104 protein-coding genes and 2 pseudogenes (2 of these 106 running past the window's edge) are annotated in these 113220 nt (G+C 68.6%); 60 read left to right on the plus strand and 46 right to left on the minus strand.

Annotated elements, in window-relative coordinates; all coding sequences use genetic code 11:
• The 4 genes in view from LCL61_RS21250 to LCL61_RS21265 are tightly spaced (each overlapping or abutting the next) and all read left to right on the plus strand, a layout consistent with a single transcriptional unit that may run on beyond the window.
• Window positions 1-415, plus strand: partial view of an amino acid adenylation domain-containing protein gene (locus tag LCL61_RS21250; protein ID WP_340681302.1) — the 3' portion only. 5015 nt of this gene lie to the left of the window's left edge; 415 of the gene's 5430 nt are visible here — the last part of the coding sequence; the start codon falls outside the window, past its left edge; its stop codon occupies window positions 413-415.
• Window positions 412-1683 (plus strand): ATP-grasp domain-containing protein, encoded by a 1272-nt coding sequence (locus LCL61_RS21255; RefSeq protein WP_340681303.1) that lies wholly within the window; start codon window positions 412-414, stop codon window positions 1681-1683. Before LCL61_RS21250 ends, LCL61_RS21255 begins: the two co-directional genes overlap by 4 nt.
• Window positions 1680-2957 (plus strand): ATP-grasp domain-containing protein, encoded by a 1278-nt coding sequence (locus LCL61_RS21260; RefSeq protein WP_340681304.1) that lies wholly within the window; start codon window positions 1680-1682, stop codon window positions 2955-2957. Before LCL61_RS21255 ends, LCL61_RS21260 begins: the two co-directional genes overlap by 4 nt.
• A complete protein-coding gene (locus tag LCL61_RS21265) occupies window positions 2954-3889 on the plus strand; it encodes a TauD/TfdA family dioxygenase (RefSeq protein ID WP_340681305.1) in 936 nt (311 codons plus the stop codon). Before LCL61_RS21260 ends, LCL61_RS21265 begins: the two co-directional genes overlap by 4 nt.
• 457 nt (window positions 3890-4346) lie before the next feature.
• On the opposite strand, the gene LCL61_RS21270 is transcribed toward LCL61_RS21265, so the two are convergent.
• The gene (locus tag LCL61_RS21270) at window positions 4347-5735 is read right to left on the minus strand and encodes an MFS transporter (protein ID WP_340681306.1); all 1389 of its coding nucleotides are present in this window, start codon (window positions 5733-5735) and stop codon (window positions 4347-4349) included.
• Here LCL61_RS21270 and LCL61_RS21275 point away from each other — a divergent pair.
• A complete protein-coding gene (locus tag LCL61_RS21275) occupies window positions 5734-6084 on the plus strand; it encodes a metalloregulator ArsR/SmtB family transcription factor (RefSeq protein ID WP_340681307.1) in 351 nt (116 codons plus the stop codon). The genes LCL61_RS21270 and LCL61_RS21275 overlap by 2 nt on opposite strands.
• Window positions 6085-6121: 37 nt before the next feature.
• Here LCL61_RS21275 and LCL61_RS21280 read toward each other — a convergent pair whose 3' ends face one another.
• A complete protein-coding gene (locus tag LCL61_RS21280) occupies window positions 6122-6463 on the minus strand; it encodes an ArsR/SmtB family transcription factor (RefSeq protein WP_340681308.1) in 342 nt (113 codons plus the stop codon).
• 135 nt (window positions 6464-6598) lie between these two features.
• On the opposite strand from LCL61_RS21280, the gene LCL61_RS21285 reads away from it, so the two are divergent.
• Window positions 6599-8500 (plus strand): heavy metal translocating P-type ATPase, encoded by a 1902-nt coding sequence (locus LCL61_RS21285; RefSeq protein WP_340688644.1) that lies wholly within the window; start codon window positions 6599-6601, stop codon window positions 8498-8500.
• Between the two features lie 537 nt (window positions 8501-9037).
• On the opposite strand, the gene LCL61_RS21290 is transcribed toward LCL61_RS21285, so the two are convergent.
• The 4 genes from LCL61_RS21290 to LCL61_RS21305 all read right to left on the minus strand — a co-directional run bounded on the left by LCL61_RS21290 (window position 9038) and on the right by LCL61_RS21305 (window position 12718).
• Window positions 9038-9262: a hypothetical protein gene (locus LCL61_RS21290; protein ID WP_340681309.1), complete on the minus strand. Its 225-nt coding sequence runs from the start codon at window positions 9260-9262 to the stop codon at window positions 9038-9040.
• Between the two features lie 364 nt (window positions 9263-9626).
• Window positions 9627-10700 carry a family 43 glycosylhydrolase gene (locus LCL61_RS21295; protein WP_340681310.1) on the minus strand — a complete coding sequence of 358 codons (1074 nt, stop codon included), beginning with the start codon at window positions 10698-10700 and terminating at the stop codon, window positions 9627-9629.
• Between the two features lie 1077 nt (window positions 10701-11777).
• Window positions 11778-12428 carry a LiaF transmembrane domain-containing protein gene (locus tag LCL61_RS21300; RefSeq protein WP_340681311.1) on the minus strand — a complete coding sequence of 217 codons (651 nt, stop codon included), beginning with the start codon at window positions 12426-12428 and terminating at the stop codon, window positions 11778-11780.
• A complete protein-coding gene (locus tag LCL61_RS21305; RefSeq protein ID WP_340681312.1) occupies window positions 12425-12718 on the minus strand; it encodes a DUF4342 domain-containing protein in 294 nt (97 codons plus the stop codon). The genes LCL61_RS21300 and LCL61_RS21305 overlap by 4 nt, the downstream gene beginning before the upstream one ends.
• Before the next feature lie 134 nt (window positions 12719-12852).
• Here LCL61_RS21305 and LCL61_RS21310 point away from each other — a divergent pair.
• A pseudogene (locus LCL61_RS21310) lies at window positions 12853-13853 on the plus strand (zinc-binding alcohol dehydrogenase family protein).
• A 12-nt stretch (window positions 13854-13865) separates the two neighbouring features.
• Here LCL61_RS21310 and LCL61_RS21315 read toward each other — a convergent pair.
• The 3 genes from LCL61_RS21315 to gap are packed head-to-tail and all read right to left on the minus strand — an operon-like array spanning window position 13866 to window position 16983.
• Complete coding sequence (locus LCL61_RS21315; RefSeq protein WP_340681313.1) at window positions 13866-14822, minus strand: DUF3048 domain-containing protein; 957 nt, start codon at window positions 14820-14822, stop codon at window positions 13866-13868.
• Window positions 14819-15967: an N-acetylglucosamine-6-phosphate deacetylase gene (gene nagA / locus LCL61_RS21320; protein WP_340681314.1), complete on the minus strand. Its 1149-nt coding sequence runs from the start codon at window positions 15965-15967 to the stop codon at window positions 14819-14821. Before nagA ends, LCL61_RS21315 begins: the two co-directional genes overlap by 4 nt.
• Window positions 15964-16983 carry a type I glyceraldehyde-3-phosphate dehydrogenase gene (gene gap, locus LCL61_RS21325; protein ID WP_340681315.1) on the minus strand — a complete coding sequence of 340 codons (1020 nt, stop codon included), beginning with the start codon at window positions 16981-16983 and terminating at the stop codon, window positions 15964-15966. The genes nagA and gap overlap by 4 nt, the downstream gene beginning before the upstream one ends.
• Window positions 16984-17201: 218 nt before the next feature.
• On the opposite strand from gap, the gene LCL61_RS21330 reads away from it, so the two are divergent.
• Both LCL61_RS21330 and LCL61_RS21335 read left to right on the plus strand, forming a co-directional pair.
• Complete coding sequence (locus LCL61_RS21330) at window positions 17202-17936, plus strand: ANTAR domain-containing protein (protein ID WP_340681316.1); 735 nt, start codon at window positions 17202-17204, stop codon at window positions 17934-17936.
• A 55-nt stretch (window positions 17937-17991) separates the two neighbouring features.
• On the plus strand, window positions 17992-18717 hold the full coding sequence (locus LCL61_RS21335; RefSeq protein WP_340681317.1) for a GAF and ANTAR domain-containing protein: 726 nt from the start codon (window positions 17992-17994) through the stop codon (window positions 18715-18717).
• 449 nt (window positions 18718-19166) lie between these two features.
• Here the strand turns inward: LCL61_RS21335 and LCL61_RS21340 are convergent, their stop codons facing one another.
• Entirely contained in the window at window positions 19167-20324 is a 1158-nt protein-coding gene (locus LCL61_RS21340; RefSeq protein WP_340681318.1) for a hypothetical protein, read from the minus strand.
• 199 nt (window positions 20325-20523) lie between these two features.
• Between LCL61_RS21340 and LCL61_RS21345 the strand changes: the two genes are divergently transcribed.
• The 7 genes from LCL61_RS21345 (at window position 20524) to LCL61_RS21375 (ending at window position 27454) form a co-directional block, all read left to right on the plus strand.
• Entirely contained in the window at window positions 20524-21066 is a 543-nt protein-coding gene (locus LCL61_RS21345) for a flavodoxin domain-containing protein (protein WP_340681319.1), read from the plus strand.
• Entirely contained in the window at window positions 21050-21964 is a 915-nt protein-coding gene (locus LCL61_RS21350; protein WP_340681320.1) for a universal stress protein, read from the plus strand. The genes LCL61_RS21345 and LCL61_RS21350 overlap by 17 nt, the downstream gene beginning before the upstream one ends.
• Before the next feature lie 10 nt (window positions 21965-21974).
• Window positions 21975-22580 carry a CBS domain-containing protein gene (locus tag LCL61_RS21355; RefSeq protein ID WP_340681321.1) on the plus strand — a complete coding sequence of 202 codons (606 nt, stop codon included), beginning with the start codon at window positions 21975-21977 and terminating at the stop codon, window positions 22578-22580.
• Window positions 22577-23476 carry a universal stress protein gene (locus LCL61_RS21360; RefSeq protein WP_340681322.1) on the plus strand — a complete coding sequence of 300 codons (900 nt, stop codon included), beginning with the start codon at window positions 22577-22579 and terminating at the stop codon, window positions 23474-23476. Before LCL61_RS21355 ends, LCL61_RS21360 begins: the two co-directional genes overlap by 4 nt.
• The gene (locus tag LCL61_RS21365) at window positions 23473-25860 is read left to right on the plus strand and encodes a phosphoketolase family protein (protein ID WP_340681323.1); all 2388 of its coding nucleotides are present in this window, start codon (window positions 23473-23475) and stop codon (window positions 25858-25860) included. Before LCL61_RS21360 ends, LCL61_RS21365 begins: the two co-directional genes overlap by 4 nt.
• Window positions 25861-25890: 30 nt before the next feature.
• Window positions 25891-26298: an Hsp20/alpha crystallin family protein gene (locus LCL61_RS21370; RefSeq protein ID WP_340681324.1), complete on the plus strand. Its 408-nt coding sequence runs from the start codon at window positions 25891-25893 to the stop codon at window positions 26296-26298.
• 73 nt (window positions 26299-26371) lie between these two features.
• Window positions 26372-27454 carry an acetate kinase gene (locus LCL61_RS21375; RefSeq protein ID WP_340681325.1) on the plus strand — a complete coding sequence of 361 codons (1083 nt, stop codon included), beginning with the start codon at window positions 26372-26374 and terminating at the stop codon, window positions 27452-27454.
• Window positions 27455-27622: 168 nt separating this feature from the next.
• On the opposite strand, the gene LCL61_RS21380 is transcribed toward LCL61_RS21375, so the two are convergent.
• The 3 genes from LCL61_RS21380 to LCL61_RS21390 all read right to left on the minus strand — a co-directional run bounded on the left by LCL61_RS21380 (window position 27623) and on the right by LCL61_RS21390 (window position 30438).
• The gene (locus tag LCL61_RS21380) at window positions 27623-29443 is read right to left on the minus strand and encodes an SdrD B-like domain-containing protein (RefSeq protein ID WP_340681326.1); all 1821 of its coding nucleotides are present in this window, start codon (window positions 29441-29443) and stop codon (window positions 27623-27625) included.
• A gap of 108 nt (window positions 29444-29551) precedes the next feature.
• Window positions 29552-30028, minus strand: a complete 477-nt coding sequence (locus LCL61_RS21385) for a universal stress protein (RefSeq protein WP_340681327.1) — start codon at window positions 30026-30028, stop codon at window positions 29552-29554.
• A complete protein-coding gene (locus tag LCL61_RS21390) occupies window positions 30025-30438 on the minus strand; it encodes a CBS domain-containing protein (RefSeq protein ID WP_340681328.1) in 414 nt (137 codons plus the stop codon). Before LCL61_RS21390 ends, LCL61_RS21385 begins: the two co-directional genes overlap by 4 nt.
• Window positions 30439-30582: 144 nt before the next feature.
• Between LCL61_RS21390 and LCL61_RS21395 the strand changes: the two genes are divergently transcribed.
• The 7 genes from LCL61_RS21395 to LCL61_RS21425 all read left to right on the plus strand — a co-directional run bounded on the left by LCL61_RS21395 (window position 30583) and on the right by LCL61_RS21425 (window position 37685).
• On the plus strand, window positions 30583-31167 hold the full coding sequence (locus LCL61_RS21395; protein ID WP_340681329.1) for an Rv1733c family protein: 585 nt from the start codon (window positions 30583-30585) through the stop codon (window positions 31165-31167).
• A 265-nt stretch (window positions 31168-31432) separates the two neighbouring features.
• Complete coding sequence (locus LCL61_RS21400) at window positions 31433-32401, plus strand: Acg family FMN-binding oxidoreductase (RefSeq protein WP_340681330.1); 969 nt, start codon at window positions 31433-31435, stop codon at window positions 32399-32401.
• Window positions 32398-33189 (plus strand): hypothetical protein, encoded by a 792-nt coding sequence (locus LCL61_RS21405; RefSeq protein WP_340681331.1) that lies wholly within the window; start codon window positions 32398-32400, stop codon window positions 33187-33189. Before LCL61_RS21400 ends, LCL61_RS21405 begins: the two co-directional genes overlap by 4 nt.
• Complete coding sequence (locus LCL61_RS21410; RefSeq protein ID WP_340681332.1) at window positions 33186-33692, plus strand: universal stress protein; 507 nt, start codon at window positions 33186-33188, stop codon at window positions 33690-33692. The genes LCL61_RS21405 and LCL61_RS21410 overlap by 4 nt, the downstream gene beginning before the upstream one ends.
• Before the next feature lie 25 nt (window positions 33693-33717).
• Window positions 33718-34302: an Rv1733c family protein gene (locus LCL61_RS21415; RefSeq protein WP_340681333.1), complete on the plus strand. Its 585-nt coding sequence runs from the start codon at window positions 33718-33720 to the stop codon at window positions 34300-34302.
• Window positions 34303-34716: 414 nt separating this feature from the next.
• Complete coding sequence (locus LCL61_RS21420) at window positions 34717-35292, plus strand: CBS domain-containing protein (RefSeq protein ID WP_340681334.1); 576 nt, start codon at window positions 34717-34719, stop codon at window positions 35290-35292.
• On the plus strand, window positions 35289-37685 hold the full coding sequence (locus LCL61_RS21425) for a GNAT family N-acetyltransferase (protein WP_340681335.1): 2397 nt from the start codon (window positions 35289-35291) through the stop codon (window positions 37683-37685). Before LCL61_RS21420 ends, LCL61_RS21425 begins: the two co-directional genes overlap by 4 nt.
• 56 nt (window positions 37686-37741) lie before the next feature.
• Here LCL61_RS21425 and LCL61_RS21430 read toward each other — a convergent pair whose 3' ends face one another.
• From LCL61_RS21430 to LCL61_RS21445, 4 genes are all read right to left on the minus strand, one after another.
• Window positions 37742-38326 carry a hypothetical protein gene (locus LCL61_RS21430; protein ID WP_340681336.1) on the minus strand — a complete coding sequence of 195 codons (585 nt, stop codon included), beginning with the start codon at window positions 38324-38326 and terminating at the stop codon, window positions 37742-37744.
• A gap of 44 nt (window positions 38327-38370) precedes the next feature.
• The gene (locus LCL61_RS21435) at window positions 38371-38793 is read right to left on the minus strand and encodes a hypothetical protein (RefSeq protein ID WP_340681337.1); all 423 of its coding nucleotides are present in this window, start codon (window positions 38791-38793) and stop codon (window positions 38371-38373) included.
• 150 nt (window positions 38794-38943) lie between these two features.
• Window positions 38944-39609: a CBS domain-containing protein gene (locus LCL61_RS21440; protein ID WP_340681338.1), complete on the minus strand. Its 666-nt coding sequence runs from the start codon at window positions 39607-39609 to the stop codon at window positions 38944-38946.
• Window positions 39610-39626: 17 nt separating this feature from the next.
• Window positions 39627-40529, minus strand: coding sequence for a universal stress protein (locus LCL61_RS21445; RefSeq protein ID WP_340681339.1), 903 nt, complete (start codon window positions 40527-40529; stop codon window positions 39627-39629).
• Window positions 40530-40676: 147 nt separating this feature from the next.
• On the opposite strand from LCL61_RS21445, the gene LCL61_RS21450 reads away from it, so the two are divergent.
• From LCL61_RS21450 to LCL61_RS21465, 4 genes are all read left to right on the plus strand, one after another.
• Window positions 40677-41801, plus strand: a complete 1125-nt coding sequence (locus tag LCL61_RS21450; protein WP_340681340.1) for a lycopene cyclase family protein — start codon at window positions 40677-40679, stop codon at window positions 41799-41801.
• Window positions 41802-41848: 47 nt separating this feature from the next.
• Entirely contained in the window at window positions 41849-43465 is a 1617-nt protein-coding gene (locus LCL61_RS21455) for a SulP family inorganic anion transporter (protein WP_340681341.1), read from the plus strand.
• Entirely contained in the window at window positions 43449-44441 is a 993-nt protein-coding gene (locus LCL61_RS21460; RefSeq protein ID WP_340681342.1) for an Acg family FMN-binding oxidoreductase, read from the plus strand. The genes LCL61_RS21455 and LCL61_RS21460 overlap by 17 nt, the downstream gene beginning before the upstream one ends.
• Window positions 44442-44540: 99 nt before the next feature.
• On the plus strand, window positions 44541-46262 hold the full coding sequence (locus tag LCL61_RS21465; protein WP_340681343.1) for a GAF domain-containing protein: 1722 nt from the start codon (window positions 44541-44543) through the stop codon (window positions 46260-46262).
• On the opposite strand, the gene LCL61_RS21470 is transcribed toward LCL61_RS21465, so the two are convergent.
• Complete coding sequence (locus LCL61_RS21470; protein ID WP_340681344.1) at window positions 46259-46924, minus strand: response regulator transcription factor; 666 nt, start codon at window positions 46922-46924, stop codon at window positions 46259-46261. The genes LCL61_RS21465 and LCL61_RS21470 overlap by 4 nt on opposite strands.
• A 218-nt stretch (window positions 46925-47142) precedes the next feature.
• Here LCL61_RS21470 and LCL61_RS21475 point away from each other — a divergent pair, with 218 nt between their 5' ends.
• From LCL61_RS21475 to LCL61_RS21495, 5 genes are all read left to right on the plus strand, one after another.
• The gene (locus tag LCL61_RS21475) at window positions 47143-48123 is read left to right on the plus strand and encodes an Acg family FMN-binding oxidoreductase (RefSeq protein ID WP_340681345.1); all 981 of its coding nucleotides are present in this window, start codon (window positions 47143-47145) and stop codon (window positions 48121-48123) included.
• A 24-nt stretch (window positions 48124-48147) separates the two neighbouring features.
• The gene (locus LCL61_RS21480; RefSeq protein ID WP_340681346.1) at window positions 48148-49521 is read left to right on the plus strand and encodes an MBL fold metallo-hydrolase; all 1374 of its coding nucleotides are present in this window, start codon (window positions 48148-48150) and stop codon (window positions 49519-49521) included.
• A gap of 433 nt (window positions 49522-49954) precedes the next feature.
• Window positions 49955-50470, plus strand: coding sequence for a GNAT family N-acetyltransferase (locus LCL61_RS21485; protein WP_340681347.1), 516 nt, complete (start codon window positions 49955-49957; stop codon window positions 50468-50470).
• Window positions 50471-50574: 104 nt separating this feature from the next.
• Window positions 50575-51477: a universal stress protein gene (locus LCL61_RS21490; RefSeq protein ID WP_340681348.1), complete on the plus strand. Its 903-nt coding sequence runs from the start codon at window positions 50575-50577 to the stop codon at window positions 51475-51477.
• Complete coding sequence (locus LCL61_RS21495; RefSeq protein WP_340681349.1) at window positions 51474-54014, plus strand: cation-transporting P-type ATPase; 2541 nt, start codon at window positions 51474-51476, stop codon at window positions 54012-54014. The genes LCL61_RS21490 and LCL61_RS21495 overlap by 4 nt, the downstream gene beginning before the upstream one ends.
• Window positions 54015-54083: 69 nt before the next feature.
• On the opposite strand, the pseudogene LCL61_RS21500 reads toward LCL61_RS21495, so the two are convergent.
• The 4 genes and pseudogenes from LCL61_RS21500 to LCL61_RS21515 form a co-directional block, all read right to left on the minus strand.
• A pseudogene (locus LCL61_RS21500) lies at window positions 54084-55379 on the minus strand (wax ester/triacylglycerol synthase family O-acyltransferase); the annotation flags it as partial.
• Window positions 55380-55396: 17 nt separating this feature from the next.
• A complete protein-coding gene (gene ftsH, locus LCL61_RS21505; RefSeq protein ID WP_340681350.1) occupies window positions 55397-57193 on the minus strand; it encodes an ATP-dependent zinc metalloprotease FtsH in 1797 nt (598 codons plus the stop codon).
• 111 nt (window positions 57194-57304) lie between these two features.
• Window positions 57305-57535: an SHOCT domain-containing protein gene (locus tag LCL61_RS21510; RefSeq protein WP_340681351.1), complete on the minus strand. Its 231-nt coding sequence runs from the start codon at window positions 57533-57535 to the stop codon at window positions 57305-57307.
• A gap of 15 nt (window positions 57536-57550) precedes the next feature.
• Entirely contained in the window at window positions 57551-58570 is a 1020-nt protein-coding gene (locus tag LCL61_RS21515; protein WP_340681352.1) for an Acg family FMN-binding oxidoreductase, read from the minus strand.
• Window positions 58571-58738: 168 nt separating this feature from the next.
• Between LCL61_RS21515 and LCL61_RS21520 the strand changes: the two genes are divergently transcribed.
• Entirely contained in the window at window positions 58739-60130 is a 1392-nt protein-coding gene (locus LCL61_RS21520) for a DUF4389 domain-containing protein (RefSeq protein WP_340681353.1), read from the plus strand.
• Window positions 60130-60654, plus strand: coding sequence for a flavodoxin (locus LCL61_RS21525; RefSeq protein ID WP_340681354.1), 525 nt, complete (start codon window positions 60130-60132; stop codon window positions 60652-60654). The genes LCL61_RS21520 and LCL61_RS21525 overlap by 1 nt, the downstream gene beginning before the upstream one ends.
• A 3-nt stretch (window positions 60655-60657) precedes the next feature.
• Here the strand turns inward: LCL61_RS21525 and LCL61_RS21530 are convergent, their stop codons facing one another.
• Window positions 60658-61323 carry a CPBP family intramembrane glutamic endopeptidase gene (locus LCL61_RS21530; RefSeq protein WP_340681355.1) on the minus strand — a complete coding sequence of 222 codons (666 nt, stop codon included), beginning with the start codon at window positions 61321-61323 and terminating at the stop codon, window positions 60658-60660.
• 48 nt (window positions 61324-61371) lie between these two features.
• Here LCL61_RS21530 and LCL61_RS21535 point away from each other — a divergent pair, with 48 nt between their 5' ends.
• On the plus strand, window positions 61372-62442 hold the full coding sequence (locus LCL61_RS21535) for an acyltransferase (protein ID WP_340681356.1): 1071 nt from the start codon (window positions 61372-61374) through the stop codon (window positions 62440-62442).
• A gap of 193 nt (window positions 62443-62635) precedes the next feature.
• Here LCL61_RS21535 and LCL61_RS21540 read toward each other — a convergent pair whose 3' ends face one another.
• Window positions 62636-63787, minus strand: a complete 1152-nt coding sequence (locus tag LCL61_RS21540; protein ID WP_340681357.1) for an IS481 family transposase — start codon at window positions 63785-63787, stop codon at window positions 62636-62638.
• Between the two features lie 792 nt (window positions 63788-64579).
• Between LCL61_RS21540 and LCL61_RS21545 the strand changes: the two genes are divergently transcribed.
• Both LCL61_RS21545 and LCL61_RS21550 read left to right on the plus strand, forming a co-directional pair.
• A complete protein-coding gene (locus LCL61_RS21545; RefSeq protein WP_340681358.1) occupies window positions 64580-64846 on the plus strand; it encodes a DUF1918 domain-containing protein in 267 nt (88 codons plus the stop codon).
• Window positions 64843-66336, plus strand: a complete 1494-nt coding sequence (locus LCL61_RS21550; RefSeq protein WP_340681359.1) for a WS/DGAT domain-containing protein — start codon at window positions 64843-64845, stop codon at window positions 66334-66336. The genes LCL61_RS21545 and LCL61_RS21550 overlap by 4 nt, the downstream gene beginning before the upstream one ends.
• On the opposite strand, the gene LCL61_RS21555 is transcribed toward LCL61_RS21550, so the two are convergent.
• Both LCL61_RS21555 and LCL61_RS21560 read right to left on the minus strand, forming a co-directional pair.
• Window positions 66323-66901, minus strand: coding sequence for a hypothetical protein (locus LCL61_RS21555; RefSeq protein WP_340681360.1), 579 nt, complete (start codon window positions 66899-66901; stop codon window positions 66323-66325). The two genes, LCL61_RS21550 and LCL61_RS21555, sit on opposite strands and share 14 nt — an antisense overlap.
• On the minus strand, window positions 66898-67521 hold the full coding sequence (locus LCL61_RS21560; RefSeq protein ID WP_340681361.1) for a hypothetical protein: 624 nt from the start codon (window positions 67519-67521) through the stop codon (window positions 66898-66900). The genes LCL61_RS21555 and LCL61_RS21560 overlap by 4 nt, the downstream gene beginning before the upstream one ends.
• Window positions 67522-67696: 175 nt before the next feature.
• Between LCL61_RS21560 and LCL61_RS21565 the strand changes: the two genes are divergently transcribed.
• The 4 genes from LCL61_RS21565 to LCL61_RS21580 are packed head-to-tail and all read left to right on the plus strand — an operon-like array spanning window position 67697 to window position 71716.
• Window positions 67697-68623 carry a universal stress protein gene (locus LCL61_RS21565; RefSeq protein ID WP_340681362.1) on the plus strand — a complete coding sequence of 309 codons (927 nt, stop codon included), beginning with the start codon at window positions 67697-67699 and terminating at the stop codon, window positions 68621-68623.
• A complete protein-coding gene (locus LCL61_RS21570; RefSeq protein WP_340681363.1) occupies window positions 68620-68805 on the plus strand; it encodes a hypothetical protein in 186 nt (61 codons plus the stop codon). The genes LCL61_RS21565 and LCL61_RS21570 overlap by 4 nt, the downstream gene beginning before the upstream one ends.
• Complete coding sequence (locus LCL61_RS21575; protein ID WP_340681364.1) at window positions 68802-69458, plus strand: CBS domain-containing protein; 657 nt, start codon at window positions 68802-68804, stop codon at window positions 69456-69458. Before LCL61_RS21570 ends, LCL61_RS21575 begins: the two co-directional genes overlap by 4 nt.
• Window positions 69455-71716 carry a heavy metal translocating P-type ATPase gene (locus tag LCL61_RS21580; RefSeq protein WP_340681365.1) on the plus strand — a complete coding sequence of 754 codons (2262 nt, stop codon included), beginning with the start codon at window positions 69455-69457 and terminating at the stop codon, window positions 71714-71716. Before LCL61_RS21575 ends, LCL61_RS21580 begins: the two co-directional genes overlap by 4 nt.
• 214 nt (window positions 71717-71930) lie before the next feature.
• Here LCL61_RS21580 and LCL61_RS21585 read toward each other — a convergent pair whose 3' ends face one another.
• Window positions 71931-73106, minus strand: a complete 1176-nt coding sequence (locus tag LCL61_RS21585; RefSeq protein WP_340681366.1) for a site-2 protease family protein — start codon at window positions 73104-73106, stop codon at window positions 71931-71933.
• 201 nt (window positions 73107-73307) lie between these two features.
• Here LCL61_RS21585 and LCL61_RS21590 point away from each other — a divergent pair, with 201 nt between their 5' ends.
• The 5 genes from LCL61_RS21590 (at window position 73308) to LCL61_RS21610 (ending at window position 79132) form a co-directional block, all read left to right on the plus strand.
• Window positions 73308-73574: a DUF1876 domain-containing protein gene (locus tag LCL61_RS21590; protein ID WP_340681367.1), complete on the plus strand. Its 267-nt coding sequence runs from the start codon at window positions 73308-73310 to the stop codon at window positions 73572-73574.
• A gap of 120 nt (window positions 73575-73694) precedes the next feature.
• Window positions 73695-75935: a phosphoenolpyruvate synthase gene (ppsA, locus tag LCL61_RS21595; protein ID WP_340681368.1), complete on the plus strand. Its 2241-nt coding sequence runs from the start codon at window positions 73695-73697 to the stop codon at window positions 75933-75935.
• The gene (locus LCL61_RS21600) at window positions 75932-76828 is read left to right on the plus strand and encodes an ABC transporter ATP-binding protein (protein ID WP_340681369.1); all 897 of its coding nucleotides are present in this window, start codon (window positions 75932-75934) and stop codon (window positions 76826-76828) included. The genes ppsA and LCL61_RS21600 overlap by 4 nt, the downstream gene beginning before the upstream one ends.
• A complete protein-coding gene (locus LCL61_RS21605; RefSeq protein WP_340681370.1) occupies window positions 76825-78414 on the plus strand; it encodes an ABC transporter permease in 1590 nt (529 codons plus the stop codon). Before LCL61_RS21600 ends, LCL61_RS21605 begins: the two co-directional genes overlap by 4 nt.
• Before the next feature lie 22 nt (window positions 78415-78436).
• A complete protein-coding gene (locus tag LCL61_RS21610; RefSeq protein WP_340681371.1) occupies window positions 78437-79132 on the plus strand; it encodes a CBS domain-containing protein in 696 nt (231 codons plus the stop codon).
• Window positions 79133-79332: 200 nt separating this feature from the next.
• On the opposite strand, the gene LCL61_RS21615 is transcribed toward LCL61_RS21610, so the two are convergent.
• A complete protein-coding gene (locus LCL61_RS21615; RefSeq protein ID WP_340681372.1) occupies window positions 79333-80373 on the minus strand; it encodes a zinc-dependent alcohol dehydrogenase family protein in 1041 nt (346 codons plus the stop codon).
• A gap of 231 nt (window positions 80374-80604) precedes the next feature.
• Between LCL61_RS21615 and LCL61_RS21620 the strand changes: the two genes are divergently transcribed.
• On the plus strand, window positions 80605-81438 hold the full coding sequence (locus LCL61_RS21620; RefSeq protein WP_340681373.1) for a universal stress protein: 834 nt from the start codon (window positions 80605-80607) through the stop codon (window positions 81436-81438).
• 35 nt (window positions 81439-81473) lie between these two features.
• On the opposite strand, the gene LCL61_RS21625 is transcribed toward LCL61_RS21620, so the two are convergent.
• Window positions 81474-81947, minus strand: a complete 474-nt coding sequence (locus LCL61_RS21625) for a GyrI-like domain-containing protein (RefSeq protein ID WP_340681374.1) — start codon at window positions 81945-81947, stop codon at window positions 81474-81476.
• A 132-nt stretch (window positions 81948-82079) separates the two neighbouring features.
• On the opposite strand from LCL61_RS21625, the gene LCL61_RS21630 reads away from it, so the two are divergent.
• From LCL61_RS21630 to LCL61_RS21650, 5 genes are all read left to right on the plus strand, one after another.
• Entirely contained in the window at window positions 82080-82883 is an 804-nt protein-coding gene (locus tag LCL61_RS21630; RefSeq protein WP_340681375.1) for an HPF/RaiA family ribosome-associated protein, read from the plus strand.
• Window positions 82884-83855 (plus strand): ABC transporter ATP-binding protein, encoded by a 972-nt coding sequence (locus LCL61_RS21635; protein ID WP_340681376.1) that lies wholly within the window; start codon window positions 82884-82886, stop codon window positions 83853-83855.
• A gap of 10 nt (window positions 83856-83865) precedes the next feature.
• Entirely contained in the window at window positions 83866-85017 is a 1152-nt protein-coding gene (locus tag LCL61_RS21640; RefSeq protein WP_340681377.1) for an ABC transporter permease, read from the plus strand.
• A complete protein-coding gene (locus LCL61_RS21645) occupies window positions 85014-86171 on the plus strand; it encodes an ABC transporter permease (protein ID WP_340681378.1) in 1158 nt (385 codons plus the stop codon). Before LCL61_RS21640 ends, LCL61_RS21645 begins: the two co-directional genes overlap by 4 nt.
• A gap of 102 nt (window positions 86172-86273) precedes the next feature.
• Complete coding sequence (locus LCL61_RS21650; RefSeq protein ID WP_340681379.1) at window positions 86274-88004, plus strand: GAF domain-containing protein; 1731 nt, start codon at window positions 86274-86276, stop codon at window positions 88002-88004.
• Window positions 88005-88010: 6 nt separating this feature from the next.
• Here LCL61_RS21650 and LCL61_RS21655 read toward each other — a convergent pair whose 3' ends face one another.
• The gene (locus LCL61_RS21655) at window positions 88011-88673 is read right to left on the minus strand and encodes a response regulator transcription factor (protein ID WP_340681380.1); all 663 of its coding nucleotides are present in this window, start codon (window positions 88671-88673) and stop codon (window positions 88011-88013) included.
• Window positions 88674-88854: 181 nt separating this feature from the next.
• On the opposite strand from LCL61_RS21655, the gene LCL61_RS21660 reads away from it, so the two are divergent.
• Window positions 88855-89940: an Acg family FMN-binding oxidoreductase gene (locus LCL61_RS21660; RefSeq protein WP_340681381.1), complete on the plus strand. Its 1086-nt coding sequence runs from the start codon at window positions 88855-88857 to the stop codon at window positions 89938-89940.
• 231 nt (window positions 89941-90171) lie between these two features.
• Here LCL61_RS21660 and LCL61_RS21665 read toward each other — a convergent pair whose 3' ends face one another.
• Window positions 90172-91962: a GAF domain-containing protein gene (locus LCL61_RS21665; protein WP_340681382.1), complete on the minus strand. Its 1791-nt coding sequence runs from the start codon at window positions 91960-91962 to the stop codon at window positions 90172-90174.
• Between the two features lie 182 nt (window positions 91963-92144).
• Here LCL61_RS21665 and LCL61_RS21670 point away from each other — a divergent pair, with 182 nt between their 5' ends.
• Window positions 92145-92567, plus strand: coding sequence for a pyridoxamine 5'-phosphate oxidase family protein (locus LCL61_RS21670; protein ID WP_340681383.1), 423 nt, complete (start codon window positions 92145-92147; stop codon window positions 92565-92567).
• A gap of 8 nt (window positions 92568-92575) precedes the next feature.
• Here LCL61_RS21670 and LCL61_RS21675 read toward each other — a convergent pair whose 3' ends face one another.
• From LCL61_RS21675 to LCL61_RS21700, 6 genes are all read right to left on the minus strand, one after another.
• Window positions 92576-92911, minus strand: coding sequence for a hypothetical protein (locus LCL61_RS21675; protein ID WP_340681384.1), 336 nt, complete (start codon window positions 92909-92911; stop codon window positions 92576-92578).
• Between the two features lie 93 nt (window positions 92912-93004).
• A complete protein-coding gene (locus LCL61_RS21680) occupies window positions 93005-93484 on the minus strand; it encodes a DUF6069 family protein (protein ID WP_340681385.1) in 480 nt (159 codons plus the stop codon).
• Window positions 93485-94370: 886 nt separating this feature from the next.
• A complete protein-coding gene (locus LCL61_RS21685) occupies window positions 94371-95291 on the minus strand; it encodes a carbamate kinase (RefSeq protein ID WP_340681386.1) in 921 nt (306 codons plus the stop codon).
• A gap of 2 nt (window positions 95292-95293) precedes the next feature.
• The gene (argF, locus tag LCL61_RS21690) at window positions 95294-96295 is read right to left on the minus strand and encodes an ornithine carbamoyltransferase (protein WP_340681387.1); all 1002 of its coding nucleotides are present in this window, start codon (window positions 96293-96295) and stop codon (window positions 95294-95296) included.
• An 11-nt stretch (window positions 96296-96306) separates the two neighbouring features.
• Window positions 96307-97527 carry an arginine deiminase gene (locus tag LCL61_RS21695; protein ID WP_340681388.1) on the minus strand — a complete coding sequence of 407 codons (1221 nt, stop codon included), beginning with the start codon at window positions 97525-97527 and terminating at the stop codon, window positions 96307-96309.
• Window positions 97524-99023, minus strand: a complete 1500-nt coding sequence (locus LCL61_RS21700; protein WP_340681389.1) for an APC family permease — start codon at window positions 99021-99023, stop codon at window positions 97524-97526. Before LCL61_RS21700 ends, LCL61_RS21695 begins: the two co-directional genes overlap by 4 nt.
• Before the next feature lie 451 nt (window positions 99024-99474).
• Here LCL61_RS21700 and LCL61_RS21705 point away from each other — a divergent pair, with 451 nt between their 5' ends.
• The 5 genes from LCL61_RS21705 (at window position 99475) to LCL61_RS21725 (ending at window position 103611) form a co-directional block, all read left to right on the plus strand.
• Complete coding sequence (locus tag LCL61_RS21705) at window positions 99475-100074, plus strand: Rv1733c family protein (protein ID WP_340681390.1); 600 nt, start codon at window positions 99475-99477, stop codon at window positions 100072-100074.
• Between the two features lie 168 nt (window positions 100075-100242).
• Window positions 100243-100506 carry a metal-sensitive transcriptional regulator gene (locus tag LCL61_RS21710; protein ID WP_340681391.1) on the plus strand — a complete coding sequence of 88 codons (264 nt, stop codon included), beginning with the start codon at window positions 100243-100245 and terminating at the stop codon, window positions 100504-100506.
• Window positions 100507-101021: 515 nt separating this feature from the next.
• Complete coding sequence (locus LCL61_RS21715) at window positions 101022-102380, plus strand: MBL fold metallo-hydrolase (RefSeq protein ID WP_340681392.1); 1359 nt, start codon at window positions 101022-101024, stop codon at window positions 102378-102380.
• A gap of 10 nt (window positions 102381-102390) precedes the next feature.
• A complete protein-coding gene (locus LCL61_RS21720) occupies window positions 102391-103182 on the plus strand; it encodes a sulfite exporter TauE/SafE family protein (protein WP_340681393.1) in 792 nt (263 codons plus the stop codon).
• A gap of 24 nt (window positions 103183-103206) precedes the next feature.
• Window positions 103207-103611 carry a DUF302 domain-containing protein gene (locus tag LCL61_RS21725; RefSeq protein WP_340681394.1) on the plus strand — a complete coding sequence of 135 codons (405 nt, stop codon included), beginning with the start codon at window positions 103207-103209 and terminating at the stop codon, window positions 103609-103611.
• Window positions 103612-103657: 46 nt separating this feature from the next.
• Here the strand turns inward: LCL61_RS21725 and LCL61_RS21730 are convergent, their stop codons facing one another.
• From LCL61_RS21730 to LCL61_RS21765, 8 genes are all read right to left on the minus strand, one after another.
• Window positions 103658-103915 (minus strand): phosphopantetheine-binding protein, encoded by a 258-nt coding sequence (locus tag LCL61_RS21730; RefSeq protein WP_340681395.1) that lies wholly within the window; start codon window positions 103913-103915, stop codon window positions 103658-103660.
• The gene (locus tag LCL61_RS21735) at window positions 103912-105216 is read right to left on the minus strand and encodes a 2-oxo acid dehydrogenase subunit E2 (RefSeq protein ID WP_340681396.1); all 1305 of its coding nucleotides are present in this window, start codon (window positions 105214-105216) and stop codon (window positions 103912-103914) included. The genes LCL61_RS21730 and LCL61_RS21735 overlap by 4 nt, the downstream gene beginning before the upstream one ends.
• Window position 105217: 1 nt before the next feature.
• Window positions 105218-106192, minus strand: coding sequence for an alpha-ketoacid dehydrogenase subunit beta (locus tag LCL61_RS21740; protein WP_340681397.1), 975 nt, complete (start codon window positions 106190-106192; stop codon window positions 105218-105220).
• Entirely contained in the window at window positions 106189-107160 is a 972-nt protein-coding gene (gene pdhA / locus LCL61_RS21745; protein WP_340681398.1) for a pyruvate dehydrogenase (acetyl-transferring) E1 component subunit alpha, read from the minus strand. Before pdhA ends, LCL61_RS21740 begins: the two co-directional genes overlap by 4 nt.
• A complete protein-coding gene (gene acsA / locus LCL61_RS21750; protein ID WP_340681399.1) occupies window positions 107160-108917 on the minus strand; it encodes an acetate--CoA ligase in 1758 nt (585 codons plus the stop codon). Before acsA ends, pdhA begins: the two co-directional genes overlap by 1 nt.
• Window positions 108918-109088: 171 nt before the next feature.
• Window positions 109089-110300, minus strand: a complete 1212-nt coding sequence (locus tag LCL61_RS21755; protein ID WP_340681400.1) for a hypothetical protein — start codon at window positions 110298-110300, stop codon at window positions 109089-109091.
• A gap of 339 nt (window positions 110301-110639) precedes the next feature.
• Window positions 110640-110906, minus strand: coding sequence for a hypothetical protein (locus LCL61_RS21760; RefSeq protein ID WP_340681401.1), 267 nt, complete (start codon window positions 110904-110906; stop codon window positions 110640-110642).
• Window positions 110907-110947: 41 nt separating this feature from the next.
• On the minus strand, window positions 110948-111145 hold the full coding sequence (locus tag LCL61_RS21765; RefSeq protein WP_340681402.1) for a hypothetical protein: 198 nt from the start codon (window positions 111143-111145) through the stop codon (window positions 110948-110950).
• Window positions 111146-111162: 17 nt separating this feature from the next.
• On the opposite strand from LCL61_RS21765, the gene LCL61_RS21770 reads away from it, so the two are divergent.
• Entirely contained in the window at window positions 111163-111861 is a 699-nt protein-coding gene (locus LCL61_RS21770; RefSeq protein WP_340681403.1) for a hypothetical protein, read from the plus strand.
• A 164-nt stretch (window positions 111862-112025) separates the two neighbouring features.
• Here the strand turns inward: LCL61_RS21770 and LCL61_RS21775 are convergent, their stop codons facing one another.
• On the minus strand, window positions 112026-113220 hold the 3' portion of the coding sequence (locus LCL61_RS21775) for a multicopper oxidase family protein (protein WP_340681404.1). The gene runs 257 nt beyond the window's last position; the window shows 1195 of its 1452 coding nt (coding positions 258-1452); its start codon lies off the right edge, out of view; its stop codon occupies window positions 112026-112028.

Here is a 113220-nt window from a genome sequence, read left to right on the forward strand (position 1 = left end):
CCTCCTGGCCGCCGCGATGTCCGTGTCGCAGGGCATCTACGCGACGCTGGTGCAGGTGAAGGTGCCGCAGCGGTTCCACGGCCGGGTGTTCGCGATCAACCAGACGATCACCTGGTCCACGCTGCCGATCGGGTTCGCCGTGCTGGCGCCGCTGGCCGTCGGCTGGTTCTCGCCGCTGCTGGCACCGGGCGGCGCGCTGACCGGGTCGGTCGGCGCCGTGCTCGGCACCGGCGAGACCCGGGGCATCGGGCTCGCCTATGTCGTCTTCGCGCTGATCCTGCTGCTGATCAACGTGGGCGGGTTCTCGCTGCGGCGCCTGCGCCGCTTCGACACCGAGGTGCCCGATTCGCTGCCCGACGATCTGGTGGGGGCGCAGGAACGGGAGCGCAAGCTCGCCGGGAAGGAAGCCGCATGAGTACGGCAGTGCTGGTCAGGGAGGCCCGCGGACACTGGGTCGGCGAGGTCGCGCCGTCGATGCGGGCGGCCGGGCACCGCGTGGTACTGCTCGCCCCGCCGATGGACGCGGCCGAGCGGGCCGCGTTGACCGGCGTGGTGGACGACGTCGTCGCGCTCGACGACGTCCACGATCCGGAAGCCGTCGCGGCGAAGGTCCGGGAGATCGACGGCGGCGCGTTGGCCGGTATCTTCACCGGCTCGGACGGCGCCATCGCGAGCACCGCCCGCGCCGCGGAGCTGCTCGGGGTGGCGCGCTGCCCGGCGTCGGTGTTCGCCTTGTGCGCGAACAAGTTCGCGGTCCGGGAGGCGCTCGCCGCGGCCGGGCTGCCCGGGCCCGCGCACGCCCTGATCTCGTCGGCCGCCGAGGCGGCATCGGTCGCTTCCGCGGTCGGGCTCCCGGCGATCGTCAAACCGGTCAACGGGGCGGGCAGCAATCTGATCCGCACGGTGTCCACTGTGGACGAACTGGCGGCCGCGTACGAGCTGCTGGCCGCGCGCCTGCCCGAGTCCGCGGATCCGCGCTACCACCGTCCATTGGGGACACTGGACCCTTCGGCGACGTTCCTCGTCGAAGGATTGCTGTCCGGCCCGGAGTACGCGGTGGACGTGCTGGTCCGTGACGGGGTAGCCGAGCCGGTCGAGATCCTCGACAAGCCGCTGATCGACGAGCGGAAGTTCGAGCTGGCGCTGTCGTGCCCGCCCGCCGGGCTCACCGCCGACCGGGCCGAGCTGGTGACCACCGCGGCGGTCACCGCCGTCCGCGCGCTGGGGCTCGACAACACCTGTGCCCACGTCGAGCTGATCGACGACGCTGACCGCGGACCGACGATCGTCGAGGTCAACGCGGGCAGGCCCGCCGGCTCGATCATGCCGCTGCTGGCGAAGCTGCGCACCGGCATCGACGTGTTCGCCGAGCTGGCGGCGCTCGCGGTGGGCGCTCCGCCGCCGGTGCGGGAACCCGCGAAACTGCCCATCCCGCTGGGCATGCTGATCCTCTACGCGGCCGGTTCTGGCCGGTTGACCGGCATCGGCGGTCTCGACGAGATCGCCGAGCTGCCCGAGGTGATCGACGTCGTCACCACCGTCTCGCCGGGGGAGGTGCTCACCGACGAACAGGAGACCTACGCGGTCAACCTCGTCGTGGCCGGGTTCGCCGATCACGAGGACCTCGCCGACCTGCACGCGGAGGCGAGCAAGCTCGTCCGGCTCGAACTGGAGGAAGTGTGAACACCGCGTTCGTGGTCGGGGAGACCACTGGGCAGTGGATCGCCGACTTCGTGGCCGCTGTGCACGCGACCGGCCTGCGGGCCGAGCTGGTCACCCAGCCCCTGGAACCGGCCGAGCGTGCACAGGTGGCGGAACTGGTGGACGGCGTGGTCGTCGTCGACGACGTCCGTGACGCCGAAGCCGTCGCCGAGGCGATCCGGGTGCGGACCGCCAGTCCGGCCGGGGTGGTGACCGCCGCCGAGGGGATCATCGCGAGCGTCGCCCGTGCGGCCGAGCTGCTCGGGGTGGCGCGCTGCCCGGCGTCGGTGTTCACCGTGACGCACAACAAGTTCGCGGTCCGGCAGGCGCTGGCCGCGGCCGGATTGCCGGGACCGCGCTGCGCGCTGATCTCGTCGGCCGCCGAGGCGGCGTCGGTGGCCGCGGCGGTCGGGCTCCCGGCGATCATCAAGCCGGTGAACGGCGCCGCGAGCAATCTCGTCCGCACAGTGTCCACTGTGGACGAACTGGCGGTGGCGTACCGGCTGCTGGCCGAGCGGTTGCCACTGTCGGAGGACGCCCGGTACCACCGGCTCGTCGTGGGTGGACCGTCGCCGATCGATCCGGTGAAGGTGTTCCTCGTGGAAGGCCTGCTGCGTGGTCCGGAGTACGCGGTCGACGTCCTGGTGCGCGACGGCGTCGCGGAACCGGTTGCCGTGGTGGAGAAGCCGCTGATCGACGAGCGCAAGTTCGAGCTGGGCATGGTCTGCCCGCCGCTCGAACTGTCCGAAGAGGACACCGGACGGCTGTTCGCGGCTGCTACGGCCGCCGCGCTCGCGCTGGGCCTGGACAACACCTGCGCTCATCTGGAGCTGATCGACGACGCCGAGCTGGGCCCGACGATCGTCGAGGTGAACGCGGGCCGCCCGGCAGGCGGCGCCCAGCCGGTGCTGCTGAAGCTCGCGACCGGTATCGATGTCATCGCCGAAGCCGTGTCGCTGGCATTGGGCACGCCACCGCCCGCACGGGGTGTGGGATTGCCGGTGCCGGTGGGCTACCTGATCTTCTACGCCGAGGGCACCGGGCGGCTGATCCGCGTCGAGGGCACCGACGAGGTCGCCGAGCTGCCCGAGGTCCTGGAGGTCGTCACGATCGTGCGCCCCGGCCAGCTGCTCACCGACGACCAGGAGATCTACGCGGTGAACGTACTCGCCGCGGGGTTCGCCGACACCGAAGACCTCGCCGCGCTGCACGCCGAGGCCGCCAAGCTGATCCGATTCGAACTGGAGGAGTCATGACCGCCGAACTCGCGGCGAACCTCGGTCACATCGAGGGCAACGAACACACGAAGATCACCGTGTACGCGGCCACGGGACTGGACTGGGTGCGCGCGCACCGCGAAACGCTGCAGGACCGGCTGCGCGAGCACGGCGCGATCCTGCTGCGCGGGATGCCTGCCGACCTGGCGGTGTTCAACCAGGTCACGGAGGAGGTCGGCGGCTCGCTGCTGACGTACACGGAACGGTCGACGCCGCGGTCGGCGGTCTCGGGCAACATCTACACCTCGACGGAGTACCCGCCCGCCGAGTCGATCCCGATGCACAACGAGAACTCGTACTCGGCGCACTGGCCCGCCCGCCTGTTCTTCCTGTGCGACACCGCGGCCGAAACCGGCGGCGCGACGCCGATCGCCGACAGCCGCGCGATGTACCGCCTGCTGCCGGAGGACCTGCGGGAGCGCTTCGCGGGCGGCGTCACCTACACCCGGGCGTTCCGTGAAGGCCTCGGGCTGACCTGGCAGGAGGCGTTCCAGACCGACGACCGCCAGGCGGTGGCGGACTACTGCACCGGCAACGGGCAGACGTACGAGTGGACCGACGAGGGCCTGCGCACCCGGCACGTGCGCCCGTCGTTCGTCACGGAACCGCACACCGGCGCGACGGTGTGGTTCAACCAGGCCAACCTGTTCCATGTCTCGAGCCTGGGGGAGGAGGTCAGCGAGGCGCTGCTGGAGCTGTACCCCGAGGAAGACCTGCCCCGCAACGCCTTCTTCGCCGACGGCTCGCCGATCCCGCAGGCGGACCTGGCCACGATCAAGGCGACGTACGACGAGGTCAGCTACGCGTTCCCGTGGCAGCCGGGCGACATCATGGTGATCAACAACATGCTGATGGCGCACGGACGCGAGCCGTTCACGGGCAAGCGGCGGACCCTGGTCGCCATGACCTGAGCCGCCTCAGGCAGCGGCGACACGGTCGCAGGACCTGTGACGTCAAATCCGGTAGGGGCAGGCGCGACGCTCTCACCACCGCCGCGGCCTCGTGAGTGGTTAGGGACAACCGTGTCTTGAGTACCTACTGCAGGTGCACGGATGGCGCTTTCGCGTGATCGGATGGACGACACGCGTGATCAGGCGGACGACTCGTGGCGCTCGCCGGCCGCGGTCGTGTCGTCCGTCCAATCACGCGTGTCGTCCGCCTGACCACGCGTGTCGTCCGATCGGTCACGAGACCCGACCCGATCGGTACCGAGGTTCAAGTACCGCCGGGGTCCTGCTGGGTGCTGGGCCGTGTCGCGAAAGCTACTTTCGAGACGTCTGGTGTCCCGAAAGTGGCTTTCGCGACACCAACTCCAGAAACCCGGGCCGGGATCAACAGCGGCCAGAAGGCTAGAACCGTCCTTACCGCTCACGAGGCCGCCGGCCAGCGGCGGTGGTCCTGGTCGATGACGAACTCGTGGCTGTGCCGCCACGTGCCGTCGCCGGCCTGGACGGCGTCGGCGAGGTGAGCGGGGTCGATGGGCCCGTGGTGGGTGTGTTCGAGAAGCAGGGGGTCGCGGCGTGGCCACGAGCGGATCGTGACGGCGAACCCGAGTAGTGCGAGTGCGCCGAGGACGAGCCAGGTGGTGGTGAATCCGGCGGTGGTGGCGAGCCAGCCGGCGATGGGGTAGGCGAGCAGCCAGCAGGCGTGCGACAGCGAGAACTGGGCGGCGAAGATCGCGGGCCGGTCGCTGAGGTGGCTGGACCTGCGCAGGACCCGGCCGACAGGAGTGAGCACCAGTCCGGTGCCGAGGCCGATGATCGCCCAGACAGTGAGCGCGGCTCCCCAGCGCCAGCTTCCGGAGTCCGCGGTGGACAGTGCGATGGCGCCGGTCGTTCCGGTGAGGAGGGTTCCGCCGCCGGAAAGCATGACGGTGCGTTCGGGGATCCGCTCGAGGGCGCGGGGGAGCAGGAGTGCGACCAGGATGGTGCCGATGCCGTTGCCTGCCAGGAGAAGCGCGACGTCGGCTTGGGAGCGGCCGAGGGTGTCCTGGACGTAGTTGACCGTGTTGACCATGACGATCGAGCCGGCCGCGGCGACCACCAGGTCGAGACCGAGTGCTCCACGCAGGCGCGGGGTCGCGGTGAAGATCTTGATCCCGGCGAGGGTGCGGTCCCAGATTCCGCCGCGGTTACTGCGGGTCGCGTCGGGGATGCGGGTGCTCAGCACGAGCCCGGCGGAGGCGACGAACCCGATCGAGGTGCCGGTGAACAACCAGTGGAAGGACACGAGGCTGAGCACGGCGGCGGCGAGCAGGGGACTGAGCAGGCTCTCCATCGTCGAGGCCAGCTGCGACAGCGAGAGCGCCTTCGTGTAGTCGCGTTCGTGGGGCAGGATGTCCGGGAGGACGGCCTGGAAGGTCGGGGTGAACGACGCCGACGCGGATTGCAGGACCACGATCAGGACGTAGATCTGCCAGACCTGGTCGACGAAGGGCAGCGCGAGGACGACGAGCGCGCGGACAGCGTCCAGGCAAACGAGGAGCAGGCGGCGTGGCACCCGGTCGGCGTAGGCCCCGGCGAGCGGCGCGACCGTGACATAGGTGATCATCTTGATCGCCAGCGCTGTTCCCAGCACCGCGCCGGCACTGGCCCCCGCCAAGTCGTAGGCCAGCAGGCCGAGCGCTACGGTCGTCAATCCAGTGCCGAACAGCGCGACCAGCTGTGCCCCGAACAGATGCCGGTAGTCCCGATGGCCGAACAACGACACGCTCCACCACTCCGCTCGCTCGAAGCCCCTTCCATGATAGGTGCTCATGTACGCACATGACGAATCAGGCGACCAGTGGACCCGGCTGCCGCCAGATGACCAGGTCGAGGCCGCGTCCACGTCGTTGCGGATGCTGGCCGATCCGACCCGGATGCGGATGCTGTGGCTGCTCAGTGGGGAGGAGTACGACGTCGCGTCGTTGTCGGCCGCGGTCGCCATCGCGCGTCCGGCGGTGTCCCAGCATCTGGCCAAGCTCAAGCTGGCCGGTCTGGTCACGCGGCGCCGGGACGGCAGGCGGATCCTCTACCGCGCTCGTGGCGGGCACGTCCGGCGTCTTTTGGCGGAGGTCATGAACGCGGCCGACCACCATCTTCACGGGATCCCCGACCACGATTGAGCCACTGAGCGCTGAATCCCTGGCTCCGCGGATCAGGTCAACGCGCGGCCGCTCGGGGCTCGGCGTCGATGTGGTCGGCGTGGAAGAGGGCCTGCTTGAGCAGTCTGCCGACGTGCTCGTTCGCGGCGGAGTAATAGACGAAGGTGCCTTCGCGGCGGCCTTTGACCAGGCCGGCGAGCCGGAGTTTCGCCAAGTGCTGACTGACCGCGGTGGGGGCGGCGCCGGCGAGTTCGGCGAGGCAGGCGACCGAGGATTCGCCCTGCAGTAGCGCCCACAGGACCTTGATCCGGGTCGGGTCGGCCAGCAGGCGGAAGGACTCGGCGGCCAGGTGCACCTGCTCCTCGTTGGGCATGTCGAAGTCCGGCAGCGACGTGTGCATGCGGCGAGCATACCTGGCTGCCCAGCTCCTTGCGTATCTGCGTGACTGCGTATATATGCTATCTGCGTGACTGCGGATCTGCGTGAGCGCGCCAGCCTTGCCGATCAGACCGTGCCCCGGCGGCGGTGGGCAGGGATGTGGGTGCTGCCGGAAGTCCGGTGGGCGTCCGCCGCGACGGTCCTGTTCCTGGTGGGATCGCTGGTCCAGGTCGCCGACGGGCCGTCTTGGCTGTGGTGGGGCTTGTATCTGACCTGCTATGTCACCGGTGGCTGGGAGCCGGGCTGGGCGGGCCTGCAGGCGTTGTGGGAACGCAAGCTCGACGTGGACCTGCTGATGGTCCTCGCGGCGATCGGTGCCGCGGCGATCGGCCAGGTCTTCGACGGCGGGCTGCTGATCGTCATCTTCGCCATCTCCGGGGCGTTGGAGGCGATCGCCACCAAACGCACCGAGGACTCGGTTCGCGGCCTGCTCGACCTCGCCCCCGAGCGGGCGGCCCGGCTCACCGGCGTGGGCGAGGAGATCGTCGACACCGCCGTGCTGCGGGTGGGCGATCTGATCGTCGTACGGCCGGGTGAGCGGATCGGTGGTGACGGGGAAGTCGTCGAGGGCTCCAGCGACGTCGATCAGGCGAGCATCACCGGTGAGTCGCTGCCGGTCGACAAGACGGCCGGGGACGAGGTGTTCGCCGGCACCCTCAACGGCACCGGTGTGCTGCGGGTGCGGATCACGCGGCCCGCCGAGGACACGGTGATCGCGCGGATCGTCGCGATGGTCGCGGAGGCCAGTGCCACCAAGGCGCGCACGCAGTTGTTCATCGAGAAGATCGAGCAGCGGTACTCGATCGGCATGGTCGCCGCCACGGTGGCGCTGTTCGTGATCCCGTTGCTGTTCGGTGCCGCGTTCGAGCCGACGTTGCTGCGGGCGATGACGTTCATGATCGTGGCGTCGCCGTGCGCGGTGGTGCTCGCGACGATGCCTCCGCTGCTGTCGGCGATCGCGAACGCCGGGCGGCATGGCGTGCTGGTCAAATCCGCCGTCGTGCTCGAACGGCTCGGCGCGATCACCCGTGTAGCCTTCGACAAGACCGGCACGCTCACCGAAGGCACGCCGCGAGTGGCCGAGATCCGCGCCCTGCCCGGCACCGGAATCACCGGCACCGAACTGCTCGCACTGGCCGCCGCCGCGGAACATCCCTCCGAACACCCGTTGGGCCGGGCTGTCGTGGCGGCCGCTCGCGACGCCGGGATCGCGCTCCGTCCGGCCGGGGACTTCACCTCGGCGCCGGGACGTGGCGTGTCGGCTCGCGTGGACGGCCGCGGGATCGAGGTCGGCAGTCCGCTGCGGCTGCTGGACGACGATCACGACCAGGCTCGCGTCACCGTGGCCGAACTGGAGGATGCCGGGAACACGGCCGTCGTCGTCCTCGTCGACGGCCTCCCGGCGGGTGTACTGGGACTGTCCGATCGGGTGCGTCCCGCGGCGGCCGCGACGATGAACCGGCTGACGGAATTGACCGGTTCCGAGCCGGTGCTGCTCACGGGTGACAACCGGCGCGCGGCCGCCCGCCTCGCCGGCGAGGTCGGCATCACCGACGTCCGTGCGGGCCTGCTGCCCCAGGACAAGGTGGCCGCGGTGCGCGAACTGGAAGCGCGGGGCGCCAAGGTGATGGTGGTCGGTGACGGCGTCAACGACGCTCCCGCGCTGGCCGCGGCCCACACCGGCGTCGCGATGGGCCGGGGAGGATCCGACCTCGCGCTCGATACCGCCGACGCGGTCGTCACCCGGGACGAACTCGCCGCCATCCCCGCCGTGATCGGTCTTGCCCGTCGCGCCCGGCGTCTCGTCATCGCCAACCTGATCATCGCCGCCGGCTTCATCGGGGTGCTCGTGGTCTGGGATCTGGTGGGCCATCTGCCCCTGCCACTCGGCGTGGCCGGGCATGAAGGGTCCACGGTCCTCGTCGGCCTCAACGGGCTGCGGCTGCTGCGCAAGTCGGCCTGGCGACGGGCGGCCTCGTCCACCGGAGGGAAGTCCTGATGGTCAAGCGCCTCGTGAAGTGGCTGGATCAGCGGCTCGACGTTGATCAGTGTGGTGCGCTCGTCAGGAGCGACTTTGATTGACAGCCGAGGCCCTCAGTGGGCAGGGACCACGCGGCTTCGATGGAATCGGGGGCCGGCATTCGAGCGCGGCGAGCGCGCTTCCGTCGGTGAGTGCGTGGACTGCCCAAACCTGGCGGCGGCTCGTCCAGTGGACGCCGCGATCACGGCAGATGCTCTCGACAAGGGCTTCGATGCCGACGGGGTCGGGATGAGTCTCTTGTGGCGCCGGCGTCGAGACCGAGTCCGCGACTGCGATGGCTCCGGCCGGAAGTGAAGCCCAGTCGGTGCGCTCCACGGTGAGAACGGTCTGCCTGGTCGCGCCGGATCGGTCTGTTTCCTCGTCTGTACGCGGCATGAGCGCGATCTCCAAGGTGCGCTCGTCGCACCAGGTGACCTGCGAAACCGGATACCACGTCGAGAATCAGCAGCTCGCCTTCGAAGGCGTAACCGCCGTCGTAGGAGCCGGTGCCGATGGTCACGAGACGCAGGTCCGGGTGGAAGGCGACCGGACTCCTGCGTCCCAGGCGTGCCATTGCGCCCACCCGAGGTCGCCGGCGACGACGATGAGTTCACCGGACGGCGATGTGGCGACGTCTCTCGGGCACCCTGTCTCTGCGAACGGGCCGGCGCCCAGGACACGGCCGACGGTGACGAACTCGGTCGTGGGTCCGAGCGGCTTCGGCTCGGGTGTCACGCTCATCGGCGGACGGAACGCTCGATTCCTTCGATCGTGAAACACAACCTTGCCAGGTGCGCTCATGGACGACAAAGCCCGCGAATCGGTCGGCGGCCCTGCGACTCCCAGGCCCACTTCTGGGCGCGCTGCTCTACGTCGGAGCGTTCCTGCTCCGCCCACGCGCCGCCACGGCGGCCGCTGTCACCTGACCCCCGGCACGCCGAGTTCGCGGCCCCGCCAAAGGAAACCTCGCAAACGCACGACAGGAAACCGCTCCCGGGCAGGCGATCGACTTTGCTCGACCCCCTGCCCGGGAGCGGCCCTTGGCCGCCGTTCACGACAAGCCGGGTGTGTGAAAGCCCTTTCAGTGAACGCCCGGATCAGGGCCTTAACTGAGGTAGAAGCCGCCGTCGTTGCGGAGGACAGTCGCCACGATCGGGAACCGGCGGGTGCCGTTCCACCAGTGGTAGACCGCGTGGTACTGGCCGTTGGCCGCCTGGAAGAAGTCCATCCCGCCTGGGCCGGGGTGGTTGCCGGGCAGGCCGCGGTAGGGGTTGAGGCCCCCGGCGCCGGTGTACCCGAAGTACGGGCGCTCGGCCCCGTTCTGCCGTGGTGTGCAGCGCGTCGACGGGATCGGGCCGGTGCCGCACCTGGCGATGCCGGTCGCGTACCGTGCGCTGTCCCAGTTGTTGCCGGAGTAGGCCAGGTACCAGTAACCGTCGGCGGACTTGAACATCGACGGGTTCTCGATCACGTGTGTGCCGCCGCTCATCCGGATGGTCTCCCATCCGATGTCGGTGCTCTTCAACGCGTCCCGGCGGGTAGCCCAGTCCGCCATGCCGTTGGACTGGGTGCGCACGATCGAGATGCCGGTCTCCGGGTACGAGGTGATGGCGTCGTCCCGGTAGGCGACATACATGGCGCTGCCCGAGACGAACGGGTTCGCGTCGATGGCCCAGCGGCCGTTGCCCGGGCACGCCCACTCGACGGGGTTGGTGAACGGCCCGCGTGCACTGCCCGAGACGGCGCGGCCGAGGCATTTCTGGCCGGTGCCCCGCTTGGACGCGGTGTAGTACATGAAGTAGGTGTCGCCGAAGCGGACGACGCCGGGCGCCCAGATGTTGCCCTCCGCCCAGCTACCCGGCCCGTTGGGCAGTGCGTCGGCCGACGCGCAGGTGCCCACACCGACGGTGTTGCCGGAGCCGTGCACGAGCACCGGCACGAACAGTTTGCCGGTCACGCCGCACCGGGCGCCGACACCGGCGCCGACCGTGGTGCCGTAAGTGACGTATGTGCCGTCCTTCGCCTGGACGGTGTCCGGGTCGGCGAGTGGGAACGTCGACTCGGCAGCCGCGGTTGAGACACCGTCGGCCGCGCTGGCCGTGTTGACCGCCATGACGGCGGTCGCGGCGGTCGTCGCGAGCACGCCCGCCACGAGTAATCTGGTCGTCCACTTGCGCATGCTGAATCCCTTACTGGGCAAGGAGAGTGGTGTCGGTCAGGAGGAGCACCTGGCCGCCCGCGGCCGAGGCGGCAAGCCCGGCCGCTGCGATGCCGAACACGATTCGCCGGGGTGACCAGCTGCTCTCCCCGGTTACTTGTCGACGGACAAGTGCGCCGGTTGCAAACTATGTGACCCCAGTCGCCAACGCGACTGAAAGCGTGGAAACTGCCGGTCCATGCGTCCGTACGGCCTATCCGGCGGTGCCGTTCGACCTACCGCGGCGCCGCGCGGTGATCCGACCCGCCCGCCGAATGGCTATGACATCCGAGCCGCGCCCTGGGGATCGTGACCGACCCCGTACTCGTCGGGCGCCGGACGAGTACGGGGACCTACTGGCCGACCTCGACGTCACACGAGCGGCGTTGCCCTGGCAAGCGGTCGATTTCGCCGTCGCATGGGCCGGGAACCTGCGGGTACTGCGACCTTGTCGCCCGAGAGCAGGCGGAGCTCAGCCTGGGCTGATCTGAATCGTTGTCGTTGCCGGAGGCGTCAGTGGGGTGAAGGTCGCCTCGGTAAAAGTCGCCCTGTCGAACTGGGCGTCGCAGTCGAAGGTCACCTCTTCAAACCTCGAGCTTCCGTTCCGCGGCTTCATCTCGCGCGAGGCAAAGGACCCGACGGTGCGCGATCTCGATCCGAGGGGCGGACGCTGTGATGGTCGACGCGCTGTCGCTCGCCGCCGTCGTGGATGGCTGCATAGGGGCGGCATCGGTGTAGTCGTGCCGTACGTTCCGCTTGCATGTGCGCACTCACCCGGACCATGACCGCACTGTTCACGGTGCGCGGGAAGCAGCGAAGCGGCTGCGGTACGCGCTGGAGGCCAGGCACCGAGGCGCTGCCGATCGACGCCAAGCCCGGCACCGCGTGCCTTCCAGGACCTTCTCGGGGCGGTTCGTGACCGCGGTCCAAGCCGCCGGTGGCGCGACCGCCAGCCCCCTGTTCCGCCGGAGCCGCGAGCCGATCGCGACCACGTGAAGGCTCGGCTGCCGCGGTACCGGCGCGACCTCTGGGCCGCGACGGCACCGCGCAGTCACTTCGTCATTTCTCAGGTGTGTTCGTGACCTCGACGCCTCCGAAGATCGCGGTCGCGTTCACGGCGAGCACAGGAGCGTCCGCCGGGAGATCACCGGTACCGTCGGTTTTGTCCTCCAGGCCGCCCATGAACGGCAGGCCGCCGAGCGAGACCCGCCAGCCCCGCGGTACCAGCACCTTGACGCCGCCGAACAAGGCGAAAGCGTCCACCGTCGCTCCCTCGTCGATGTGGGCTTGACGAAGGTCGAGCGTCGAACCGCCGAAGATCGCCGAGACGTCGGTGTGCCGCAGGTGGCGGGACTGTTCCCTGGTGGTCGCTCCACCGAACATCACGAGCGGTGTCCTGGTGCTGTGCTCCCGGCGCAGTCCGGCGAGCACGGCGAATCCCGCCACCGCCAGCAGGGTCGGCCACCACAGGCCGCCTTCCGCCAGGTCCAGAGTGCCCGCGAGCAGGATGAGCCCGATCACCGTCACGGCGGCCGGTCCGATCGACACCCGTCGCTGGGACAGCATCGCGACGATGCCGAGGCCGACCAAGGAAGCCGGCCACCACGCGCCGAGCAAGCCGCCGGTTTCGAGGACGCCGGTCGCGTCGAGGATCCCCAGCACGCCCAGGGCCACCAAGACCAGCCCGACCCAGAATCGAACAGGTTTCACGACGGCTTCTCTTCCGCCGCCGGGTCGCCGCGGCGTTCGACCGCGATGGACCACGGGCCCGCGAGCGCGGTGATCGCGCCGGCCGCTGTCGCGACCGGTGCGAGGACCGCGGCGACGATGCCGGCGTTCACGGGTACATCGAGGATCACCCGCTCCTGGGTGTCCTTGACGACGATGCGCCGGACGTTGCCCTCGCGGACGAGCCGTTGCACCTTCTCGGTGAACACTTCGCGTGGCTCCTTCGGCGCCGAGGATTCGGTCACTTGCTGATCTTCTTTCTGCACGGTCATGGTTTCCTCTCCCTTCCGCTTCCACGGTGAGGCCTCGGCTCGCCGGGTGGCAGTGACCTTCGGTCCTTCCCCGCGGCCGAAAGGCGCACGATCCTGAGCGGAGGACTTTCCGACGGAGGAGGCCGTTCGTGAAGATGCGCGCATGGCGGGTCACCCGGCCAGGGCCGATGGCTTCGAGCCCACTTGAGTGGGCGGAGGTGCCGGTCTCGCGACCGGCCGCCGAGGAGGTGCTGGTCAGGGTGCTGGTGTGCGGGGTCTGCCGCACCGATCTGCACGTCGCCGAGGGTGACCTGCCGGTACACCGGGTGGGGGTGATTCCGGGACACGAGGTCGTCGGCGAGGTGGTCGCCGTGGGGGACGAGGTCTCCGGCTTCAGTACGGGCGACCGGGTCGGAATCGCTTGGTTACGTGAAACTTGTGGCCGGTGCCGGTACTGCCTTCGCGGCCGGGAGAACTTGTGTCCGGAGTCGCGCTACACCGGTTGGGACGAAGACGGGGGTACGCCGAATTCGCGGTCGTACCGGCCGCTTACGCTCTTCCGCTACCCGAGGGGTACACCGACGACGAGCTCGCGCCCTTGTTGTGCGCCGGGCTGATCGGCTACCACGCGCTGGAGCGGGCGCAAGTACCCGAGGGCGGTCGGCTGGGGATCTACGGGTTCGGCGGAAGTGCCCACCTGACCGCCCAGGTGGCGATCGCCCGTGGCGCCACCGTGCACGTGATGACCCGCAGCGAGGAAGCCAGGAAGCTTGCTTTGGCTCTCGGAGCGGCCTCGGCCGTCGCGGCTACCGAGCCGCCGCCTGAGCCTCTGGACTCGGCGATCCTGTTCGCGCCCGCCGGAGAACTGGTTCCACCCGCCCTCGAGGCTCTCGATCGAGGCGGGACACTGGCACTCGCCGGGATCCATCTCTCCGACATCCCGTCACTGAACTATCAACGGCACCTCTTCCAGGAACGTCAGGTACGCAGCGTCACGGCGAACACGCGCGCCGAGGCGCGAGAGTTCCTGGCGTTCGCGGGGACACACCACCTCGAGGTGAGCACGGTGCCGTACCCACTGGACGGGGCGGACCGGGCGCTCACGGATCTGGCGGAGGACCGGGTCAACGGCGCGGCCGTGTTGCGGGTGGGCTGACCGCCGCGTCGTTCACGCGGGAACGAGCAGGATCCACAAAGGACCGTCGGACACCGGAAGCGGCTGCCCGGACGCGGTCGTGAACCGGGTCGGCGCCGTTGCCGTCGCACGGTCCCAGGTAGCCGCGAACCGCTGCCCGCCTCGCCACATCGTCGCCTGCCCGGTGCCGACCGTCTGGGCGATAGGGGAGTTGGGGACCGTTCCGGTCTCCCCGCGTTCGCCGAGCCGGACGGCGACCCGCTGTTCGACGATCGTCGCCGCGCCGACCTGGCCGCCGTCCACCGAGGTCAGCGGCGAGCCGTCCAGACCGATCAGGTACCTGCCGATGTCCTGGGACCAGGTGAACGTGAAGGCGGCCGCCGGATAGCGGATCGCCGCGGTGGCGGCTGCCGTGCCGGATTCCGGTGCGGCGCCCGCCTCGGGAAACGTGCCTTCCGGCGCGACCTCGCTGTCGGGGACCTGACGTGGGCGAAGGTAGAGATTGTGCGGTGACGGCCGGGAGTCGTCGCGGAAGTACGCGTTCGGGATTTCCGTGGGCGAAGCGCTCGTCAGTGAAGCCGAACGCAGAGTCGGCAGCAGCTCCGGTGCGGCGCCGGAATAGGCGAGAGCGGGTCGTCCGAATTGGGCCAGCAGGCTGAGGTCGGTGGCCCGTGCGCTGCGCACCGGGCCGATCACCGCCGGCGGGCGGCCCCGGTAGAGCGCGAGCAGCCGGGTCAGTCCGCCCTCGACAGGTTCCACGTACACGAGGTCCGCGGCACTCAGCCCGGTCTGCGGCCGAGCGGCCGCCACGTTGTCGATCTTGACGGCCAGTACCGCCCGGCGATCAGGCGCGGCGGCTTCGCTGGACGACGGAGCCGGGGCCGAGTCGGTCCCGCTCGTCGGGCCGGACAGTTCTCGCACGATCAGGACCACTGCTGAGACGAGCACCACGGCCCCCGCCGTCGACGCGATCCACCAGGACTTCTTCACGAGGATCGGCCCCTTTCCTTCGTCCGGCTCGACGCCGGCGCCTGATGATCGACCGGTATTCCCCGGTGGAAGATGCTCAGGAGCCGCATGGCTTCATCGAGAACCAGCACATCAGCGCGGTCGCCGGGCCGCAACAGGCCGATGTCGGCCCCTGGATACAACCTGGCCGGAGTGCGGGTCGCCGCGTTGACGGCCGCCTCGGTGGCGATGCCGACGTCGCAGGCGTGGCGGACGGCATCGAGCAGAGTGATGGTCGTACCGACCAGAGTTCCGTCGGCGCGGCGGGCGACGCCGTCGGACACTGCGAAGTCGACGCTTCCAAGGCGGTAGTGGCCGTCCGGACAACCGCCGGCGGCGAGATCGTCGGTGACCAGAATGATCCGGTCCGCAGCCGCTTGGAAGGCCAGGTGAATCGCCTCGGGAGCCAGGTGGCTGGGGTCGGCGATCAGGCCGATGGTCACTTCACGGCGGGTGAGAGCGGCACCGACGATACCGGGGTCGCGATGGGTGAACGGACGCATCGCGTCGAAAAGATGCGTGATCAGCCGGGCGCCGTGATCGATCGCGGCGTGTGTCGCGGCGGCGGTGGCGTCGCTGTGTCCGCAGGAGACGAGTACCCCGGACCGCACACACAGGTCGACCAGCTCCACAGCGCCCGGGAGTTCTGGAGCGAGGGTCAACTGTGTGACCGGGCCGGCGTCCAGCAGCCGCTGTGCGAGCGTGAGATCCGGAGCGCGCAGGTATTCGACGGGATGGGTGCCAGGCCGTTCCGGGGACAGGAACGGACCTTCCAGATGGACCCCGAGGACACGGGCCCCGCCGGGCACACCCTGAGCCTTGCCGGCGGTGGCGATCGCTCCGAGGGTCCGGTCGGGCCGGTCGGTGATCAGTGTCGGCTGGTAGGCCACGACGCCGGTCCGGGCCAGCGCGATCCCGGCGCGCACGTGGTCGCCGGTGTCCGCGGTCAGGAAGTCCACTCCGGCGAAGCCATTGATCTGGAGATCGATCAAACCGGGGATGGCCAGGCCACGACCGGGGCTGGAGAGCCCTACGGCGGCGACCCGGCCGGAGTCCTCGTCGATCTCCACGTCACCGGCCCGATAGTTCCCGCCCACCAGGGCACCGGCGACACCCAGCCGCTTCATCGCGGCGGCAAGCTTCGCGCGATCAGCTCGACCAGTTCCACTGTGCGAGTCGCGTAACCCCATTCGTTGTCATACCAACCGAAGACCTTCGCCAGATGCGAGTCGGCCTTGGTCAGCGGGGCGTCGAACACGCACGAGGCCGGGTCGCCGATGATGTCGCGCGACACCACGGGCGCTTCCGTATAGCGCAGAATCCCCTTGAGGGCACCGTCCGAGGCCTCGGCGAACACATGGTTGACCTGCTCGGCGGTCACCGGGCGCTCGAGTTCGACGGTGAGGTCGGTCAGCGAGCCGTCCTCGACCGGCACGCGCACCGCGACCCCGTCGAGTTTGCCCGCCAGTTCTGGTAGGACCAGTCCGATCGCTTTGGCGGCGCCGGTGCTGGTGGGCACCACGTTGACCGCCGCCGACCGAGCCCGGCGCGGGTCCTTGTGCGGACGGTCCAGCAGGGCTTGATCGCCGGTGTAGCTGTGGATGGTGGTGAGCAGGCCGCGCCGGATACCGAACGCCGAGTGCAGAACCTTGACCATCGGCGCGACACAGTTGGTGGTGCACGACGCGTTGGAAACGATGTGATGGTTGGTGGCGTCGTAGTCGCCTTCGTTGACGCCCAGCACGATCGTCGCGTCGACGTCTTTGCCCGGCGCGGAGATCACGACCTTCCTGGCGCCGGCGGCCAGGTGCGCGCCCGCGGCTTCACGAGTCCGGAACTTGCCGCTGGACTCGATGACGACATCGACGCCGTACTCGCCCCACGGCAGCCGGGCCGGATCGGCCTCCGCGGTGACCTGGACGAGCTGGTCGCCGACGCGGAGAGCCTCGCCGTCGACGATCTCGACAGGTGTGCGGAGTTTGCCGTAGGTGGAATCGTGGACCAGGAGGTGCGCCAGCATCTCGGGCGAGGTGATGTCGTTGACCGCCACCACTTCGATCGGGCTTTCCGGCGACTCCAGTACGCAGCGGAGGATGTCCCGCCCGATCCTGCCGAAGCCGTTGATCCCGAGCCGTACCGTCATGATCGTCTCCCTTGTCGTCCTTCGGTTCACCGATGATCTGCTCGGCAACGAGGGGCGCCGTAGAGACGAAGGTCCTCCCTCGAACAGGCGAATGACCGCGTCGGATCTGTTGTGATTTGCTCCGTGCCCGCAGTGCCCGCTAAACCCGTCGGGGTCTGCTTCAATAACCGGTCGGACGTGGAGAGCGGTTTGCTCGACAGTGAAACGAGGCGGTGACGATGACCGGCGACAACGGCGGCCCGCTGCCTCAAGTGCTGCTTTGGGCTGTTGAACATGCCGCCTCACTGGGGCGCTCACTTTCCACGACTACGCTGTGCGAGGCGGCTGTCGGGCGGCTCGAGGTGGACGGCGTGGCTTTGACGATCGACACGCCGCGAGGTGTGTCCGACACCCGCTGTGCGACGAGTCCACTCGCGGAGCAGTTGGCCGAATTGCACAACACAGTCGAGGAGGGGCCGTCGGTGGACGCGTGTCGGGAGGGTATCGCCGTTCTGGCCGCCGATCTCGACACTCCGGAACTTCAAAGTCGTTGGCCATTGTTCACACCCCTGGCGGTGGAAGCGGGTGCCCATGCGGTGTTCGCCTTGCCTTTGCGGGTCGGCTCGATCGTGCTCGGCGCTTTCTCACTGCACCGGGTTGACGCCCTTGCGCTGAGTCCCGCGTCCCTGATCGACGCGTTGGCGTTCGCCCAATTGGCGTTGCGGATGCTGCTGGACGAACACGCGGGACTACCCCGTCCGGACGGGGCTCCCCGGATCGAAGCTTTGCCGTTGCACAGCGCGCAGGTGCACCAGGCGACCGGAATGGTCTCCGCTCAACTGCGGGTCAGTGCGCGCGACGCGCTGGCCAGTCTGCGAGCACGCGCCTTCGCGGAACAGAGAACGCTCAGCGATCTCGCTGCCGCGGTCGTGGCTCGCGAAGTTCGCTTCGCTCCCTTCAAGGAGCCGCCATGACCCTCTCACCCGTTCCTCAAGGACCTCTTACGGATCAGATGACAAGGACGCTCCGATGATCGAAGACCGTATCGTTGATGCGCTGGCGGAGCTGGCTGACACGTTGCTGGCCGACTTCGATGTCATAGAGTTCTTGCACCTGCTGGTGGAACGTTGTACACAGCTCTTGGACGCGGACGCGGCAGGCGTGCTGCTGACCACCCAGCACGGTCCGCTGCAACTGGTCGCCACGTCCGAGGAGTGGATACGGCTGACGGACTTGTTCCACCTTCAGACAGAGGAAGGCCCGTCACTGGATGCCTTCCAATCCGGTGTGCGGGTCGAGGAGCCGGATCTGCACGTCGCACCGGCCCGGTGGCCGAGGTTCGCGATCGCGTCCATCGATGCCGGTTTCGCCGCAGTAGCCGCGATTCCCATGCGTCTGCGAGGCGAGGCCGTCGGGGTGCTCAACATTCTCCGGCGGAACCGCGGCGAGTTCGGTGTGAGGGACCTCCGGACCGCTCAGGCATTGGCGGACGTCGGGACGATCGGTCTGTTCCAGCATCACCCTGTTCGCCACTACGAGTTCGTGACCGAGCAGCTTCAGGCGACGCTGGAGAGTCTCATCGTGGTCGAGCAGGCGAAGGGAGTCGTCGCCGAACAGCTGGCCGTCGACATGGCGGCCGCGCTTTCCGCGCTCCGCGGCTATGCGAGTCAGCGCAATCTGAAGTTGAGCGCGGTCGCCGGTTCCGTCATCGAAGGTGAGCTCAGCGCGTCGGCCTTGCTCGATGCTCCGGAATGACGCCGGGAGGTCGATCAGCCTGCGTGGTGGAAAGTTCACCCGCTTTCGGCGTGGTTGAATTTGCTCTTGTCGGCGTCGAGATTCTGGCGCCTCGCCGGGAGTGCTGTATCTGTTTCCCGGCAACGTATTGCCCGATATGCGCCCTGGTTTCTGCTCGCGCTCGCCGCGGGCGTAGCCGTACGAATCGGGCAGTCGAGACAGCGGTTTCACCGCGATGTCCGACGCCCGGATCTATCGGGCGGGAGCGCTTGCCTGGTGGAATGGTGAAGATCTGTACGACAGCTGCTTCCATGGCGGCGGGAACCGCACGTTACCCTTACCCGCCGTTCTCGGTGGTGCAGCTGGGTGCGATTCTCGCTGTGTACCCAGTAGGTGTCCTGCTGCTGACCGCCGGCAGTACCGGCCTGTCGTGCCACATCATGCCGCTGGTGCTCGACTGGCTCGAGCCGCTACCGTCCCAATTTCCACAACAACGCGTGGCTCGCCCCACGTTCCGGGGAAATGACGAAGGCGTGCCCGACCGCGATCCCGTGATCGTTGACCGATTCGACCGTGCAGGAGTAGGTGCCGGGAGGGCAGTCGAGCGTGTGGACCACGCCGTCGCGATCCCACCAGACCGGGACATTCTGCCTCGGGCCCATCGCGGCGCCACCGACCACGACATCGTGATCGTTCTGCTGGCGCGCGTGGGTCGAGATGCTCCCGGACGGACGCTCTAGCCGGGATATCCGGCCATGGATCCAGCGGACCGCCGTCGTGCCGCTGGGAGCGCTCGAGTACCCGAGGACGGTTCCGCGTTCGGTGATCGCCGTGGCGGATGAGGTTTCGCCGGGAAGATTCGGTAGCACAGCGGGACGCCCGCCACGGTCCCAAAGGAGCGCGAAGTCGCCGCTGCCACCGACCACGGTCCCTCGATTGTTCAACCCCGCGGCGACTGCTGTCGTGATACCGGACGGTAAAGCCAACGCACGCATCTGTCCGGACGAGTTCCACAGCAGGGGCTGTGCCTTCCACGCCTCGCCGATACCGTATCCCGTGATGAGTCCGCGGTCGTTCACCGCCGTCGCCGTGATGTCCCGCAGACCGGGTGGACCGGTCAGTTCGCTGACCCGGCCGGTCCGGTCCCAGCGAGCCGGGCGCATACCCGGCATCGCGTAGCCGATGACCGTGCCGTCGCCGGCGATGGCGTTCGCAGCGAGTCCCGTCGTGCCCGGCGGGAACTCCAAATCGATGATCCGGTGGTCAGAGGTCCAACGTACGGCGTGGATCCGGCCGTCCGTCGTCGGGGCCTGGCCGATGATCTCGTTCCGGCCGTTGATCGCCTTCGGGTAGGTCGAATCGGCGTTGTCCGGCAAATCCGGCAGGACGGTGCGTCGTCCGTCGCGGTCCCACACAGTGGGTTCATGGGAATCGTCCGGGTTCTTCCTGCTCGTACCGATCACGAGCCCGTGGTCGTTCACATCCACCGCGTAGGCGTCCAGGACGCCGGAGATCTCGCCGAGGTCGACATACCGCGTACTGGCGACGGCCGCGTTGTCCGACAGCCCGATGGTCGTGGCCGCCACCAGAATGGTCACGGCAGCGAGGTGTGCCACGAGTGTTCGCATGAGTGCTCCTCCCGATTTCGCGAATCTCCAGATTCCTGCCGAGTTCGCGGCGTGGGGTAGGGACCAAGGTCCTCGCCGGCGGAGCTGTGCCACCGAGGCGATCAAGCCGGGACTGTGGGCCCGTCTCACCGGGACTTCGGTCTCTCCTCCTGAACTCATCACTGGTCGAAGCTGGGAAGTGACCAGACGGGAGTGCGAAATGAAGATCCTCGTAGCGGCGGCCAGCCGCCACGGCGGGACCTGGGAGATCGCGGGGGAAATCGGCCGAGCCCTCGCGTCGGAGCTGCGGGGTCAGGCGACGGTGCGGGTGTCGAGGGCCGAGGACGTCACGTCGGTGGATGAGTTCGACGTCGTTCTGGTGGGTAGCGGTGTGTATCTGGGGCAATGGCTCGAGCAGGCGAGAAACGTCGTCGGCGAGCACGCCGAAGTCCTCAGGACCAAGAACGTGTGGTTGTTCTCCAGCGGCCCGGTGGGAGCGCCGCTGAAGCCCGCGGCGGAACCGGATCCGGTGGACGTGGCTCGGCTGATGGTGGCGTCCGGGGCACGCGGGCACGTGGTGTTCCCGGGCCGGATCGACCGGAACCTGCTGCGGTTCGCCGAACGAGCGGTCGTGACGGCGCTCCGGGTCAAGGACGGTGACTACCGGGATTGGCCGGCGGTGCGGGCTTGGGCGGGCGAAATCGCCGCCGCGGTGAAGCCTGCTCGGACAAAAGAGGTGAGTGGATATGCCGAGCGTGGCTGAAGGCGCGGTCGTAGTGGGGATCGACGGTTCGGGATCCGCCCGGCGGGCCGCGGTGTGGGCGGCGGCAGAGGCCGTCCAGAGGGGGAAGCGGCTCCGGCTGGTCCACGTGTACACGGTTCCTCCGGTGAGGATGCCCGGCGTGCTGCCGTCGGCCGAGGCGGTCCGGTCTGCGTTCGAGGCTCAAGGGGCGAGGTGGCTCGCCGAAGCCTGTGACGCGGTGGCCGAGCGCTACCCGGATCTGATCGTCGAGTCCGCCGCGCGGGAATGGGCGCCGGTGGCCGCACTGGTCCAGGAATCGCGGACGGCGATCCTGATCGTGCTGGGTTCCCGCGGCCTCGGTGGCTTCACCGGTCTGCTGGTCGGTTCGACGGCGGTGGCGTTGGCGCAGCACGGGCATTGCCCGATCGTCGTCGCGAGGGGGAAGCACCCGGAAGACGTTCCACCGGAGACCGGCCCGGTCGTCGCGGGCACGGACGGTTCCGAGTCAAGCGAAGCGGCCTTGGCCTTCGCTTTCGACGAAGCGTCGCTCCGCGGCACGGATCTGATCGTGGTCAGGGTGTGGAACGAGGTCACCGACCACGAATCGGCCAGGGTGCACGCCTTGACGGTCGACCCGGACGCGATCGAGTCGGCGGAGCGACAAGCGTTGGACGAACAACTCGCGCCTTGGCGGGCCAAGTTCCCGGACCTGCGCGTGGAGACGGTGGTCGTCCGCGGCCGTCCGGTCCGCGCGCTGCTCGGATTCGGCGAACACGCCCAGTTGCTCGTCGTCGGGTCGCGAGGCCGCGGCGGGTTCCGGGGGATGTTGCTCGGCTCCACGAGCCAGGCACTCGTCGCGCACTCGGAATGCCCGGTGGCGGTCGTTCGTCCGGCTATGACCGGACAGGAAACCGAGTGAGGAGCTCAGCATGCGAGCACGGGACTTGATGTCCGCTCCGGTCGTCACGGTGACGCCCGGGACCACCGCGAAACACGCTGCCGAGCTGTTGGCGGAAAAGGGATTCACCGCGTTGCCGGTGATCGACGAGGACGACCGGCTGATCGGCATCGTGACCGAGGCCGATCTGATCAGGAACCGGTTCCCGCACGACGTCCGCTCGGGCCCGGACCACGAGGCACGGCCGAGGCCGGGGCTGACCGTCGCTCAGGTGATGACGACACCGGCCACGGGGATGAGCACCGGCGCGGACGCCGCCGACGTCGGCAGGGCCCTGCTCGACGGACGGATCCGCGTGATGCCCATCGTGGACGGTTCGAAGGTGGTCGGAATCCTCACACGAGGCGACTTCGTGCGTGCCTTCGCCCGTTCCGACGAGGCGATCGCGGCGGACGTCCGCCATCACCTGGCGATCTACGGCGGACCTGGCCGGTGGACGGTCGAAGTACGAGACGGCGTCGTGCGGGTGGGTGATGCCTACGACAGCGACACCGACCGCCACGTGGCCAAATTGCTGGCCGAGGCGGTTCCCGGTGTGGTGGAAGCGAAAGTGACCTATCAGGAGGACGAACGATGAACGCGGCGGACCGGAAGATCGTCGTCGGAGTGGACGGGACGGAGCCGGGCAGGGCGGCCGTGCGGTGGGCCGCCGCCGTCGCCGAGGAACGACTGATGAAGATGCTCATCGTGCACGCGCTGCGTGTCGACAAGCTGGCTTACGGAGCCGGATTGGCGGGCCCCACGCCTTGGTACGACATCCTCGCCGAGGAAGGTCAGCGTGTGCTGGAGGAGGCCGTCGGACAGGCGCATTCGGTGGCACCCGGAGTGGACGTGGACACGCGGATGCCGGCGGACTCTCCGGTGCCCACCTTGATCGACGCGTCGGAGTCGGCGGCGATGGTGGTCGTCGGCGGCACCGGGAGGGGCTTCTTCGGCGAGATGACGATCGGTTCGACGGCGTCTGCGGTCGTCGCCCACGCCCACTGTCCCGTGGTGGTCATGCGGGGCAGGAAGAACACCACCGCGTATCCGGCCGAGGGGCCGATCGTGGTCGGTATCGACGGCAGCCCGCTGAGCGAGCGCGCACTGGAGATCGCCTTCGAAGAGGCCGCGTGGCGGAAGGCCGACCTGGTCGTGGTCCACGCATGGCGAGACGTCACCTACGACGACGCCTACGGGATGGCACGGCTTGTCGTGCAGTGGGAGTCGATCGAGGACGAGGAACGCCGGCTGCTGGCGCAGCGGCTCGCAGGCTGGCAGGAGAAGTATCCGGACGTCAAGGTCGAGCGGGTTCTCGTGCAGGACCGGCCGCGGCATGCCCTGCTGGAGTGGAGTGCCAAGGCGCAGCTGGTGGTCGTGGGCAGCCGGGGCCGGGGCGGCTTCACCGGGCAGTTGCTCGGCTCGACCAGCCAAGCGCTCGCGCACCACGCGGAGTGCCCGGTGATGGTGGTCCGGCCGGAGAAGTCGCGATGACCGTTCTCAGCGCTCCGGCCGCGCCGTCGGTCCTGACTCCCGCCGAGTTGTCCCAAGTGGACGCTCAGTGGCGGGCGGCGAACTATCTCGCCGCCTGCCAGATCTACCTGATGGACAATCCGCTGCTGGAATCGCCGCTGAAGCCCGAACACGTCAAACCGCGTCTGCTCGGCCACTGGGGTACCTCTCCAGGACTGAACTTCGTCTACGCCCACCTTAACCGGGCCATCGTGCGGCGGAACCTGAACGCGATGTTCGTGACCGGACCAGGTCACGGTGGTCCGGCCCTCTACGCGAATACCTGGCTCGAAGGCAGCTACTCGGAGGCGTGGCCGGAAGTCCCCTACGACAAGAGTGGTCTGCGGACGCTGTTCCGCCAGTTCTCCTTCCCGGGCGGGGTGCCCAGTCACGTGGCTCCGCAGGTTCCGGGCTCGATTCACGAAGGAGGCGAACTGGGCTACTCCCTCGCGCACGCCTTCGGTGCCGCGTTCGACAACCCGCACCTCGTCGTCGGCTGCGTCGTCGGTGACGGTGAGGCGGAAACCGGGCCGCTGGCCACCAGCTGGCACTCGGGCAAATTCCTCAATCCCGCCCGCGATGGCGCGGTGCTGCCGATCCTGCACCTGAACGGCTACAAGATCGCCAACCCCACCGTGCTCTCGCGGATCAGCGGCACCGAGCTCGACGAGCTGCTGCGCGGGTACGGGTACGCCCCGCGTTACGTCGAGGGCGACGATCCGGCGGTCATGCACCAGGCCATGGCCGCGGCGGTGGACGGTGCGCTGGACGAGATCGACGGAATCCAGGTGCGGGCCCGCTCCGCGGGCGCGCCGACGGGTTCCGTGAGCTGGCCGATGATCGTGCTGCGCAGCCCCAAGGGCTGGACCGGACCATCCATTGTGGATGGTAAGCAGGTCGAAGGAACGTGGCGCTCGCATCAGGTCCCGGTCCCGAACGCGCGCGGGAACCCCGAGCATTTGCGGCAGTTGGAGGAATGGCTGCGTTCCTATCGGCCGGAGCTGCTGTTCGACGAGGACGGCAGGCCGACGTCCGAGGTCACCGGGCTGATCCCGCACGGCGATCTCCGGATGGGTTCGTCACCGCACTCCAACGGCGGTCTCGTGCTGCGGCCCTTGGAGCTTCCGGCGGTGCCGCCGCACACGATCCCGCTCGTCCGGCCGGGAGGCGCTGCCGCCGAACCGACGCGCGTGCTCGGGCGCTGGCTGCGGGACGTGTTCGCGCTGAACCGGAAGGCGGCGAACTTCCGGCTGTTCGGCCCGGACGAGACCGCTTCCAACCGGCTCGACGCGGTGTTCGACGTGACGGCCAAGAGCTGGCTGTGCGAGATCGAACCCGTCGACGAGCATCTCGCCGCCGACGGCCGGGTCATGGAGGTGCTCTCGGAGCACCTCTGTCAGGGCTGGCTCGAAGGCTACCTGCTCTCGGGCAGGCACGGGCTTTTCTCGTGCTACGAGGCGTTCGTGCACATCGTCGACTCGATGCTCAACCAGCACGTCAAGTGGCTCAAGGTGCATCGGGAGATCCCGTGGCGGCGGCCGGTCGCGTCGCTGACGTATCTGTTGACCTCCCACGTCTGGCGGCAGGACCACAACGGGTTCTCCCACCAGGATCCGGGTTTCGTCGACCATGTCGCCAACAAGAGCCCGGAAGTCGTCCGGGTCTATCTGCCGCCGGACGCGAACACGTTGCTGTGGGTCGCGGACCACTGCCTGCGCAGCCGGGACTACGTCAACGTGATCGTGGCGGGAAAGAACGACAGCCCCGTCTGGCTCGACGGCGAAGACGCGGCGGTGCACTGTGCGCGCGGCGCCGGGATCTGGGAGTGGGCCGGCACCCATCCGGATCGGGAACCCGACGTGGTGCTCGCCTGTGCCGGCGACGCGCCGACGGTCGAGGTGCTCGCTGCGGCCAAGCTGCTGCGGGAGTACCTGCCCGAACTCGCGGTCCGAGTGGTGAACGTGGTCGACCTCATGCGCCTGCAGCCCGCCGCGGAACACCCGCACGGCATGACCGACCGTGAATTCGACGCGCTGTTCACCACCGACCGCCCGGTGATCTTCGCCTATCACGGCTACCCCTGGCTGATCCACCGGCTGGCCTACCGGCGTGCGAGCCATGACGACATGCACGTGCGCGGGTACATCGAGCACGGAACCACGACCACCCCGTTCGACATGCTGGTGCGCAACAACATGGACCGCTTCCAGCTCGTGACCGACGTGATCGATCGGGTGCCTGGTCTTGTCGCCCGTGCCGGCGCCGTACGGCAACGGATGACGGACGCGCGTGAAAGGCACCACAGGTGGATCGTCGAACACGGTGATGATCTTCCCGAAGTCCGTGACTGGACTTGGGAGTCCTGACGGCACCCTAACAGGAAAGGAAGAACGGATATGACAACTCTCGTACCCGGTTCGCGCATGACCCTGCCCAGTATCGCGGCCTGGCTGGAGAATCCGTGGCCGTTCGCCGAACACAACCCGGTGCGTATCGAAGAGTCGGTCGAGGACGGCAAGTACCTCGTCCGGGCCGAGCTTCCCGGATTCGACCCGGAGAAGAACATCTCGGTCACCGCGCACGAGGGGCTGCTGACGATCACCGCCGAACGCGAGGCGAGGACCGCGGAACACGGTCGCAGTGAGTTCTACTACGGCAAGTTCAGCCGGACCGTCTCCCTGCCGTCCGGTGCGAAGACGGCAAAGGTCACCGCGGCCTACAAGGACGGGATCCTCGAAGTCTCCATGCCGGTCGACGACAAGCCGGACGAGAAGCACGTCAAGATCGAGGTCGGCAAGGGCTGACCATCCCCGGCCGGGTGGGCGCGCGACCCCCAGGGCGCGCCCGCCCGGCGAACTTGTGCCCGAAGGAGTCTTCATGCGTGTGCTGACGTTGAATCCCGGCTCTTCGAGCCTGAAATCGTCCTTGGTCGTCGACGGCACGCCGGTCGGCTGGGCCGCCATGAGCCTGGACGACGCCCATGACGCCGCGCGACAGGCTCTCGATCGGTGGTCCACAGTGGACATCGTGGCCATCAGGTTCGTGCACGGGGGTTCCAGGACCGGTCCGGTCCGGCTCACCCCGGACGTCGTCGACGCGCTCGAAAAGCTCAGCCCGTTCGCGCCGCTTCACCAGCCACAGGCCGTCCGCCTCGCACGCGAGGTGTTCCGATCGCGTCCCGGCCTGCCGGTGATCGCGTCGTTCGACACGGCCTTCCACTCCCAACTCCCCGAAGAAGCGTCGAGGTACGCGCTGCCACGGGAATGGACCACTCAAGGGCGGCTGCGGCGCTACGGTTTCCACGGCCTTTCGTGCCGTCACGCGGCGCTCCGGGTGACGGCACTCCTCGGTGTCGAGGAGCCGCGGCTCCTGTGCTGCCACCTCGGCGCCGGTGTCTCGGTGACCGCGATCCGCGGTGACCGGAGCATGGACACGAGTATGGGTTTCACCCCGTTGGAAGGGCCGGCGATGGCGACAAGGTCCGGCTCGGTGGATCCCGGGCTGGTGCTGCACGTCATGCGAACGGCGCCGATGTCGGTCGAAGCGATGGAAGACGCGCTGTATCACCGTTCCGGTCTCGCCGGAATGAGCGGAACGGACGGGGACCTTCGCGCCGTCCTGGCCCGTGAAGCGGCCGGGGATCCCGACGCGATGTCGGCTGTCGCCGTTTACCTGCACCGGATCCGTCGAGAGATCGGCGCGATGGCGGCGAGCCTCGACCGGATCGACGCCGTCGTGTTCACCGGTGGGGTCACCGAGCATCAGCCGGAGCTGATCGCGCGACTGTCCGCGAGGCTGGGTGTCTTCGGGATCGCTGTCGATCCGGCTCGTTGTCTCGGGGACGGCGATCGGGCGATCAGCCCGGATGACGCGCCGGTGACCGTCTTCGTCCTGGCAACAGGCGAGGACGTCGAGCTGGCGCGGGATGCCGAGGCGGTTCTCTCGGTGGAACACGTATAGGTGCGACTCGAATTGTGAGGCGAATGCGTCGGTGGCGTCACACCGTTCGGTGTGANGCCGCGGTTCGCGGATCGGGTCGAGCCCCGGGTCGACGACGACCGCCAGCCCCGCGCGCCGTCCCCGTTCGGTGTGACGCCACCGACCACGCCCAAGCTGGGCGGCCGTCCCTTACCGGAATCGCCTGCGGTGCGCGCCGAGCACGAGCGCCGCGCCCGCCATCGTCGTGATCATGCCGCCCAGCGCGAGCCAGGTGACCCCCACGCCTGTCTCGGCCAAGCCGGGCCGCTGCGGGGCCGGGGGCCGGGTCGCCACCGGTACCGGGCCGGGTAGGAGGACCTCACGGCCCTTGAGCGGCGGCACGGGATCCGGATCAGGCTGATCTGGGCCGGGAACGACGAAGTAGAGGTGGCGATAGGGATTGTCGCCGGGGCCGTTCTCCCCGTCGCGGACGACGAATTCCGGGTCGGAGTACACCATCCTCCACGGTCCCACGATCCCGAAGTCGTACAGATCGGCCGGCACGTTCCGGAAGGTGAAGCCGCCGTTGCCGCCGGTCACCGCTCGAGCTACGACTGCTCCGGTGACCTGGTCCCGCAGGTAGACCTTCACCCCGGGAAGCGGATCGCTGTAGGGAAGTCCGAGCTGCGGCTTCCACAGGAAGCGCCCCAGATAGCCGTCGACCCGCGGAGCCATGCCACCGGGGATCCTCGCCGTCGCCATGACGGTCGGCGGCCCGTTGAGGAACGGCGGCGCGCCGATGGCACAAGTGACACGCAGGTGGCCCACGGCGGCGGCCTCGTCGGTGATACGGACCGTCATGACGCGCACCCGCTGCGCCCCGGCCGGGACGGTCACACCCGGCCCGTCAGGGGACAGATCGCCGGTCTTGAGCTCGCCCGACCCGGTGGTCCAGCACCTCGCGGTCACGTTCTTGACCACCGCCGTGCCCTTGTTGGCAAGCATCACGGTCAGCTGCGCGACGTCGTTCTTCCGGTACGTCTTCCGTGCGAAAGCCATCGACACGGCCAGCCATTTGGCTGCCGAAGCCGTGCCTCGGATCACCACGTCGGGGTCGTCGACGCCGTCCACCTCGACGTTCGGCCCCACCAGGTACCACTCGGCGTTCTCGAGAATCGTCCAGTAACGGCCGGCAGGCAGGTCCTGGAAGACGAAACGTCCTTGGGTGTCGGTGGTCGTGGTCCGGCCGACGTTCGGTGTGCCACCCGAGGTGGACACCTTGACCCCGGCCAGTGCCTCACCGGGATCCATCGTTCCGTTCCCGTCGCGGTCGCCGTAGATCGTTCCGCGGTAGCTGCCGCTGAGATGCGTGACCGGGACGGAAGCGGTGACGGTGTTGTCCGCCGGGTCGGCGTCCGCTTCGTCGCCGAGCAGAGCGGCTGTGACCGTCAGGGTCACCGGGCCGGATGTGGTGGTCACGTAGCCGTCGGCGGTGCCGACAACGGTCTGCCCGGGCTCGATCGGCACACCGGGCGGGGAGAGCGGAGTCCACCACGTGGTCGACAGGTTACCGGTGGAACTCACGATCGCCCGGCTCGCCGTCGCCGTTCCCCTGTTGGTGACCCTGGCGTGCACGGTGATCAGCTGAGTGGAGAGGTACGAGGGCTCGTCGAACCACACTGTCAGTTGCAGGTCGGGGAGATCAGGCGCAGCGGGCGATGGAGTTGACTTCGCCGGGGTGCTGGACCGGGAGTTCGACGGTGCGGAGGCCGGTTTCGTCGTGGTCTGCCGGGGTGCGGTCGATACGGTTTCCGACGGAACCGGTGCGGGGTGCGACGACGTCGGGGTGATCTTCACGGGGGTCGTCGGGGCGGGCTTCGCCGGGGAGGTCGGAGCGGGGGCTGTGGCACTCTGGGAAGTGACCGACGTGGCCGGGACCGTTTCGCCCGCGAACGCGGGCCCCGCCGATACGGCGAGACAGAGCGTGATCGACGACAATACGGCTGCCGTGGACCGGGATCTTCGTGACATGTCAGGACGCCTCGATTCGTCTGGAGTCGTGCTCGGACACGGTCAGGACGGTAGGGCGAACCGGGAGATCCGCCGATGCGGCCGGAGGTCGCGGGCCGCACGGATGAATCAGGAGGCGGTCGGGCTGAACCGATGAACCGCCTGCGTCGACACCAGCACGACGGGACACGTCGCGTGTCTGATACAAGCCGTGGCCACACTGCCGAAGACGAGCCTGCCGACCGCGCTCTTCCTGCCCGTGCCCAGCACGAGCATGTCCGCGTCGCGCGCCGCCGCGAGCAGTTCCGACGTCGGATTCCCTTGCCGCAGCATGGTCTTCACCTCGATGTCCGCGTGAAGCTCACTCTGGATCCGTGCGACCGCGTCGTCGAGCGAGTAGTTCTTCCTCACCGGAACCCTGCCGTGTGGCTGGAGGGCGAACGACGTGCCGGGAAGGAGTTCTTCCCTCGGCAGAACCATCAGGACCTCGACCTTGTCGCCGACGGCGGTGGCTTCGGTGATGGCCCACCGGATCGCTTCCTCGCCCTCGGCCGAGCCGTCGGCGCCCACGAGAAGGTGGCGGGTGTGGTCGGGATTCGTGTTCATGGCTCATTCCTTTGCGCGGATGGCCCGGCACGGAGAAGGTCCTGCCAGGTGATGACGCCGATCACGCGGCCGTGTTCGAGAACCGGGACGGATCGGAGCCGGCGCTCCAGCATCTTCGCCGTCAGATCGGCCAGGTCGCCATCGGGATGGGCACCGGCCGCCGGTCGCCGCATCAGCGCGCTCACTTTGGTACGCCCGCTGAGCATGACGCCGCTGTCCGGATCGCCGTCGGAAAGGTAACGCGCCCGGAGCAGGTCCTCTTCGACCAGCACGCCGAGCAGCTCGCCGGTGTCGCCGACGACCGGCAGCGAGGTGAATCCCTTGCCGGTCAGCACGGCGATCGCTTCGCCGATCGTGGCCGCGGGCGTCACCGCGATGACCGGGGTGGTCATGACATCACGTACTCGCATGAAGCCAGTCTCGATCCACCGGGTGGGCCCGGAATACGGCTGGAGGTCCCGGCCTGGCGGGACCGTCGCCTCTCTTGCCGGGCGGCGTCGCCGCGTGATGGTGGCGACAACACGTTCCGGCGATCCACCGCGGAGGTCCAGATCATGAACACGTCGTCTCGCTGGTCGCGAGCCTGGCACATGGTCCATCCAGGGCGGAACCCGCTCGCTCGCCGCGAAGATCGCATCGAAGCGTTCACGGTGCTTCTCGCAGTCGCCCTCGTGGTCCTCGCCCTGCCGGTCGCCGCGGCGGTGGCTTCCGGTGTGTTCGCGGCCCGCGCCGAGCAGGCGGCGACCGAGCAGGCCACCAGATATCGCGCGGAAGCGACCCTGCTCGAAGACGGCGCGCCCATCGCCATCGGAGGCCGGTCGGGTGTCGTCGATGACACCGCGCCTGCCGAGGCGACGTGGGTCACTCGTGACGGGGACAGCCGAGTCGGCGAGGTCCAGGCGACGCGGGGGAGCCGAGCCGGCGCGAAGGTCCCGGTCTGGCTCGACGAGTCGGGGAACCCGGTCGCCGCACCTCTCACCGGTCTCGACGCCCGCCTCCTCGGTGTCGGGACAGGAGTCGGCCTTTGGCTTGCCTTCATCGTGGTCGTGCTGGCCGGTTACGGCTGTGGTCGAGTGCTGCTCGACAGGGCTCGATGGGCGCGATGGCAGGAGGAATGGCGCGAGTTCGCGTCTCGTTAGTGTCCTGGAGTGCGCCGGTTTCAGGGTCGCGTCAGGCGGAGGCGCAGGGAGCATGCGTGGCCGGTGTGGCGTTGGCCGTGTCTCTTGAAGTACGTGAAGGACCCCTTCACTGCGCTAGACGCAATGAAGGGGTCCTTCACGGCACTGTGGCCCGAACCACCACTCACGACTAGCGGTGCCGAAGGTCCCGGCACACCGGGCCCACAGCCACTGCCGTCCTCGTCCGTCACGCGAGACGCTGAGACCGAAAGGCAGGTGCAGCAGGATGGTCCTCACTCGTTCGCCGGTCGTCGCGGACGCGCTGCGCGCCGCGGTGCGCGCGCCGTCACCGCACAACTCCCAGCCGTGGATCTTCGAGCTGGCGCCGGACACGATCGACGTCGTGCTCGACGAAAGCCGGATTCTCGGCGTCTGTGATCCGCAGGCGCGTGAGGCGCGGCTGGCCTGTGGCGCGGCGTTGCTGAACCTGCGGCTCGCCATCGCCGCCGCTGGCCGAGTCAGTGAAGTCGAACTAGCGCCTGAACGGGAGAGGTCCTCCTTGCTGGCACGAGTGACACTCGGCCCCCGTCACCGTCCCACGGTGATCGAGCGACGTCTTGCCGCGGCGATTCCCCGGCGGTACAGCAACCGCCGCCCCTTCACGGACGAGCCGGTGCCACTCCACGTGCGGACCGCCGCGCGTGAGGCGGCTCGTGAGGAGGGGGCACGGCTGGTCCTGCTCGACGAAGCCGGTCTGCTGGAGGCGACCGCGGGACTCATCCGCCGAGCCGACCACGTTCAAGGCCTGGACGCGGCCTTCCAACGAGAACTCCGGGAATGGACGAGGCAAACCGCAGAGGACGACGGTGTTCCCACCTACGCGGGCGGGCCTCGTTCGGCGGGCGGGCTGCTCCCGGGACGGTACGTCAACGAGGGCGGTGTTCCTCGCGTCTTCGAGCAGGACCCGCTGGTAGCGGTGCTGACCATGCCGAACGACGCTCCGATCTCTCAGGTCCGCGCGGGGTGCGCGATGCAGCGGGTCCTGCTCACCGCCACAGACGCCGGACTGAGCGCTTCGTTCTATTCGCAGCCGATCGAGATCAGCGCCGTACGCGCGGAACTGCGTGACCTGCTCGGTGGCACCTTCCATCCCCAGACCGTCTTCAGGCTCGGTTACGGCTATCCGGGCGTGAAGACGCCACGTCGCCCGATCGAAGAGGTCGCCCGCGACAGGAACGCGGGGGAGCGGCCATGACGACGTTCACCGGGATCCCCGCGCATGTCTGGTCGACGGAGGAGAAGCGGATCCTCGTGGCGGCCGCACGACAGGTCCCGAGGCGATGGATCGACGATGTCTGGACGCTGTCGGTTCATGAGGACTCGCTCGACTTGTACGAACGTCTCGCGAACAACCACTGGGTGCGGGACCGGGGTGGGCGTGCGCGACTGATCGTCTGCGGGGCGGTAGTGGCGAATCTCGATTGTGCGATCAGGATGCTGGGCCGGGCGCCGCACATCGACCTGGCTTGTGACGTCGGCGCCTTGGATCGGGTCGCCAGGCTCGCCTCGCGGCGTCGCATCCGCCCCGCGGCGGCCGATTTCGCCCGGTTCGCCGCCCTGTCCGGGCGCCGGACCAAGCCGACTCCGTCCTCGGTGGCGACGTGGGGGCGAGAGGTCGCCGAAGCGAACGAGAGCGAGGGTATCCGGGTGCGGGTGCTCAAGCCGTCTCACGTCCGTGAGCTGCCCAAGATAGGCGGGCAGATCACCAGGAAGGCGACTCCGGAAGCCTCCTGGATCGCGTTCCTGGTCGCCACCGTGACGGAAAGCCGGCAACAGCTCGTCAGGGCTGGTGCGGTCGCACAGCGGTTGTTGCTCGCGTCCACCGAGTACGGCTTGGAGGCCACCGCGTTCACCGAGCCTTTCGACGCCCCCGCCATCCGCGGGGCGCTTGCCGGCATCGACGGTGTTCCCGGATTCCCTCAGGTGGTCGTCGTGGTCGAAGAACCTCGGAAAACACCGGCACAGAAGGGAAGAACACCATGACGGACAGTGCGACGGGGAACCGGATCGTCGTCGGCATGGACGGTTCGGCGGGTTCTGCCGCGGCGGTGCGCTGGGCGGCCGACGAAGCGGTCAGGCAGGGCGCCGCCTTGCAGGTGGTCAATGTGTGGGTCCACGACGAGATGTTGGACGACGCGTCGGCCAATCGGACCGTGGCGGAGGCGAGAGACGTCCATTTGAAGGCGCTGGAAGCCGCGACCGCCAAAGTCCTCGACGCCCACGAAGGGCTCGACATCACCTACGACGTTCCCCAGGGTGACCCTGGCGAAACGCTGGTCGAGCGTTCGAAGGGGGCCGCGCTCCTAGTGCTGGGCAGCCACGGCACGGGCAAGATTCGTGAACTGCTGGTCGGCTCGGTGTGCAAGACGGCACTGCGGCACGCGACCTGTCCGGTGGTGGTGATCCCGCCGCCCGCCTCGGCTCCGGAAGGCAGGCTCGGCCGGCTGCTGACCTCTGTTTCGTACGAGCCCGGTCCGATCCTCTGAGCGAACCAGGACACAGGAGACAGCCATGAAAGCGCGGCCCGAAATCGTCACCGTGATCACGCGGCGAAATCCGCTCATCCGCTGGTCCGACCGACTCGAAGCCGCGCTGATGATCGGCGCGGTCCTGCTGGTACTGCTGGCGATCCCGTTCGCCGCGGCCGCCGGATCCGGGGCCTACGCCGAAGGGCGGGAGCGCGCGGTGGAACAGGCGGCGAACCGTCAGGAGACGACCGCAGTGCTACTCGCCGACGCCCCACCCGTCCACGTGCGCCTTGACGGCGTGCCGCTTGACGAGAAGGTCGAGGTCGCCGCCCGTTGGACAGGGCCAGGTGGCCTGATTCGTGAAGGCGTGGTGACCGTCGACGCCGGGATGGTGACCGGGAACGAGGTGCGGATCTGGCTCGACGCGCTCGGGCATCCCGTCGAGGCGCCGGTCACCGACACCGATGCCCTGAGTCAGGGCATCGGTGTCGGCACGGGGCTGTGGCTGGGCTGGCTCACTCTGGTCGCGACGGTCTTCCTGGCGTGCCGGGCGGCGCTCGGGCGCCGCCGTGCCGCCGAGTGGGCGCGCGAATGGCAACGGATTGCCCAGAACCGACCCGCGGCCTGAAGGGAGAAAGATGAGAATCCTGTTGACAGAGGCCACCTTCGACGAGTCTCGTGAGATCGCGGTGGCGTTGCGGGACCTGGGTTGCCGGGTCAGCCCCTGCCATGTCCGATCTGGAGTGTGCCGAGCGCTCGCACCCGGCGGGACCTGTCCGCTGGACGAAGAGGACCGGCCGGCTCTCGCCGTCGACGTCCGCGGCACCGAGCCCGGTTTGACCGCACGCGAATTCGGTGTGGTGTGCGCGCTCCGGAAGAGGGTTCCGGTCGTGATGACCACGGCAGGGGACACGGGTGGCCCAGCCGTCCCACCGGGTTTCGAACACCGTGTCACGGCTTGTCCGCCGGAAGACCTCTTCGAAGCGTGCAGGGGCTTCCTGCGCACACGTGCTTGACCGAGAACGATCACAAGGAGGCTCCGATGCGTGCTTCGGAGATCATGACCAGCCCGGCGGTGGCGACCACACCCGCGACCCCCCTTCGCGAGGCGGTGGCAGTGCTGGCCGAGAAGGGATTCGCCGGCCTTCCGGTCGTCGATCACGAAGGCCGGGTACTGGGGACGTTCACCGAATTCGACGCGCTGCGAGGAATCCGTGCGGGCGGTGACGGGATCACGGTCGGCGCGTTGATGTCCACGCCGGTGGAGGTTGTCTCGCCATCCACCGACGTCACGGAGATCGGCAGGCGGATGCTGGCCGACCGGCTGCGTTGCCTGCCGGTCGTCGAGGAGGGTGTTCTGATCGGTGTGGTGAGCAGGCGTGATCTGCTCCGCCCACTCGTCCGGCCCGACGACGCGATCGCCGCACAGATACACGGCCTGATCAGTGACTACGCCGGACATCGTCCGAAGTGGACTGTCGAGGTCGACGGCGGCTACGTGAACATCGCCGGCGAGTTCCGGGACGAAGCCGAACGGCGGGTGCTCGACGCGCTCGCCCGGACGGTGCCGGGAGTGGTCGCCGTCGTACTGGTCACCGGGAATCCGGCGGCGACATGACGGCCGGGACGAGCGCCTTGCTGGCGGACGGCGACATGGTCACCGTCCGCCGGTTGCGTGCGGAGGACTTCGACGCTGTCTTGAACCTGCATCAGCGGTTGGACGAGCGTGACCGCTATCTGCGCTTCTTCACCGCCCATCCGGGGAGGCTGGATCTGCTGAGCCGGTTGGCGATCGAAGGCACGGGTATCGGAGCATTCCGAGGGGACGACCTCATCGGGATCGCTCACTACCGCCCATCGTCTGGGGACGACGCGGCCGAAGTCGCCCTGGTCGTCGACCGTGCGGTCCAGGCACACGGGGTCGGCACTCTGTTGCTCGAACATCTCGTGTCCTTGGCCTTGGCGCAGGGAATCCACCGTTTCATCGCGCTGGTGCTCGCGGAGAACAGCCGGATGATCAAGGTGTTCTCCGACCTCGGCCTCCCGTGCGTCATCGGAAGGGGAGGGCCGGAGCTCGACGTCGAGATCGAACTCGGCGAGCCGAACAGATACCTCGAGCGAATCGAGGAACGGGAACGGCTCGCCGACGTGGCGAGTCTCCGCACGGTGCTCGCCCCGGCCTCGGTGGCCGTCGTGGGGGCGGGCAGGCGGGACGACTCGGTGGGCAGGGCGATCCTGCGGAACCTTCTCGACGCCGGCTATACCGGCGTCGCGCACGCGGTGAACCCGAACGCCACGGAGATCCTCGGCGTCCCCTGTGCGCCTTCGGTGTCCTCTTTGGACGCCTCAGTCGAGCTGGCGGTGGTCTGCGTACCCGCGGAATCCGTTCCCGGCGTCGTCGAAGACTGCGGACGGGCAGGTGTGCGCTCGATCGTGCTCGTCACGGCGGGGCTGACCGCGACGCCCCTGGAGCATCGTGTCCGTGAACTCGTCGCCAGGTACGGGATCCGGCTGGTCGGCCCCAACTGCTTCGGCGTGGTCAACAGCGCTCCGGCGACCCGTCTCGACACGACCTTCGCCCGCCGCGCCGCCCGGCGAGGCCGGATCGGGGTGGTGACGCAGTCCGGCGGTTTCGGGATCGCGCTGATGGACGCGCTCGCCGGGTTGGGGCTCGGTCTGTCCACTTTGGTGTCCGCCGGTGACAAGTACGACGTGAGTGGCAACGATCTCCTGCGGTGGTGGCGCGGCGACGGGGAGACCGACATCGCCGTGCTGTACCTGGAGTCCTTCGGCAACCCGCGAAAGTTCAGCAGGCTCGCCCGCGCTCTCGCGAGGGAGAAGCCGGTTGTGGCCATTCGCGGGGCATCCGCCCCGGCGGCGCAGCGGGCCGCGGCCGCGCACACCGCCGCACGAGCGGTCCCGGCCGCGACCAAACTGGCGTTGTTCGGCCAGGCGGGTGTCCTCGTCGTCGACACGGTGACCGAGGTCCTCGGCCTGCTCGCCGCGCTCTCGTGGCAGCCGCTGCCATCGGGGTCACGGGTGGTGGTCGTGAGCAACGCCGGGGGCGCCGCGGTTCTGGGGGCGGAGGCCTGCGTCCGCAACGGTCTGGTCCTGCCCGAGCTGAGCCGGAAGACCCAGGACACACTCCGGCGGCTGTTGCCCGAGCACGCGAGCGTGGGCAATCCGCTCGACACGAGCGCCGCGATCACGGCAGACACCTTCGCCTCGTGCGTGACCGAGGTCCTGGCCGACGAAGGTGTGGACGCGGTGATCGCCGCCGGCGTGCCCACCGGTGTCGGCGATCCGCTGGCCGGGCTGGTCGCGGCGCCGGAGAGCAAGACCGTTCTCGCCGTGCGGCTCGGCCAGCTGGCGTCGGTCGCCCCTCACCGCGGGATTCCTTGCTACGCCGATGTCGAGGAGGCGGCGGCCGTCATGGCGAAGCTGTCCGAACGAACCCGCTGGCTCGAGGCAGGGGAGGGCGGCCTGCCCGATCTCACCGGTATCGATCTCGCGACGGCGACCCGGTTGGTGGGCGCGTACCTCTCCGCGCATCCGAGCGGTGGCTGGCTGTCCCGGAAGGACGGTGAGGACCTGCTCGGCTGTTTCGGGATCCGGGTGACCCGGCGTCGATTCGGTGATCGTGAGCTGCTGGTACGCGGCCAGTCCGACGACGTGTTCGGCCCGGTCGTCGTCCTGGGGCTCGGTGGTATCGATGGAGCCTTGCTCGACGACGGATCGACCGGCCTGGGGCCGCTCAGCACCGACGACGCCGAAGCGCTCATCGACAGCCTGCGCGCGAGCAAGGCGCTGTTCGGCGGGAACAGCGCTCTCGACCGATCCGCGCTCGCTGCGCTGCTCCTGCGAACGGACCGGATCATGGAGCTGGTGCCGGAGGTCGTCGACGTCCACCTCGACCCGGTCTTCGTGTCGGCGGAAGGGGCCACGGCGGGCGCCGTCCGGGTGCTTGTCCGGCCGCGGCCATGGGCCGATCACTACCTTCGACGGCTGTGAGAACGACAGAAGTCCCGGCACCGGGAACGGTGCCGGGACTTCCGGTGTCCGGACGGTCACCGGAGCCAAGGATTCCGGTCCACGAAGGACAGTCGAGTCCAGCGCTCTCCGAGCCCCCAGGTGTTTCCGGCGGCGGTCGTGGCGAGCGCGATGAGCACGAGGGCGTAGATCACGTGGTACTCGATGATCGGGTTCGTCGACATGGTCGGCTCACCCGCGCCGTTCGTCCGGTCGAGCGGCCATTCGGCGACCCACATCAGCAGCATCATCACGGTGCCGGTGATGGCGGAGATCCGCATCCCTATCCCCAGGGTGACGGCGAGACCGATGCCGAGCAGGCCCGCCATGAACAACCAGTCCGCCCACCAGGTTCCGCCCCAGGAGCGCAGGGTTTCGGCGAACGGGCCGACGTCCACCCGGCTCAAGAAGCCCTTCGTCGGCGAGCCGCCGTTGATCCAGGCGTTGCCGGAAGCGGTGGCGTAACCGAGACCGAAGGTCTTGTCGACGAACGCCCACAGGAACAGCAGGCCGGTGGCGACACGGAGCACGGCGAGGCTTATGGCACCGGACGACCGTCCATCATGGACTTCCTGATGCCGGACGGGAACGCTGCGCCGGTGTCCGCTTTCGGTGGTGGCCATGGAATTCTCCTCTGGTTGGCAAATTCACGATCGATTCGAGTGTGTTACGGCACGGCACGCGGCTCTGGGGCCGAAAGGCCCGGGTACACGAGGCCATCGTCATGCGCCGCGGCGAGACTCGCGCGGCATGCGCGAATCAGCTGCCGGGTCGCCCGCGTCGGCGCCGCCCGCCCACAGCCCGGGCAGGAGAAGGTGACGTCCCCGGCCAGTTCGTCGACCGCGACGGAGAGCGCGAGAGAGCAGGAGCGGCACCAGCGGTGGCCGGTCACGATGATGACGTGCACTGGTGAGGAGACGCATTGGTGCAGCCAGCGGCGATGGGTCCGGCAGGTGATCCGATCGAGGGGGTCGCGGTCTTTCTCTTCCTCGAAATCTTCCCGCGACAAGGTGATCGCGAGCCGCCGGTCCTTCAGGTCCGCATAGCGAGCGAGGAGCGTCAGTTCCTGCTGGTTGTCCGTGGCCGGCATGGGAGGGTCCTCGCTTCCGATCCGCGGGTTGCTGACCTGTACTCCCATCGTGCTCGGCTCGTCGGCGACACAGGAGAGGCTGAAGCCCCGGGCGAACTGGCCCTTCGGTCCGCCCGGATCCCTTCAGAGGCAGGCCGAAGGTCCCGCCGCTCAGATACCGAGGGAAGCGGGCCTGATGACGTCGTCGTCCCAGACGAAGTCGAGCCGGTTCCGGACGTCGACCACGCCGGGGACCTCGCTCGACAGGGCGCCCGCGCGTTCGACCGCGCCGCGGTTGTCCAGCCTGCCGAGAAGCGTCACCACACCGTCGGCGACCGTGACGGACGCCTGTCCGGGTGCCACCCACAGGGTGCCGGCGAGGATGTCGCGTTCGATCTCGCCACGGATCTCCTCATCGGGACGCCGGAACGTGGACAGCAGATCCCGGCGCGACACGACACCGACCAGCTTCGCGTCCTCGACGACGAACAGCCGTCGCACGTCCTTCCTGGCCAGCCTGATCGCCGCGGCTGCGAGCGAGGCGCCTGCTTCGATCGTCACCACGGGTGCGGTCATCAGGTCTCTGGCGAGCAGGGCCTTCGCTTTGCGCGACTCGTCCTTGGCGTGGTGACCGGCGAACAAGGCAGGTCGGGGGTCGCGAACCCGGGCCAGGAGATCAGCCTCGGAGACCACACCGATCGGCGCTCCGGAGTCGTCGACGACGGGCACCGCGCTGATCCGCTGCCTCGCCATCAACGCGGCGATCTGCTTGTAACCGGCGTCCGGTACGACCGCGATCGGGTCGACGGTCATGACTTCGGAAACGGTGGTGCGCATGGGTCGCTCCTTCGTTCTCAGGAATCCGCGGTGCGGGAGATCAGCACCGGACAGGCGGCGTGATGGACCAGGCTCTGCCCGGTCGAGCCGAGCAGGAGACCGCGGAACCCGCCGCGGCCCCGGCTGCCGACCACGACCAATTGCGCTTTGACGCTCCAGCGCAGCAGTTCCTGGCGGGGTTCGTCGTGCACGACCACCTGGTGCACTTCGACGTCGGGATAGCTGTCCCGGAACTTCGACACCTGCTCGGCGAGCATCCGTTGAGCGGACTCGGTGAAGGCACTCCAGCCGTAGTTACCCGCGGGATCACCGAAGGAACGGGAAGCCGAGACGTCCTCCCAGGCGTGCACCGCAACGAGATTCGCGCCCCGGGCGCAAGCCTCGTCGAACGCGGCGGCGAGCGCGATCTCGGCAGCGGGGCTTCCGTCGACGCCGACCACGATGGGCTGTCTCCATGCCGTGGGGAGGTCCCAGGTGCGGCCCCGTACCGACACGACGGGACAGTGCGCGTGCCCGGCGAGCGCTGTCGTCACCGATCCGCCGAACAGGGCGGTGAAGCGGCTGTGTTCGGTGGACCCGAGGACGATCAGCCGGGCGGTGCCGGAAGCCTCGATCAGCGCGGGGATCGCGGAGTCGTCGGAGATATGGGTCCTGACGACGGGGCCGTATGCGCGTTCCACGGTGTCCGCTGCTTCGCGAAGGATCGTTTCTCCGCGGTTCTTGACCTTGCGCAGGAGTTCATCGGACGGGGGAACGCTGCCAAGGTAGTAGTCCGGTAGCCCCAGTGCGTGCCACAGTTCGAGGGAGGTCTCGTGCCGGTCGGCGGCCTGCAAGCCCCAGGTGGCGGCGGCACGGGCGCCGGCGGATCCGTCGGCGCCGACCACGATCGGCCCGCTCAGCCGGACGGTTCGGTTCATCATCGGCCCTTTCACCTCGCTACGGCCCTACGCGGCCAAAGTTAAGCGGGCGGACGGGCGCGGTCCGGTGCCGTTGGTCCCGGATTCCCGGGACCTCGGGGGCGCCTCTGGTCACTGGTGCGCGGGCGCGCGAAGCCGTTCACTCGATCGATGACGATCCTCATCGCCGGCGGAGGACTCAGCGGTCTCAGCCTTGTCGCACATCTGGTGACGCGACCGGAGTCCCTGGGGCCGATCGTCGTCGTGGACGACGGTCGTCGGCAGCTCGCGACCGCGGGCTGGGCATCCTGGTCCGCTGAGCCGGGACTCCTCGACGAGGCGGTGTCGCGCACGTTCGATCGGTTCCACGTGCACGCGGCCGGGCGTAGCCGGATCGTCGGCCTCGGCCGGTACAAGTACCGCTTCGTCCGTGGCGATGATCTGGCGGCGGCGGCAGGCAAGGCCGCGGAGAGACGTGGCGGTGTCGTCTTCCACCGCGGGCGGATCACTGAGATCCGGCAGGCGGGCCGGGGCGCGGAAGCCCTTGTGGACGGCGAACCTCTCCGTGCGGATTGGGTGTTCGACAGCGTTCTCGGGCCTGGTCCGGCCCGGGTGGACGGCTGGCTGGTCTTCCGCGGCTGGCACGTGCGCACGGCCGCCCCGGCGTTCGATTCGGCCGTGCCCACCTTCTTCGACTTCCGTACGCCCCAGGGCCGCGCCGCGAGCTTCGTCTACGTCTTGCCGCGGGGCCCGCAAGAAGCTCTGGTCGAGCACACGTCCTTCGCGCCGCCTCGCACACGGGGTATGGCGTATCCCAAGGAGCAACGAAGCGCTTTGCGCGAATACCTCTCCACGATTCTCGGCGTTCGGGAGTACGCGGTCACCCGTGAGGAGTCCGCTTCCCTGCCGCTCTCCGCTTCGGCCGTCGACCGCAGACGCGGCTCGATCCTCGCCATCGGGACCAAAGCCGGGCTGGTCAAGGCGTCGACCGGCTACGCCTTCCAACGTATCCAAGCCGACAGCGCGGCGATCGCGAGGTCGTTGGCGGTCCACGGTCATCCTTTCGAACTGCCGAAACCCAAAGCGAGGCATTTGCTGTTCGACTCCACGCTCCTCGACGTCGTGGCCCGGGACCCGGCTCAGCTCGAACGGGTCTTCGCGGCGTTGTTCGACCGGTCCTCGGCCGAGCCGGTACTGCGGTTCCTCGACGAGGAAAGCTCCCTCCCGCAGGAGGGAAGAATGTTCGCGCGCCTGCCGCCTTCGTTGTACTCAGCGGTGACACGGAGGCATCGATGAAGTTCTCCTTCACACGCTATCGGCGTTCTTGGCTACAAGGTGATCTCTTGGCCGGGGCGACCGTCGCCGCGTACCTGGTGCCGCAGGTGATGGCGTACGCGGAGGTCGCGGGCCTGCCCGCGGAGACCGGCCTGTGGGCGGTGATCGGGCCTTTGGCGGTCTACGCCGTCCTGGGCTCGTCGAAGCTCCTGTCGGTGGGCCCGGAATCGACGACCGCCTTGATGACGGCCGTCGCGCTCGGTCCGCTCGCCGCGGGAGATCCCGCCCGTTACGGAGCCCTCGCGGCCATGATGGCGCTCATGGTCGGGGGCCTGTGCCTGCTGGGAGGCTTGGCCCGGCTCGGCGTGCTGGCGGACCTGCTGTCGAAGCCGGTACTGACCGGCTACATGGCTGGGATCGCGGTGCTGATGATCGTGAGCCAGCTGGGCAAGCTGACCGGCGTCACCGTGACCGGCGACGGGGTGCTCGCGGAACTGGGTTCGTTCGTCAAGAACATCGGGCACCCGCACTGGCCGACCTCGGTCCTCGGCGGTCTCGCTCTGGCTTGCCTGCTGGCAGCGCAGCACTGGTTCCCGCGGTTTCCCGGACCGTTGGCCGTCATCCTGGTGGCCGCCGCCGTCGTCGCCGGCTATTCCCTGACGGAGAAAGGGATCCAAGTGATCGGGCCCGTTCCGGATTCACTGCCGGTACCCGAGGTCCCCGTGGTGAACGGTGCAGACCTGGCGAGTCTGCTGCTGCCCGCGCTGGGGATCGCCCTTGTCGGCTTCTCCGACAACGTCCTGACCGCCCGCGCCTTCGCGGACAGACACGGCGAGCGGGTCGATTCCGATCGCGAGTTGCGCGCGCTCGCCGCGTCGAACCTCTCGTCGGGACTCCTTCACGGGTTCCCGGTCAGTTCGAGCGGCAGCCGGACCGCGCTGGCATCCGCGATGGGTGCCCGGACCCAGCTGTACTCCCTGACCGCGCTCGCGACGGTCGTGCTGACGGTTCTTTTCGCGGGACCGTTGCTGGCCGGCTTCCCCAAGGCGGCATTGGCGGCGATCGTCGTCTACGCGGCGTTGAAGCTGATCGATCCCCGGGAATTCCGTCGCATCTCGCGGTTCCGGCGCAGCGAGTTCGTGCTGGCCTTGTCGACCTTGCTCGCCGTCGTCGCGCTGGGTGTCCTGTACGGCGTGCTGGCCGCCGTCGGTTTGTCCATTTTGGATCTTCTGCGCCGGCTGGCGCGGCCGCACGGCGCGGTGCTCGGCTTCGTACCCGGCGTGCCCGGGATGCACGATGTCGACGACTATCCCGACGCGACGACCGAGCCAGGTCTGGTGATCTACCGGTACGACGCGCCCTTGTGTTTCGCCAACGCCGACGACTTCCGGCGACGAGCCCTCGCCGCCCTGGACGGCGAAAAGCGGGTCGAGTGGTTCGTCCTCAACGCCGAAGCCAATGTCGAACTCGACATCACGGCGGCCGACGCCGTACGCGGGATCTGCGACGAGCTGCGCCGCCGCGGGATCACGTTCGCGCTCGCCAGGGTGAAACAGGAGTTGCGCGAAGATCTCGAGGCCGCAGGCCTGCTTCGGCTCATTGGTTCCGGCTCGCTGTACCCGACGCTGCCCAGCGTCGTCGACGCGTTCCGTGGGAGGAGGAAGGAACATGCCGAACCCCGATGAGCGCATGTGGTCCGACGGCGAGATCGAGGTACTGGCGCGGGCGGTCATCCGAGCGCCCTCTGTGCACAACATCCAGCCGTGGTCGCTGGCCCTGCCCGATATGCGCGCGGAACTGAGCGAACGGACCGACCTGCCCCTTCCCGAGCACGACCCGACCGGTCGCGACCGGCTCATCTCCTGCGGAGCGGCCTTGGAGAACCTCGTGCTGGCCGTCCGGGTGCTGGGGTGGTCCACCGAGGTGGAGATAGCCGCGGGGCGTGGGCCTCTGGTCGCCGTCGTGACCACCTCGGGCCGCGAGCCGCCGTCCGACCGTGAGCTGCACGCGTATGCCGCCATCTCGCGGAGGCGGAGTCATCGCCGCCCGTTCGCCGCGATCCCGATCGCGTCGTCGATGCTCACGCCGGTCATCGGTCAGTTGCCGGATGGAGTCGGCTGCCGGGTTCTGCGCGCTGGTGACAAAGACACCCTCGCGGTACTGCTCGAACAGGCTTCCCAAACGATTCAGAGCCGTGACGACCTCCAGCGAGAGCTTGAGGAATGGACAGGGGACTGGCGGTCCGACAGTGTCGGTGACGGCTTGATCCGGCCTGGCTACGACAAGGCGGGCCTTCCGTGGGCGGGACTGGTCCGCCGGACGAGTCTGATCCCGGACGTCCGGTCCCTCGCGCGCAGGCTCGATGCGGAAAGCATCTTGATCTTCTTCGCGAAGGAAGATGATCGTGCCGGCCACCTCACAACGGGAGTGGCCATGCAGCGCTCGTGGCTCGCGGCCGTCGACGGAGGGTTGGCCGCGTCGGTGCTGACCCAGCCGCTGCACGAGGAATCCGTCCGCGAGCGGATGACCGCGGAACTGAAGCTACCTGGACACCCCCAGCTCATCATGCGGCTCGGCTATCCGGACGGACAGGTTCGGCACGCCGCCCGCCGCCGACTCGGTGAGGTGGTGCGGCATCCGGACGATCATCCTGCTTTCTGACGGCCGCGTCTCTTGGCAGGATCGGCGGCTAGTGAAACGCTGGAGCGGTTCGGGCGATTGAGAGTCGTCACAGTTTGCCGATCCGGGAGGAGCAACCGAATGTCGTCGGAGCGAGGTTCGGCCGACGAGGCGCCACCGAGCGCGGCGGTCTTGACCGGGTTACGGCTCGACGAACTGCTGCACGAGGTCCAAGAGCGGCTGTCGGAGATCGTCAAGACCCGAGATCGGCTCCAAGGCCTGCTCGACGCGGTCCTGGCCGTGGCCACCGGGCTGGAACTCGACTCGACCCTGCAGAGAATCGTGCAGGCGGCGGTCGAGCTGGTCGACGCCCGGTACGGCGCGCTCGGCGTGCTCGGTGACGAAGACGGGCTTTCGGAGTTCGTCTACGTGGGCATCGATGCCGAAACGAGGTCTCATATGGGGCATCTGCCCGAAGGCCGGGGCTTGCTCGGGCTGCTCATCCACGAGCCGCACCCCGTCCGGGTGCCCGACCTGACCGCGCACCACGCTTCGGTGGGCTTCCCTGCGAACCATCCCCCGATGCACAGCTTCCTGGGCGTACCGGTGCGTGTCCGGGACGAGGTCTTCGGCAATCTCTATCTGACCGAGAAGCGGGGAGCCGCCGAGTTCACCGCCGACGACGAGGTCGTTCTGCAGGCCTTGGCCGCGGCCGCCGGTGTCGCCATCGACAACGCCCGGTTGTTCGAACGGTCACGGACGCGCGAACGGTGGCTCGAAGCGGTCGCGGAGGTCAACGGTGAGCTCCTCGGGGGTGCTTCGGTCACCGACACGCTGAACCTGATCGCCGCCAGGGTTCGTGAACTTTCCGGGGCCAACGAGGTGTTGATCCTGCTGGCCGGAGGTGCCGGGCAGGCCTTGACCGTGAGCGTCGTCGCGGGGGAGCGGGCGAACGCCCTCGCGGGATCTTCGATGACGGGAGGGCACCCCGCGATAGACGAGGTGTTCGAATCCGGCCAGCCCAGTCTCATCCCTGACCTGGGTACGGTCCCCACTGGGCAGGCCGAGCCTGTTTTCGACGGTCTCGGACCGGCCGCCGTGATTCCGTTGAACAGCACTTCCGGCGTCGGAGGGGTGCTCGTCGCGGGGAGGGACAAAGGCGCTTCGCAGTACAAGGCCGATCAGATTCCCATGCTGTCGTCGTTCGCCGATCAGGCCGCGGTCGCGCTGGAGTTCGGTGAGAAACAGCGTAATCAGCGGCTTTTGGACGTTCTCGCCGATCGGGACAGGATCGCTCAGGACCTGCACGACCACGTCATCCAGCGGATGTTCGCGACCGGGATGAGCCTGCAGAGCATCGTGCCCCGGGTACCCGACACGTTCGCGCGGGACAGGGTGACACAGGCGGTGGAACAACTGGATCGGACGGTCCGCGAGATCAGGACGTCCATCTTCGATCTGCACACCTCGGGCTCGGACGCCTCGAAGAGCCTGCGCCGCCGGCTGCTCGACGCCGTCACGGAATTGACGACCGAGAGCACGCTCACTCCTTCGGTCCGGATCGCCGGGGCTGTGGACACGCTCGTGCCGCAGACGCTGCACGAACATGCCGAGGCGGTGGTCCGTGAGGCGCTGAGCAACGCGGTCCGTCATTCCGGCGCCGATGAGATCACGATCAGCGTCGAGGCCGACCGTGAGCTGATCATCGAGGTCACCGACAACGGCATCGGCATCCCCCAAGCGGGCAGGCGAAGCGGATTGGCGAACCTCGCCGACCGAGCGACGAAGTGTGGCGGCGAAGCCGAGTTCGGAGACCGTGACGGTGGCGGCGCTCGGGTGCTTTGGCGCGTTCCGCTGACCTAGCGGTCACCGAATACCGGGGACGTCGCCGCGGTCCGTTTGAGTTCGGTCGCGAGGACCGCGGCCTGCGTCCGGCGCTGAATGCCGAGCTTGGCCAGGATCCGGGAGACGTAGTTCTTCACGGTCTTTTCGGCGAGGAACATCCGCTCACCGATCTCTCGGTTGGTCAGGCCTTCGCCGATCAGATCGAACACCGTTCGTTCCTGCTCGGACAAGGTGGAGGTCGGATCGTTCTGGTCGCGCTCGCGCCGGATGCGGTTCATCAGCGCGGCGGTGGTCCGGCTGTCGAGAAGCGAGCCGCCGCCCGCGATGGTTCGGATCGCCGAGACGAGATCGTTCCCGAGGACCTGCTTGAGGACGAATCCCGACGCGCCGGCCATGATGGCGGTGAAGAGCGCCTCGTCGTCGGCGTACGAGGTGAGCATCAGGCACCGCAGCTCCGGCTCGGTGGACAGCAGATCGCGGCAGAGTTCTATGCCGGTTCCGTCGGGGAGTCGCACGTCGAGCACGGCGATGTCCGCATCGCTTTGCGGGATGCGGGCGAGTGCTTCGGAGACGGACGCGGCTTCGCCGGCGATTTCGATGTCAGGCTCGTTCCCGAGCAGATCCGCCAGCCCTCGCCGGACAATCTCGTGGTCGTCCACGAGGAACACCTTGGTCGCCATCTCGTCCCTCCTGCGGGGTCCCTGCGTCTCGACCGACGGTACCCGTGCACTTCGGCTGATACAGCCACCTAGACGTCCCAACGAACCGGGACCTTGGGCCCTAGCGGGACCGCACCCGGGTATTTGGTCCCGGCGATCGGTGCCCTCGGTACCTGCTCCATCCTCGTGGGACAGGTGCACCGTGGAACCCGATCGAGGGACGACTGAGGACGGGACACATGGCAAACGGGTGGACGAGGGCCGAGACCGAGGTACTGGCGAGGACGTTGCTGCGGGCGCCCTCCGTGCACAACATCCAGCCGTGGCGGCTGGAGCTCGACGGACACCGGCTTCTCCTGCGTGAGCGCCGCGACCTGGCACTGCCCGAACACGACACCCGAGGCCGTGACCGGCTCATCTCGTGCGGTGCCGCCCTCGCCAATGTGGAGCTGGCGGTCCGGGTTCTCGGCTACGACCTGATCACGCGGATGTTCCCGGAGGACGGCGAGCCGGACATCGTCGCCGCGATCGAGACCACGGGGCGTTCGGCGCCGTCCGATGTCGACCTGCACCGGTACTCGGCGATCGCCCGGCGAGGAAGCTACCGGCACCCCTTCTCCGGCCGACGAGTCTCGCGAGCGGAAATCGGTGACTTGATCGCCGCCGCGAACGAAAGCGGGGTCGAAGCCAGGCTGATCCACGACGAGCTGGAACTCTCCCGGGTCGCGGATCTGCTCGAATTCGCCGCCGAGACGTATCAGCACGATCTGGCGTACCAGCGCGAACTGGCCCTGTGGACGATCCACGACGAGCAGTTTCACCGCCATGGCGTCGGGCTGGCCGCGAGCACGCTTCCCGCCGGATCGCTTCCCTGGGCGGGACTGGTCCGGCCAGGGACGGCTCTCCCCGATCGCCGAGTTCTTCAGCGTCGCCTCGCCGGTGAGACCTTGCTGGTCTTCCTCACCGTCGATGATGGCCGGTACGACCACCTGCACGCGGGACACGCGCTCCAGGACACCTGGCTTGAAGCGGTCGACGACGGTCTGGCCGGTTCGGTGCTGACCCAGCCGTTGCACCTGCCCGAAGTCCGTTCCGCGTTGACCGAGGATCTGGAGCTTCCCGGGTTTCCGCAGGCCGTCATGCGCTTCGGCTATCCCACCGGGCTCGTGCCGTCGAGCCCGCGCCGTGCCGTCGACGAAATCCTCGGGAACGGATTCTGAGCTCCTCACGAGAAAGGCGTCATCGTGACCATCGCGCTGACCTTCCATGGCGGAGCCGGAACCGTCACCGGCAGCAAGTACCTGCTGGAAACGCCCCGTTCCCGTGTCCTGGTCGACTGCGGGCTCTTCCAGGGACTCGCCGATCTGCGCCGCCGGAACTGGGCACCGCTGCCGCGTGCCTTGACCGACATCGACGCCGTGGTGATCACCCACGCCCATCTGGACCACTGCGGGTACCTGCCGGTCCTGGTGCGATCGGGCTGGCGCGGACCGGTGTACGCGACACCGGGCACCGCGGCTCTCGTTCCGATCGTGCTGGAGGACAGTGCCCATCTCATGACCGAGGAGGCCGCGCACGCCAACAAGTACGGCTGGTCGAAGCACCGGCCGGCCTTGCCTCTTTACGACGCGGGTGACGCGCGGAAAGCGATCGGTCTTCTCGAAGAGCTCGAGTACGGCGTCGAGACGACGGTCGGCAAGGACATGACGCTGCGTTTCGGGCAAGCCGGTCACATCCTCGGCTCCGCCTGGGCACAGCTGCGGTCCGATGGGCGCGAGGTCGTGTTCAGCGGCGATCTCGGCCGTCCGGCACACAGTCTCCTGCGCCCGCCATCGCCGCGGCCTCCCTGCGACGCGCTGGTACTCGAATCGACCTACGGCTCCCGGGTCCACCACGACACCGACGCCATGGACCAGCTCGGCGAAGTCATCAGGCGGACGGCCAGACGCGGCGGCAGTGTCCTCATCCCGGCGTTCGCCGTCGACAGGACCGAAGTGGTACTGGCCGCGCTCGCGAAGTTGATGCGGTCGCACACGATCCCCGACCTGCCGGTTTACGTGGACAGCCCGATGGCCTTGGCGGCGCTGCGGGTGTATCGCGAGGCATTCCGTGACCATTGGCCGGAGATCCGGCCCGAACTCGCCGGGCACGATCCGCTGACTCCGCGTTCGCTGACGGAACTGCGAACGGTGGAAGAATCCATGCGGGTCAACGCTCCGAGGATGCCTTCGATCATCATCTCCGCGTCGGGGATGGCGAGCGGAGGCCGGGTACTGCATCACCTCGAACACATGCTGCCTGATCACCGGCACACCGTGCTGATAGTCGGCTACGCCGCCCCTGGCACCCGCGCGCGCAGCCTCGCGAACGGAGCGAGGCAGATCAAGATCCATGGCCGCTACACCACGGTCCGCGCCGACGTGGCCCAGCTCGACGCCTTCAGCGCCCATGCCGACGCGGACGAGCTGGTGCGGTGGGCCACCGCGGGAGCGCCGCCGAAGAGTACCTATCTCGTGCACGGCGAGCCCGAGGCCTCGGCGGCGGTCGCCGAACGGCTTCATACCGAGCATGACTGGCAGGCTGTCGTTCCCCGTGATCGGGAGCGGGTGCTGATCTGACGGCTACGCGTGGGTCGCCGGGTCAACCGGTCGCCTGCCCAGGTGAGGTAGGCGACCGGGCCGACGAAGTCGACAGCGATGATCAGCGCCCATCGCCGCTTGGAGCCGCGGATCTCGCCGGCGGGACGGAACGCGAGGTCCGGATCGCGTCAGCATGGTGATCTCCCGTTCGATTCCGACGTCGTTATTGAGGGGTAAGGCGAACGTGTCGGGTGCGGTGGGCGGTCCGCTCATGGCCGCCTTCGATCGTGTCGCGAAAGCCACGTCGACGGCGTAGCGAAGGGACCCTTCCCTACCTTCAGAGTAGGCAAGGAGGCCTTCACCACCACCCGGGTCGATGTCGACGGCCGGACGGAAGACGAGGGACATTGGTCCCGGTGGCATAGCCTCTTCGGCCGTAGCGCCGCAAAGTCCGCGGTCCTACGCTGAGCCGATGGACGGACAGCCGGTGCGCCTGCGCGATGGCCGGACCGTCTTCGTGACCCGTGTGAGCCCGGCCGACGCCGAAGAACTCGGCGAGGCGCTCGTCGAAGCGGATCGGGAGACGCTGTACCGCCGGTTCTGCGGGCCGCCTCCGAAGGTGACACCGCGCTTGCTGGCACACCTGACCGAGCTCGATTTCGATCGCCGTTACGCGCTTGTCGCGCGTGACGAGGCCGGGAAGGGCGTGGCGATCGCGCGGTACGAGGCGACGCTCCAGCCGGGGGTCGCGGAGATCGCGGTCGCGGTGAAGCCTTGCTGGCGCCGGGCAGGGCTGGCGACGGCTTTGGTCACGAAGCTGGCGGAAGCGGCGTCGCGGCACGGGTTCAGCGAGTTCACCGCGACCTATCTCGCGGACAACCGCGCCGTCGCCGATCTGCTCGACTCGGCGGGGGCACGACAGGTGATCACGGACGGTCTCGCGGACGCGGCGGTGCGGCTGCCGCCCCGTCCGTCCACAGTGGACTGATAGGTCGAAGGTCCCGCCCCCCGGTTACGAACGCCGCTGCCTTCCTGACGCGTCAGTTCCTAACGTCCAAGGCAGTTGCCGAAATCAGGATGGGGTGAACCGTTATGCCGGAGAATTCGGGGCACAGGGTCGTCGTCGGTGTCGACGGCTCGGAGTCCGCGATCAGGGCCGTCCGCTGGGCGGCGGATCAGGCGCGCCGCCGCCACGCGGAACTCGCGCTGGTACACGCGATCGACGACGAGTCGCTGAGTCATCCGAGGCCGATGCCGACCCGGGAGGATCTCGCGGGAATGATCAGGATGCGCGGACATCGCCTCCTGCGGCAAGCCCGTGACGCCGCCAGGGAGATCGCTCCGGACCTCCACGTCTCACTCCTGTTGCGGCACGAGCGCCCGGTGCAAGCGCTGAAAGACGCGGCCGAGAACGCGGACCTGCTCGTGCTGGGGACCGAAGGTCTGCGTCCCTTGGGCCGGGTGCTGGTCGGGTCGGTGTCCATCGCGCTGGCGGCACGTGCGGCGTGCCCCGTCGCGCTGATCCGTCCGCACGTCGCGGAAGCCGACGCACCGCATGACGGACCGGTCGTCGTCGGGGTCGACGGGACAAGGACCAGCGAAGCCGCCCTCGCGCTCGCCTTCGAGGAAGCGTCCTGGCGGCAGACCGAACTGGTCGCCCTGCACTGCTGGGACGACGTGTTCCTTTCGGCGGTGTTCGAGGAGACGCACTGGAGGCTGGAGCGGTCCGAGATCGAGGAGAGCGCGAACGAGGTCCTCGCCGAACGGCTGGCGGGCTGGCGGGAGAAGTACCCCGACGTGCGTGTCCACCGGGAGGTCGTACGCGGCCGTCCTGCCGACGAACTGCTCAAACACGCCGACCGGGCGCAACTACTGGTCGTGGGCAGTCGCGGCCGCGGCGGTGTCGCCGGGATGCTGCTCGGTTCGACCAGCCAAGCGGTGATGTCCTACGCGCTGTGCCCGGTGATCGTGGCCCGCGAGGCAGCGGACCGGTGACCGGCTCCGCCATGGTCCGGGAAGGGGCGGGTCTCACGTCGGACGAAGCGGCGACCGCGCTTCGCCGGGACGGACCGAATACCTTGCCCACCGCGAAACATCGGAACCCGGTGTTGACGCTCGCGGGTCAGATGGTCCACTTCTTCGCGTTGATGCTGTGGGCGGCGGCGGGGCTGGCGCTGCTCGCCGGGATGCCGGCGCTGTCGATCGCGATCGTCGTGGTCGTGGTGCTCAACGGTGCGTTCTCGTTCGCCCAGGAGTACCGGGCGGACCGTGCCGCGGAGCGGTTGCGGGATCTGCTGCCGGTGCGCGCGACGGTGCGCCGGGATGGGCGTGCGGTCGTCGTGGACGCGGCGGACCTGGTCGTGGGCGACGTGGTCCTGCTCGAGGCCGGGGACCGCGTGTGCGCAGACGGCGAACTCGCCGAATGCGGCCTGCTCTCGGTGGACGAATCCATGCTGACCGGCGAGAGCAGACCCGTGCGGCCGGAGGTCGGCGGAACCGTTTTCGCCGGTACGTATGTCACCGAAGGGCACGGCGTCGCGATCGTGACGGCCACCGGCGCCCGCTCCCGCCTCGCCGGAATCTCGGCGGTGACCGCGAGCGCGGTGCGGCCTAAGAGTCCTTTGGCCACGCAGTTGCACCGTGTGGTGCGGATCGTCGCCCTGACCGCGGTCGCGGTCGGCTGCGTGTTCTTCGCCGCCGCCCTCGGTCTCGGCCGCGCGGGAACGGAAAGCTTCCTGCTCGCGATCGGCGTGACGGTCGCGCTCGTCCCGGAGGGACTGCTGCCGACCGTGACGCTGTCGCTGGCGCGGGCGGCGCAGAAGATGGCGGGCCGCGACGCCCTGGTACGCCGGCTCGAATCCGTGGAGACGCTGGGGGCGACCACGTTCATCTGCACCGACAAGACCGGCACACTGACCCGAAACGAAATGTCCGTGGTCCAAGTGTGGACGCCGTCCGGGACCGTCGAGGTCGACGGTACGGGGTACCGGCCGGTCGGCGAGCTGACCGGCTCGCCGGCGGCGGTACGGGCGGCGGCGACACTCGCGGATTCCGCGGCGCGGTGCTCTCCGGACGCGCACGCCGTCGAAGAGGCGAACGGGTGGCGGCCGGTCGGCGACCCGATGGAGGTGGCGCTGCACGTCCTCGCCGCACGTGCCGGAGTCACCGGCGCTCCGCCGCCGGCCCGACGGCGGCCGTTCGATCCGCGCCGGCGCCGGTCATCGGTCGCGGACGTCGACGGCCTCCATGTCTCGGGCGCGCCGGACACCGTCCTGCCACTGTGCGCGGAGGTTTCCGGAGCGGACGAAGCCGTTGCCGCGTTCAGCAGGGCGGGCCTGCGGGTGCTCGCGGTGGCGCACCACACCGAACCGGCAGCGAAAGAAGAGCAGGGCGGACTGACGCTGCTCGGCCTCGTCGGGCTGGAGGACCCGCCCCGGCCCGACGTCAGCGCCGCGATCGCGTCCTGCCGTCGTGCCGGGATCCGGCTGGCGATGGTGACGGGCGACCATCCGGGGACGGCCGCGGCCATCGCCGCGGAAGTCGGGCTGCTCGGGCCGGACCGGCTCGTCTTGGAGGGCAAGGACCTGCCGGCCGACGACGAGGCGCTCGGCAGGCTGCTCGACGTCGACGGCGTGGTGGTCGCCAGGGTCGCCCCGGAGGAGAAGCTCCGGATCGCGAAGGTCCTCCAGGCCCGAGGACACGTCGTGGCGATGACCGGCGACGGCGTCAACGACGGACCGGCCTTGCGCACAGCGGACATCGGTGTCGCGATGGGGGCGTCAGGCAGTGACGTCGCCAGGGAAGCGGCCGACCTGGTCCTCCTCGACGATCATTTCGGCACCATCGTGGCCGCCGTGGAACTCGGGCGCGCGACGTTCGTGAACATCCGGCGCTTTCTCACCTACCACCTGACCGACAACGTCGCCGAGCTCACGCCGTTCGTCGTGTGGGCGCTCGCGGGAGGGCAGATCCCACTGGCCATCACGGTCCTGCAGGTACTGGCGCTCGACATCGGCACCGATCTCCTTCCCGCGGTCGCGCTCGGCGCGGAGCCGCCGAACCGGCGCACGATGGAGGGGCCCGCGAAGGGCGGTTCCCTGATCGACGGCAGGTTGGCGCGCCGCGCCTTCGGAGTGCTCGGCCCGGCCGAGGCGATGGCGTCGATGGCGGCGTTCTTGGTGGTCCTCCTCGGCGGCGGGTGGTGGTTCGGCGAGGTCCCGGACACCGCGCTCCTCGCGACCGCGTCCGGTACCGCCTTCACCGCGATCGTGCTCGGCCAGCTCGCGAACGCCTTCGCCTGCCGGAGCGAGTCACGCTGGATCGGCAGGATCGGAGTGCGGGGAAATCCGCTGCTGTGGTTCGCGATCGCCTTCGAACTCGCGATGCTGGCGGCTTTCCTCCTGATGCCGCCCCTGCCCGGGCTTCTCGGCGGTACCGTGCCGAGCCCGCTCGGCTGGGTGCTGGCCTTCGCCACCGTCCCGGTCGTCCTGCTCGCCGACACCGTCCACAAGGCCGTTCGTGCCCGGTCGTGAGCGGCGCGCGATCCTCGCCAAGGCCGAGAGCTCGTTCTCGATGGCCTTGGCGAGGAAACCGGCGTCCGGCGCACTCGCGAAGTCCAGGGTGATCCCGAAATTGAGCTTGTCGCGATAGGAGAAAGCGGCCACGCCGGTCCGCAGCCGCAAGGCGACCGGGACGTAGGGATAGAGGTCCGCCACCTCGCGTCCGAGCAACCGCAGCGGTGTCCGCGGCCCCGGGACATTCGTGACCACCGAGACCACGTTGTGCTGGGGAAGACCGGCGGCGAGCCGGACGGCCCACGCGATCGGTGCGAACGGGGCGGAGGCCGCGACATCGGTCAACGCGGCGCCGGCCTCCGCCTCTTTGCTCGCCTTCAAAGCGGCCGAGCGCCGATGAACCGCGACCAGCCGTCCCGCGGGATCGGGGACGTCGACGGGAAGCAAAGGCAGCATCAGCGAGACTTCGTTGTCGACGCTGTCGTGCTTTCCGCGGACGGAGACCGGCACGAGCGCGCGCATCGCGTCCGGCACCGGCTTCTCGCCTCTTCGGCGCAAAAGGGCCCGGAACGCGCCCGTGACGGCCGCGAGTGCCACGTCGTTCACGGAGACCTCGAAGGCACGGCAGACAGCGTGCACGTCGTCGAGGGCGGTATGCGCCACCTCGTAGCGCCGGTCCGGGCCGATGGGGCCGGAGAGCGACGACCGCGCCGCGGGGACGAGCGCGGAGGCGAACGCCGTCAGGCCCGAGACGGCATCCGCGATACCGCGCATCGCCCGTGAAGGCGAGAGCACCGGCCGTACCACCCAGTCGAGCAGTTCGACGGGAGTCAGCAGGAGCCTGCGTGCGGCGTCCTTGAGCAGGTCCGCGGTGCCGGGGTCGGGGACTGGTTCGGCGGGCGCGGCGGCCTGGGACCCGTCCGTGAACAGGACCTTCAGCAGCTCGTTGCCGGTGACGCCGTCGGCGACGCAGTGATGCAGTTTCGACAGCACCGCCCAGCGGCCACCGGAGAGCCCTTCCAAGACCCAGAATTCCCACAGCGGATGATCCCGGTCGAGGCGTTCTCCCATCAGCAGGGCGACGAGTTCGCACAGCTCCCGCTCCCCGCCGGGTGCAGGCACGGCGATCCGGTGGAAGTGCCGGGCCGCCTCGAACCGGTCGTCGTCGACCCATACCGGTGGACCCAGATCGAGCGGTACACGGTGGATCTTCTGCCGGTAGCGGGGGATCAGCGGCAACCGGGCGGTCATCGACCGGACGAAGTCCGCGTGCGATGGCGGCGGTCCTTCGATCACCGCCACCGAAGCGATGGCAAGGGAAGCGTTGGAATCCCCGTCTTCCAGCTCCAGGAACGCCGCGTCGAGCGGGCTCAGATGGTCCATCGGTGCCTCCCGGTTCGTCAGGACGCGAGATCGCCGGTCTCGGTTTCCTTCCGCAGCGCGTCGAGGACGACGCTTCCGTCGACGGTCTCCTCGTTCATCAATGCGGCGGTCAGGAGATCCAGCGCTTTCCGATGTCCGCGCAGGGCGCTGATGGCTCGGTCTTCGGCCGCGCGCAGCAGCCGGGCGACCTCCCGGTCGATCACTTGCTGCGTTCTCTCGGAAAAACCGCCGTGCCGTCGCTCGGCCGGGGCATCGGCGAGGAACCGGGCGTGTGCGGCCGGATAGGCGACCGGACCGAGCGCGGTGGACAGGCCGAACTCCGTCACCATCTTCACCGCGAGCGCGGTGGCACCGGCGAGATCGTCGGCAGCGCCGGTGGAACCCTGGCGGAACACCACCAGTTCCGCGGCGCGTCCGCCCAGCCGGACGGCCAGCAGATCGGTGAGATAAGCCTCGCTGTAGAGATGACGTTCGGCTTCGGGGAGTTGCTCGGTGGCGCCCAGCGCCATTCCCGCCGGGAGGATGGTGACCTTCGCGACCGGATCGGCGTGTTCGCACAACGCGGCGACCAGCGCGTGCCCGGATTCGTGCACGGCCACGGCGTGCCGTTCCTCGGGCAGTAAGGCGTTGGACGTTTCGCGACGTCCGAGCAATATCCGGTCTCGTGCCGAGTCCAGGTCGGCCGCCGTGATGGTCGTGCGCCCGGCGCGGACGGCGTTGATCGCTCCCTCGTTGACCAGATTCGCGAGATCCGCGCCGGAGAATCCGGGCGTTCCGCGGGCGATGCGCCGCAGGTCGACGTCGGGACCGAGGTGTTTGCCGTTCACGTGAACGGCGAGGATGGCCGCGCGTTCGTCCTGGTTCGGCAGAGGCACGGTGACCTGCCGGTCGAACCGGCCGGGACGCAAGAGCGCGTGGTCGAGGGACTCCGGCCGGTTGGTCGCGGCGAGCACGACGATCCCGCTGCTCTGATCGAAACCGTCCATTTCGGCCAGAAGCTGGTTCAGGGTCTGTTCGCGTTCGTCGTGCCCGCCCGTGCCGCCGACGCCCCGGCGGCTTCCGACGGCGTCGATCTCGTCGATGAAGATGATGGACGGCGCCCGGTTCCTGGCGTCGGTGAACAGATCGCGGACCCGCGAGGCACCGACGCCGACGAACATCTCCACGAACTCGGAACCGGTGACCGACAGGAACGGCACGCTGGCCTCGCCCGCGACGGCGCGAGCCAGCAGCGTCTTCCCGGTGCCCGGCGGCCCGACCATGATGACTCCGCGCGGTCCTTTCGCACCCGCCGCCGCGTAGCGGTCCGGGTCGCGGAGGAAGTCGACGATCTCACTGACCTCCTGCTTGACCCCTTCGTACCCCGCGACGTCCGCGAACCGGGTGGTGGGCCGCTGTGCCTCGATGATCTTCGCTTTCGACCGGCCGAAACCCCCGGCCCCGGCGAGGGACCGTTGCGCACCTTTGCCCATCCAGATCAGGAAACCCACCAGAAGAAGCAGGGGGAGCAGACTGCCGACCCAAGAAAGCACGCCCGATGTGCCCCCTCTCGCGCCGGTGACCTGGACACCCTTCTCCTTCAGCTTCGGCAGCAACTGGTCGTCCTCGATCGCGACGGGAAGCTGCGTGGTGAACGCGGTCCCGTCACGGAGATTGCCCTTGATCGCCCCTTCGTCGTCGACCGTGACCTTCTCCACCTGCCCGGCGTCTACTTTGGACAGAAGTTCCGTGTAACCGAAGGTGGGAGTCTCGGCGGTCAGCAGATGAGGGAGGAAGAACAGGAGCAGCATCACCAGGAAAGCCGCGGGAACCACCCAGCGGTGCCGGCCTGAGGGTTCAGGCGGGCCCGCGGGTGGGATCGGGTCGGGGGGCGGGCCGGGTTTGGCCGTCCGTGACATCGCTTGTCCCTTCGTGCGCGGGCCCGGTCACCCGCGAAGCACGGCACGCCGTGTCTCGAACTCGTCCTTGTCGATCTCCCCACGCGCGAACCGTTCGTTCAGGATCTTGATCGCGTCGTCGTGGCCGGTCGAGGTCTTGGTGGTGCGGCGTAACAGGACCACCGAGACGGTGATGACGCCGCCGACCAGGATGAGCACGGTGATCAGCATGAGCAGCATGCTGACCCAGCCGCCGTTGGAGTGGTGCCAGTAAGGCATGGCCGTTCCTTTCGATCAGTGGCTCTGGTAGCGCACTTCGCGGGGCATCGGAGTCCCGAGCGGTGCGAGGACCTCGTCGAGGTTCCGGCGCGGGGTCGCGGGCAGGGGATCGGCGTTGACCGGTGCCCAGCCGGTCCGCAGCACCATCTGCGGGAAGGTGCCGCCGGTGACCAGGTCGCGCACCTTCGTCCTGGTGTCCGCGACTTCCAGCGGTTCGGTGAGCGGAGAGGTGGCCAAGCCCAGGCTGGTAGCGGCGAGCAGCACCGCGCTGGTGGCCTCGCCCGCGCGGAGTCGCGACATGGCGTCGTCCGAAGCCGTGCTCAGCACGAGGAGCACGGTCTCGTCCGCTTCACCGGTCGAGCCTTCGGGCTGGCCGAGCAGGGGGTCGGCGAACGCACGCGCGGGCAGGGCGCCGGGGGTGTCGTCCTGTGCGGGCGCGTTCGCCGACGGGACGCCGTCGGGAGCGGTGTGCCTGCCGCTCCAGGCGGCGAGTTCGGTGCGGTACGCCGGGTCCGCCGCGTGGGCCTCGGCGGCTTCGAAAATGGCGCGCGCGAGGTGGTAGCGGGCGGCGTCGAGGGCGGGACGCAGGATGGCGCCTTCGTCGGCCGCGCGCCGGGCGAGGGTTTCGAGGTGCCCGGTGGGCACGGTCCAGGAGCTGTGCCTGCGCCGGTCGGTCCGGCGCCGGGGAATGGCGGCGGCCAGCGTGATGTCCTCCTGGGTCGGCTCGTGCCGGTGCAGCTCGACGGACGCCAGGTGGTCCGGCTCCGCCGGATTGGGCAACCGGTGCACCTCGGCCCGCCAGCCCAAGGCCGCGAAGCCGACCCGGAGGTGGTGCAGCGCCGTGCCGCAGCTGAGCATCAGGTCCCGGCCGTCCGGATCGGTTCCGGCCAGTTGCCGGACCCGGTCGGCGTAGAGGTGGACGGTGCGATCTCCGACGCGCCATTGCCAGGGCTGCGAGTTGTGCACCGAAGGGGCGCGGCAGGCCAGGGCCACCGCGGTTTCGACCGTGTAGTCGTCGGGAAGGCCGTGGTCCATCGGAAACCTGCCTCTGCTCAAGGGTGAAGGGGCCGCGTTTCATGGTTCTCCGGACGCTGTGTGTCGTGGAGGGCCAGAGGGCCCGGTTCGCCGGGCCGTTAGTTGCTGTTCTCCCGTGCGGCCGCGCAGGATCGTCGGAAGGGTCCGCTCCCCGCAAGGAGGCGTCCCATGAGTTCCCCCGTCCGCGTCGAGGCTTCGCTCGATCCTGATCTGTCCCGCTGGCTGTGGCTGGTGAAGTGGTTGCTCGCGATCCCGCACTATCTCGTGCTCGCGGTGCTGTGGTTCGCGTTCGTTCCGCTGACGGCGGTGGCGTTCTTCGCCATCCTGTTCACCGGGCGGTACCCCCGGGCGATTTTCGAGTTCAATGTCGGGGTTCTCCGCTGGGCGTGGCGGGTGCACTACTACGCCTACGCCGCGCTGGGCACGGATCGCTATCCGCCGTTCACCCTGGCCGACGATCCCGGCTACCCCGCCCGGCTCGAGATCGACTACCCGGAGCGGCTTTCCCGCGGTCTCGTGCTGGTGAAGTGGTGGCTGCTCGCCATCCCGCACTACCTCGTCGTCGCTCTCTTCGCCGGGGGCGGGCTGTGGCTGTGGAACACCTCGGACGACGGCTTCCAGTGGGGAGCGGGCGGATTGATCGGGATCCTGGTGCTCATCGCGGGCGTCGTCTTGCTGGTCCGCGGCGAATACCCCAGGCCGATCTTCGACTTCGTACTCGGCATGGATCGGTGGGTGATCCGCGTAGGCGCGTACGCCGCTCTCATGACCGACGAGTACCCGCCGTTCCGGTTGGACTCGGGCGGTACCGAACCCGACCCGCCGGTCGCCGGCTCGGCCGAACCGGCACGGCACCGTCCGGGTACGGCGGGGTGGACGCCCGGTCGTGTCGTGTCGGTCGTGATCGGAGTGGCGCTCGCCGTTCTGGCGACCGGTCTGATCAGCGGAGGTGCGGCCTCGCTGTGGCTGGATCGGGCCGATCGCGACGACGACGGATACTTGACGGTCTCGGGGACCTACAGCACCGATACCTCCGCTTTGGCGAGCGAACGGGTCACGTTCGTCGCCACCGCCGCCGGCGATGTTCCCGCCACGCGTGCGCTCGGCGACATCCGCGTACGTGTGACCGCTCTCGGCCCGAAGGACGTTTTCGTCGGTGTCGCGCCGGCTCCGGCGGCGGAACGCTATCTGAGTGGGACCGACTACGCGACGGTCACCGATCTGTCCTCGGGCGAGTTGATCGTGCGCCGTTCCCCGGAGTCGCCGGTTCTCCCCTGGGAAGCGGGTATCTGGACGGTTTCCGCGGTCGGCCCCGGCACCCAGACGATCACTTGGCCCGACCAGGCGGGCAACTGGACCCTCGTGGTGATGAACGCCGACGCCTCGGCCGGCGTGGACGTGCGGGCGGAGGCGGGCGCGACCCTTCCGATACTCGGCTGGTTGTCCTGGGTCCTGCTCCTCTCGGGGGCGCTGCTGCTCGCCGCCGGGGTGGCGCTGGCCGCGGTCGCCGTCACCCGTGTCTCGAACGAACTTTCACCGATCAGCCAAGGAGAATCGTGATGCAGGTACTCGTGGTGTTCGAGTCGATGTTCGGCAACACCGAGATCATCGCCAGGGCGATCGGCAAGGGTCTGGCCGCCTCTTGCGAGGTCGACGTCGTGAACGTCGACGACGCCCCGGTCCAGTGGGACGGCCTTGGCCTTCTCGTCGTCGGAGGCCCCACCCATGCGCACGGCATGACCCGCCCCGGGACACGCAAGAGCGCGCGGCAGGAGGTCGAGGGCGGAGTCCGTTCCGCGACCGGCGTACGGGAGTGGTTGAGTGCCTTGCCGCCGGCGTCGCGGCGGGTGCCGGTCGCGGTTTTCGACACGAGACTCCGCCGGGCTCGGTGGCTCACCGGTTCCGCCGCGGTCGGTGCGCGGAAGCTCCTGCTGAAGCGCCACGGGGTTCCGTTGCTGCCGCCGGAGAGCTTCTTCGTGGACGTCGGCAAGAACGCCACGATCCTGTGCGATGGCGAGCAGGAACGCGCCGAAGCCTGGGGTGCCCGGCTCGCGGCACGCCTTCTGGAGACCGCGGCCGGATGATCCTCACGGGTGAGAAAGCACCCACCAGGCGACGAGCAGGCCACCCGAGTTGGTCGCGCAGTGCAGGAGCGCGGGCGCCAGTACGCCCTTTCCCCAGTGCCGCCACCAGTACAGGAAGATCCCGGCGCCGGCCGCCGCGACCATCGCCAGGACCGAGATCAGCGGAAGCGGGAGACCGCCCATGGTGGCACCGACCGCGGCGTTGCGGACCAAGGCGAGCGAGGGCAGCAGATGCCACAGACCGAACAGGGCGGCGGCGCCGAGGACCGGCGCCCAGCGCCAGCGCTCGCCGGCACCGAGCAGCGCGGGGAGAACGCCGCGGAAGGCCACTTCCTCGACAAGGACAGTGCCGAGCGGAATACGGAGCAGGGCGAGCCACAACAGCTGACCGATCCCCGGCGTCCCGACCCTGCCGTCCTCGAAGAACGTCCGGAGCTCGGGAACGGCCAGCGCCACCGCGAACACGAGGCCGACCAGCCCGGTGCCCACGAGGCCGATGAGGGCGGCGCGACCGAGGGTGCGCCTGCCGAGACCGATCGACGCGAGCCGCAGGCCGGAGAACCTGGCCACGGCGATCAGCACGGCAGCCGTCACGACACCGCACACGGGATACGCCCACCCTGGCAGCACCCGGTTCGCGAGCACCGTGGCGGCGGCGAGCAGCAGCACCGAGACGATGACGGCCAGAACCCTGCGAGGGAGCCGTATGTCGATTGGTTGCGTTCGGTCAGTTTGATCGTCGTGGTGCTCTGGCACTGGGCGTTCACCATCCTGCGGTGGTCACCGGACGGGCCGATGCCCACGAGCCCGCTCGGGTTCTTCTCCGGTTTGTGGATCTTCACCTGGCTTCTGCAGGTGATGCCGATGTTCTTCTATGTCGGGGGATACGTGCACCTGGTGTCCTGGCGACGGGCGCGGGCACGCGGGGAGTCACTCTCGCGATACGTCCGGCACCGGATCAGGCGTCTCGTCGTGCCGGCCGGAGCCCTGGTGCTGATCTGGACGGCTTTCGGTGTGACGGCGGCGTCCCTGTCCAATCTACGCTGGATTCGCGGTGCGGTGCTGTTGATCATCAGCCCGTTGTGGTTTCTCGCGGTGTATGTCGTTCTTCTGGCCGTGCTGCCGGTGAGCCTGTGGCTGCACCGGAAGTTCGACGTCGTGGTTCTGGTCTGGCTGGGTGGTGCCGCACTCGGCGCCGACGTGGTGCGATTCCGCTACGGCGTCGACGAGGCGGGCTGGGTGAACATGATCGCGGTCTGGGGCCTTGCCCATCAGGCCGGTTTCTTCCATCGACGGCTCGTCGACGCACCGCGGCGGTGGGGTCATGCGTTGCTTTGGACGGGCCTGTTCGGTCTGGCGGGCTTGGTGTTCTCCGGTCTGTACCCGGGTTCGATGGTCGGCGTCCCCGGGGACCGGTTGTCGAACATGGGGCCGCCGACGTTCGTGATCGTCGCGCTGCTGACGTTCCAGATCGGCTTCGCCGAGGTGACCCGCCCGTTCTTCGAACGACGGCTCACGAGGCGGCGCTGGCGCCGGTTCATCGGTCTGCTCGACCACTACGCGCTGCCGCTGTTCCTCTTCCACACCACCGGGATGGCGCTGGCGAAGGCCTGCGTCTACTTCGTCTTCGGGAACGGCCTCTCCGACGACCGGCTCCCTGATCTGATCTGGTGGCTGCAACGGCCGATCGCGGTACTCGGTTCGTTGTTGTGCACGCTCCCATTTCTGGTGCTCTTCGGAGGAAGGCGGATCGTGGCTCGATTGACGGGTAAGTCAAACGTGGCGTGACCGAGCCTCTGCGGTGCAGGACCCCTTCGCTGGTTCAAGGGCAGAAAGCTGCAATCTATGTGTCCACAAGGGACGCTTTCCGCTGACGAAATGTCTGCGTCAAGGCTATATGCCCGGTTTGGCGTGGGGTCGTGAGTGGCAAGTAGGGTTCTAACCCTCTGTCCTGTTTCAGGACCTCACGGACAGATGTGTTTCAGTACTTGTCGGACAGTTTTGGGTTGGTCAGTGGTTGGTAGCGTATTGCTCTGTTGAGGGTGAGCTGGCGGGCGAGTGTGTCGCCGATCATGATGACGACGCGGTCGCCCTGCCAGAACACGGTGGCGCTCTGGCCGGCCCAGTGTCGGCCTAGCACGATGGAGCAGCCGGAGAAGGCGATGACCCCGGTGCTGGAGACGGGGCGTTGGGTGGTTCCGCTGGGAGCTGTGGAGCCTTCGGGTGGAGTGGCTTTGGGACTGGCGTCGTAGCGTTGCTGCGGGGTCTGGCCGTCGAGGCTCTGGTGTCTTCGGTTGTTGTAGATTGTGCGGTAGTCGTCGAGCAGCTGTTGCAGGGCGGCAAGATTCTCGGCCGGGGGCCGGGCGGCGAGCCATTTCTGCAGAGTCTGATGGACGCGTTCGTTCTTGCCGCAGGTTTGCGGGTGATAGACCGACGAGGCGATCGTGGTGACGCCGTGTTCGGCGAGGTGACGTTCCAGATCGGCCATCCAGCCGCGGTGTTTGCCGGAGAAAGCCAGCCCGTTGTCGGACAACAGTTTCACCGGCGCCCCGTAGCAGGCGATGGCCAGTTGCACTGCGGTCCAGGTGTCAGCACCGTTCTCGCTGACCGCGGCATAGGAGCCGACATCGAGGCGGGAATGGTCATCCAGGATCTGGATGATGCAGACCTTGGTGCCGTCGGCCAGGTAGTGCTCCGTCCCATCGATCTGCCAGCAGCCGTTCGGGTCCGGGTACTGGAACCGGCGCCGCGTGCGGGGCTTCTTGCGTGGCTCGGGTTCGATCTGGCCGCGATCACGCAGGATCCGGTAGATCGACGACTGCGAGGGCGGCGGGAGCATCCCGGCGTCCTCCAGACGCCAGCGAATCGAGATCGGCCCGTTGTCCAGGCCTTCCTCCTCGAGCTCTTTACGGGCCCGCAGCACCGCCTCGGCCACCTCCTCACCCAGCGCGGACGGATGGCTCAGCGGAGCGGTGCTGCGGCAGGCGAACCCGACGGTCCCCTCGCTCCGGAACCGAGCCACATACCGATAGAAGGTGTCACGGGAAACCCCGTGCTCGCGACAGAACCGCGCCACGTTGATCTTCTCGCCCGCAGCCGACCTGACGATCGCGGCGACGAACTCAGGATCCATCGGAAAACCTGCTCTGCCCATCGCCGCATGATCACCACACAAGCCCTGGTCACCACGCCGACAAGCCGGTCAGTGTCCGTGAGGTCCTGAAACATCAACTGTCCGACATGTCCTGAACTCAGACAGACGGTTCTAACCCTCTTTGCCACTCACGACCCCCATCGGCGACCGCGCAAATCTCTCAATTCGGGCACTGACGCCTCGGGAAACATCCCTTATGGACAGTCGGGAAGGTGTCTTTTCGGCGAGTCCCGCTCCGGTCGCCAACTCCGGTACGCCACGTTTGCCTTACCTCGCTATAGAACCCGAAACGCCCGGCCCTCTCAAAGTAGAACCCTCGAAAACCGTGCAGATGCGCAGCAAACGGACATCCACCTGTCGGCCGGAGTCCTTTGTGGACACCGTCCGTTCAGGCATCCTGTCGCCTGCGGCTTTCTCGGGACCAGAGTCGGCAAGGAGGCCCTCGCGACGCCGGTGCGCATGTCGCGACACACTTCAGGACGCCTTCGGCTTACCTCTCGATAACCCGAATAGCCACTCGCGACCCGCGCCCGGCGAGGGCCGAAGGCTCCTTTCACCGCATCGGACGCGGCGAAGGGAGCCTTCACCCCACCACCGAGCCCGTCCAGAACACGACAACGTTCGACTCGCGGCTCAGCTCCGCCAACAGGCTCTGAGACGTGAGGACCTTCGGCCCTCCACCGGCGACGGCATGAGGAGGACGGTGAACGACGTGCGACCGAGAGAGTCGTGACCGGATACACCGGGCGGCGGGGCGGAAGGCGGGAACCCATGCATGCGCAGCGAGGAGACTGGCTGGTCATCAAAGGGCCAGCGGTCGGGAAACCGGACCAGCGTGGCCTGATCATCGAGGTCCGCAATCCGGACGGAACACCGCCCTACGTCGTGCGCTGGCCACAGGACGACCACGTGTCCACGGTCTTTCCCGGCCCCGACGCCGTTGTCGTGACGGAGGCGGAGCAGAACGCCGCGGACGAGGCGGAGCGCGCCCGGCTCGCGGCCGTGCGGGAGGCCATCGCCGTGCGGCACTGGTCGTGACCGGTGACCATCGGCCGCGCCGCCCGATCAGCGCCCAGGACAGATTGTGGCTCAAGCTGGACGAACCCGCCAACCCGATGCTCATCACGGCCGTGCTGTGGACGGCGAGCGAAGTGGATCCTGAGCGCCTGAAGCGGGTGGTCGCCGACCGGCTGATCGGACGCTATCCGGTGTTCACCCGGCGTCCGGTCCGCGAAGGTGGTACCTGGTATTGGGAGGACGACCTGGAGTTCAGCCTGGACAGGCATCTGACGGTGAGCGAGCTGCCCGCGCCCGGGACCAGAGAGGTCTTGCAGGACCTGGTCGCGGCGCGGAGAGGCCGGCTCCTCGACCCGGAGCATCCTTTGTGGACGATGGAGCTCTATCGTGGCTACGGCTCGGGGTCGGCGGTCGTCCTGTGCTCGCACCACGCCATGGCGGACGGCATCCGCCTGGTCCAAGTCCTGTTCGGATTGTTCGACCCGGTGGACGGGGACGAAAGGCCGGCGAGGATCGGCGGGGTGGGGCCGCGTGGGACCGACTTTTCCCGCGCGCCTTCGAGAGCCGCGGCGAAGGTGGTGAAGGCACTCAACGGGTTCGGTGAGCGGCTGGAGGGACCGATCGCGCGCGTGACCCTGGGCTGGCCGTTGCTCGGCCTGACCGCGGCCGCGGGGCTCACCGGGGCGGTCGCCGAGGTCGTGACCGCCGCCTTGCCGTCACGTCCGGCCACCGTGGTGAGATGGTTGATGGCGCAGGGATTCACCGCGCGCAACACCGTCGGCGGTGTGCTCGGGCTTCTGGCGCCCGCCGCGTCCGGCGCGCCCTGGTCGGGAGACCCGCGACCGGAGAAGGCCGCGGCCTGGGGAGACGCCGTGCCGTTGGATCTGCTCGCCGACGTGGGCCGCGCCACCGGAACAAGCGTGAACGACGTGTGCGTCGCCCTGGTCATGGCCGCGTTCGAGCGGTACACCCGAGAAGCCGGTCCGGGGCGGGGCGAGGCGGAACTGAATTGGCTCATCCCGGTGAGCCGTTCGGACTTCGATGCTTCGCTTCCTCCGGAACTCGGCAACGATTTCGCGCTGATACTGGCAGGCTTTCCTCTGCTGCAGAAGAACTTCCGGGAGCGGCTGGATGGCGTGCATCGCCGTGTCTCCGGTATTCGCGAGTCGCTGGAGCCGGTCCTCACGTTCGGTGTCCAGTGGCTGGCGGGCAGGGCGCCGGAGGTGGTCTCGGAACCGCTGACGCGGTTCATCGCGGCCAAGGCGGTGGGCGTGCTGACCAATGTCCCGGGACCGCGCCGGCCGGGCGAACTCGCCGGGGCTCGTGTCGAAGGCGTCGTGGGCTGGGCGCCGTGCAGCGGAAAGCAGGCCGTCACGGTCTGTGTGTTCAGCTACGCGGGATTCGTGCGATTCGGTTTCGGGACTGATCGGTCACTCGTGCCCGACCCCGGACTGCTGGTCGCCGCGCTGGAAGACGCGGTGACCGACGCCGCCGCGCTCACGAACCGGTGAGCGCGGCGGCGCGCTCGGCGATGGTGTCGAGCAACGCGCGGGTGGTGAGCCGGGCCGCGGGCCGGATCGCGTGCCAGTAAAGCGCTATCGCGTGCCGGGCGGCCGGGTCGGTGGCGGTGATCCTGGTCTCGATGGTCAACCGGCAGCCCGTTTCCTCCCGCGGCGCCACGGAGAACCCTACGGCGATCGTGCCGCTGTGAGGATGGGCGAAGTCGCGAAAGGACTCCGCCGTGACCTCGTACCACTCGGGAACGGCGGTCCAAAATCGCCCGGCGGCACCCAGGACCATCTCCTGCCCGGGACGCTCGCCGAGAAAAGCGCATCGTTCACCGAGCATGGTCTCGCCGAGATCGGGAAAGTGCCCGTGCTCGCGGAGCGCTTCGGGGAGGCCTCGCGCGTGGACGAGCGTCCGGACCCACGGCGAACGCACGTCCGCGGCCCGGAGCTCGCCGATCGCCCGGTACAGCGCGTCGGCTGGAACGTCGACCCGCGAGGTCTCCGCGAGAACGAAGGCCGGATGTGGCGCGAAGACGTCGAGCAGCGTGGGGTGGCGGCCGGTACTCACCGCGCCTCCGGGCACGCGTTCTCGGCGTCTCGAGCGATCGTCCGCAGCGTCGCGGCGTGAATGGCCTTGATGAACGGCGAGGCCACGGCCCAGTACAGCCGGAATCGAGCGAGGCTCGCGGAGTCCGTCAGCGTGACCCGGATGTCGTAAGACAGCAAAGAGCGCTGTTCACCGTATCGGCGGACGGACAACGACAGGACGATCTTCCCGTACCCCGGTTCGAGGAACTCGGCGAACTCGCCGGGCTCGACTCGCCGCCACTCGATCACCGGCTGCCAGAATTTGCCTGCGACGCCCGCGACCAGTTCGATGCCGGGCTTCTCCCCGAGGATGACCCAGGCCGAGCCCGCCGCCATGTCGTCGAACGTGAGCCGGGTGGGCACCGACGGGCCGCGACGGCGCCGGAATCGCTCGGGCAGGCCACGAACCCAGCCCGCGGCGCGAACGAGTGGGCCGCCCACCTCCATGAAATCGAATCCGCGTATCGCGGCGTAGGTCGTGACGGTGTCGGCGTCGACCACTCGGTGGCGGAGCACGGAAAAGGCGGGTTCCGGTGCGAACCGGTCGGCCAGTAGTTCCGCGGTGGCCGTCGATGGCGAGCGCGTTCCGCTGATGGGCATCGCGGGTCTCCTCTCCGGAAAGACAAAGGGTTCTCCGAACCCGTGCACGGCGGGAGGGCCGAACGTCCCGCACCGGGCGGGCCAACGACCCGGCGTATCGGGGCGCCAGGCACTGACCTTCCCGCCACGACGAAGGCAGGCTTGGCCGTAGCACTTCGTGGAAGGCGGTCGAGAGATGGCAGAAGGGTTCGACGACAGCCGGTCGAAGCCGGTGGTGGCCGGAATCGATGGCTCGCGGTCGGCCGTGGAGGCGGCGCGCTGGGCCGCCGGAGAGGCTCGCCGTCGCGGCCTTCCGTTGCGGCTCGTGCACGCGTACGAATCGGCCGGACGTGACTATCCCACCCTGGAGGTCACCGCGGCGGAGGTGCGTGAAGCCATGCGGGATACCGGGATCCGGCGCTTGAGTGCCGCCGCGAAGACCGCCGCGGCCGCCGCGCCCGGCCTGGACATCACGACGGAGGTCGTGGAGGGAGACACGAGGGAGGTACTCGTCGAGGAATCGCGACGGGCTGCACTCGTGGTCCTCGGTTCCCACGGGCTCGGAAGCGTCGGCAGATTCCTGCTCGGCTCTTCGGGAATCGAGCTGGCGGCCCGCGGACAGTGCCCGCTCGTGGTCGTCCGGGACGGTGACGCGCGTCCAGGTCCGGTACTGGTCGGTGTCGACGGCTGGCCCGACTCGGCGGCCGCCGTGCGATTCGCCTTCCAGGAGGCATCGGAGCTGGGAACCTCGGTGACCGCACTCAGAACGTGGAGTGAGCTGGGCCCGGTCGAGCCGGGCGTGCGGCGTCTCGGCGGATCGAGAGCCGTCCACGACTCCGCACGGCGTGCCTTGGCCGCCGAGGTGTCCTCGGTGGCACACGAGTATCCGGGTGTTCCCTTCGGTTGCGTGGTGGTCCGAGGACGAGCGGGCAAGGTCCTTCGGGAATACGGCGAACGAGCGGGCCTGATCGTGGTCGGAACCCGTGGCCGGAGCGGATTCGCCGGGATGCTGCTCGGCTCGGTGAGCCAAGGCCTGGCAGGCCGGGCACCGTGTCCGGTCGCCGTCGTCCGGGTGGACACCGGGATTCGGAATTCGCACTCCAAGGAAGGGAGCAACACATGAACGACGTCGAGAACGCGCGCGCGGCCAAGGAAGCACGGGACGCGATCGCCGCCGGATCCGGTTCGTCCCGTAGTTCGGGCGAGTTGGCGGAGGCGGCGATGCGGAGATATTTCGCCGCGGAGTCCTATCGCGCGCGGAAGCGCGAGGAACCGTCCGAAGAGGACGAAGAGCTTCCGTCATGACCGGAATGGCCGTGCGCGACGTCATGACCCGGGAGGTTTACTCGGTCCGGAAGGGCACTCCGATCGCGGATATCGCCGGGGTCCTCGCGGGCAGGGGGGTCAGCGCCGTACCCGTCGTGGACGACGACCGCGATGTCGTCGGCGTCGTTTCGGAAGCCGACCTCCTGCTCAAACAGGTCGAGTCGATCACCACCTCGCGTCCGAGGGTCCCGGGTATCAGGTCCAAAGCGGACGGGCGTACGGCGGCGGACGTGATGAGCAGTCCCGCGGTCACCGTCGAAGCCGACCTCCCGGTCGCGGAGGCGGCCCGGTTGATGGTGGGCAATCGGGTCAAGCGACTGCCGGTGGTCGACCGCTACGGGAAGCTGACCGGGATCGTCAGCCGGGCCGACCTCGTGCACGCCTTCGTCCGGACGGATGCGGAGATCCGGGACGAGGTCCTGCGGGACGTCTCGGTACTGATCCGGCGCCCGTCGCTGGGTGAGGTGCGGGCGGACGTGGAAGACGGGATCGTGACCCTGCGAGGTGAGGTCGAACGACGGAGCCAGGCCGTCTTGCTGTCGGCGCTGGTGCGCCGGATCGCGGGCGTCGTCGACGTCGACGATCGGGTCAGGTTCGAGTGGGACGACGAGGCGAACAGGCCGACCGGATGACGAAGTACCGATGGCCGCCGTCTCTCGAGACGCTTCTCCTGACCGGGGTGCTGACGATGCTCGCCGCGGGAGGGATCGCTCGCATCGTCAGCCCGGCTACGGCTTCCGTGCTGTGGGCGGCCGCCACCGCGGTGATGTTCGTACCCGCGACGCTCTGGGTACTCGCCGACCTGCGGGCGGGCAGGTGGGGAGCCGACGTGCTCGCCGTGCTCGCGCTGGGCGGCACCGTCGCGGTCGGGGAGTACCTCGCCGGGGCGATCATCGCGGCGATGGTCGCGACCGGCCGGCTGCTCGAAGCGGCCGCGCGTCGCCGGGCCGGACGCGACCTCTCCGCGCTGTTGGCACGGGCGCCGGCCACGGCCCATGTGCGCCGAGGTGACCTCGTCGAGGACGTTCCGGCCACTTCCGTGCTACCGGGCGACGTGGTCGTCGTGCTGCCCGGCGAGGTCGTTCCGGTGGACGGGCTGGTCCGGGGTGCGGGGATCTTCGACGAGTCCGCCCTGACCGGAGAAGCGGAGCCTGCCGATCGTTCGGGGGAAGAGGTCCGCAGTGGTGTCGTCAACGCCGGCGCCGTCGTCGAGGTGTCGGCCTCCGCGACCGCCGACGCCAGCACCTACGCCGGAGTCGTCCGGCTCGCGGAGCAGGCCGCCTCGGCCACCGCGCCGATCGCGCGGCTGGCGGACCGGGTGGCGGTCTGGTTCCTGCCGACGGCACTGGTGATCGCCGCCCTCACCTGGGTGTTCACCGCGGATCCGACACGCGCGGTGGCGGTACTCGTCACCGCCACGCCCTGCCCGCTGCTGCTCGCCGTACCGGTCGCGGTGACCGGCGGAATGTCCCGGATGGCGCGGTCGGGGGTGGTCGTCAAGGACGGTGCCGCGCTGGAACTGCTCGGCCGGGTCCGCACCCTCGCGATGGACAAGACCGGCACCGTGACCGCGGGCCGTCCGGAGATCACCGCAGTGGTCTGCGCACCGGACGACTCGGCCGATCGCGTTCTCGGGATCGCCGCGGCGGTGGAGGAGTTCTCACCGCATGTGCTCGCCGGCTGTGTCGTGCGGGCGGCGAGGACCGCCGGAGTCGCGGTCCCGCCCGCCGAGGTCGTGTCCGAGACACCGGGGCGCGGGGTCGAGGGGACGGTGAACGGGAAGAGGGTCCGGGTGGGCAGGCGGTCCGGGAGCCTGCTTCCCGGCTGGGCGCTTGGCGTGGAACGACGAGGAAGGCTCGACCTGGCCTCCGTGATCTGGGTCGAGCAGGACGAGAAGCCGGTCGCCGCGCTGCTGGTGCGGGACGGGCTCAGGCCGGACGCGGCCCGGACGCTGCGCCGTCTGCGTTCGGCGGGACTGACGCGGATCGTCCTGCTCACCGGCGATCGCGTCGGCAACGCGGAGGAGGTGGCGGCGCTGCTCGGACTCGACGACCTGCACGCCGAATGCTCCCCGGGGGACAAGATCTCGTTCGTGCGCGGGGAAAGCGAGCGCGCGGTCACCGCCATGGTCGGCGACGGGATCAACGACGCGCCGGCCCTCGCTGCCGCGGATGTCGGTATCGCGCTGGGCTCGCGCGGTTCGACGGCCGCGGTCCAGGCCGCCGACGCGGTGATCTTGGACGACCGCATCGACCGGCTTGCCGATGCGGTGGACATCGCGCGCCGGGCGAGGCGGCTCGCGGTGGAGAGCGCCGGGATCGGCACCGGCTTGTCGATGCTCGCCATGCTCGCGGCGGCGGGCGGATGGTTGGCACCCGTGCTGGGGGCGTTGGTGCAAGAGGGGATCGACATCGCCGTCATCGGGAATTCGCTCCGGGCTCTTCTCGCTCCGCGAGCGTCTCGCCCGCGCGCGCCGGAAGGGTTGGTCCGGCGATTCGCCGGTGAGCACGAAACCTTGCTGCCGGTCCGTTCCGCGGTACGCCTGGCCGCCGACGCACTGGCTGAGGGCGCGGGGCAGGACGCCGACGACGCGGTCCGGCACGCCGCCAAGTTGCTCACGGAGCGGCTTCTGCCGCATGAACGGGCCGAGGAGGAACAGCTGTATCCGGCGCTGGCCGAAGTGCTGGGAGGTCCGGACAGTACGGTCACGATGAGCCGGGAGCACACCGAGATCGAGCGGTTGATCCGTCGCTTGCGCAGGCACCTCGACGAGGCGCCGGACGGCATCCGGTCGGACCAGGTCGATGATCTCCGGGCGACGCTCTATGGCCTCGACGCGATTCTCGCGCTCCACTTCGCGCAGGAGGAAGAGGCCTACTTCACGCTTTGAGAGAAGCGGCGTGCGGTTGTCTTCAGTGCGAGCCCAGAGACGTAACTCGCGTGCTCAGAGGCGGACCGTCTCCCATCACGCGGGGTTACGTGCTCAATCACGCCATGGCAGCTCGGCACAAGGTCGTGCGGGAACGGCGGATCCAGGCTCAACGCCTCGAGTTGCGGAGCCCTTTTCCCAGCCGCAGTTTCGGAAGGCATGAGGCTGCGCCGAGTCAATGGCCGGTGGTCAGCTTCGAAGCCTGACCACCGGCGATCCGAGGGCGGTGGTCCAACGCGGTCACTTCGAACGCCCACGCCAGGTCGTCGGCTCCGACCACACCGGCCAGACCGCCGGCCCGGGTGACCAGGACGAGATCGCGGCCGGATCGGGGAAAGCCACGCTCCATCAGCGCGGCCACCGGTGCGTCGACGCCGACGACCGTGACCGCCCGATCCTTCCGCGCGACGTCGGTGATCCTGGTCGCGCACCGGGCGTCGGCGGGCACCTTGAGCAGATCGCCGAGGCTGACGACGCCGAGAGGAACGCCGTCGAACGACAGGACCGGAAAGACACGCTCGTGACTCGCACCCGCGGCGTATTCGGCGAAGGCGTCCACCGTCCACCAGCCGGGTGCGATCACCGGTGCGGAGTTCATGATGTCGCCCACCAGCAACCCGCCGAGCCGTTCGCGCAACGGACCGGCGGCGAACTCGGCCTGTGCCGCGAAGATCAGGAACCAGCCGAGCAGGACGAGCCAAAGGCCGGTGAACTGCCCCAGGAAGACCAGTTGCGCGAAACCCGCCATGGCCAGGACGGCTCCCAGCACTTGACCGGACCTGTCGGCGATGGCGCCTGCCCGGGCACGGTCACCCCGTCGCCACCAGATGACCGCTCGCAGGATCCTGCCGCCGTCGAGCGGCGCGCCGGGCAGCAGGTTGAACACCGCGAGCAGGAGGTTGCTGACCCCGAGCCAAGCCAGGCCGCCGACCGGCAACGGCGGCAGGGCACCCGCGGCCAGGAAGGCGCCACCGAGTGCGGTGCCTCCGATCAGCAGGCTGGCGAGCGGGCCCGCCACCGCGATCCGGAAATCGGCTTTCGGCGTCTGTGGTTCACCCTCGAACTCGGCCATGCCACCGAGCATCCACAGCGTGATCCGCCTGACCGTCACACCGTGGTGCCGCGCGACCGTGGCGTGGGAAAGCTCGTGGAGAAGAAGCGAAACGAGGAAGCCCGTCGCGGTGAGCCCACCGGTCACCCAGTACCACGTGGTGTTCGCGCCGGGAGCAGCTTGAGGCAGGACGGCCGACGCCAGGAGATCGGTGATCAGAAGGAGCACGACGAGTACCGACCAGTGGGCTCGTACGACGACTCCGGCCCACCGGCCGAGCGGGATGGCAGTGCGGAACATCGGGTCCCCTTTCCCGGGCGTCGCTGTCCGGTTTTCGCGGAGCGGACCCCCAACGGTTCTCGGGACACGGACGGTCGACTAGGGCCGAACAGCCTCGATCACAGGGCCGTCCGCCGAGCCGGGACCTTCGGCACTTTCGACCGGTGCCGCCGCCGGAACACGGTGGATCCCCCGGACGGACAACGGACCAAGGAGGTTCGAATGCAGGAGAAACGCTGGACCGTGGAGATCTTCATCGACGAGCACGAAGCGCAGACGCGAGCGACCGCGAGACTGGTCAACCGGGATGACACCGGCTTGACGGGCGTGGGGGCCGCGCGACTCAATCCGGTGGACGCGAATGTGCCCGAGATCGGTGACGAACTGGCCGTCTCCCGTGCGTTGAGCGAGCTCGCACACCGGTTGCTCGACGCGGCCGCGGCGGATATCGAGGGCATCACCGGCAAACCCGTTCATCTCGGCCGCTGACCCGCCGAAGCCCGGCGTGGGGACGAAGTCCCGTCGCGCCGGGACCTTGGACAGCAGAGCGGCGACGGCACCTCCGGCGAGCATGGATTCCATGGAAGGCCAACGTCCGGAGGGAAAGCGATGACCTACGTACGCGACTTGTCGACGGTCAGCCTCGCCGACGCCGAATCGGCGGGTGGCAAGGGCGCGAATCTCGGTGAGCTGATCACCGCCGGATTCTCCGTCCCTCCAGGGTTCGTCGTGCTTCGCGAGGCGTACCTCGCTTCGCTCGACGAAGCGGGTGTGCGCGGTGAGATCGCGGAGCTGCACGAGAAGGCGCTCGCGTCCGCGGACGCGCCGGAGCAGCTGTCAGGCCTGTGCGACCAGTTGCGCGTTTTGGTCCACCAGGCGGGGATGACGGCCGGTGTCCTGACCGACGTGATCGATGCCTATCACGGGATCGGGCAGTCGACGCCCATCGCGGTCCGGTCCTCGGCGACGGGCGAGGACGGCGCGGAAGCCTCGTTCGCCGGAATGAACGCCAGTTTCACCAACGTGTGGGGCGACAACGCCGTTCGTGAGCGGATCGTCGACTGCTGGGCGTCGTTGTTCTCGCCCAGGGTGATCGGATACCGGGCCGGCCGTGGCTTCACCGGCGAACCCGCGATTGCCGTGGTGGTGCAGAGAATGATCACCGCCGATCGCTCCGGGGTCATCTTCACCGCGGACCCGCGTTCCGGCGATCGGGACCGTCTGGTGATCGAAGCGGTCTTCGGTCAAGGCGAAGCGATCGTTTCCGGGGCGGTAGAACCGGATACCTATCTGGTGGCCAAGGAAGGTCTGCGGCTGGTTTCGGCTCGGGTCGGCAGCAAGTCCCACAAGATCATCGCCGAGGTGGGCGGGGGAGACGTCAAAGTCGAGCTTCCCGCGCATACGGCGGGCCGCCGTGTCCTCGACGACGCGACCGTCCTCGAGCTGGCGCGGCTCGCGACCAGGATCGAAGACCACTACGAAACGCCCCAGGACATCGAATTCGCCATGACGGGCAAGGAAATCTGGGTCGTCCAGTCCCGGCCGGTGACGACTCTTCCGTCCAGGCGCGAGCCGGCGCCGGACGTTCTCGTCACGGGGCTGGCCGCGTCGCCGGGCATCGGCGGTGGAGCGGTACGGGTGCTGCGTGATCCGGCCGAAGGCGGACAGCTGCGGGACGGCGAGGTGCTGGTCGCCCCGATGACCAACCCCGACTGGGTACCCGCCATCCGGCGAGCCTCGGCGCTGGTGACCGACGGAGGAGGGATGACCTGTCACGCCGCGGTCGTCGCGCGGGAGCTACGGGTTCCCTGCGTGGTCGGCACCGGCGACGCGACACGGGTCCTCGCGGGACGAGGACCCGTCACGGTCGACGGCACCACCGGCGAGGTGCGGTCCGGCTACGTCCGGCCGCCGGCGCGTACCGAACCCGTAGTGGCGCCCGTCGTGCCGGAGACGATCGGAACCAGGCTGTACGTCAACCTCGCCATGCCCGAGCACGCCGAAGAGGTCGCCGCGCGGCAGGTCGACGGGGTCGGACTGCTTCGGGCGGAGTTCCTGCTGACCGAGGCGCTCGGCGGGCGTCATCCCCGTGACCTCATCGCCAAGGGCGAACAGGAGTCCTTTGTGGACTCGATGGCCGAGTCCCTGCTGCGGATCACGCGCCCCTTCGGCACGCGCCCGGTCGTCTACCGGACGACCGATCTGCGCAGCAACGAGTTCCGTGGTCTCGCCGGGGGCGAGGCCTACGAAGCCGTCGAGAGCAATCCGATGATCGGCTACCGCGGCTGCTTCCGCTACGTACGGGAAAAGGACCTGTTCGACCTCGAACTCCGCACACTCGCCCGTGTCCGCGAACAGACGCCGAACCTGCATCTCATGATCCCGTTCGTCCGCACGAAATGGGAACTGGAGGCCTGTCTCGAGCTGATCGACGCGAGCCCGCTCGGACGGCAACGAGGCCTGCATCGCTGGATCATGGCGGAGGTCCCGTCCGTGGTGCACTGGCTTCCCGAGTACGCCGGGATGGGCATCGACGGTGTGTCCATCGGCAGCAACGACCTCACCCAGCTGGTTCTCGGGGTGGACCGGGACTCGGCGGTCTGCGCGGAACTGTTCGACGAAGCCGACCCCGCCGTGCTCGACACCATCGGACGTATCGTCGGCACCGCGCGAGACGCCGGAATCACGTCCTCGCTGTGCGGGCAGGCACCTTCGGCGAAGCCCGGCTTCGCGGAGCATCTCGTGCGGTTCGGGATCACGTCGATCTCCGTCAACCCCGACGCGGTCGACGCGTCCCGGAGCGCGATCGCGGCCGCGGAACGCCGGGTCCTGCTGGACGCCGCCCGATGAACGCGATCGAGATCCGCGGCCTGCGGAAGAGCTTCGGCCGCACCAAGGCGCTGGACGGACTGGACCTGACCGTGCGGACCGGCGAAGTCCACGGATTCCTTGGTCCTAACGGTGCGGGCAAGACGACCACCCTGCGCCTTCTCTTGGGACTGCTGCGTGCCGACGGCGGGGAGATGCGAGTGCTGGGCGCGGATCCCTGGCGTGACGCCGTGTCGCTCCATCGGCGCCTCGCCTACGTGCCCGGCGAGGTGGCCCTCTGGCCGACCCTCACCGGCGGTGAGGTGATCGACCTGCTCGGCAGGCTCCGCGGCGGAATCGACCCACGTCTTCGCGATCGCTATCTGGACCTGTTCGACCTCGATCCGACCCGCAAGGGGCGCACCTACTCCAAGGGGAATCGCCAGAAGGTGGCCGTCGTGGCGGCGTTGGCCTCAGACGCCGAACTACTCCTTCTCGACGAACCGACGGCCGGTCTCGATCCACTGATGGAGGACGCTTTCCGCGACTGCATCCGGGAGGAACGCGACCGCGGCCGGACCGTGCTGTTGTCCAGCCACATCCTCGCCGAGGCCGAGGCGTTGTCCGACCGGGTCAGCATCATCCGGGGCGGGCGCGTGGTCGACACTGGGAGCCTCGGCGAGCTCCGGCACCTGACGCGCACGTCGCTCACCGTGCGGCTGGCCGGGCCGCCGGACGGGCTCGCGGCCTTGCCGGGCGTCCACGACTTCGGCCACGACCGGGACACCTTCCGGATGACCGTCGACAACTCCGAGCTCAATGTGGTCCTAGCCGCGCTCAGCCGCCTCGGAGTCCTGGAACTGACGAGTCAGGCTCCGACCCTCGAGGAACTCTTCCTGCGCCACTATCGCGCGCCGGTCCTGGAGTCCCGATGAGCACAATGACCGGTACCGGCGTCTTGTTCCGCCTCGCCCTGCGCCGCGAGCGGCTGCGAGTTCCTTTGTGGACACTCGCCTGCGCGGCGACCACCGCCGGAGCGGCCGCCGCCACCGCGGACCTCTATCCGTCGCAACGGGAACTGACCGTCTTGGCCGAGGCGGTCAACGCGGTACCGGCGCTGGTCGCCTTCTACGGCCGCATCTACGACCCCACGTCGCTCGGTGCCGCCTCGGTGCTCAAGCTGACCGGTTTCGGTGCCGCACTGGTCGCGTTGCTGCTCATCACCACGGTGGTCCGCCACACCAGGGCGGAGGAGGAGTCCGGCAGGCTCGATCTGCTCGGCTCCGGCGTGCTCGGCAGGCACGCGGCGCTCGCCGCGGCGCTCGCGGTCGCCGCCGTCACCGGACTGGCCGTCGGGATCCTGACCGCCGGTGGACTGGCCGTCGCGGGGCTGCCCTTGGCGGGCTCGGTGGCGTTGGGCGCCGGCTGGATGACGACGGGGTGGGCCTTCGGAGCGATCGCGGCGGTCACCGCGCAGTTATGCAGGTCCGCGCGGCTGGCGACCGGTATCGCCGGTTCGATCCTCGGGCTCGCCTATCTTCTGCGTGCCATCGGGGACTCCGGCCCGGAATGGCTGTCCTGGCTGTCCCCGATCGGCTGGGCGCAGCAGATCCGGCCGTTCGCCGGGGAACGCTGGTGGGTCATGGCACTTCCCCTCGCGTTCGCCGCCGTGCTGGTGCTGATCGCGGTCAGGCTGAGCGATCGCCGTGATCTCGGGGCGGGCCTGCTGGCCGACCGCGTCGGCCCCGCCCACGCCGGTCGTGGCCTGCGGAGCATCGGTGGTCTGCTCTGGCGGCTCAACCGGGCAGGTCTGCTCGCCTGGACGGCGGTCTACCTGGTGTTGGGCCTCGTCATCGGCAATCTGGCCAACGGTATCGGCAGGTTCGTCGACAATCCCAGGGCCGAGCAACTCATTCTCGCGTTGGGTGGGGAGAAGGCCCTTTCGGACGCGTTCTTCGCTCTGGAACTGGGTATCGCCGGAGTCGTCGTCTCGGTGTACGCGATGTCCGCGCTCACCCACTTGCACACCGAGGAAGAGGCGCTCCGGGTCGAGCCGCTCCTTACCGCGTCGGTCTCGCGAACCCGGTTGCTGACCGGCTACCTGGTTGTCGCGATCGCCGGAAGCGTGGTCCCGATGGCCGCGGCGGGCCTGGGCGCGGGACTCGCCAGCGGCCTGCAGACCGGGTACCCCGGCGCCGAGATCGGCAGGCTGACAGCGGCCGCGCTGGTGCAGCTGCCCGCGGTGTGGGTGCTGGCCGGGCTGGCCTGCGCCTTGTTCGGACTGTTCCCGCGCAAGCTCGGCCTGATCTGGGTGGTGCTCGTGGCGATCGTCGTCGTCGGCGAGTTCGGCGTGCTCTTCGGCGTCCCTCAAGTGGTCCTGAACCTCTCGCCGTTCACCCACCTGCCGAACCTGCCGGGTTCGACGGAGGGCATGGCGTCCATTCCCTGGCTCGTCCTGGTCGCCTGCGCGTTGCTCGCGGCCGGTGTGACGGGCTTCAGACGCCGGGACATCGCGGCTTGACACTTTCGGAAAGGAGAGCGAGATGAGCAAACGTCGTCGAGTGCGCGAGGTGATGCGCGGCCAGGTGCTCACCGTGCGGCCGGAGACCCCGTTCAAGGCGATCACCGTCCTGCTCGCGTCGTGGGAAGTGAGCGGTGCGCCCGTGGTGGACGACGAAGGCAGGGTGGTCGGCGTCGTCTCCCAGCGTGATCTGCTGGAACGGGAGATCCAGCACCGGCTGCTGCGGTTCCGGCCCCGATTACGGCGCAAGGTGGAGGGAAGCCGGGCCGACGAGTTGATGACCCGGCCCGCGATCACCGTGGCACAGGACGCCGGGGTGGACGAAGCGATCCGGCTGATGGAGAACCATCGGGTGCATCGTCTGCCGGTCCTCGACGACGACGCGAAACTGGTGGGCATCGTCGGGAGATCAGACCTTCTGCGCGGCTTTCTGCGATCCGACCCGGAAGTGCGCGAGGAGGTCCGCACCGAGGTCGTCGAACGGGCGATGTCGATCGATCCGGACACGCTGTCGATCTCCGTGCACAACGGTGTCGTCACGGTGCGCGGTCAGGTCGAACGTACGGGCATGATCCCGGTGATCGTGGCGTTGATCCGGCGGCTCGACGGCGTGGTGGACGTCCGCGAACACCTCACCGCGGAGATGGACGACAGCCACTTGCCGATCGAGGAACCGGTTGGTACAGGTGTCATCGAGGCGTTGAAGCGTCGTTCGTGACCGAACGCGGCCCGCTTCCGTCCGTTAGTGGCGTTTCCGGTCTATGGAGGGGCGAGGCAAACGTGACGTGGTGCATGGACGTCGGATCGCGCCGCTGCGGTCCGACGTCCCCAATGCGGCATTGGTGACACTGAGCGTCTCCAATGCCACATTGGGGACCTGCCCGGCTCTGGATTCCCGCTCACGCCCCCGTCAGCGTTTCAGCCGCGGAAGAGGGCGACTTTGAGTGCGTCGCTTTCTTGGGGCCGGGCGAAGACGTCGTAGGCCTCGTCCATCTCGTCGAGCCCGAACCGGTGGGTGATGAACCGGGTCGTGTCGAGCCTGCCCGCGGCGAGCATCCGCAGCAGCATCGAGGTGCTCGACGTGTCGACCAGGCCCGTGGTGATGGTGATGTCGCGGATCCAGAGATCCTCCAAGTGCACCGTGGCGGGCGCGCCGTGGACACCGACGTTCGCGACATGTCCGCCGGGCCGGACCAGTTTCGTGCACAGTTCGAAGGTTTCCGGAACGCCGACCGCTTCGATCGCGACGTCCGTGCCGAGTCCGCCGGTGAGCTCGGCGATGACCGCTGCCGGGTTCTCACCGGGCTGGAGGAGCACGTCCGCGCCGAAGGTCTTCGCGGCGGCGAGCCTGCTGGGTTCCTTGTCGATCACCACGATGGAACTCGGCCCGAACAGCTGCGCGGTGGTGATCGCGGCGAGCCCGATCGGTCCCGCCCCGACGATCGCGACGCAGTCACCGGGCTGGACCCGTCCGTTGCGGGCGCCGACCTCGTAGGAGGTCGGCATGATGTCGGCCAGCATCAGCGCGGCCTCGTCCGCGACACCGTTCGGCAGCACGTAGGTCGAGGTCTCGGCGAACGGAACGCGCACGAACTCCGCCTGCACGCCGTCGATCCGGTGACCCAGGATCCAGCCGCCACCGCCGAGGCACTGCCCGTAGACGGCTTTCCGGCAGTATTCGCAGCGTCCGCACGCGGTGATACAGGAGATCAGCACCCGATCGCCCGGCTTCAAGGTCGTCACCGCCTTGCCGACCTCCATGATCGTGCCGACGGCTTCGTGGCCCAGGATCGTGCCAGGTGCCACGGCAGGCACGTCACCTTTGAGGATGTGCAGATCGGTGCCGCAGATGGTGACCGCGTCGACGCGGACGATCGCATCGGTCGCCGCGGCGAGCTCCGGCTGAGGCCGGTCGGTCCAAGCCCGCCGCCCCGGTCCGTCGTAAACGAGTGCCTTCATGCCTTCTCCTTGTTCGTGGAAGGGTTTGCCGGTTCGAGCGTGTCGCCATGCGGCCGCGCGACACAGAGCCCAAAGCCCCTGCGGGCCGCGACGTACGGCCGCATCACCACCGCGACGGGGTGCCTAGCGTCGACGGAGTCGGTCTCCGAAACCGGTCGGCTGAAGGAGTGCTCCATGACGACATTCGGTTCCCGGCCGGTCGTCGCGGCGGTGAACGGTTCGGCTCACTCCATGGCGGCCGCGTTGTGGGCGGCAAAAGAAGCGTTGCTGTGCAAGACGGAGCTGCTGCTTCTGATGGCCTACGGTGTCGATGGCGGTCCCTTCGGGAATCGGTCGTTTCCGCCTGACACCTGGTTGAAAGCGAAGGAGGCCATCACCGGCGAAGTGCTGCACGAGTTCCGCGAGGCCTGCGAATCGGCGGTTCCCGAGGTAAAAGTGACCACCGTGGCAGTCGATACGGGCCCGGTCGCCGCGTTGACCGAAATCTCGGCCACGGCGCGGCTTCTGGCGATCGGCGCTCCCACCGGAGAGATCGCCGGCCTGTTCGCCGGAGTGTCCGCGGCCCGCCTGTCGTCGGGCGCCGTCTGCCCGGTCGTGGTCGTCCGGGGACCGGGTGACGACGGGCCGGTCGTGGTCGGGGTGGACGGCAGTCCGTTGAGTGAGGAAGCACTCGCCTGGGCCTTCGCGGAAGCTTCCAACCGGGAGGCTCCCTTGGTCGCCTTGCATGCGTGGCACGACGGCGATGTCGCGGGACTCTTCACCGGTGAAGGTGCTCTGCCTTTCCCCGGAGAATCGGTACGTGAGACCGAAAACCGCGTTCTGGGGCAGCGGCTCGCGGGTTGGCGCAAGAAATACCCGCAGGTACCTGTCGACCAAGTCGTCGTCAGGGACAAGCCGCGGCACCGCCTGCTCGAGCTGAGCGAGAAAGCTCGACTGGTGGTCGTGGGCACTCGTGGCCGAGGCGGTTTCGCCGCTCTGGCGGTCGGGTCGACGAGCCATGCCCTGATCCATCACGCGAAGTGTCCGGTCATGGTCGTCCGAGAGACGGGAAGGCCGCCCCGATGACTCAGGACGCGGCCCACGCGCCGGTCGGCTCGCGCTCACTCGTTCCGTAACGGGAGGACGACGTCGGTGACGTAGTCGGCGGGGTCCGGCGTGCTGTCCGGGCCGCGGAGGTACAGCTCCCGTGGTGCGCCAGCGGGTTGACGGCCGTTTTCGCGAACCCATTCGTACACGGCTTCATACGCCGCACCGATCTCGTCGTAAGGCCCGTGATGCGAGGTGCGGGCGGCAGGCCCGCCGGCAAGGGTGACGACGTCGATATCGTGCTGCGGCGGGAGGCCGCCGGCGATGGGCAGATAGAGGTCGAGATCGAGTTCTTCGCCAGGCTGGAAATCGCCCGGATAGGCCGCTTGAGGAGGGCCGTTCGGAGCGGCGCCTGCTTCGGAGACGAAGGTGTACAACGCGTCGAGTCCCATCCCCACGCACTCGCCGATGTCAGCCGTCGTGGTGTGGCGTCGCAGATGTGCGGTGTCGATGGAGTCGAGTTCGGTGAGTTCCACTGCATAGGTCATGACACGAGCATCAGCTGCCGGGCCACCGTGGCAGAGACCCCAAGGTCCCGTCCCACGGCGTCCTAGGTCCCTGGTGGCGTGCCGGTCGATCGGCGTACCGATTAGAGCACCGACTTTTGGAAAGGACGATCGATGCGGACGAAGGAAACCATGACGACGCCCGAGGTGCGGGTGGCGGTACGCGGCGATATCGAATCGGATTCCGCGGACCGCGCGGCCGCCAAGGTATCGCGTCTGGTGAGGCTCGCCCACCGGCCGGTACTGGCCGCGTCGGTGCGACTCACCAAGTACGGGGACCCCGCACGAGAGCAGTCGGTGACCGCGCAGGCGGTCCTGGACGTGAACGGCAGGCCGGTACGCGCGCAGGCGGCGGCGCCGTCGGTGGACGAGGCGATCGATCGGATGGACGCGAAACTCCGGCGGCAACTGGAGAAGAGTGCCCTGCACTGGGAAGCCCGGCGAGGAGGGCGTCCTGTTCCGGATCCCGGCGAATGGCGCCACGAGTCGGTTCCCGCTGTGCGGGAGCCCTGGTTCCCGAGGCCGGAGAAGGAACGAGAGATCGTGCGGCACAAGTCCTACTCGATGGCCCGGTCGACGGTCGACGAGGCGTTCGTCGACATGCACCTCCTCGACTATGACTTCCATCTGTTCACCGAGGCCGGTACCGGGCAGGACAGTGTGCTCTACCACGCCGGGCCGACCATGCACCGGCTCGCTCAGACCGTCCCGCCGGGCTCGCACGGCCTGAGTCCCTTCAAACTCCCCCTCACGATCAGCGAGCGTCCCGCACCGGTGCTGTCCACAAAGGAGGCTGTGGAGCGGCTCGGCCTGACGGGCTTGCCGTTCCTTTTCTACCTCGACGGCGAACGGGGCCGGGGCAGCGTCCTGTACCACCGCTACGACGGTCACTACGGCCTGATCACCCCGGCGGTCTAGATGAATCGCCCCCTGACCGAGGCACCGCGCGTCGGCCATGCCGAGGTGCTGGCGGTGGCCGGGCTGACCAAGCGCTTCGGTGACCGGGTCGCTGTCGACGATGTCGCGTTCTCGATCGGAGCGGGCGAGACCTATGGCTTGTTGGGACCCAATGGCGCGGGGAAGACGACGATCATCCGGCTGGTGTGCGGCCTGCTGCGCGCGGACGCCGGCAGCATCGCGATCGCGGGAGCCGTCGACGGTGGGGCCGTGGTATCCCGGGAACGGATCGGCTATGTCCCTCAGGATGTCGCGCTGTATCCGGATCTCACCGCACGGGAGAATCTGCGGTTCTTCGCCCGGTTGTACCGGCTACGCGGGAAAACGCTGGATCGGCGGGTCGACGAAGTGCTGGAGTTGATCGGCCTCACCGACCGCGCCGGCGACCGGGTCGAGTCCTTCTCCGGCGGGATGCGCCGCCGGCTCAACATCGGAGCCGGCTTGATGCACCGGCCGACGCTGCTGATCCTCGACGAGCCGACGGTCGGGGTCGATCCGCAGAGCAGACACGCGATCATGGAGAACGTGCGGTCGCTCGGCACGAGCGGGATGGCCGTCCTGTACACCACGCACTACATGGAAGAGGCCGAACGCCTGTGCGACCGGGTCGGCATCATCGACCGCGGCCGCCTGATCGCCGAAGGCACCCGCCGCGAGCTGATCGACCGGCTCGGCGAGCATGACCGCATCACGCTTTCCACCGACGGGGATCCGGCCCGGCTGGTGAACCGGATCGGCTCTGTCGCGGGCATCGAGAAAGTCGATTCCGCGGGCGACGAAGTCCACCTGATCGTGCGCGAGGGCCGTCGCATGCTGCCCGCGGTTCTCGACGCGGCCGAGAGGTCCGAAGTCGGAGTGCGCTCGGTCGAAGTGACCGAGCCCGACCTCGAGGCGGTCTTCCTCCACCTCACCGGCACCGCACTTCGAGACTGAGGGAGCCAAGATGCATGCGGCGTTCGTCGTGGCGGCCAAGGACCTGCGCCAGCGGCTGCGGGACCGATCGGCGTGGGTACTCGGGTTCGTCGCGCCGGTGGCCGTGGCCTTGCTGATGAGCTTCGCCTTCCAGGGAGGGGAGCACTTCCACACCAAGGTGGCCGTTGTCGATGAGGACGGCGGGGCGTTGGCGATGGCGTTCACGGCGTTTCTCGCCGGACCACAGCTGGACTCCGTACTCGACGTGGTCCCCGTGACGAGTGAAGCCGAAGCCCGCGCCTTAGTCGACGAGGGCGAGCTCGGTGCGGTCTTCTTGGTGCCTGAGGGCTTCACCGCCGCCGCACACGATGGGACAGCTGAGCCGATGACCGTGCTTTCCGGAGTCGATTCGCCGCTCGCCGGAACGGTCGCCCGATCCATCGGCGAGTCCTTCGTGGCTCAGCTGAACGCGGACCGCCTCTCGATGGCGACGGCGCTGGCCGCCGGAGCCGGACCCGTGGATCCATCGGAGACCGCCGGGTTGCGGCTCCCCGAACAGGTCGTGCCCAAGGCGGCCGGAACCGAGCAGCTCACCGCGGCCGGGTACTACGGTCCCGCGATGGGGATCTTCTTCATGTTCTTCGCGATCGGTTTCGGTGCGCGCGGATACTTCGAGGAGCGTGAGAACGGCACCCTCGACCGGATCGCCGTCGCCCCGGTGGACGCCGGTGCGTTGCTCCTCGGGAAGGCGCTGGCCACCTTCGTCTACGGCGTCGCGAGCCTGTCGTCGGTCGCGCTGGTCACCGGTCTGGTCCTCGGCCAGGGATGGGGCCCGCCACTCGCCGTGGGCATGGTGATCGTCGCGCTGGCACTGACGCTGGTCTGCCTGACCGCCTTCGTGATCGCCGTGGCAGGCAACGACCGGCAGGCCGATGGCATCGCCTCACTCGTGATCTTCGGGCTGGTCCTGCTCGGCGGCAACTTCATCCTTCTCGGCGGTGCGCCGGAGATCATGCGGAAGCTCGCCTTGCTGACGCCGAACGGGTGGGCGTTGCGGGCCTTCACGGATCTCGCCGGGGGAGCGGGCTGGATCAGCGTCGTGCAGCCGGTCTTGGCGATCTTGTTGTTCTGCGTGGTGATCTCGGCCATCACGGTGCCGATCTACCGGAGGAGATTCAGATGAACGTGGTGACCATCGCGTTGGTGTCACTCCGGAGACTGGCGCGAGACCGGATCGCGTTGTTCTTCCTCGTGCTGCTGCCGGTCGTCGTGATCCTGGTGATCGGCGCGGTGATGCGCGGTCAGAACGGGTTCAGGGTCGCTGTCGTGGCGGCGGAAGGGCGTTTCGCCGGCGAGCTGACCCAGAGTCTCGCCGCCGCGGGAACGCTGGTCACCAGTCCGTTCACCGATGAGTCGGCGGCGAAGGACGCCTTGCGGCGCAACGAAGTCGACGCGGTACTGCTCATCCCCGCCGGGATGGACCGGACCTTGACGGCCGGGGCGCCGGTCGAGCTCCCGTTACTCACCACCGCCGCTTCGGGCGCCGGGCAGGGGGCCTGGTCAGCGGTCGCGTCGGTGGTCGCGGACCACGCGGCGACCGTCCAGGCCGCGGCCTTCGCCGCGACCCGGACCTCTGCTTCCTTCGACGAGCTGGTGCCGCTGGCGCGCTCGCTCGACCGCACGGTGCCCCAGGTCGCCGTGCGAGCCGAAACGGTGGGAAGCACGGGTGACGTACTGCCTCCGGGATTCAGCTACAGCGCGCCGACCATGCTCGTGTTCTTCGTCTTCATCAACGCGCTCGCCGGTGGAGCGGCCTTGATCCAGACCAGACGGCTGGGTATCCACGCCCGGATCCTCGCCGGACCGGTCCGTCCGCGTGAGGTCATACTCGGCGAAACGCTCTGCTACCTCGCGCTGACCTTGCTGCAATCCGGTCTGATCATCGGGGTGGGTGGCCTGCTCTTCGGAGTGAACTGGGGTGACCCGCTCGCGGCCGTGACCTTGACCTTCATGTGGGGTCTCGTCGGTGCCGGTGCGGGGATGCTGAGCGGCGCGCTGTTCCGCACCCCTGAGCAGGCATCGGCCATCGGTCCCGCGGTCGGCATCGGGGCGGGCATGCTCGGCGGCTGCACCTGGCCGTTGGAAATCGTTCCGCCCGCCGTACGCGCGGCGGGACACGTCACGCCGCATGCTTGGGCGGTCGACGCCTGGACCACGATCCTGTCGCGGGGTGGCGGACTCGACGACATCTTGCGGCCCTTGGCGGTGCTAGGTACCTTCGCGGCCCTCTTCCTCGGCGCGGCGACTCTGCGGCTGCGGCGGTCCTTGACCGCTTGAGCCCGGCGGCGAAGGTTCCGGGCGTCCGTGTGGTGTAGAGCCGGTCCCTCCGGGTAACCGGTCCACGTCATGCCGTCACCTCCGCCGGGGAGGGAGTCGAGGATGCCCGCCGAACCGAAACCCGCCAAGGGACGACCGGCGCCCGCTTCAGCCGTGCTGACCGGGCTACGGCTCGACGAGCTCCTCCGCGAGGTGCAGGAGCGGCTCGGGGAGATCGTGAAAGGCCGCGATCGGCTTCAGGGGCTACTCGACGCCGTGCTGGCGGTGGCGGCCGGGCTCGAACTCGATTCGACCTTGCAACGGATCGTTCAGGCCGCGGTCGAACTCGTGGACGCGCAGTACGGAGCTCTCGGCGTGCTCGATGACGAAGAAGGTCTGTCCGAGTTCGTCCATGTCGGAATCGACGCCGAGACCAGGGCGAACATGGGACACCTTCCGGAAGGGCGTGGCCTGCTGGGCCTGCTGATCGACGAGCCACGTCCGGTTCGGGTCCCGGATCTGTCCGCGCATCCGGCATCGGTCGGCTTTCCCCCGAACCACCCGCCGATGAGCAGCTTCCTCGGCGTCCCCGTCCGCGTGCGGGACAAGGTGTTCGGCAATCTGTATCTCACCGAAAAGCGGGGTGGCGCCGAGTTCACCGCCGATGACGAGGTCGTCTTGCAGGCTTTGGCGGCCGCCGCCGGAGTGGCTGTGGACAACGCGCGGCTGTTCGAACAGTCCCGGACGAGGGAACGGTGGCTGGCCGCGGTCGCCGAGGTGAACGGGGAACTGCTCGGCGGGGCTTCGGTGACCGAGCTCTTGAACCTGATCACAGACCGCGTCCGCGAACTCGCCGAGGCCGAAGGCGTGCTGATTCTGCTGACGGATACCGGGATGGCAGACGCGGGATCACTGTCCGTGACCGCGAGCTCGGGGGAGCGGATCGATCCACTGCTGGGGAATTCGCTCTCCGGTGGCCGAGCGGTGCTCGACGAGGTCGTCACCGAACGCAAGGCGAGATTCATCGCCGATCTGGGAGCGGCCTTCCCGACGGACGAGGAGCCCGCGCTGTCCGGGCCCGCGGTGGCCGTGCCGTTGATCAGAGCAGAGGTCGTCGTCGGCGGGATACTGATCGCCGGGCGGGAGAAGGGAGCACGGCAGTTCAAGGCGGAGCAGGTGCCGATGCTGATGTCTTTCGCCGACCAGGCGGCGGTCGCCCTCGAGTTCGCGGAGAAGCAGCGGAACCAGAGGTTGCTGGACGTGCTGGCCGATCGGGACCGGATCGCCCAGGATCTGCATGATCACGTGATCCAGCGGCTGTTCGCCACGGGGATGAGCCTGCAGAGTGTCGTGCCGCGTGTGGCGGACGACTTCGCGCGCAACCGCGTCGCGCACACCGTCGAGCAGCTGGACCGGACCGTTCGCGAGATCAGGACGTCGATTTTCGATCTGCACTCCTCGGGCGCGGAAGCCGAGATGAGCCTGCGACGGAAGTTGTTGGACGTGGTCGAGGAAGTGACGACTGAGGCCACTGTGACGCCGTCGGTGCGGATCACCGGCGCGGTCGACACGCTGGTGGGTCCGGAGTTGCACGAGCATGCCGTGGCGGTGTTACGGGAATCGTTGAGCAACGCGGTCCGGCATTCCGGCGCAGACCGGATCACGGTCGGCTTGGAGGCAGGTCACGAGCTCACCGTCGAAGTGACGGACAACGGCGCCGGCATTCCCGCGATGGGGCGGCGCAGCGGGCTGGACAACCTGTCCGAGCGTGCCCTGCGGTGCGGTGGGACGATGGAAGTCACTCCGGTCGCCGGTGGTGGCAGCCGGGTCCTGTGGCGCGCGCCCCTGTCCTGACGAGATCTACCGATCGCCGAACAGCGACGGACCGGAGTTCTTTTTGAGTTCGGTGGCCAGGACCGCGGCCTGCGTGCGGCGCTGGAGGCCGAGTTTGGCGAGGATGCGCGAGACGTAGTTCTTCACGGTCTTCTCAGCGAGGAACATGCGTTCCCCGATCTCGCGGTTGGTCAGGCCTTCGCCGATCAGTTCGAAGACCGCGCGTTCCTGTTCGGACATGCCGGTGGTCGGGTCGTCCCGATCCCGTTCGCGGCGGATGCGGTTCATCAGCGCGGCGGTGGTGCGGCTGTCGAGCAGTGAGCCGCCGGAGGCGATGGTGCGGATGGCGGAGATGAGGTCGTTGCCGAGTACCTGCTTGAGGACGAAGCCGGATGCTCCGGCCATGATCGCGGTGAACAGTGCTTCGTCATCGGCGTAGGACGTGAGCATCAGGCAGCGCAGGTCCGGCTGGGTGGACAGCAGCTCCCGGCACAGTTCGATGCCGTTACCGTCGGGGAGCCGGACGTCGAGTACCGCGATGTCCGCGTCGCTCTTCGGGATTCGAGTGAGGGCTTCGGAAACCGAGGCCGCTTCACCGGCCACCGTGATATCCGGTTCGTTGCCGAGGAGATCGGCGAGCCCTCGCCGGACGATCTCGTGGTCGTCGACCAGAAACACCTTGGTCGTCATGCCGCTTCCTCCCGCTGCGTGGTACCGGCCGCGAATTCGACCGTACTCGTCCGTTCCGTCCGGCGCAGCCGTGGCCTGTCGCGGGGTATTTGGTCCTGGTGAGCGGAGTCCTCCGGATCTGCTGCCGGTGCGGCGTGGTGGCGCATCGTGGAAGTACGTGAAGGGGTAGGGGAGGACTGACATGGTCGGACGAAGGCCGGCGGAGCGCTGGTCGCCCGCGGAGCTGGAGGTAGTGGCGGGCGCGGTGCTGCGCGCGCCGTCGGTGCACAACATCCAGCCGTGGCGGCTGGACTTCGAGGAAGGCCTGCTCGTCCTGGTCGAGCGCCGGGATCTGGAGCTTCCCGAGCACGATCCGTATGGCCGTGACCGCCTCGTGTCGTGTGGTGCCGCGCTGGCCAATCTGGAACTGGCCATCCGGGTGCTCGGCCATCGGACGTGCACCGCGGTGTTCCCTGATCCGGGCCGGCCCGAAGTGGTGGCCGCCGTCGAACCGGACGGGCCGTTGCCCCCTTCGGTCGCGGAGGTGAACCGCTACTCGGCGATCAAGCGGCGGCACAGTCATCGCCGTCGTTTTTCGGGGCGGTCGCTGACCAGGCATCAGGTCGTGGAGCTGCGCGACGGTGCGGCGGCCGAGGGTGTCCAGGCCAGGCCGGTCCTGGACGAGATCGAGCTGACCATGGTCGCGGACCGGCTCGAGTTCGCCGCCGAGGCCTACCGGCACGACCGCGGCTATCAGCGGGAGCTGGCTTTGTGGACGGTCCGTGACGAGGGCCGGCGCAGCGGTGTCGGCCTGGCCGCGAGTGTGCGGTCGGCGGGTTCGTTGCCGTGGGCGGGGCTGGTGCGTGAGTCGACGGCGCTGCCTGATCGTGAGGTTCTCCAGCGCAGGCTGGCCGAGGAGACGTTGCTGGCGTTCGTCACACCAGGTGACACCCGGCACGATCATCTTCGGGCCGGGCGGGCGTTGCAGCTGACCTGGCTCGACGCGGTCCACCAGGGACTCGTCGGGTCGGTTCTGACACAGCCTCTGCATTTGCCCGAGGTGCGTGCCGCCCTGACCGAGGATCTGGAGCTGCCCGGTTCCCTCCAGGTGCTCATGCGATTCGGCTATCCCTCGAGTGCCGTCCCGCATTCCCCGCGACGCTCGATCGACGAACTGCTCGGCACCGGNGGCTATCCCTCGAGTGCCGTCCCGCATTCCCCGCGACGCTCGATCGACGAACTGCTCGGCACCGGATTCCGGGGTGGCGAAGCCGGTGGTGGCCGGTGATCACCGGCCCGAGAAGGCCTTCGCTACGTCGCCTGTGTAGCTGCGTTGTAGCGAGGTGACCGGGCCGGCCAGGCTGGTCCATCGAGCGCGCGGCCCGGCTCGGGACGATCGCTTCGACGCGCTCCATGGTCAAGGCGAACGCCATGACCAGCAGCGGGGTCAGCAGCGCCATCCACATGATCGGTGAGGTACCCGATACGGCTCGGGCTCAACCCGTCGTCGGCCGGGAAGCTAATTGTTCGAGCCCGGCCCCGTCTGGTCACCGTGGGGCAGCGGCACCGTCCAGTTCAGGATAGTGCCCTGGCCGGAAGCGCTGTCGATGACGAGGGTGCCGCCGTGTTTCTCCGCGCGGGCGCGGAGGTTGGCCAGGCCGCTACGGCGGGTGGTCTCGCCGAGGCCGTGTCCGTCGTCCTCGACGCGGGCGGTGAGCGTGGCGGGCGTCGCGGAGACCTGCACGGTGGCGGTGGTCGCATGGGCGTGGCGTGCGATGTTCGAGAGGGCTTCGCGGACGACCGCGGAAAGATCTACCGCGAGCCGGGCCGGCACGAGAGTGTCGAGCGGGCCGTCAAGCCGCAGAACGGGGGTGAAGCCGAGCGAGTCGGTGGAGGTGCGGACGATCTCGGAGAGCGCCCGGCGCATGCTGTGCTCGGCGTCCCCGCCCGCTCCCATCGGGGCGTGCAGATCGAAGATGGTGCCGCGGATCTCGCTGACGACCCGATCGAGTTTGCGCACGACCGTCAGCAGACGATCTCGCTGGCCGGAGTCGACGGCCGAGGCGAGGTTGCTCAGGGACAGGCCGGTGGCGAAGACCTCTTGGATGACGTGATCGTGAAGGTCGCGGGCGATGCGATCGCGCTCCTCGAGAAGTTGCAGCTCCTCGGAGTACGCACGGTGCTGTGCGAGTTGCTGGGCCAGCGCGGCCTGGGACGCGAAGGCCGCGAGCATCTCGAGGTCGCGTTCGTGGAAGCCGCGACGGCCAGGAGCATTGGCCACGACCAGCACGCCGGTCGGTGGCCGGTCAGGGGCCATCAGCGGGGCGACCATGCCGGGCCCGGCCTTGCCCGCCCATGTCTCGTCGGACAAGGGACCGCGCTCGTCTTCGCCCAAGTTCTCACTGAGGAGCGGTTGTGAGCCGGTCATTGCCAGCTCGCACAAGGAGTTCTCGGTGTCCAACCGCCGGCCGACCAAACACTCCACATCGTCCTCGCCGGCGGCCGCCTGCACCGTGAGCACGTTGGTTTCGTCCGCCGGGAGTATGACGGCGGCGAGATCGGCGCGGGCGACCTCGTGGGCTTTGGCGGCGATCAGGCGCAACACGTCTCCGGTTTCGGTACCCGCGAGCAGGGCGGCGGTGATCTCGGCGCTCGAGCGTTGCCACGCGGCACGGCGCCGGGCTTCCTCGTAGAGGTGCGCGTTGTCGATGGCCACGGCGGCGAACCCGGCGAGCGAGAGCAGAAGCTGCTCGTCGTCGGCACTGAATTCGTCCTCGTCCTGCTTGTCGGCCAGGTAGAGGTTTCCGAACGCTTGGCCGCGGATGAGCAGAGGTACTCCGAGAAAGGACCGCATCGGCGGGTGGCCGGGCGGGAAGCCCGCCGATGCGGGATGAGTGGACAGGTCGGTGAGGCGGATCGGGCGGGGTTCGGTGATGAGCAGGCCGAGGATCCCCTGGCCGTGGGGCGGTTGCCCGATCCTGGCGGCGCGCTGATCGTCGAGGCCGCTGTACACGAACTCGTCCACCGTTCCGTCCGGCCCGAGTACGCCCAGCGCCGCGTAGCGGGCGTTGACCAGATCCTTCGCCGCGTCGACGACATGACGCAGCACGCGCGACAGGTCGACGTGGGAGGCCACGACATGACTGGCCCGCAACAGGGACCGTAGGCGCTCCTGGGTGTCACGGACGGTGCGGGCGTGCTCCAGCAGAACGTCGATCGCCTGGTCGAGTTTCAACCGGCCGGTGTCGGGGAACTGAAGCGGGTCGGCAGGGATGGCCGTGGGATCCGCTCGGATGTCGTGTTCAGGCACACTGTCCTCCACCGCAGCAAGTGCGTGACCCATTGAACCACGGCTACCCGCTTCGGAGCTGCGACTAACAGCACGGTCATCGCCGATGGACCTCGCAGACCGGGACGTCCGGCCCTGACCGGTGGGCGAACCGGTGGTCATGCTCGAAAGTGCTTGTTCTTCAACGTCTTCAGGGAGTCATCGTGGCGGATCGACAACAGCTCGAGGTCCTGGATCGCGAGCAGTGCCTTGCCCTTCTGCGGACAGTGCGGGTGGGGCGTCTGGTCTTCGTCGAAGACGCCTTGCCGGCGGTGCAGCCGGTCAATTTCCGGTTGAAGCGGGACCACGTCGTGATCCGGGTCGCCGGCGGGGCGAAACTCGCCGCCGCGACCGGCAACACCGTGGTGGCCTTCCAAGCCGACGAACTCGATCCCGAGCTGCGGACCGGATGGAGTGTGACCGTCGTCGGCCACGCGAACCTGATCACGGACGTCACCGAGCTAGTGGACGTGTCCGGAACATGGCTGGCGCCTTGGGTCGACGGCCGCCGCGACCATTTCGTCCGGATCGAGGTGGAGAAGGTGACCGGACGACGTCTGCACGCGCCGGTGACCACCACCGCTTGACCGGACGCTCAGCGGAGCGCGACGGTGAGCAGGACGGCGCTGTCGAGGAACGCCGTCAGGCTGTGCCGCTCGGGTGGGAGGGCGGTCAGCTGACCGCCGCCGAGGAGCCGGTCGTGGTCGTGAGTGCTCAGGCGAACGCTTCCGGTGATGACGTGCAGTGTGGCGGCCGGGGGCGAGTCGTGCTCCGCCAGTTCGGCGCTCTCGGCCAGCGCGATGAGGGTGACCCGTTGGGAGTTGCCTGCCACCAGGGTCCTGGCGGCACGCCGTGAGTGGTGTTCGCGGGCTTGCTGGAGCAGTTCGGCTGCCAGGACGCCGACGTCCGCGACTTCGGGACGGCCGCTCATCGCTGTTCCTGTTCGCTCGGTGTCATGGTGTTTCTCCTTCTCCTGTGCGGCGGCCCGTCCCGGGATGAAACGTGGATCGCCGCTGACCGTGGGTCAGGGTGATTCGTGTTCGAACGATCCGGTCGTCCGCCGGGGGCGGATGGCCGAACCCGCGACGCCGGACAGCGTGATCGTGATGGCGAGCCCGATGGCCAGGTTGATGATCGCCGTCGCGAGCCGCGCGTCCAGTGCGGCACCCAGGCTGAGCGGGATCACGACGGAGATCGCGGTGAAAAGCACCATGATCCAGCCGAAGAACCTCCGGGGCTTCGGTGCCGTGAGCAGAAGAAGATGCAGCAGAGCGGTCGCCGCGAGTGCGATGGCCGCCGACGCGAGGGAGTAGGTGAGGGTGCTTGCCCCACCCCACGCACCTTCGCGGCTGGGTGCCAGCACGGCGACTTTGACCAGGCCGCGCGCGATCAGGATCCCGACGATCGCGGTCAGGCCGGCGGTCACCGCCGTCGCGGCCCCGCCCGCCCACAGCCGTGCTCCGTCGACGGTAGGTCGATCCTCTTCCTCGAAGTCGTTGTCCATGGTGAAACCTTGCTCGTCGGCTCCGCCGTGCAGAAGGGGCAGAGGAACCCCGTTGGCGGGACCAACGGCCTGCGTGCCTGGATGCTTCCGTGCGCCGCCGCGCGTGCGTTCCGGCTGCTCACCGGCTCAGCCCTCCCGTAGGAACCTCTTGGGGAAGAGCGCGGACGTGGCGCAGGGGAGCGCGACGGTCCTTCGGAGATAAGTCGAATATGGCGTGACCGAGCCTCTGCGGTGAAGGACTCCGTCACTGGGTCAAAGCAGAGAGACGGCCTTCGCGGCGTGGCTCTGGACTGGCCGACAAAGCCCATATGCCCGGTTTGGTGAGGGGTCGTGAGTGGCAAAGAGGGTGAGAACCCCCTGCCACGTAGCTTAAGTTGATCTTGGGCGGGGTTGACAGGTGGAGTGAAGGCTCCCTTCGCTGCGTCTGATGCGACGAAGGGGGCCTTCGGCCCAGGTCGTGGGTCGGGTTGGTCGTGAGTGGCGTTTCGGGTTCTAACNCAATCAGACATTGAGTCAGCGAAAAGTGTCCTTGGTGGACACTCAGGGGCGCAGTCGGCTCCTGTTGACCAGGGCAACCGAGCGCGTGACTTGCGGCAACCCTTACCGCTTAAGATCAAGACCCCCATCCAAGATCAACTTAAGCTACGTGGCAGAGGGTCAGAACCCTCTTTGTCACTCGCGACCCCCTCGCCAAACCGGGCATATGGCCTTGAGGTAGACATTTCGTCGCTGGAAAGCGTCCCTTGTGGACACTCAGAGCGCAGCTGACTGTCGCCTCCCTGCCTTGACCCAGCGGAGGGGTCCTTCACCGCGGAGGCTCGGTCACGCCACATTCGACTTACTCTCGATGGCAAGGTGTCAGTCGAGGCTTGAGTGGCCCCGCCGCTCACGCCTTGCCGTCGGGTGTGATGACGGTGCCTTCGATTCCCCGCAGCATCGCGGCAGGCGAGTCGAGGGCGCCGATGGCGGCGGTGTTGCCGGTGAGTTCGACGAAGCGACAGGCGGCGTCGACCTTCGGGCCCATCGAACCGGCCGGGAAATCGCGGGACCGCAGCCGTGCCGGAGTGGTGTGGTGGATCGGAGTGGCGTGCGGGGTGCCGTAGTCGTCGATGACCGCGGGCACGTCGGTCAGCAGCAGTAGCGCGTCGGCGTCCAGGGCTTCGGCGAGCAGGGCGGCGGTCTGGTCCTTGTCGACGACGGCTTCGACACCCCGCAACCGCCCGGTGTGTTCGTCCCGTACCACGGGAACACCGCCCCCGCCGGCACAGACCACGATCGTTCCGGCCTCGGCGAGCGCGCGGATCACCGGGGTCTCCACCACGCGTTGCGGTCTTGGCGAAGGAACGACCCTGCGCCAGGACGGGCCGTCCTGGCGGACGGTCCAGTCACGTTCGGCGGCCAGCGAGGCGGCCTGCTCCTCGGTGTAGACCGGGCCGACGAACTTGGTGGGATCGCCGAACGCGGGATCGGCGACCGAGACGAGCGTCTGCGTCACCAGCGTGGCGACCTGCTTACCGGGTACGACGTTCCGCAGCGCCTGGCCGAGCAGGTAGCCGATCATGCCCTGGGTCTGCGCGCCGAGGACGTCGAGTGGGTATGGCCGGGTCAGGGCGGGGTCCGCCGCGCTTTCCAGGGCCAGCATCCCCACCTGGGGGCCGTTGCCGTGGGTGAGCACGACTTCGTGCTCGGTGGCGAGTTCCGCGAGGGCCTCGGCGGCGGCGCGCACGTTGACCTGCTGGAGGTCGGCGTCCGGCCGTTCACCGCGGCGCAGCAGGGCATTGCCGCCCAGCGCGACGAGAATCCGCATGGTCAGCTCCCCAGCGTGGCGACCAGGATCGCCTTGATGGTGTGCATCCGGTTCTCCGCCTGTTCGAACACCAGCGACGCCGGGGATTCGAAGACCTCGTCGGTGACCTCGACACCGTCCAGCCCGAATTCCTTGAACGCTTCGGCTCCCACCTCGGTCTCGCGGTCGTGCAGTGCGGGCAGGCAGTGCAGGAACCGGACGCCGGGGTTGCCGGTGGCGCTGAGCGTCTTGGCCGTGACCTGATACGGCGCCAGCAGCTCGACCCGGTCGTGCCAGGTGCCGGCGGGTTCGCCCATGGACACCCAGACATCTGTGTAGACGAAGTCCGCGCCCGTCACGGCCTCCTCGACGTCGTCGGTGACGGTGATCCGTGCCCCGCTGGCCGCGCCTTCGGCCAGGCAGGCCGCCAAGTGCTCCTCATCGGGCCAGAGCGCGCGGGGTCCGGCCAGCCGGACGTCCATGCCGAGTTTTGCGCCCATCGCGAGCAGGGAACGGGCGACGTTGTTCCGGGTATCGCCGAGGTAGCAGAAAGCGATCTCCGGCAGGGGCTTCGTGCTGTGCTCGCGCATGGTGAACACGTCGCACAGTGATTGCGTGGGGTGGCTCGTCGCGGTGAGTCCATTGTAGACGGGTACGCCGGAGTGCCGGGCCAGTTCTTCGACGGTGGCCTGCTCGTGGCCGCGGTACTCGATCCCGTCGTACATGCGGCCGAGCACGCGAGCTGTGTCACGGGCGGATTCCTTGTGTCCCAAGTGGGCGTCCTGGGGGCCGAGGTAGGTCGTGGTCGCTCCTTCCTCGGCGGCGGCGACCTCGAACGCGCATCGGGTCCGGGTGGAGGCCTTCTCGAAGATGAGCGCCAAATGCTTGCCCACCAGCCGGTTCTGCGCGATTCCGGCGTAGGCCGCGGACTTGAGCTGGGCGGCGAGGTCGAGCAGGAAGACGAGTTCTTCCTTGGTGAAGTCGAGTTCGGTGAGGTAGCTGCGGTTGCGCAGGTTGAAGGCCATTTCGGATCCGTTCAGCTCGGGTCGCGGTCGATCGGGCAGGTCATGCAGCGCGGGCCGCCACGGCCGCGTCCCAGTTCGCTTCCGGCGATGGTGACGACTTCGATGCCGTGTTTGCGCAGCATGGTGTTGGTGGCGACGTTGCGTTCGTAGCCGAGGACGACCCCCGGTGCGACGGCGAGGTAGTTCGTACCGTCGTCCCATTGCTCCCGCTCGGCGGCCCGGATGTCCTCGTCGGTGCTGAGCAGGGTGACTTCGGGGACTTTCAGGACTTCGGCGAGGGTGTGCCAGAGGCTGTCGTTGGCGTTCACGCTCAGCGTGGAGGGCTCTTCGCCCGCGGTGATGGTCCAGCTGCGGGCGCCGCGGTCGAAGTAGGGGTAGACCACGAAGGTGGCACGGTCGACCATACTCATCACCGTGTCCAGATGCATCGTGGCGTGCGAGTGCGGAAGCTCCACGGCGACGACGGTGTGTGCCTGTCCGGATGAGAACAGCGCCTTGGCGAGGATCTCCACGGCCATGGGCGTGGTGCGCTCTCCCATGCCGATGAGGACGGCGCCCTCGCCGAGGACGTGCACGTCACCGCCTTCGATCGTGGCCGGCTGGTGGCTGACGTCGTCGTCACCGTAGTAGGTGTGGAAGCCGGCCCCGGCGAACATCGGATGGTGGCGGTAGATGGCCCGGGTGTGCAGGGATTCGCGTTGCCGGGCCGGTTTCGCCATCGGGTTGATCGAGACACCGCGGTACACCCAGCAGGAATCGTCACGCTGGAACAGGTGATTGGGCAACGGCGGGAGGACGAAGTCGTCGGCGGCGAGGGTGTCCCATCGGAGACTCCGCGCTCGCAGCGGGGAAAGGTCGGCTTTGAGGACTCCGCCCACCAGATACTCGGCCAGGTTCTCGCCGTCGAGGTCGTCGAACAGGGCCCGCAGCGGCGCGACCAGCGCCGGGCCGAGGATTTCGGGGGTGCACACCCGATCCAGCACGAACGTCCGGCCCTCGGGCAGCGCGAGCGTTTCCGCCAGCAACTGACCGTAGTAGTGCACGCGGACGCCCTTGTCCCGCAGGGCTTCCGCGAACGCGTCGTGCTCCTGCTTCGCCTGCTTGGCCCAGAGGACGTCGTCGAAGAGCAGTTCGCCGATGTTGCGTGGGGTCAATCGGGTGAGCTCGAGTCCGGGACGGTGCACGATGGCCTGCCGCAACCGGCCGACCTCCGAATGAACGGCGAAAGTCATGACTGCTCCTGCGTTTCGGACGGCGACGGGGAAGCGTTCTTGTCGCTTGCGCCGTTGTTCCCGTTCGGGGAGAGGAAATATGGGCTGTCCGCGGGGTAGCGGATAGGGGTGACGGGGGTTTCGCCGTACTCCTTGCGCTGGGATTTCATCCAGACGTAGACGGGAATACCGAGGAAGAAGGCGAACACTCCGTAGTACACCGCTTGGTAACCGCTGCCTGCCAGCGCCCAGAAGCTGAAGAGCAGCGCGAAGGCGGTCACGACCAGATCGCGGATCAAATGCGGCCAGTTCAGCGCGCGACCCTGGACGATGAGCCAGTAGAGATGCGCGGCGGCGGAGTACAGGTAAGGGATCACCGCGGTGAACACACCCAGCAGCACCACGTTGGTGAACACGGACTGGAAGTTCCAGTAGCCGAAAGCCGTGAGCACCGACGCCAGCACGGTGGCGGCCACGATGCCGAAGACCGGGATCTCCTTCTTGCTCAGCTTGGCGAACTGGGTCGGGAACAGCCGGTCACGGGCGGCGGCCATCGGCATCTCGGCACAGATCAACGTCCAGCCGTTCAGGCAGCCGAGCCCGGAGACGATCGCCACCACGGCCATGGCCTGCCCGGCCCAGCTCGCCCCGAAGATGGCGGTGGCCGAATCGGAGAACGGTGAAGTGGAGTCGACCAGCGCCTGCTGTCCGACCGTGCCGAACACCGTGACGGTCCCCAGGACGTAGACGACGGCGCAGACGAGGGTGCCGAGCACGGTCGCCCGGGACACGTTGCGCCGCGGGTCGCGGACGCGTCCGGCGGCCACCGAGGCGGTCTCCAGGCCGAGGTAGCTGAACAGGGCGATCGCGGCCGCCGCGGAGACGGCGCCCACCCACGACAGTCCGCTGGGATTGAACGAACCGAGGTTTTCGGCCTTGATGAAGAACAAACCGATGGTCGCCATGAACACCAGCGGCACGAATTTGAGGATCGTGGTGACGATCTGGAACCACGCGAGGTTCCGGACACCGGAGATGTTGATCGCGGCGGGCAGCCACAGACCGACCAGCGCGATGGCGATCGACCACCACGGGTTGTGATCGGTGTTGACGAACACTTCCACGTACCCGACCCAGGCGACCGCGATACCGGCGTTGCCCACCCAGGCGGTCAGCCAATAGGCCCAGGCGGTGACGAAGCCGCCGAAGTCACCGAAGGCGTCCCGTGCGTACAAGTACGGCCCGCCCGAGCCCGGCACGCGTTTGTTGAGCCAACCGAACACCGATCCCAGAGCCAAGGCGCCGATCGTGACCAAGGCGAAGGCCAGGAGACTCGACAAGCCGTACGGGGCCAAGGACGAGGGAAGGGCGAACACGCCCGTTCCGATGATCGAACCGACCACCAGCGCCGTCGCGGCCGGCAAGCCGAACCGGTTCGAGAACTCCTTGCCGCCCGCCGGGGCCTCGGCGCCTGGCTCGGCTCCGTCGAGGTCTCCAGGTCGTTCCTGCTGTGCCATCAGTCTTTCCGATCTTCCGTCCGTAGGCCCACTTACCTGAGGGGTTAGGCAAAGGTGGCGTGTGACGTGGATTGCCCCAGTGTCCGCGGCCCTTCGTGCCAGGCCGCTCACCGTCCCGATCGGGCCGGCGCGGCCCGGTACCGAGAAGGTCAGAGCCCGCGGACATGCCGGCTCTGCCGCGCCCCTCGGCGATCCGGACCGCCACTCACGCCAACCGGCCCATACGACACCTTTGCCTTTCCCTCCAACAGAGGATCTACGTCCGGCGCGGCGGTGCCATGGGGCTTAGGTCCGCGGTCGGTGGGCCTAAGGGCCGGATCGGACGGTGGCATGCCGAAGGTCCCGGTCCGTAGGGGTCCACAGCCACTCCCGTGTGCTCCCTCAGGGAGAGAGGCTGGAAGCCAGGCCGTCGACATTCGTTGCTGGATCGGCCCCTGACCGAGGAGAAATCATGCGAGCACAGCCGGGAATCGCCACGGCGGTGTGGCGGCGGCTTCATGTCGGCCGGAACCCGCTTGCCCGGCCGTCGGATCGGCTGGAGGCCGCGCTGGTGATCGGTGTGGTCCTGGTCGCCCTGTTGGCGATCCCGTTCGCCGTGGCAGTGGGGTCCGAGGCCTACGACGCCGGGTTGCGGCGAGCGGGTGAGCAGGCCGCGAACCGGCACGAGTCGACCGCGGTGCTGGTGGCCGACGCGCCGCCCGCGCAGGTCCGGTTCGATGGAGTGCCCGTCGAAGAGACGGTGAAGGCGCATGCTCGCTGGATTGTCCCCGGCGGGCCTGTCCGGGAGGGTGTGGTCACCGTGGACCCCGGCTTGACCACCGGCAACGAAATACGGATCTGGCTCGACGCGAAGGGTAACGCGGTCGAGGCGCCCGCGACGCCCGCTGACGTGGCCGGCCAGGGGGTCGGCGTCGGCGTCGCCTTCTGGATCGTGTGCGTGATGCTGCTTGCGGGTTTCTTCCTCGCCGGTCGTTCGATGCTGGGTCGCCTGCGCGGTGCCGCGTGGGAGCGGGAATGGCGGCGGGTGTCGGAAACCTGGACCGCGGCGTGAGGGGAACGGAGTTGTCGCGTCGGCCCTCGTCCTGTTCTCTCCCCGAGCCCGAGCCGGATCATTCAAGACCGCAGTTCTCGGCGGGCAGGAAGATCTGGCCCTGACCGCGCGCCGCCGAACACCGCACACGTGTTCCAGGTACCCTGGGGGGTACCTGAGGAGGTCGGTGTGGAGCTGAACCAAGATGTCGTCGCGGACGTGCGCAAGCGGCTGCGGCGGGCGCAAGGGCAGGTCGGTGGCCTGATCCAGATGATGGACGACGGACGGGACTGCCGGGAGGTCATCACCCAGCTCGCCGCGGTTTCCCGTGCGCTGGACCGGGCGGGTTTCCGGCTGATCGCCAGCGGGTTGGAGCAGTGCCTCGCCGATGACTCCGTGCAAGGGGCCGCCGATCGCGAGGAGCTCGAAAAGCTGTTCATGACCCTGGCCTGAGGGGCCGGGCCGGCCACGGGTGGAATCGGCGCGACACCGAGACGCTCGCGTCGCGCCGAGTGGGACGAACCGTCGTCGTCGCCCGGGATTTCAGCGACGGCCGAACAGTCGCCACGGCTTCCGTGCGGGCTGCTCGGGGGCGCAGGAACAGCGCTGGGCTGCGGGCACATCGCCCAGTACCTGCTCGACGTGATTGCCGCAGCCCCGATAGGACGGCTTTCCGCATTTCGGACAGACGATTCGCTGGCACATTCGGTGTTCCTCCAAGGGGCTCACGACAAGGCCTTTGCGGCCACTATACCCCCAGGGGTACCTGTGTACGCCTCCCGCGGCCCGGGTGAGCCGCCGGCGGTGGAGTGGGGACCATGGTCTCTGGAGATGTGTCCTCGGTGCTGCGACGCTGTCTCGATGGGGCGAATCACCTTCTGTCGCAGTGCCTTTTGAGGTGTCCGGCGAAGTTCCGGCCGATGCGCTACACTGGAAGTCAGATACCCCCGGGGGTATAAGGAGGTTTTATGATCGAGATCATCGCCATCGACACTCCGAGCCTCGGTGACCGCAGTTATCTCGTCGAGGACGGCGAGACGGCGTTCGTGGTCGACCCTCAGCGCGATATCGACCGGGTGCTGGACCTGGCCCAGGTGCGTGGGTTGCGGATCACGGACGTGTTCGAGACCCATATCCACAACGACTACGTGACCGGCGGGCTCGCGCTGGCCCGCGTGACCGGCGCGGCCTACCACGTGAACGCCGCGGACAAGGTGTCCTTCGAACGCGCGTCGATCGAGGACGGGGACGTGGTGGAAGTCGGGCCACAGATGCGCGTACGTGCGCTGGCGACGCCAGGGCACACCTTCACGCACCTGTCCTACGTGCTGGAGTCGCCTGGACGGGTCCCGGCGGTGTTCACCGGCGGTTCGCTGCTGTACGGCTCCACCGGCCGTCCCGACCTGCTCGGCCCCGCCCACACCGGTGAGCTGGTCAAGCGGCAGTACGCGTCGGCTCATCGGCTGGCCGAGATCCTGCCGGATGACGCCGAGGTCTACCCGACACACGGTTTCGGCAGTTTCTGCTCGGCCACGCAGTCCGACGCGGATCGGTCGACGATCGGTCGGGAGAAGCGGATCAACCCGGTCCTGACGCAGCAGGAGCGCGACTACGTGGACAGCCTGCTCGCCGGGCTGGACGCGTACCCGGCTTACTACGCTCATATGGGGCCGGCGAACAGCGCCGGCCCGGGTCTCCCCGACCTCTCCGCACCGAAGACCGCCGATCCGGCCGAGTTGCGTTCGCGGATCGAGGCAGGGGAGTGGGTTGTGGACCTACGGTCGCGGACCGCGTTCGCGGCAGGGCACGTGGCAGGCACGCTGAACTTCGGTGCCGACGGCAATTTCGCCACCTATCTGGGTTGGCTGATCCCCTGGGGTACGCCGCTGTCCCTGCTCGGCGACACCGCGGAGCAGGTCGCCGGCGCGCAGCGCGAACTGGTCCGGATCGGAATCGATCGTGTCGAAGCCGCGGCCACCGGCACGCCCGAAGCGTGGTCGGGCGCCGCGCCGCTCGGGTCGTTCCACCGAGCGGATTTCGGTGAGCTGGCCATGGTCCGTCACCATCGGCCGGTGACCGTTCTCGATGTCCGGCGCAACCTGGAATGGGCGCGGAACCACATCGACGGTGCCGTGCACATCCCGCTGCACGACCTGCTGGGTCGTCTCGGCGAGGTGCCTTCCGGAGAGGTGTGGGTGCATTGTCAGGCCGGCTACCGCGCGTCGATCGCGGCCTCCGTCCTCGCCGCGGCCGGGCGCCGGGTCGTCGCGGTGGATGACGAGTTCGACCGGGCGGCCCTGGCAGGGCTTGCCATGGCCACCGGCTGAGGCGGCCACCATGATGATCCTGGCGGCGGCGTTCGGCCTGGTCATCGGCGCCGCCCTGGGCCTGCTCGGCGCGGGCGGCTCCATCCTCGCCATCCCCGCACTGGTCTATGGGGTCGGCCTCCCGCTGTCCGCGGCGATCCCGACGTCGTTGCTGGTCGTCACGGTGTCCGCGGCCGGGGGCTTGGTGGGGCGGTGGCGGTCGAAGGTGATCCGCTGGCCGGTGGCGCTGGTCTTCGCCACTGCCGGTGTCCCGGCCGCGTTCGCCGGCACCGCGCTGGGGAAACTGCTGCCCGACCGCTGGCTGCTGGTCGCGTTCGCCGTGCTCATGGCGGTGGTAGCGGTACGGATGCTCACCGCCGCGTCGGAGCGCGACGGTGCCTGCCGGACCGGTGCGGGCGGGGTGAACTGGCGAAGCTGCGTGCCCAAGGCCCTCGCCGTCGGCGCGGTCGTCGGGGTGCTGACCGGATTGTTCGGGGTCGGCGGCGGATTCGTCATCGTCCCCGCCCTGACCATGCTGCTCGGCCTCACCGCGCCGGAAGCGGTCGCGACCTCACTGGTCGTCATCGTGCTCACCGCACTGGGCGGGCTGGCCGCCCACGCCACCACGATGCCGGATCTGCCCTACGACATCGCCGCGGTATTCGCCGCGGTGGCCCTCTTGGCGTCATTGCTGGCCGGGAAGGTCGGCGACCGGCTCCCGGAGCGGACCGTCCGGCGGACGTTCGCCTACGTGATCCTCGTGGTCGCCGCCGGAGTCGCGGCCGCGGCCGTGTTCGCCCCAGCCGCCCTGCACGGCGGCTGAACCGCCCATCCATCGAGAAAGGAGATGGTCACCGTGAAATACGACCTGAGCCTCACCCTGGACCTGCCCTACGAGAAAGCCGTCGCCGCGGTGCGTGCCGCGTTGAAAGACCAGGGATTCGGCGTACTGACCGAGATCGACGTCCAGGCCACGATGCGCGACAAGCTCGACGCCGACATGGAACCGTACGTGATCCTCGGCGCCTGCAACCCGCCGCTGGCACATCGTGCGCTGGAGGTCGACCGCATGATCGGGCTGTTGCTGCCCTGCAACGTCGTGGTCCGCGCCGACGGTGACGAACGCAGCCTGGTCCAGGCACTCGACCCGCGCGTCATGATCGAAGTGCCGGAACGCGAAGAGCTCCGCCCGGTCGCCGAGGAAGCGGGCAAGCGCATCCGGGCGGCTCTGGACGCCCTCGCGGCGTCCTGACGGAAGACTCGCGGTTCACGTCACCGGTCGCCTGGCCGCGGTGCTCTCAGCGTTCCCGCGCGAGGAGGAACTCCGTCGTGGAGTCCATTGTGGCCAGCTTGCCGTAGTCACTCTCCTCGATCCGCCCGCCGAGAGTGCCGGAAAGCCGCTCCACGAAGGTCAGGAAGTCGAGCGAGTCGAGTTCGAGTGCTTCACGAAGGTTTTCGCCGGGGTCGAGGGATTCGAGATCGGCCTCGGTGGCGAATCCTCGGAGCGCGGAACGGATCGCCGCGTGTGCCCGGTCTTGGGTGAGTGGCTGGGTCATAGCTCCTCCGGTTTCTGCAGCAAGGCTGTGACGGTCTTGAGGAAGCGGGCGCCGGTGGCGCCGTCGGTCGCGCGGTGGTCACCGGCGAGTGTCGCGGTGACGAGCGGCCGGATGCCGATGAGGTCGCCCACCGCGCAGGGCCGCGGGGTGATCGCGCCGAAGCCGACGAGCGCCACCTGCGGAGGGTGGATGACGCCGTGTACCGCTTCGACCCCGTTGTCGCCGAGATCGGTCACCGTGATGGTGGCGGTCGTCAGCTCCTGGCCGCGCAGGGAGCCGGACCGGGTCCTGGACACGAGATCGCGGAGCCGTCGCATCGTCTCCGGCAGGGAAAGCCGGTCGGCGTCGGCGATCGCGGGGGCGATGAGCCCGCCACCCCGAAGCGCCACGGCGACACCAAGGTGCACTTCGGCCGACGGACGGAAAGCGCCGTCCTTCCAGTGACCGTTGAGTTCGGGAACCTTGACGGCGGCGAGCGCGGTGGCCTTGAGCAGCAGGGCCGCCGGAACGACCCGTTCGGTGACCGGTACCGCGAGGTTGTATTCACGCAGCCAGTCGGTCGCGGCCTTCAGATCGATCGTCGCGGAGAGGTAATAGTGCGGGATCTCGCGTTTGGAGCGGGCCATCAGGGCGGCGATCGTCTGCCGTAGTGCCACCGGATCGGCGGTGTGCCGCGGTGGTTCGGCCGACGGTGTCGTGGACGCCGGTGTGATGGCGGGAAGGTCGCGCGCACGCAGTGCGCCGTCGGCGGAGCCGGGTTCGAGTGAACTCAGGTCGACACGACGTTCCCTGGCGAGCCGCCGGGCGTAAGGCGATATCTTGAGCCGTCCGCCGCCGATCTCGATCGCGCGGCGGTCCGGGCGGGCACGTTCGACGTCGGCGTGCGTGATGCGGCCGTCACGGCCGGTTCCCCGCACCGTCTCCAGATCGACACCGACCTGTGCGGCGAAGGAACGCGCCGGTGGGCTCGCCAGCTCGATCGTGGACCTTCGCGGCTGCTCCGGTAACGCGGGAACAGGCCGTTCGGGCAGTGGGGCGACGGGCGGTTCCGGTTCGCTCCCGGCTTCGGCGGAGCCGATCCGGGCCAAGGGGGTGCCGACCGCCACCGAGGTACCGGGTGGAACCAGGATCTCTTCCACCGTGCCGGAGGTGAAGCACTCCACCTCGATCGCGGCCTTGGCGGTGTCGACGACCGCGACGATGTCACCGCGCTGCACCTTGTCTCCCGGGGCCACCAGCCATTCGATGATCGTCCCGGAATCCATGTCCGCGCCCAGTGAGGGCATCAGGAAGTCGGCCATCTCAGCCCACCGCTCGCTTCGCCGCCGCCACGATGTCCGCGGGCCGCGGGATGGCCGCCTCTTCGAGCTGTTTGGCATAGGGGATCGGTACTTCGGCCGTGCAGACCCGCTCGATCGGCGCGTCCAGCTCGTAGAGCGCCTTCTCGGCGACCCGGGCGGCGATCTCCGCGGACAGGCTGCCGCTGCGCCAGCCCTCGTCGACGATCACCAGCCGATGGGTCCGGGTGACCGAGGCGAGGATGGCTGCTTCGTCGAGCGGGCGGAGGACGCGAAGATCGATGACTTCGGCGTCGATTCCCTGCGCGGCGAGATCGTCCGCGGCGGCCAGCGCGGTGCGCAAGGTGCCCCCGTACGCGGTGATCGTCAGGTCTTTGCCGCTGCGCCGGACCGCCGCGCGCTCGATGTCCACCGCGCCCGCGTCGTCGGCCAGTTCCTCCGAGACGTTGTACAGCGAGCCGTGTTCGAACAGCAGGACCGGATCTGGGTCGCGCAGTGCGGTGAGCAGCATTCCCCGCGCGTCCTCCAGTGTCGAGGGTGTGATCACCTTGAGGCCGGGGATGTGCGCGTACCAGCCTTCGAGGCTGTGCGAATGCTGGGCCGCGAGCTGCCGCCCGGCGCCGGTCGTCATCCGGATCACGAGCGGCACGTTGAGCGCGCCACCGGACATGTGCAGCAGGGTGGCGGCGTTGTTCATGATCTGGTCCAGGGCGAGCAGGCTGAAGTTGACCGTCATGATCTCGACGATCGGCCGCAGGCCGCCGAGCGCCGCCCCGATCCCGGCGCCGACGAAGGCCGACTCGGACAACGGCGTGTCACGGATCCGGTCGGGGCCGAATTCCTCCAGCAGTCCGAGGCTCACCCCGAAGCAACCGCCGTACCGGCCGACGTCCTCGCCCATCATGAAGACCCGATCGTCTTCCTTGAGTGCCTCGCGGAGTCCCTCACGCAAGGCCTCGCGGTACGTCGTCTTCGTCATGATCGCTCCGAGTAAACGAATCGAGTCAGGTCTTCCACGGGCTCGAGCGGGCCGGCTTCGGCGGCCGCGATCGCGTTCCGGATCTCCTTGTCCACTTCGGACTCGATCGTCGCGATCTCCCGGTCGCCGAGTTCGCCTTCGTCCCGCATGAGCGTGCTCATCCGCTCGATCGGGTCGCGTCGTTTCCATTCCTGGACCTCGGATTTGTCCCGATACCGTTCCGGGTCGTACATCGAATGGGCCCGGAAGCGATAGGTGCGCAGTTCGAGGAAGCAGGGCCCGGAACCGCCTCGGATGCTCCGCAGCGCGCGCTCGGCCGCCTCGCTGACCGCGACCGCGTCCATCCCGTCGACCGCCCAGGAGGACAGGCCGTAGGACGCCGCCCTGGTGGCGAGATCGGTCTCCGCCTGCGCGCGTTCGATCGCCGTGCCCATCGCGTACAGATTGTTCTCACAGCAGAACAGAACCGGAAGCCGCCAGAGCGCGGCCAGGTTGAGACATTCGTGGAACTCGCCTTCCGCCACGGCGCCGTCGCCGAACAGGCACACGGTGGCCCGTGGCCTGCCGCTCATCCGGTCGGCGAGCGCCAGTCCCACGGCCACCGGCAACCCGCCGGCGACGATCGCGTTGCCGCCGTAGAACCGGTGCCCGGCGTCGAACAGGTGCATCGATCCACCACGACCACGGCTGCATCCGTTGGTGCGCCCGTACATCTCGGCCAGCACGGCCTCCATCGGGATGCCTCTCGCCAGCGCGTGACCATGTTCCCGGTAGGTGGACACGACCGGGTCATCGGGGCCGGCGGCGTGCATGATGCCGGCGGCGACAGCCTCCTCGCCGATACAGAGATGCATGAATCCGCGGATCGCGGCCGCGCTGTACAGCTCGACGCACCGTTCTTCGAACCTCCGGATCCGGATCATCTGGCGGAGCAGCTCGCGTCGTTGTTTCGCCCGTGGCCCGTTCATCACACACCCTCCAAAGTGGACACGTCACCCTCCGGGAGACCGAGTTCGCGTGCCTTGATCAGGCGGCGCATGACCTTGCCGCTCCGGGTATGCGGAAGTCGCTGTTCGAAGACGATCGCCTTGGGCGCCACGGCACCGAGTGCCTTGCGGCCGAACGCGAGCAGTTCGAGGCGGAGGTCCTCGGTGGGTTCATGGCCCGGTTTGAGGGAGACGTAGGCCTTGACCAGCTCGCCCGCCACCGGATCGGGTGTCCCGATCACCCCGGCTTCGGCCACCGCGGGGTGGGCCAGCAGCGCGCTCTCCACCTCGAAGGGGCCGACGAGGTGCCCGGCCGATTTGATGACGTCGTCGGCCCGGCCCACGAACCAGTAGTAGCCGTCCGCGTCCCGGCGGGCGACATCACCGGTGAGATACCAGCCGTCCGCGAACGCCTTGCCGTAACGGGCCGGATCGCCCCAGTACGAGCGGAACATCGACGGCCACCCAGGCCGGAGAGCGAGCTCCCCGTCGACTCCCGGCTCGGTGATCTCGCGGACGTGCCCGCCGATCACTTCCGCCCGTCCGTCGTCCCCACGTTCGAGCAGGCCCGCGTCGATCCCCGGCAACGGCCTGCCCATCGACCCCGGCCGGATCTCCTCGCTCGCGAAATTGGCGATCATGATCGCGCCGGTCTCGGTCTGCCACCAGTTGTCATGCACCGGCAGGTTCAGCGCTTCCTGGCCCCACACCACGACTTCCGGATTGAGTGGTTCCCCGACGCTCGCGATGAACCGCAACGCGGAAAGATCGAAGCCGCCGGCGAGCGCGCCGCCTTCGCGCATCAGCATCCGCAGCGCGGTCGGAGCGGTGTACCAGTTGGTGACGTGCTGCGAGGCGAGAACGTGATACCAGCGGCGTGCGTCGAATTCGCCCTCGTCGCTGATGATCGTGGCACCGAGGGTCAACGGAGCGATGACGCCGTAGGACATGCCGGTGACCCATCCCGGATCGGCGGTGCACCAGAAGATGTCGTCGTCGCGAAGATCGAGCGCGTATCGCGCGGTGACGTGGTGAGCGAGGACGGCCGCGTGCACGTGCAAGGCACCCTTCGGGGTACCGGTGGTACCGCTCGTGAAATGCAGGAGGGCCGGGTCTTCCGGTGCCGTGGCGCCGATCTCGTAGGTGGCACTCTGCGCCGCCATGGCCGGTTCGAGTGCGGTGGTGTCCGGTTCGGCGTCCCTTCCGGTGAGCAGCACGTGGCGCAGGGACGGGAGTTCGGCGCGCAACCGCCGGATCTTCCGGCGGTACAGCGCCGGCGAGGTCACCAGCACGGCACCCTCGCCCAGTTGCAGCCGCTGCCGGACGGGTTCTGGACCGAAAGCGGAGAACAGCGGCGACAGGACGCAACCCGCTTTGAGCGCTCCCAAGGTCGCGACGTAGAGGTCCGGGACACGGCCGAGGAGCGTGAAGACCCTTTCGCCCCGGCGCACACCGAGTCCGGCCAGGAGATTGGCGAACCGGTTCGTGCGTTCGGCGAGTTCGGCGTAGGTGAGGTCGTGGACTCCGTCGTCTCGATCCAGCCAGCGCAGGGCCGTCTTTCCTGCCATCGGCCCGGTGGCGTGCCGGTCGACCGCTTCGTACGCGACGTTCAGCCCCAGCCCGTCCGGAAGTCCGGAAAGGAGGGTTCCGGCGTCCTGCCACGAGAATTCCGCGCAGGTGCGCTCGTATCCGTCGAGGTTCGCCGCAGCGGTCGTTTTCGTGATGGGTGCCCATTTCATGACGGCCTCCGGAGGGGTTCATCGCGTCGTCCCGCAAGCGCTCCAAGCCACCTCGGGCAAGCTTCGACTTTCGTTGAGCGTCGCCGAGAAGCCTGCCCGCGACGAGGGTCGTAGGTCCCTCTCCGCCGGCCTTTTCGGCCTCGGCGCCACCCGCGGAATGTGAGCTTTGCCTTATCCCTCACTGGTCCCGGGTGCGCGCCAGATCGCGGCGTGCCATTCACCGTTCGAGGTGTAGCCGTTGCCGATCACGGTGCCTCGATCGTTGATCGCGACGGCCTCGCTCGGCATACTGCTACCCGGCAGGGTGCCGAGGTCGGTGATCCGGCCGGCGGCGTCCCATCGGACGGCATGGCCGCGGCCGTCGGCAAGGTGGGCGCTGCCTGCCACGGTGCCCCATCGGTTGATCGCCGCGGCGCTGCTCGAACCGCTGAAAGCGGTCAGTTCCCTGACGGTCCCGGCCCGGTCCCATCGGATGGCACGGGTCTGTTGATCGGCGCGGTCGGCGCTTCCGACGACGGTGCCCGCGTCATTGATGCCGCTCACCCGGCTACGCACGCCACCCGGCGGAGGAAGCAGCTCGGTGACCTGGCCACGGCTGTCCCACCGGCGAGCATGAGGACCAGAATCAGAGCGATAGGCGTTGCCGGCGCTCACCCCGCTTTCGTTGATGCACAACGGGTTCCCAGTGATGTCTTCGGGCGGAAGCGCCAGCGCGGTGGTGCCGTTTCGGCTCCAGCGCACCGGACGGGTGTTCGCCGGGTCCGTATAGGAGGCGCCGACCACGACACCTTTGTCGTTGACGGCCGCCGAGTTGGCCTGAGAGTCGCCTGGGAGCGGGCCGAGATCCGTGATCCGGCCGCTCCGGTCCCACATCACCGCGCGGTAGCGCCGGTCGGCGAGCCGGACACCCCCGATGACGGTGCCCTGGTCGTTGATCCCGCCCGCCCAGCTGCCGATCCCGCCCGGGAGCGTGCCGAGATCGGCCATCCGTCCGCCGGGTTCCCAGCGCACGGCGTGGCTGTCGTCGAGGTCAGCGGTATAGGAGAAACCGACGACCGTGCCGCGTTCGTTGATCGCGTTCGCCACGCTGCGGGTGGTACCGGGCAGGACGCCGAGGTCACTGATCCGGCCGCGGGAATCCCAGCGTACGGCCCGCGACGTCGCCAACGCCGCGCTGTGGGAAGTCCCCGCGACCTCTCCACGGTCGTTCAAAGCCACCGTTTCGCTGTAGACGTGTCCCGGCAGAGTGCCCAGATCGACCACGCGGGGCGCGTGGCCCAGGGTGACGGCACTCGCCTCGGTCGTCGCCATGCCCAAGACGATCAGCAGGCACAACCCTGTCGTAGTCCATTTCCAGGACGGGCGGCGGTTCATTCCGGACATCGAAGCGTCCTTCCTCTCGAAGACTGGCTTTGGTCAGGAACCTGACTCGGCCCTTGCTGAGGAGTGTTCGAACATGTGTCGTATTCGCAGGCGAGGCCGACGCTGGGCGAAGGGCGCTTTCGGCCCTTATCCGGCTAGGGGTGGTCGTGAGTGGCGGTTCGGGTTAGCGCCAAGGTGTCTTGGGTACCCACCGCGGTGCGCGGGTGGCGGCTTCGCGTGTCGTCCACCCAATCACGCGTGTCGTCCATCGAATCACGCGTGTCGTCCATCCCAATGCCGGTTCGGGTTCGAGCCCGAATCGCCACTCACGACCACCGCACCGATCCAGCCACGTTTGTCTTACTCTCGATATCCGATGACGTCCGGCGCGGAATCTTCGTCGAGAAGGTCGCTCGGCTCGGGTTCGAGGATGTCGCCGGCACGGTGTCGGGTGGTCAGATCGTCGACCTCACAGGTCACGCCGTCGAGCTCCTGCCATCGCTCGACCACGGCCGTCGCCTCCTCGTCCGACTCGCAAAGCTCGCGGTGCAGAAGCCTGCCGTCCTGATGGACGCGGACCTCGATGGTGAGGCCGTCTCGGAAGTCGTGATGCCAGATCTCAGTCATATCCCCACGATGAGGTGGCCGGACCACGGTGAGCCAGTGACCTATGACCCCGAGTCGAGGGCCGTTGGGACGCCCGAGCCTTCAGGGGCGTCCGGTGTCTCCGAAAGACGCGCGTGCAGCCGTTCGCGGACCTCGTCCGGGGTGTAGGCGCGCCGCCGCCGCTCCTCACGCACGATCACCGCTCCGGTGGCGGCGACGCCGGCCAGTCCGGCCAGACCCACTACCTTCCACCAGCGCATCTACCTAGACTACCGCTGTGCCGGGAGCAGAGCTCGATCTAGACGAGGCCGTCGCCGTCACACGCACGGGCGATCTGTGGCTCTTCCGAGGCCGGGCCGCGGCCGATCGCACCATCCGGATGGTGACGAACAGCCCGGTCAACCACGTCGGCATGGCGGTGGTGATCGAAGACCTTCCGCCGCTGTTGTGGCACGCGGAGCTGGGGCGTTCGTTACCGGATGTCTGGACGGGGGCTCGCCAGCGCGGCGCCCAACTGCACGACCTCCGTCAAGCCGTGCTCGTGTGGACCGAGCAGTACCACCAGCAGGTCTGGCTGCGCCAGCTCGATCCTCCTGTCGGCGACAAGGAGGAAGATGCCGCTCTGCGCACCATCGCCAAGCTGGACGGTACGCCGTTCCCGTCGACGGCCCGCCTCGCCGCCCGCTGGCTGGGCGGCCGGCTTCCGTTCAAGAAGCGCGACACCGGAGACGCCGCGCTGGAGACCGCTTACTGCGCTGAGATAGTCGCGGTCACTTATGACGCGATGGGCCTGCTGCCCCACGGGCACCGGCCGAGTTGGTACGACGCCGGGCGGTTCTGGAGTGGCGACAGGCTCAGGCTGGCCGAGGGCGCCGAATTGGGCGGCGAGATCGCCGTACGCACTCCTGCTGCTTCCGTCTCAGCGGGTCCTCTGATTCCCGGCTGCGGTCACCTGCCCGGCACGGCGAGGCGGTGAGCACGAAATCTCTACCCGTCCAGCGCCGGCATCGGCCTGAGCGGCGCTCGGAGATCACTCGGGAACAGCGCCATCGTGATGCCCGCCTGGTGGCGAAGGACGGCGAAAATCGCGCGCTGCTTCTCGCCATGCTTAAGCCGGATGGCGATTGAGCCTGTCGTGGCTCACTTCCGATAGCCGAGGATGGTCGCCATGCCGGTTTCGTGGTGGTAGGTGTTGTGGCAGTGGATCATCCACTGGCCCGGATTGTCCGCGGTGAGATCGCAGGCGACGGTTCGGCCCGGGAGCACGATGACGGTGTCCTTACGGAGGCCGGTGCCGCCGAGACGGAAGGTATGGCCGTGGAGGTGCATGGGATGCCACATCATCGACCGGTTGCGAAAGGTGATGCGGACGCGTTGGCCTTCCCTGATCGGCAGGCGCCGCACCGGGTCGAACGGCAGGCCGTTGATTCCCCAGTCGTAGCTCATCATGCCGCCGGTCAGGTCGAGCCGGTGTTCGACATCGGGCGGCACGCCGAGTGGCGGTGTCTCCCCGACGGGCCTGAGATCGTCGTAGCGCAGGAGGTCACCGATCAGTTCCGCCGGACGGATCGAGGACGGTGGTGGGGTTCCTTCGCCGGTGCGAACCATGGCCAGTGCGGTCGCGTCCTTGCCCTCGGCGAGTGCGACGAGCGGGAAGACCCCTTCTTCGAGGGTGACGACGATGTCGTAGCGTTCGCCCATCCCGATGAGCAGTGCGTCGGTGTCGACGGGCTGGACCGCGAAGCCGTCCGAATGGGTGACCCGTAGACGATGCGAGCCGAGGGCGACCCGGAAAGCCGTGTCCGAGGCGGCGTTCACGAGCCGGACGCGAGCCCGCTGCCGGGGTCGCGCGGTGAAGACGACCGGCGCGGCAGGTACTCGTCCATTGATCAGGTGGTACGGGTAGCGGACGTCACCGCCCAGCGCTGTCCCGCCGCCCATCCCGTGCATCGATCCCCTCCCGCCGTCGCCTCGGCGTAGCCCGCCGAGGACCTCGTCAGGGGTGGTGCCGGTGTCGTCGATCCAGTCATCGAGGACGACGGTCCAGTCGTGGTCGTAACCGCCGGGGTCTTCGGGGTCCTCGACGATCACGGCGGCGTAGAGACCGCGGTCGAGCTGGGTGCCGGAGTGAGGGTGCAACCAGTGAGTGCCGGGGGTGTTCGCGATGAACCGGTAGGTGAAGGAACCGCCGGGCGGCACGGGCTCCTGGGTGAGTGACGGTACGCCGTCCATGTCGTTGCGCAGCGCCGGTCCATGCCAGTGGATCGTGGTGTCGACGGGCAGCAGGTTGCTCAGCTCGGCCTGGACGACGTCACCGGCACGCACGCGAATCTCC

Origin of the sequence: Amycolatopsis coloradensis (genome assembly GCF_037997115.1) — a bacterium.
Classification (GTDB): Bacteria; Actinomycetota; Actinomycetes; order Mycobacteriales; family Pseudonocardiaceae; genus Amycolatopsis; species Amycolatopsis coloradensis_A.

Bases quoted from the DNA above. Each gene is read 5' to 3' on its own strand.
- argF (WP_340681387.1), bottom strand. From the start codon at position 96,295: ATGGCCTTCAACCTGCGCAACCGCAGCTACCTCACCGAACTCGACTTC.
- LCL61_RS21720 (WP_340681393.1), top strand. From the start codon at position 102,391: ATGATGATCCTGGCGGCGGCGTTCGGCCTGGTCATCGGCGCCGCCCTG.
- LCL61_RS21350 (WP_340681320.1), top strand. From the start codon at position 21,050: ATGCCGAGCGTGGCTGAAGGCGCGGTCGTAGTGGGGATCGACGGTTCG.
- LCL61_RS21675 (WP_340681384.1), bottom strand. From the start codon at position 92,911: ATGAGCGGCCGTCCCGAAGTCGCGGACGTCGGCGTCCTGGCAGCCGAA.
- LCL61_RS21380 (WP_340681326.1), bottom strand. From the start codon at position 29,443: ATGTCACGAAGATCCCGGTCCACGGCAGCCGTATTGTCGTCGATCACG.
- LCL61_RS21615 (WP_340681372.1), bottom strand. From the start codon at position 80,373: ATGAAGGCACTCGTTTACGACGGACCGGGGCGGCGGGCTTGGACCGAC.
- LCL61_RS21705 (WP_340681390.1), top strand. From the start codon at position 99,475: ATGCGAGCACAGCCGGGAATCGCCACGGCGGTGTGGCGGCGGCTTCAT.
- LCL61_RS21630 (WP_340681375.1), top strand. From the start codon at position 82,080: ATGCGGACGAAGGAAACCATGACGACGCCCGAGGTGCGGGTGGCGGTA.
- LCL61_RS21280 (WP_340681308.1), bottom strand. From the start codon at position 6,463: ATGCACACGTCGCTGCCGGACTTCGACATGCCCAACGAGGAGCAGGTG.
- LCL61_RS21765 (WP_340681402.1), bottom strand. From the start codon at position 111,145: ATGCGCTGGTGGAAGGTAGTGGGTCTGGCCGGACTGGCCGGCGTCGCC.
- LCL61_RS21565 (WP_340681362.1), top strand. From the start codon at position 67,697: ATGGCAGAAGGGTTCGACGACAGCCGGTCGAAGCCGGTGGTGGCCGGA.
- LCL61_RS21270 (WP_340681306.1), bottom strand. From the start codon at position 5,735: ATGAGCACCTATCATGGAAGGGGCTTCGAGCGAGCGGAGTGGTGGAGC.
- LCL61_RS21515 (WP_340681352.1), bottom strand. From the start codon at position 58,570: ATGGACCACGGCCTTCCCGACGACTACACGGTCGAAACCGCGGTGGCC.
- LCL61_RS21295 (WP_340681310.1), bottom strand. From the start codon at position 10,700: ATGCGCAAGTGGACGACCAGATTACTCGTGGCGGGCGTGCTCGCGACG.
- LCL61_RS21400 (WP_340681330.1), top strand. From the start codon at position 31,433: ATGGTCCTCACTCGTTCGCCGGTCGTCGCGGACGCGCTGCGCGCCGCG.
- LCL61_RS21450 (WP_340681340.1), top strand. From the start codon at position 40,677: ATGACGATCCTCATCGCCGGCGGAGGACTCAGCGGTCTCAGCCTTGTC.
- LCL61_RS21760 (WP_340681401.1), bottom strand. From the start codon at position 110,906: ATGACTGAGATCTGGCATCACGACTTCCGAGACGGCCTCACCATCGAG.
- LCL61_RS21755 (WP_340681400.1), bottom strand. From the start codon at position 110,300: ATGTCCGGAATGAACCGCCGCCCGTCCTGGAAATGGACTACGACAGGG.
- LCL61_RS21510 (WP_340681351.1), bottom strand. From the start codon at position 57,535: ATGCCTTACTGGCACCACTCCAACGGCGGCTGGGTCAGCATGCTGCTC.
- pdhA (WP_340681398.1), bottom strand. From the start codon at position 107,160: ATGAACGGGCCACGGGCGAAACAACGACGCGAGCTGCTCCGCCAGATG.
- LCL61_RS21415 (WP_340681333.1), top strand. From the start codon at position 33,718: ATGAAAGCGCGGCCCGAAATCGTCACCGTGATCACGCGGCGAAATCCG.
- LCL61_RS21430 (WP_340681336.1), bottom strand. From the start codon at position 38,326: ATGGCCACCACCGAAAGCGGACACCGGCGCAGCGTTCCCGTCCGGCAT.
- LCL61_RS21610 (WP_340681371.1), top strand. From the start codon at position 78,437: ATGAGCAAACGTCGTCGAGTGCGCGAGGTGATGCGCGGCCAGGTGCTC.
- LCL61_RS21730 (WP_340681395.1), bottom strand. From the start codon at position 103,915: ATGACCCAGCCACTCACCCAAGACCGGGCACACGCGGCGATCCGTTCC.
- LCL61_RS21405 (WP_340681331.1), top strand. From the start codon at position 32,398: ATGACGACGTTCACCGGGATCCCCGCGCATGTCTGGTCGACGGAGGAG.
- ppsA (WP_340681368.1), top strand. From the start codon at position 73,695: ATGACCTACGTACGCGACTTGTCGACGGTCAGCCTCGCCGACGCCGAA.
- LCL61_RS21255 (WP_340681303.1), top strand. From the start codon at position 412: ATGAGTACGGCAGTGCTGGTCAGGGAGGCCCGCGGACACTGGGTCGGC.
- LCL61_RS21355 (WP_340681321.1), top strand. From the start codon at position 21,975: ATGCGAGCACGGGACTTGATGTCCGCTCCGGTCGTCACGGTGACGCCC.
- LCL61_RS21290 (WP_340681309.1), bottom strand. From the start codon at position 9,262: ATGAGCGTGACACCCGAGCCGAAGCCGCTCGGACCCACGACCGAGTTC.
- LCL61_RS21540 (WP_340681357.1), bottom strand. From the start codon at position 63,787: ATGGATCCTGAGTTCGTCGCCGCGATCGTCAGGTCGGCTGCGGGCGAG.
- LCL61_RS21580 (WP_340681365.1), top strand. From the start codon at position 69,455: ATGACGAAGTACCGATGGCCGCCGTCTCTCGAGACGCTTCTCCTGACC.
- LCL61_RS21445 (WP_340681339.1), bottom strand. From the start codon at position 40,529: ATGATGAACCGAACCGTCCGGCTGAGCGGGCCGATCGTGGTCGGCGCC.
- LCL61_RS21680 (WP_340681385.1), bottom strand. From the start codon at position 93,484: ATGGACAACGACTTCGAGGAAGAGGATCGACCTACCGTCGACGGAGCA.
- LCL61_RS21420 (WP_340681334.1), top strand. From the start codon at position 34,717: ATGCGTGCTTCGGAGATCATGACCAGCCCGGCGGTGGCGACCACACCC.
- LCL61_RS21345 (WP_340681319.1), top strand. From the start codon at position 20,524: ATGAAGATCCTCGTAGCGGCGGCCAGCCGCCACGGCGGGACCTGGGAG.
- LCL61_RS21605 (WP_340681370.1), top strand. From the start codon at position 76,825: ATGAGCACAATGACCGGTACCGGCGTCTTGTTCCGCCTCGCCCTGCGC.
- LCL61_RS21305 (WP_340681312.1), bottom strand. From the start codon at position 12,718: ATGACCGTGCAGAAAGAAGATCAGCAAGTGACCGAATCCTCGGCGCCG.
- LCL61_RS21360 (WP_340681322.1), top strand. From the start codon at position 22,577: ATGAACGCGGCGGACCGGAAGATCGTCGTCGGAGTGGACGGGACGGAG.
- LCL61_RS21525 (WP_340681354.1), top strand. From the start codon at position 60,130: ATGCAGGTACTCGTGGTGTTCGAGTCGATGTTCGGCAACACCGAGATC.
- LCL61_RS21340 (WP_340681318.1), bottom strand. From the start codon at position 20,324: ATGCGAACACTCGTGGCACACCTCGCTGCCGTGACCATTCTGGTGGCG.
- LCL61_RS21265 (WP_340681305.1), top strand. From the start codon at position 2,954: ATGACCGCCGAACTCGCGGCGAACCTCGGTCACATCGAGGGCAACGAA.
- LCL61_RS21545 (WP_340681358.1), top strand. From the start codon at position 64,580: ATGCATGCGCAGCGAGGAGACTGGCTGGTCATCAAAGGGCCAGCGGTC.
- LCL61_RS21740 (WP_340681397.1), bottom strand. From the start codon at position 106,192: ATGACGAAGACGACGTACCGCGAGGCCTTGCGTGAGGGACTCCGCGAG.
- LCL61_RS21440 (WP_340681338.1), bottom strand. From the start codon at position 39,609: ATGCGCACCACCGTTTCCGAAGTCATGACCGTCGACCCGATCGCGGTC.
- LCL61_RS21520 (WP_340681353.1), top strand. From the start codon at position 58,739: ATGAGTTCCCCCGTCCGCGTCGAGGCTTCGCTCGATCCTGATCTGTCC.
- gap (WP_340681315.1), bottom strand. From the start codon at position 16,983: ATGACGGTACGGCTCGGGATCAACGGCTTCGGCAGGATCGGGCGGGAC.
- LCL61_RS21390 (WP_340681328.1), bottom strand. From the start codon at position 30,438: ATGCGAGTACGTGATGTCATGACCACCCCGGTCATCGCGGTGACGCCC.
- LCL61_RS21410 (WP_340681332.1), top strand. From the start codon at position 33,186: ATGACGGACAGTGCGACGGGGAACCGGATCGTCGTCGGCATGGACGGT.
- LCL61_RS21485 (WP_340681347.1), top strand. From the start codon at position 49,955: ATGGACGGACAGCCGGTGCGCCTGCGCGATGGCCGGACCGTCTTCGTG.
- LCL61_RS21460 (WP_340681342.1), top strand. From the start codon at position 43,449: ATGCCGAACCCCGATGAGCGCATGTGGTCCGACGGCGAGATCGAGGTA.
- LCL61_RS21590 (WP_340681367.1), top strand. From the start codon at position 73,308: ATGCAGGAGAAACGCTGGACCGTGGAGATCTTCATCGACGAGCACGAA.
- LCL61_RS21375 (WP_340681325.1), top strand. From the start codon at position 26,372: ATGCGTGTGCTGACGTTGAATCCCGGCTCTTCGAGCCTGAAATCGTCC.
- LCL61_RS21385 (WP_340681327.1), bottom strand. From the start codon at position 30,028: ATGAACACGAATCCCGACCACACCCGCCACCTTCTCGTGGGCGCCGAC.
- LCL61_RS21475 (WP_340681345.1), top strand. From the start codon at position 47,143: ATGGCAAACGGGTGGACGAGGGCCGAGACCGAGGTACTGGCGAGGACG.
- LCL61_RS21465 (WP_340681343.1), top strand. From the start codon at position 44,541: ATGTCGTCGGAGCGAGGTTCGGCCGACGAGGCGCCACCGAGCGCGGCG.
- LCL61_RS21650 (WP_340681379.1), top strand. From the start codon at position 86,274: ATGCCCGCCGAACCGAAACCCGCCAAGGGACGACCGGCGCCCGCTTCA.
- LCL61_RS21645 (WP_340681378.1), top strand. From the start codon at position 85,014: ATGAACGTGGTGACCATCGCGTTGGTGTCACTCCGGAGACTGGCGCGA.
- LCL61_RS21685 (WP_340681386.1), bottom strand. From the start codon at position 95,291: ATGCGGATTCTCGTCGCGCTGGGCGGCAATGCCCTGCTGCGCCGCGGT.
- acsA (WP_340681399.1), bottom strand. From the start codon at position 108,917: ATGAAATGGGCACCCATCACGAAAACGACCGCTGCGGCGAACCTCGAC.
- LCL61_RS21275 (WP_340681307.1), top strand. From the start codon at position 5,734: ATGTACGCACATGACGAATCAGGCGACCAGTGGACCCGGCTGCCGCCA.
- LCL61_RS21575 (WP_340681364.1), top strand. From the start codon at position 68,802: ATGACCGGAATGGCCGTGCGCGACGTCATGACCCGGGAGGTTTACTCG.
- LCL61_RS21585 (WP_340681366.1), bottom strand. From the start codon at position 73,106: ATGTTCCGCACTGCCATCCCGCTCGGCCGGTGGGCCGGAGTCGTCGTA.
- LCL61_RS21560 (WP_340681361.1), bottom strand. From the start codon at position 67,521: ATGCCCATCAGCGGAACGCGCTCGCCATCGACGGCCACCGCGGAACTA.
- LCL61_RS21700 (WP_340681389.1), bottom strand. From the start codon at position 99,023: ATGGCACAGCAGGAACGACCTGGAGACCTCGACGGAGCCGAGCCAGGC.
- LCL61_RS21335 (WP_340681317.1), top strand. From the start codon at position 17,992: ATGATCGAAGACCGTATCGTTGATGCGCTGGCGGAGCTGGCTGACACG.
- LCL61_RS21435 (WP_340681337.1), bottom strand. From the start codon at position 38,793: ATGCCGGCCACGGACAACCAGCAGGAACTGACGCTCCTCGCTCGCTAT.
- LCL61_RS21735 (WP_340681396.1), bottom strand. From the start codon at position 105,216: ATGGCCGACTTCCTGATGCCCTCACTGGGCGCGGACATGGATTCCGGG.
- LCL61_RS21655 (WP_340681380.1), bottom strand. From the start codon at position 88,673: ATGACGACCAAGGTGTTTCTGGTCGACGACCACGAGATCGTCCGGCGA.
- LCL61_RS21570 (WP_340681363.1), top strand. From the start codon at position 68,620: ATGAACGACGTCGAGAACGCGCGCGCGGCCAAGGAAGCACGGGACGCG.
- nagA (WP_340681314.1), bottom strand. From the start codon at position 15,967: ATGAAGCGGCTGGGTGTCGCCGGTGCCCTGGTGGGCGGGAACTATCGG.
- LCL61_RS21365 (WP_340681323.1), top strand. From the start codon at position 23,473: ATGACCGTTCTCAGCGCTCCGGCCGCGCCGTCGGTCCTGACTCCCGCC.
- LCL61_RS21470 (WP_340681344.1), bottom strand. From the start codon at position 46,924: ATGGCGACCAAGGTGTTCCTCGTGGACGACCACGAGATTGTCCGGCGA.
- LCL61_RS21695 (WP_340681388.1), bottom strand. From the start codon at position 97,527: ATGACTTTCGCCGTTCATTCGGAGGTCGGCCGGTTGCGGCAGGCCATC.
- LCL61_RS21635 (WP_340681376.1), top strand. From the start codon at position 82,884: ATGAATCGCCCCCTGACCGAGGCACCGCGCGTCGGCCATGCCGAGGTG.
- LCL61_RS21715 (WP_340681392.1), top strand. From the start codon at position 101,022: ATGATCGAGATCATCGCCATCGACACTCCGAGCCTCGGTGACCGCAGT.
- LCL61_RS21370 (WP_340681324.1), top strand. From the start codon at position 25,891: ATGACAACTCTCGTACCCGGTTCGCGCATGACCCTGCCCAGTATCGCG.
- LCL61_RS21620 (WP_340681373.1), top strand. From the start codon at position 80,605: ATGGCGGCCGCGTTGTGGGCGGCAAAAGAAGCGTTGCTGTGCAAGACG.
- LCL61_RS21600 (WP_340681369.1), top strand. From the start codon at position 75,932: ATGAACGCGATCGAGATCCGCGGCCTGCGGAAGAGCTTCGGCCGCACC.
- LCL61_RS21625 (WP_340681374.1), bottom strand. From the start codon at position 81,947: ATGACCTATGCAGTGGAACTCACCGAACTCGACTCCATCGACACCGCA.
- LCL61_RS21285 (WP_340688644.1), top strand. From the start codon at position 6,599: ATGTGGGTGCTGCCGGAAGTCCGGTGGGCGTCCGCCGCGACGGTCCTG.
- LCL61_RS21725 (WP_340681394.1), top strand. From the start codon at position 103,207: ATGGTCACCGTGAAATACGACCTGAGCCTCACCCTGGACCTGCCCTAC.
- LCL61_RS21490 (WP_340681348.1), top strand. From the start codon at position 50,575: ATGCCGGAGAATTCGGGGCACAGGGTCGTCGTCGGTGTCGACGGCTCG.
- LCL61_RS21425 (WP_340681335.1), top strand. From the start codon at position 35,289: ATGACGGCCGGGACGAGCGCCTTGCTGGCGGACGGCGACATGGTCACC.
- LCL61_RS21330 (WP_340681316.1), top strand. From the start codon at position 17,202: ATGACCGGCGACAACGGCGGCCCGCTGCCTCAAGTGCTGCTTTGGGCT.
- LCL61_RS21640 (WP_340681377.1), top strand. From the start codon at position 83,866: ATGCATGCGGCGTTCGTCGTGGCGGCCAAGGACCTGCGCCAGCGGCTG.
- LCL61_RS21395 (WP_340681329.1), top strand. From the start codon at position 30,583: ATGAACACGTCGTCTCGCTGGTCGCGAGCCTGGCACATGGTCCATCCA.